The organism is Pseudomonas sp. QC2, from assembly GCF_002859085.1.
In the GTDB taxonomy this organism is placed as follows: Bacteria; Pseudomonadota; Gammaproteobacteria; order Pseudomonadales; family Pseudomonadaceae; genus Aquipseudomonas; species Aquipseudomonas petroselini.
On the sequence record NZ_PKKS01000017.1, the window covers coordinates 173015 to 286621 of the forward strand.

The following is a 113607-nucleotide window of genomic DNA, read 5'->3' on the forward strand; positions in this document are numbered from 1 at the left end:
GGCTTTTTCTCGCTGATTGCCACCGCCATCAAGGTGTTGATGCTGATCACAGCCAAGCTGATCGCCAAGAAAAGCAACGAGCGCTTCCAGTTCGGCTATTGGCACCTGGAGCCGATGGTGCTGCTGATCGAAGGCAGTTTCCTGCTACTGATCGCCATCTATGCATTTCTCAACGGTGTGTTCGGCATTATCAATGGCGGACGCGAAATCGAGTTGGGGCTGGTGATCATTTATGCGGCGGTGTTTACCGTCGTCGAGTTTGCCTACTTCTTTTATGTGCGCTACCGCAATCGCACGCTGAAATCATCGCTGATCCAGTTCGACAACATCAGTTGGCTGGTGGACGCGATGCTGTCGGTGGGTTTGCTGATCAGCTTCCTGGCGGCGCTGTTGCTCAAGTCCCAGGGCTATGGCGAGTGGGCGGTGTATGTCGACCCGTTGATCCTGATCCTGCTGGCCCTGAGCATGCTGGCGCCGGCGTTCAAGATCCTGCGCCCGGCATTGCGCGAGGTGCTGGGGATCGCCCCGGACCAGTTGGATGACAAGGTGCGTGAAGTGATGGAGGCGGCGCAGGCCAAGCATGGTTTCGACGACTACGTGTCCTATGTGCAAAAGCACGGGCGGGCGCGGTTTATCGAAATTCATGTGGTGTTGCCGGCGGATTACCCGGTGGATAACGTCGCGACCCTGGACGAGCTGCGCGAAGAAATATCCACAGGGCTTGGCACGCCGGATGCGGCGCGCTGGCTGACGATCAGCTTTACCGGGGATCGCAAATGGATTGCTTAAGGCCCTGGTAACAGGTTGCCAAGTGATACGGCGTGGTGGAAGGCATATCCCACCGGCTCACCGCTCCCTGGGCATCCAGGCATTCATGCCAGCCTTTGGCATGCAGGAAGCGTTGTTGCAGCGCCAGCAATTGGCGTTGCAGCACCGCTTCGCTGTTCGGCCGCAAGGTCAGTGCCCGCAGGTACTCGGCCTGGGCCCAGATGCGTTGGGTGCCGTCGCGCATCGTGCCGTCCAGCGCCAGCATGCCGCTGACCGCACCGCTGGTGTTATCCACACCCTTAAGCTCTGCGTAGGCGAAGGCCCGTGTCAGCGAAGCATGCAGCGGCGTACCGCGCAGTACCGCCGAAGACTCCAGCAAGAAGAACCACTCGAACTGGTGCCCCGGCTCGAACCAGTTATCCACCGCGCCCAGCGGTTTTTCCATCATCACGCCGTGCTGGCGGTCGATGAAGCGCTGTTGCATGGCCGTCGCCAACGCCAACAGGGCTGCCTGCACCTGGGGGGCTTCACGCACGGTGAGGGTGGCGAGGAAGCCTTCGGCCAAATGCATCAACGGATTCTGCAACGGGCCGGAATTGAGGGACGACCAATTGCGTTCCAGCACGGCTTCGTAAAGACCGTCGCCGGTAGAAAACCGCTCGGCGACGACTTCCAAGGCAGCATTGAGCACCGACTCCACCAGCGGTTCGCGCACCTTGGCCCAGTAGTGGGCACAGGCAAAGATGATGAACGCGTGGGTGTAGAGGTCTTTGCGCTTGTCCAGCGGCTGGCCGGCCGGGTCGATGCTGTAGAACCAGCCGCCGTGCTCGGCGTCGTGGAAGTGCCGTTGCAGAGAGCGGAACAACGCCGCGGCGCGTTCTTCGGCAAACGCCGCATCGGGCTCGCCGATCAGGCTGGCGAACAGGTACAACTGCCGGGCGCAGGCCATGGCGCGGTAGCGTTGTGGGGGCAGTGGCTGGTGATCGGCGTCCAGCGCCTCATAGGGCAATGCCAAGTCGGCATTCCAGCCGGGGCCTTGCCAGAGCGGCACGATCAGGCGGTGGAAGTGCGTTAGCAGGGTGTTCAAGGAGGGTTGGAAAGCGCTGGGCATTGGCTGGCGTCGTCACGGCAGGGGTGTAGGCGCGCATGGTAGCAGGCTTGGGTTCGGTGGTGTCTGGTCTACCGCTATCGGGGGCAAGCCCCCTCCCACATCTGGACCGTATTTCAAGGATGTACTCGGTCAACTGTGGGAGCGGGCTTGCTCGCGAAGGAGCCTTCAGCAGCGCTGCAAATCAGCCAGCGAGCAACCAAACCCCAGTCGCCGCCGAAGCCGCCCCGGCAATCCGCACCAACGGCGCCGCTGCCGCCGGCAGAAAGCGCACCACCGCATAACCGGCCGCGTGCAGCACCGCCGTTGCACCGACAAACCCGGCTGCATACGCCCAAGGGCTGGACATGTCCGGCAGCTCCAAACCATGCGCCACGCCGTGGAACAACGCGAACAAGGCCGTCGCACCCACCGCCATAAACAGCGGCGGACGCACCGCCAGCGCTACCGCCAGGCCCAAGGCCAGCACCGACGCCGCAATCCCGCTTTCCAGCGCCGGCAACGCCAAGCCTTCAAAACCCAGCACGCCGCCGATCAGCATGGTGCCGACAAAGGTGCACGGCAGTGCCCAGCGCGCCGCGCCTTTTTGTTGGGCGGCCCACAAGCCGACCGCCACCATGGCCAGCAAGTGGTCGATACCGCTCAGGGGATGGCTGATACCGGCCACCAGGCCGTTGTCGCCGTGGCCCGGGTGAGCAAAGGCCAGGGCGGGGGCCAGCAGCAGGGCGGCCGCTGCGAGGAGTTTTTTGAGGCTCATGGACAGGTTCCTTATGGGTTGATCAGGCGGCGGTCAGCAGGCCTTGGCGTTCGATGAAGGCGACGATCTCCTCCAGGCCGACACCGGTTTTCTGGTTGCTGAACACAAAGGGTTTACCGTTGCGCATGCGCTGGGTATCGCTGTTCATCAGCTCCAGCGACGCGCCGACCAGCGGTGCCAGGTCGATCTTATTGATCACCAACAGGTCGGATTTGCAGATGCCGGGCCCGCCCTTGCGTGGCAGCTTGTCGCCGGCAGACACATCGATCACGTAGATGGTCAGGTCGGACAGCTCCGGGCTGAAGGTGGCCGAGAGGTTGTCACCGCCGGACTCCACCAGGATCAGGTCCAGGCCGGGGAAGCGACGGTTGAGTTGGTCGACCGCCTCCAGGTTGATCGAGGCGTCTTCACGAATCGCGGTGTGCGGGCAGCCGCCGGTCTCCACGCCGATGATGCGCTCCGGTGCCAGGGCCTGGTTGCGTACCAGGAAGTCGGCGTCTTCGCGGGTATAGATGTCGTTGGTGACCACGGCCAGGTTGTAGCGATCGCGCAGTGCGAGGCACAGGGCCAGGGTCAGGGCGGTCTTGCCGGAGCCTACCGGGCCGCCGATGCCGACGCGCAAAGGTTGTGTGTTCATGAGTGTGTTCTCCTAGGAACGGAACAGGCGGCTGTACTGGCGCTCGTGGGCCATGCACGCCAGGGACAGGCCAAAGGCGGCGCTGCCGAGAGGGTTGGGGTCGATGCGGCTGGCGTCCTGCTGGGCTTGTTGCAACAGCGGCAGCAGTTCGCTGGTCAGGCGTTGGGCGGCTTGCTGGCCCAACGGCAGGGTTTTCATCAGCACGGCCAATTGGTTTTCCAGCCAGCTCCACAGCCAGGCGGCGAGTGCGTCGGCGGGGCTGATGCGCCAGGCACGGGCGGCGAGGGCCCAGCCCAAGGCCAGGTGCGGCTCGGTGTGTTGTTCGAGAAAACGTCGCGCGGCGTCGTCCAGTTCCGGCAGGCCATTGAGCAGTTGTTGCAGCGAGTAGCCCATCTGCCGGCTCTCCTGATACAGCTCGCGGGTCTCGCGGCTGGCGCGGTGTTCTTCACACAGCTGCGCCAGGCGTGGCCAATCCGCTTCCAGCGCGGCTTGGCAATGGGCGAGCAGCAGCGGGGCTTCGAAGCGCGCGAGGTTGAGCAGCAACTGGTCGCTGATCCAGCGTCGCGCACTGGCCGCGTCAGCGACACGGCCGTTCTCCACCGCCATTTCCAGGCCCTGGGAATAGCTGTAGCCGCCAATCGGCAATTGCGGACTGGCCAGACGCAGCAGCGCCCAGGCTGGGTTCATAGACGCACGCCGAACTGGTGCAGCTTGGGGGGGTAGTTGAAATCTTCGTCGCCATGGCGCGAATGATGATGGCCGCCGCCATAGGCGCCATGCTCCGGCTGGAACGGCGCCTCGATGGTTTCAGTCTGCGCACCCAACTGTTCGAGCATGGCCTTGAGCACATAGTCATCAAGCAGGCGCAACCAGCCGTCGCCCACTTGCAACGCCACGTGGCGATTGCCCAGGTGATACGCCGCACGGGTCAGTTCAAACGCATTGCTGCAGGTCACGTGCAGCAGTTGTTCAGGCCGAGCACACACACGTACGACGCGTCCGTCTTCAGCCTGTAGGAATTCGCCATCGTGCAGCGGTGGCTGGCCACGCTCCAGGAAAAGGCCTACGTCTTCACCGTCGGCACTGAAACAGCGCAGGCGGCTTTTGCTGCGTGCTTCGAAATTCAGCAGCAGCTCGGCGGCCCAGAGGGCTTGAGGGGCGATTCTGCGGTGGATCACCAGCATCGGGAAGCTTCCAGCTATGAGCGATGAAACAGCTAGAGCAAGGGGCTTGCCAATCTCAAGGGGAAGTAGGAATTGCCTGTAGGCAGTACGTTGACGCCACTAAATAGGGCGAGAGGAGATTCTTTGAGTGCGCCAAATTGGTGCGAATTATTGCTGGTTGCACGCGCGATGGGCATTTTCGGATTTTCCCTACAGGGTATGCGGAATCGGCGTCCATCAGCTTACCTGCGAGAACAGTAGGCTGTGCGCCGTGTTTAATTCACTGCGACGTCCATCATGTTCAAGTCATTTTGTTGCCTGGTTATCGTGGGTCTGTCTTTCACTCTTTCATCGGCTTCCGCCAATCTGACCTCCCATCCCTCGTTCACGGCTTCACTGAAGCAAGCGTCTATCGATGATGTGGTCGACCGCGCCCATGAACTGCTGGGTACGCCTTACAAGTGGGGCGGCACCTCGGCGGATCAGGGCTTCGATTGCAGCAGTTTCCTGGTCTATCTGTTCAAGACCCAAGCCAATATTCAACTACCGCGCACCACGACGGCCATGCAGCGGTCGACTGCCGCCACCATCAAACGCAACGCACTGGAGCCCGGCGATGCGGTGTTTTTCAAGGGGAATGGGCGCGGCCAGGTCGGCCACGTGGGCCTTTATGTAGGCGAGGGCAAATTTATCCATTCGCCACGCACAGGCAAGAACGTCCGTATCGATTCCTTGAGCAACACCTACTGGAACAAAAACTACACCACCGCCAAGCGTTTTCACTCGTCGGGGTGATTGCCTTATTCAGTGCTGCCCAGCCCTTGCCAGTGCTTCAAGCCAATAAAGATGAAGCGCAATTGCTGGGTGATTTTCGCCTGGGGCGTGAGGTGGTCCGGCAGCGCCTGGGCGGGTGGGTCGATGATGTCGGGGAGGGTGGCGAACACGCTCTTGACGATCAAGTCGGCCATCACGTGCAGGCCTTCTGGATCCAGATGCTGCAGTTTGGGCATCAGCGTCAGGTCGGCAGCCAAATCACGGGTGATGTCTTCGCGCAATGCACCAATCGCTTGGCGCACGGCCAGGCAGCCACCGTATTGCTCGCGGGCCAGGAACAGGAATTGCGAACGGTTGGCCGAGACCACATCGAGAAAGATCCGCACGGAGGCATCGATAATGCCGCCCATCACGAATTCGTTGTGGCGCACCAGGCGGATCGTGGCGCGGAAGGTCTGGCCCACTTCACTCACCAGCACGAGTCCAAGTTGGTCCATGTCGGCAAAATGACGATAAAAACCGGTGGGCACGATGCCGGCCGTCTTCGCCACTTCGCGCAGGCTCAGGCTGCCAAACCCACGGCCGCACTCCATCAGATGGCGGGCTGCGTCCATCAGGGCGAGGCGGGTCTGTTGCTTCTGTTCGGCGCGGGGCAGCATGGGCGGGCGGGCTTTGTCGGCAAGTACAGCGACGCACTCTAGCAAAACAGCTTCGCTGGCGTCGAACTTGGCGGGGAGGGCGGGCGTGTCAGGGTCTACAAGCAGGGCCTACAAAAAGTCAAAAGCCCGATCGACTGATCGGGCTTTTTTCTGGGCCACCACGGGGTTAGCTCTGTGCTTGATGCAGTTCTTGCAGACGGTCTGCACCGCCTTCGGCAACACCTTCGGTGTAGGCGCGTTCGTTGGCTTGTTCAGCGCCGCCTTCAACCAAACCTTTCTGTTCCAGGCGATCACGGCCGCCTTCGGCAACAGCGTTACGTTCCTGCAGGCGGTCAGCACCGCCTTCAACCAAGCCTTTTTGTTCGAGGCGGTTGCGGCCATTTTCGGTCAGGCCTTCGGTGTAAGCGCGTTTGTTGGCGTGTTCCGAACCGTTTTCAGCAACAGCGCCTTTGGCATAGTCACGGTTCTCGTCTTCTTGCGAACCGCTGCGGGCCAACGTCTGGTTGAAGTGAACGGCGTCGGCTTTGACTTGTGGAGTGACCTGTTCGGCAGCTGGCAGGGCAAAGGCGCTGGAAGCCAGGATGGATAACAGGACGGTAGCGAGTACTTGGCGTTTCATGATGGGTTGCTCCTTGGGAGGGCGATAAAGTGGGTACAGGGCTAATGCTACTCTCGATAAGTCGATATAAAAGTTCATAAACACAATGGTAATAATCAACGGAATTGATTGTTCTTGGCGGGGGCTCTAGAACGGGCCTCTCAAGCACGCGGTTTTGCACCGGTGTGGGTATTTTCGACACGCGCATGGGTAACAATGGTGCGCCTTCGTAGGGGAAATCTGTCGAGCTGGTCAGAAATTGAGGTTTTTCCCGGCAAATCCAGGATTGGGTTAAACCCCCGTAGGGTTTGCCAGTCGTAGTTCTATAAGCTGTCCTTAAAGGCTGTCACCCAGCCAGTCGTATTCAGGAGTTATGTGCAATGACGCGCACTCGTAAAATCGTCGCTTGGAGCTGCGCCAGCTTCGTACTGTTAATCGCCGTGGTGGTATTGGTCCTGGTGTTCTTTGACTGGAACCGCATCAAGCCGCCACTCAATGCCAAGGTTTCCGAGGAGCTGCATCGACCGTTTGCCATCAACGGCAACCTGGCGGTGGTATGGGCGCGTGAGCCCGATGAGGGCGGTTGGCGCGCCTGGGTACCGTGGCCTCACGTGATTGCCGAGGACCTGACCCTGGGCAACCCCGACTGGTCGAAAAAACCCCATATGGTCACCCTCAAAAAGGTTGAACTGCGTATCTCGCCCCTGGCGTTGCTGGTGCAGCGCGTGGTGATCCCGCGCATCGACCTCACTGAGCCGGACGCGCAGCTGCAGCGCCTGGCCGACGGGCGCGCCAACTGGACCTTCAAGTTCGACCCCAAGGACCCTGACGCCGAACCTTCCAACTGGGTGGTGGACATCGGTGCCATCGGCTTCGACAAGGGCCACGTGACCCTCGACGACCAAACCCTCAAGACCCAGCTGGATGTGATCATCGATCCTCTGGGCAAGCCCATTCCCTTCGGCGAAATCGTCGGCGATGCCGATGCCAAGAAGGCGTTGGAGAAAGGTTCCGCGCCCCAGGACTACGCATTCGCCCTCAAGGTCAAAGGCCAGTATCACGGCCAGAAACTCGACGGCAGCGGCAAAATCGGCGGCCTGCTGGCCCTGCAGGACGCGGCCAAGCCGTTCCCGTTGCAAGCCCAAGTCAAGATTGCCGACACCAGCATCGCCCTGGCCGGCACCCTCACTGACCCGCTCAACCTGGGTGCCCTCGACCTGCGCCTGAAGCTCGCCGGTTCCAGCCTGGGCAACCTCTACCCGCTGACCGGCGTGACCCTGCCGGACTCACCGGCCTATTCCACCGACGGTCACCTGATCGCCAAGCTGCACGAAGCCAACGGCGCCTCGTTCCGCTATGACAACTTCAACGGCAAGATCGGCAACAGCGATATCCATGGTGACCTTGCCTACGTCGCCAGCCAGCCGCGGCCTAAGCTCAGCGGTGCGCTGGTGTCCAACCAATTGCTGATGACCGACCTCGCCCCTCTGATCGGTGCCGACTCCAATGCCAAGCAAAAAGCCCGTGGCGCTGACAGCAAGCAACCCGCGAACAAAGTGCTGCCGGTGGAAGAGTTCCGCACCGAGCGCTGGCGTGTCATGGATGCCGATGTGGAATTTACCGGCAAGCGCATCGTGCACAGTGCCGATCTGCCCTTCACCGACCTCTACACCCACTTGGTGCTCAATGACGGCGAACTGAGCCTCGAACCCCTGCGTTTCGGCGTGGCCGGCGGCAAGTTGGACGCACAAATCCGTTTGAACGGTCGCACGACCCCGATGGAAGGCCGCGCCAAACTCACCGCGCGCAACTTCAAGCTCAAGCAGTTGTTCCCGACGTTCGAACCGATGAAAACCAGCTTTGGTGAACTGAACGGCGATGCCGATATTTCCGGTCGCGGTAATTCCGTGGCAGCGCTGCTGGGCACATCCAACGGTGACCTGAAGATGCTGATCAACGACGGCGCAATCAGCCGTGGCCTGATGGAAATCGCCGGGCTCAATGTGGGCAACTACGTGGTAGGTCGCTTGTTTGGCGACAAGGAAGTGAAGATCAACTGCGCGGCAGCGGACTTCGGGATCAAGACCGGCCTGGCGACGACGCGGTTGTTTGTGTTCGATACGGAGAACGCCATCATCTACATCGATGGCACGGCGAACATGGCCACGGAGCAGTTGGACTTGACCGTCACCCCGGAATCTAAAGGCTTCCGCCTGTTCTCCCTGCGTTCACCGTTGTACGTGAACGGACCGTTTATCAAGCCGAATGCTGGTGTGAAAGCCATCCCCCTGGCGCTGCGTGGCGCAGGCATGGTGGCGCTGGGTGTCATCGCTGGTCCGGCCGCCGGGCTGCTGGCACTGGTTGCCCCAAGCGGTGGTGAGCCCAATGAGTGCGCACCGTTGCTGCAACAGATGAAGGAAGGCAAGGCGCCCAAGACCGTGAAAGGCTAACGGGTCATACACAGTTAACAAATGTGGGAGGGGGCTTGCTCCCGATGGCGGTATATCAGTCGATATCTCAATTGACTGATCCACCGCTATCGGGAGCAAGCCCCCTCCCACATAGGTATTGCGTGTCGCTGGGTTACAGGCTTTCGAGAATATCCGCCATGTCATCGGCGTGCTCTTCTTCCTGAGCCAGAATCTCTTCAAACAGACGGCGCGTGGTTGGGTCTTTATCGCCGATGTACTGGATGATTTCGCGATAGCTGTCTACCGCGATACGCTCAGCGACCAGATCTTCGTAGACCATTTCCTTCAGGTCTTTGCCTGCGACGTACTGCGCGTGGGAGTTCTTCGACAACAGGTCCGGGTTGAACTCCGGTTCACCGCCCAGCTGCACGATGCGCTCGGCGAGTTTGTCGGCGTGTTCGGCTTCCTGAGTCGCGTGCTCGAGGAATTCCTGCGCGGCCACCGCGGCCTTGATGCCACTGGCCATGAAGTAATGACGCTTGTAGCGCAATACGCAGACCAGCTCAGTGGCCAGCGAGGCGTTCAGCAGGCGAATGATCTCTTCGCGGTCGGCGTCGTAACCCTCGGTCACGGCACCGTTTTCGACGTTCTGGCGGGCGCGGCTGCGCAGGGTCGCAACGTCAGTCAAGTTTGCTTCAGTCATCTCAATCTCCTGGGGCTAATCCGGGTTTACGCCACGCTCTGTCGGCGTGATCGCTTCCAGTTGTGAGTGGTGGGCTGCGCAAAAAGTTTTATCGGATTTATGTCACAACCTCGTCGCGGGACTCGGCTAGCCTATTGGCATCCCTTCCTGATCACGGACGTTCGGCCCATGCCGCAGTCATTAGCCACGCGTTACCCCCTGGTGTTGGTGCCCGGCATGCTCGGATTCGTGCGCCTGGGGTGGTTCCCCTACTGGTACGGCATCGTCCCGGCGCTGCGGGCGGGTGGGGCGCAGGTGTTTCCCGTACAAGTGGCGCCGCTGGATTCCAGCGAGGTGCGCGGCGAGCAATTGCTGGTGCAGATCGAGCGCCTTCGCCGTGAAACCGGGGCCGACAAGGTCAACCTGATCGGCCATAGCCAAGGCGCACTCACTGCCCGATACGCGGCGGCCAAGCGCCCGGAGTGGGTGGCGTCGGTGACCTCGGTGGCCGGGCCCAACCATGGGTCGGAACTGGCAGACCATATCCACACCCATTACCCGGTTGACGGCGCCAAAGGTCGGATCATGAGCGCGCTGTTTCACCTGGCCGCCTGGGTGATGGGCGTGTTGGAAACCGGGTCCCGCGGGCCACGCTTCAAGGCGGATTTGCAGGCGTCCCATCACTCCCTGACCAGCGCCGGCGTGGCGCTGTTCAATCAAAACTATCCACAGGGGTTGCCGCAGACATGGGGCGGGCAGGGCGCCGAGGAGGTCAACGGCGTGCGCTATTACTCGTGGTCCGGCACCTTGCAACCGGGCATCACCGACCGTGGCCGCAACCTCTTCGACGGCACGAATCGCAGCTGCCGCGTGTTCGCCCGCAGCTTCGTGCGCGAAAAGGGCCAGTGCGACGGCATGGTCGGGCGCTACAGCTCACACCTGGGCTTGGTGATCGGTGATGACTACCCCTTGGACCACTTTGATATCGTCAACCAGTCGCTGGGGCTGGTGGGCAAGGGCGCGGAGCCGATCCGTCTATTTGTCGAGCATGCGCAAAGGCTCAAGGCTGCTGGAGTCTAGTCGGGAGACCGCGTTTTCGTTCTTCGCGAGCAAGCCCGCCCCATATTCGACCGAGTTCCACCTTTGGAATGTGGCCGAATATGGCTTGCCTGCGATAGCGATGGTTCAGGCAGCACTGACCGGCGTGGTCCAGCGTTCCGACAAGATCACCCCGCCCAAGGTCAGCAGACCGCCCACCAAGTGATACAGCGCCAGTTCTTCCTTCAACACCACGGCGGCAATCAACGCGGTGATCAGCGGCAGCAGGTTGAAAAACAACGTCGTGCGGCTCGGGCCCAAGGTCTTCACCGAATGCATCCACGCCAGCGGTGCCAACATCGAAGCCAGCAGGCATGCATACAGCACCAGCGGAATGTTCGCCCAGCCAAGGCCGGCCTTGGCCGAGAACAGGAACAGCGGAAACAGCACCACCACCGCCACCAGTACCTGTAGATACAGCAACACCAGCGGTGGCAGGCGCAGTTGCCATTTCTTCAGCAGGGTGCTGTAGACCGCATACGCCAGGGTCGCGACCAGCATCATGCCGTCGCCCAGGTTGACCCCATGCTCCAGCAATGCGCCGAGGCTGCCGGCCGACACCACCACGACCACGCCGGCGAATGACAGCACCGCGCCGGTCAGCGCGCCGTAGGTCAGGCGCTGGCCGAGGCTGATGATGGCCGCCGTCAGCGCCATCAACGGCATCAGCGACAGGATGATGCCCATGTTGGTGGCACTGGTCAGCGACGCGGCGTAGTACGCCAGGCTTTGATACACCGCCATGCCGAGTACGCCGAGGATGAACACTTTGCCCAGGTTCGGGCGGATCAGCGCCCAATTGGCGATCACCGGCTTGACCATGAATGGCGTAAACAGCAGCGCCGCCAGCAGCCAGCGATAAAAGCCGATTTCCGCCGGGAAGATCGAGCCCACAGCCAGTTTGTTGACGACGGTGTTGCCGGCCCAGATAAAAATGGCCAGCAAGGGATAAGCGTATTGCATCGAAAGGAGCCCGGTGTGTAGATGAGGCAGGATTATCCATTGTCTGGATCGAAGCTTATACTGCGATCCAGACAAACGACCTTTGTATCCAGACAATATGGCCAAGCACAACGTACGCCTTGCGGATTTCCCTCGGTTGCCGAGCCCGGTGTACTTCCGCTACTCGGACTTCGCACCGGATACCGAATGCACCCCACACCAGCATTTCTGGGGCTCGCTGGATTACTCCGCGAGGGGGGTGATGCGCATGGAAGTGGCCGGCAGCCGCTTCATGTCACCGCCGCAGTACGCCGTGTGGGTGCCGCCGCATACCGAGCACAGCTCCTACAACGCCGAAGCGATCGTCTATCACTCGGTGGGGTTGGCGCCGGAACTCTGCGAGCAACTGCCGCAGCAGCCTTGCACCCTGGCCATCAGCGATATTCTCAAGGCCATCCTCAGCGACTTCGCCCTGCGTGACGTGAATATCCCGCACACTGACGCTGACATGCGCCTGGCCCAAGTGCTGGTGGACCAGCTCAAGCAAGCGCCAATCCATGAGTGCTTCCTGCCCTACGCCCGTCACCCCGGCCTGCTCGGTGTGTTAGAAGGCATGCAGGCCGACCCCGGCGACAACCGCCCGCTGGCGCACTGGGCCGAACAGGTGCACGTGAGCGAACGCACCCTGGCGCGCCAGTTTGTGCGGGAACTGGGCATGAGCTTTGGCGAGTGGCGCCAACGCCTGCGCTACCTGGCGGCCATCGAGGCCCTCGACAGCGACCGCAGCGTGCAACAGGTGGGGTTCGACTTGGGCTACAGCACCGCGTCGGCGTTTATTGCCATGTTCCAGCGCCAGGCCGGTTGCACCCCTGAGCAGTACCGTCGGACGCATATCCGCGGCCGATGAAGATGTAACAAGCTTTGGCTACACTGCTGGGTAGGCCGTGCCTTCCGGCACGGTAACAGGGAGAAAACTCCATGAAGATGCTGCGAATTCCGCTGTTGATGATGGGCCTGCTGCTGTGTTCCCAGGGTTTTGCCGCCACCGCCCAGCAAAACAAAATGACCACTTGCAACGCCGAAGCCACCACCAAGACGCTCAAGGGCGATGAGCGCAAGGCGTTCATGAAGACCTGCCTGTCGGCCCCGGCGGCCAATGACGCCAAGACCCTGACACCGCAGCAGCAGAAGATGAAGGATTGCAATGCGTCGGCGAAAACCAAAGCGCTGACCGGTGATGCGCGTAAAACCTTTATGAGCACCTGCCTGAAAGGTAGCTGATTACGCCCATCTACTGTGGGAGCGGTTTTTTTGTGGTGAGCGGGCTTGTCCCGCGCTGGGCTGCGGAGCAGCCCTATTTGAATGTGTGGTGATGCCGTCGAGGGGCAAGCCCCACTCACCACAGCAAGCCAGCTCCCACACTTGATCGCATTCACCACCTACCCACTCGCTTGATTCACTCAAGGCTGGCAGACTGCCCATCCTTTAACGCCGCTCGTTTTGAGGCTGTATGCCAACGTTTTCTCAGCGTCATGTGTTGTTGCTGGCCAGCTACATCATCATTTTCGGCGGGTTGCTGCTGGTGCTGCCGCTCAAATTGCTGCCCAGCCTGCTGGCCGGCTTGTTGGTCTATGAACTGGTCAACATGCTCACCCCCCAACTGCAACGGTTGATCGAAGGCCGGCGCGCGCGCTGGCTGGCGGTGGCTTTGCTTGGCACCTTGATTGTCAGCGTGCTGGCCCTGATCTTTGCCGGCGCCATCAGCTTCCTGCTCCACGAAGCGGAAAACCCTGGGGCGTCCCTCGACAAATTCATGGGCGTGGTCGACCGTGCGCGCGGCCAATTGCCGCCGTTCCTCGACGCCTACCTGCCCGCCAGTGCCGCCGAGTTCCGCGTGGCCATCGGCGATTGGCTGAGCAAGCACCTGAGTGAACTGCAACTGGTCGGCAAAGACGCCGCCCACATGTTCGTTACACTGCTGATCGGCATGGTGCTCGGCGCCATCATCGCCTTGCAACGCGTGCCCGACCTGACCAAACGCAAACCCCTGGCCGCCGCGCTGTTCGACCGCCTGCACCTGCTGGTCCAGGCGTTTCGCAACATTGTTTTCGCCCAGATCAAGATCGCCGCGCTCAACACTGCCTTCACCGCCATATTCCTGGCCGTGGTGCTGCCGTTGTGCGGGATCCACCTGCCGCTGACCAAGACCCTGATCGTACTGACCTTCCTGCTCGGCCTGCTGCCGGTCATCGGCAACCTGATGTCCAACACCCTGATCACCATCGTCGCGCTGTCGCTGTCGATCTGGGTGGCGGTGGCGGCGCTGGGGTATTTGATCGTGATCCACAAGGTCGAGTATTTCCTCAACGCGCGGATCGTGGGCGGGCAGATCAGTGCCAAATCGTGGGAGTTGCTGTTGGCGATGTTGGTGTTTGAAGCCGCATTCGGCCTGCCGGGCGTTGTGGCTGGGCCGATTTATTATGCGTATTTGAAGAGTGAGCTGAAGCTGGGCGGAATGGTTTAAGGCATGTTTGCCTGGGCGGGCCTCATCGGGGGCAACCCCCCTCTCACATTTTGATCTGTGAACACATTCAAAAGTGGGAGGGGGCTTGCCCCCGATGGGCACGACGCGGTCTTTCAGATAAAACTCAGCTGCCGTACCGCTTACTGGCCTCAATCGCCAACCCGCTACCGATACTGCCAAAGATATTCCCTTCCACATGCCGCGCATTCGGCAACATCGCCGAGATGCTGTGGCGCAGTGCCGGAATGCCGCTGGAACCCCCGGTAAAGAACACCGTGTCCACCTGCGCCACGCTCACCGAGGCGTCGGTCAGCAGTTGCGTAACGCTGTTGCGCACGCGCTCCAGCAAGCCATCAATGGCCGACTCAAACAGTGCCCGGCTCAGCTCCACGCTCAACCCCGGTTCAACCCGGTCCAGCAACACGTGGCGGCTGTCTTCGTGGGTCAGTTGGATCTTGGTTTCTTCCACTTCCATCGCCAGCCAGTGCCCGGCGCGCTGTTCAATCAACTTGAACAGGCGGTCGATGCCGCCGGTGTCTTCGATGTCGTAGCGCATGCTGCCCAGGGCCAGCTGGGATTTTTGCGAGTACACCGAGTTGATGGTGTGCCAGGTGGCCAGGTTCATGTGGTGGCTGGTGGGCATGTAGGCGCCGCTTTTCATGCGGCTGCCGTAGCCGAACAGCGGCATCATGCCTTGCAGGCTGAGCTGTTTGTCGAAGTCGGTACCGCCGATGTGCACACCGCCGGTGGCGAGGATGTCATCGTGGCGGTTGTCGTTGTGACGGCGGTCCGGGGACAGGCGCACCAGGGAGAAGTCGGAAGTACCCCCGCCGATGTCGACGATCAGCACCAGCTCTTCCTTCTCGATGGTGGACTCGTAGTCGAATGCAGCCGCAATCGGCTCGTACTGGAACGAGATGTCCTTGAAGCCGATCTTGCGCGCCACGTCGACCAGGGTGTTTTCGGCTTCCTGGTCGGCCATCGGGTCGTCATCGACGAAGAACACCGGGCGGCCCAGCACCACTTCTTCGAACTCGCGGCCGGCGTTCGCTTCGGCGCGGCTCTTGAGTTGGCCGATAAACAGCGCCAGCAGGTCGGTGAAGGGCATCGCGGTGCCGAGCACGCTGGTGTCGTGCTTGATCAGCTTGGAACCCAGCAGGCTCTTGAGCGAGCGCATCAGCCGGCCTTCATAGTTCTCCAGGTACTCGTGCAGCGCCAGGCGACCGTAGACCGGGCGGCGCTCCTCGAAGTTGAAGAACACCACCGACGGCAGGGTGATCTTGTCGTCCTCCAGCGCGATAAGCGTTTCCATGCCGGGACGGATCCAGCCGACGGTGGAGTTGGACGTGCCAAAGTCGATACCGCAGGCACGGGCTGGGGATGGGTTTTTCATGTCTATCGGGTTCCGGTTGAAAAACGGCCGCGCAGTGTATGCCAGTCGAGGGCGGATGCGTAGGCCGACCATCCGTTAAATCGTGCTTGAAACTGGGGGATTTGCCCCCACATCTGCTGCATACGGCAAGTGCCGATAACACTTTGACGCACCCCCAGGCCACAAGACTCAACAGGTGCAAAGCAGCGCACGTTGTGCCCCGGGCTGTGCGATCTCGATAAAGGATGGTGAACCGCCGATGGATTTCAAAGACTACTACAAGATTCTGGGTGTCGAGCCGACCGCCGATGACAAGGAAATCAAGGCGGCCTATCGCAAGCTCGCACGCAAGTATCATCCTGATGTCAGCAAGGAAAAAGACGCCGAAGCCAAGTTCAAGGACGCGTCCGAAGCCTATGAAGCGCTTAAAAGCGCCGACAAACGCGCCGAATACGACGAACTGCGCAAATACGGCCAACATGGCCAGCCGTTCCAGGGACCGCCGGGCTGGCAGAGCCGTGGCGGCTATGGCGGTGGCGGCGGTGGTGAGGATTTTTCGGACTTCTTCAGCTCGATCTTCGGCTCGCGCGGCGATGCCTTCGGGGGTGGCCAGCGCCGTCCTGCCGGGCGTAAAGGCCAGGACGTGGAGATGCAGCTGTCGGTATTCCTGGAGGAAACGCTGTCCACCGAGTCTAAGCAGATCAGCTTCCAGGTGCCGCAATACGACGCCTCGGGCCGCCATGTCAGCAACACCACCAAGAGCCTGAATGTGAAGATCCCGGCCGGTGTGGCCGATGGCGAGCGTATCCGCCTCAAGGGCCAGGGCGCGCCGGGGATTGGCGGTGGGGCCAATGGCGACCTGTACCTGATCATCAAGTTTGCCCCGCACCCCAAGTTCGAAGTGGACGGCGAAAACCTGATCATCAACCTGCCCCTGGCGCCATGGGAATTGGCGTTGGGCACGGAAGTGGCGGTGCCGACCCTCACCGGCAAGATCAACCTCAAGGTGCCGGCCGGCAGCCAGAACGGCCAGCGTATGCGCGCCAAGGGCCATGGCTTGCTGAACAAGGCCGGGCAGCGCGGCTACCTGTTTGTGCAACTCAAGGCCGTCATGCCGAAGAACACGGATGACGAGGTCAAGGCGCTGTGGCAGGAACTGGCGCAAAAGGCCGCGTTCGATCCGAGGGAAGCTTGGAGCAACTAAGGGGTATTTAGTTGACGTCCATCTGCAGGGGGCCGTGCGTAGATTAAGCGATCCGTCTTAATTTACGCGCAGGTCCCCGCAATGCCAGAACTGTCAGCCACAAACACGTCTGTGACGCCCCATCAAGGCGTCCACTTTGAACTGATCAAAAACGCCATCCCGCAGTGCCTGTTGCAATCGTCAACGGCTCGGCGCAAAGCCCTCAAAGCGATACAGCCCGACAGCCCCGACGGGTACGAGGCACTCACCGAACCCCAGCAGTCAGTCTTGAAAACACTGACCGAGGCCAGTTGCCACGCGCAAAACCAGTTCGATCTGTCGAACCGGGGCATTCAGGACATCACAGGCTTCGCCAAACCCTTGCTGGTGGCGGCCCTCAAAGCGGCCGGCCATGAGCTGGATGTCGATAACACCTGGCTGCGGCTTTATTACCCGGTGGAATACACGTTTTTCGGCATACCCGTGGGCGTTAATACGGCGGGTTATCGCACCCGCACGTTCTCTCTGTTACAGGCGGCCCTGAACAACTTCGAGGCGTTTGAAGCCCAGCCCGATTACTTCGACAGCGTGTCTTCATTTATCAGTGCGCCCGATGCCCAGGGACATTTCGATATCGTTCGGATCAAGCTCACACTGGCGCAGTTTGTAGCGATTTGCCGAACCCTGGATATCGGTGGGCTTTACGCCAAACACTTAAATGATTTTTTCCACGGCGGTACGCAGGCGGAGCAAGTCGCCATTTCCACCGCGTACACCTTGAACCAAAAGGCGGCGTTAAAAGCGGCGGCGTATCTGGCGCTATTGAAAGAAGACATCGAACTTCGGCACTACGAGCTGTTGGTTGACGTGATCCATGACAAAGACGATGTCCGGGACAACGGACGTCCGGTCACCTACAGCCCGCTGCGCATCCTGGGCTACAACCTGACGGAGTGTGCCGTGTTTTTTCGCACACACGCCAACCGCTACGACGGTGGTTACGTCATTGCCTACATCCCGGATGACCCCGATCACCCGGTGAAAACCTATCCGTCCTTCCGTGATTTCGAAGCAGAGTTGACCCACCAACTGATGTACCGGCCCGAGGGCAGCCGTATTGACAGCGGGCGCGACGTGCTCACCGACTACCAGCGTTTTTTCAGCCGTTTTCTCTCGGAGAAGGACCGGCCGCACTTTTTCCTGCGCCTGACTCAAAAGGTTCTGGATTCTCCAGCGGGGAGCAATTGGAAGGACGACCTGCGCGGTTACCTCAAATACCTCAGCCCTGTCTCGAACTTGAAAGGCCCCATCGAGGATCGTCACTGGCGACGTGACCCTCGGGAAAATGTTGAACTGCATATCAGCCTGTCGCTGAACTTCCAGTGGGTCGGTCTTTCAGGCATCTGGTACGAAATGTTCGGCCAGTGGCGTCAGCGCCGGCTGGACGATGGTCAGGTGCTGGCGGTCTCCACCGCCAAGGAAGACACCCTGACGCGCGAGCGCCGACTGTCCAACTTCCTGAATGTGGGCATGCTCGTCGTCGGCATTGCCGCCTTTGTGGCACCGCCCGTGGGCGCCGCGATGCTGCTGGTGACCGCCAACCAGTTGATCAGCAGTGTCTTCGAGGGCGTGCGTGATTGGCGCCAGGGCGATGTTGAGGCCGCGTGGGCGCACCTGACCGACGTTCTCGAAAGCCTGGCGACGCTGGCGGAAATGGCGGTGATCTTTCACTACGTGGCCTCGCCATTTGTCGAGGGCTTGAAGGCGGTCAAATTGCCCAACGGTCAAACGCGCTTATGGAAGCCTAACCTGTCGGCGTATGCGCGACGTGTGCCGCTGCCCACCGACTCACAGCCGGACCACCTGGGGCTGTATCGTTTACCGGGGCGTTCGGTACTGCTGCTGGACGAACAGCAGTACGAGGTCGTGCAAGACCCGCAAAGCGGTCATTACTCCGCGCGCCATCCCACGCGCGGCAACGCCTACCAACCGCGCTTGCGCCACAACGGCGAAGGGGTCTGGACCCATGAACTCGACCAGCCGCTGCAATGGCAAGGTGCGCAGCTGCGTGACCGTCTGGGCGTGGCGTTCGAGCGTTTCGATGATGTGCAGCGTAAGCAGATATTGGCCGTCAGCACGATGAGCGAGGACGTCTTACGCAAGCTGTACGTCGAGTCCGAGCCGTTTCCCGGCCTGCTCAAGGACACGCTGCGGCGCTTTGCCGCTGATGCCGATGCGCGTGAGGTCATTGAGCAGATACGTCGCGGCCGTTGCAGCAGCACGCTGTGCGACTACGCGGCGGCACTGATGGTCGACCTCCCTGGATGGCGCGCCAACACCGTCATCGAGGTGTTCAGCCCGTTCGGTGAGCAGGCGCGTTATGGCCTGCGCAGCGCAATGGCAGGTGACATCCTGAGGGTGTCCAAGGCCGACTTGATGGCCGGGAAACTGCCCGAACGTAGTGTGCAATTCCTTAACGACGAACAGATCAAACAGGTGCTGGGCCAGCATGCCCCTGCGGGCGCCACGGCGCGGGCCGCGCAGTTGCAGCAGCGGCTGGCCGCCTTCGCCGAGCGCAGTGGGCAGCGGCTGTTCAACAGTCTTTACAGCGACGAACCGCTGCTGAGTGGTGATTCACAACGGGCATTGATTCAGGTGATCCAACGCCGTTTCCCCGAGATGCCCACCAGCATCGCTCGGGAGGTACTTTACCGAGCGACACCCAAGGAGCTTGAGACCCTGAACACGCCCTTTGGTCCGAGCGCCGAGCAGCGCCGACTGATACCGCTGCGGATCAGCGAAGCACTGCGGTACCTGCAGCAGCGTGTACGAATAGCACGGGCGTATGAAGGCCTTTACCTGGAGAGTCCGGCCAATCCCGACACGCCAACGCTGGTGCTTAAAACCCTGGAAACCCTGCCGGGATGGAGCGGCGAGGTGCGTATTGAGCTTCGCGATGAGTCCCTGTCCGGCTCGCTGCGCACCAGCGTTGGTCCACCGTTTGCGCTTGAGACCAAAGTGCTGGTGAAAAACGGCACGCGGTATCAGGCATTCGACGGCCAAGGCCATGAGCTGCATGCACCGGACACCCTGTATGCCGCGTTGCAACACGCTCTGCCCGATAGCGAACGTACCGCCATGGGACGGCCGCATGTGAGTGAGGCGCCTGCGTTGAAACACGCGATTCAGGACAACGCACTGGCACCCAAGGCCCTGAGAAAGGCCTTGAACCTGCCGGTGGAAACACCTTGGTTTGAACGCGTGATGCGCGTGGCCGCCCGTCGTGACGGCTACCCCTTGAATGCCGTGTGTGAGGAGGTGGCCTTATGAACGGCGGTTGCGAAGTGACCAATCAGGACCGCGCAAGAGTGCGTCAGATCTACCCCTATTGGCGCACCAGCGAAGTCGATAGCTTTTTGCGCAGCCTGGCTGACCGGCGCGGGGCGCGCCTCACCGAGTTGGAGGCGCAGTTCGCCAGTTTGAAGCAGACCCTCGACGCCTGGCATGGGCTGGCCCTGGAGTGGCCCGCGCAAGAGGGTAAGGTGGTGCGGGCTACCGATTATGCGCGCAGCGTCATCCGCATGAAGCTGCTCAACAGTTGGCAGGAGGTCGCAGGGGAGCCTGTTTACAGTCGCAGTCACCGGTTTATGGGTTACAAACTCAGCTTCAACGGTTTCGAGGCGCCCACATTGCCGGTCTTGCCTGCCGGGTCCTTTCCGTTCATCAGCTTTATCGACCTGGGGCACATGAGCTTGCTTGAGGTCCCGGCCGAGTTTTTACGCGCGTTCCCTCATCTGAAAACGTTCGAGGCCCCCAACAACCGCCTGACGCAGGTGCCTGCGGCGTTGGGTGAGCAGACGCGTCTGGTAACCCTGGACGTAGCCAACAATGATCTGACCACCCTCGATACCCCGCTCTTGCAACGCTGCACGGCTTTGCGTCGGCTGACACTGCGAGGCAACCCACTGGAGGGCGCGCTGGATCTGAGCGCCCTGACGTGGCTGACCCACATTGATCTGGTCAGCATGGGCCTGACCCGCATGCCCTCGGGCCTGCGCGCGCTGGTGAACCTTGAGATCCTCGACCTGCGTGACAATCAGATCACCCAGGCGTCCAACGAGCTGCTGGACCCGGCTGACGAGGACCCTGTCGCCATGCGCAGAATTTTTATCGCCACCTACCTGGACGGTAACCCGTTTTCCGCCCAGGGGCTCGATGACTACGCAGAGGTGCACGTACGGGTCACCCAGCCGGGCAGGGTGCCCCAAGGGCCGCTGGCAGTGACGGCGCCAGAGCCGGTGATAGCCAGCGCCAGCGAGCGCTTGGCGCAATGGATGCGTGATGTGCCTGAGGGGGAGCGGGCCGCCAGGACCGAGCGTTGGACACTGCTCAACGAAGCGCTGATCGAGCGCGAGGCACCGGGTGTGGAACCCGACGGAACAATCCTGCCCAGCGAGAAGTTTTTCAGGCTGTTGAGTGAGTTGAGCAAAACCGATGATTACAAAAACGCCTATTCGAATTTGGCCACACGGGTATGGGCCCTGTTGGATGCGGCGGCCGAATCGGGTGAGCTGCGCGAAAGCCTGTTTGAGTTGGCGGGTGAAGTAGACACCTGCCAAGACGGTATTACGTTGGTGTTCAGCCGGCTGGAATTGCGCCGCCTGTCTGACGAGGAAGTGGGCGTGGTTGATGATGCACAGGCCTCAACCCGCTTGCTCAAATTGGCCCAGGGCCTGTTTCGTCTCGATGAAGTGGAGCGTATTGCACAGCGAGATGCCGACACGCGTCTTGAAGTCATTGCCCAGTCCCACGACACGCTCAAAAGCAAGGTGAAACGGGCCCTGGCGATCGACCGCGTGGAAATACGCCTGGCCTACCGTATCGGCTTGCGCGACCGCCTGGGCTTACCGGGGCAACCGCAAGAGGCGGTCTACCTGGCCACTGCGCAGGTTACCCCGCAGATGCTGGCCGCGGCCGAAGCTGAAGTGCTGGGGTTGGAGGGCTCGGCCAAGGCATTTATTGCCACCACTCAGCGCGAGTTCTGGCAGGTGTTTTTACAGCGCAAATACGCTGATCAGTTTGCGGCTAACCGCGACCCCATCCTGGCGCGGCTTGAAGCCTTGAGCACCGAAGATGATCTCACCAGCGAGCGCTACCGTAACGCCAGCAACGCCTTGATGAATGAGTGGTCGACCCTCAAGCAAGCCCTCATCAAAGGGCTGACCGCTGCTGAAATGGCCGAACAGGCATAACCGGACAACCCTGCATAGTTAAGGCCTGCGTCTTGTGGGTGATGAATACGATGACGGCTTCATCACCCAATAAGGTATCGGTCATGACCTTGTCTTCGGCTACATCCCCGGCGGGCTCATCAGCCACACGTTGTACCCGCGACTGACCGACGTCAGAACAGAAAATAACGTTGGGCCATGGGTAACACCTCCGCCGGCTCGCACCACAGCAACACGCCGTCGGCCTTGACCTGATAGGTCTGTGGGTCCACCTCGATATCCGGCAGGTAGTCATTGTGGATCAAGTCGGCTTTCTGCACGTTCCGGCAGCCCTTGACCACGGCAATCTGCTTCTTCAAGCCCAGGGCGTCGGGCAATCCGGCGTCCAAGGCCGCCTGGCTGATAAAAGTCAGGCTGGTCGCGTGCAGCGAGCTGCCGAAGCTGGCGAACATCGGGCGGTAGTGCACCGGTTGCGGGGTGGGGATCGAGGCGTTGGCGTCGCCCATCAGGCTGGAGGCAATCGCGCCGCCCTTGAGAATCAGGGTCGGCTTGATGCCGAAGAACGCCGGGCGCCACAGCACCAGATCGGCCCATTTGCCCACTTCGATCGAACCGACAATATGGCTGATGCCATGGGTGATCGCCGGGTTGATGGTGTACTTGGCGATGTAGCGTTTGGCGCGGAAGTTGTCGTTGCCGGGACCGTCGCCGGGCAAGGCTCCGCGTTGTTTTTTCATCTTGTCCGCGGTCTGCCAGGTGCGCGTGATCACCTCGCCGACGCGGCCCATGGCCTGGCTGTCGGAGCTGATCATCGAGAACGCACCGAGGTCATGCAGGATGTCTTCGGCGGCGATGGTTTCGCGGCGGATGCGGCTTTCGGCGAAGGCCACGTCTTCTGCAATGCTTGGGTCCAGGTGATGGCAGACCATCAGCATGTCGAGGTGTTCGTCGATGGTGTTGCGGGTGAACGGCCGGGTCGGGTTGGTCGAGCTGGGCAGCACGTTGGGGAAGCCACACGCCTTGATGATGTCCGGTGCGTGACCGCCACCGGCGCCTTCGGTGTGATAGGTGTGGATGGTGCGGCCCTTGAGCGCGGCCAGCGTGGTTTCGACGAAGCCGGATTCGTTCAGGGTGTCGCTGTGGATCGCCACCTGCACGTCGTAGTCATCGGCCACGCTCAGGCAGTTATCGATACTGGCCGGGGTGGTGCCCCAGTCCTCATGCAGCTTCAAGCCGATGGCACCGGCCTTGACCTGCTCGATCAATGGCTCGGGCAAACTGGCGTTGCCCTTGCCGGTGAAACCGATGTTCATCGGGAACGAATCGCTGGCCTGGAGCATGCGCGCCAGGTGCCACGGGCCCGAGGTGCAGGTGGTGGCGTTGGTACCGGTGGCAGGTCCCGTGCCCCCGCCGATCATGGTGGTGACGCCGCTGGTCAGCGCTTCTTCGATCTGCTGTGGGCAGATGAAGTGCACGTGGGAGTCGATGCCGCCTGCGGTGAGGATCATGCCTTCGCCGGCAATCACTTCGGTGCTGGCGCCGATGGCCATGGTCACGCCGGGCTGGATGTCCGGGTTGCCAGCTTTGCCGATCGCGTGGATGCGGCCGTTTTTCAGGCCGACGTCGGCCTTGACGATGCCCCAGTGGTCGATGATCAGCGCGTTGGTGATCAGCGTGTCCACCACTTCATGGGCGAGCAACTGGCTCTGGCCCTGGCCATCGCGGATCACTTTGCCGCCGCCGAATTTCACCTCCTCGCCATAGACGGTGAAGTCTTTTTCGACCTCGACGAACAACTCAGTGTCGGCCAGGCGGACCTTGTCACCGACGGTGGGGCCGTACATGTCGGCGTAGGCTTGGCGGCTGATTTTCATGTGATTGCCCTGAAGATATGTGTTGAATATGAAATCGCTATCGGGGGCATGCCCCCTCCCACCTTTGTTGGGTGAACGCGGTCAAAACGTGGGAGGGGGCTTGCCCCCGATGAGGCCCTAAAGGTCGCCCATGATCCGCCCGGCAAACCCGAATACCCGCCGCCCGCCGCTCAAATCCACCAACTCGATTTCACGGCTCTGCCCCGGTTCAAACCGCACCGCCGTGCCCGCTGGAATATTCAGGCGCATGCCACGGCTGGCGGCGCGGTCGAAGGTCAGCGCGTCATTGGTCTCGAAAAAATGGTAATGCGAGCCGACCTGGATCGGCCGGTCGCCGCTGTTGGCCACACTGAGGGTGACGGTGCGGCGGCCGACGTTGAGTTCGATATCGCCAGGCTGGATCTGATATTCACCAGGAATCATGCAGGTTGCCCCAGGGTCTTGAAGTAGATGGCGGTCGGGCTGTAGCGCCCGTCCGGGCTTTGGCAGTAGTCGGGCAGCTCACCGATCTTGGTGTAGCGCAGCGACTGGTAGAAGGCTTCGGCCGGCGAGCCGGCTTCGGTGTCCAGGTACAGCAAGCCGCGCTTGTGCTGGCGCGCGGCGAGTTCCAGGGTGTTCATCAACTGTTGGCCCAGGCCATGCCGGCGCGCGCTGCTGTGCACCAGCAGCTTTTGCACCTCGGCGCGGTTCAGGCCATTGGCCTTCTGGCACAGCGCCAACTGCACGCTGGCGATCACCTGCTCGTCGCGTACCACGACCCATAGCAGCAGGCTGGCGTCTTCGATGCTCGCTTGTACGCCGCTCAGATAAGCGCGCGCTTGAGCCTCATCAAAGTCAGCCATGAAGCCGACCGAAGCACCGTGCTTCACCGCGTCCAGCAACAGCTCGATCAAACCCAGGCGGTAGTGGGCAAAACTTTCTGCATTGACTCGACGCAGGTGCGCGGCATTCATCGATCTCACTCCTTGGGCGGTTCCGCGCCCGGATTCAAAGCCAGTTGCATAAAGGTCAGGTCCAGCCAGCGACCAAACTTGATACCCACTCGGGGCATCTGCCCGGTGGTGATGAAGCCTTGGCGCTCATGCAGGCGGATCGAGGCCTGGTTGCCGCTTTCGATGGCGGCGACCATCACGTGTTTACCGCAGGTGCGGGCGCGTTCGATCAGGGCTTGCATTAGCAGTGGGCCGAGGCCTTTGCCGCGTTGGTCGTTGCGCACGTACACCGAGTGTTCGACGCTGTAGCGGAAGCCCTCGAAGGGGCGCCAGTCGCCGAAGGAGGCGTAGCCGGTGACTTCCGCGTTTTCGACGCTGACCAGGATCGGATAACCCTGGGCATGCCGTGCGCTGAACCACGCCTGGCGGTTGCCCAGGTCCACCGGTTGTTCGTTCCAGATCGCTGTGGTGTTCAGCACCGCGTCGTTGTAGATATCGCGGATCGCCGGCAAATCGTTTTGGGTAGCGTCACGAATCATGGCCGTGCCTCAGGCGATGGGTTGGTGGACGGTGACCAGCTTGGTGCCGTCGGGGAAAGTGGCTTCCACCTGGATATCCGGGATCATCTCCGGGATGCCTTCCATCACCTGTTCGCGGCTGAGCAGGGTGGTGCCGAAATGCATCAGGTCGGCCACGGTGCGGCCGTCGCGCGCGCCTTCCATCAAGGCGGCGGAGATGTAGGCGATGGTTTCCGGGTAGTTGAGCTTCACGCCGCGTGCCAGGCGCCGTTCGGCCACTAGGCCGGCGGTGAAGATCAGCAGTTTGTCTTTTTCCCGTGGGGTCAGGTCCATGGTTCAGTCCGTCGTGAAATACATTCGTAAATACAATGGAGATCAAGTGTGGGAGGGCGCTTGCCCCCGATAGGGCAGTGTCAGGCAATACATCTGTCACGGACCCACCGCTATCGGGAGCAAGCCCCCTCCCACATATTGATCTTCATGTGCTCCAGATTCGTGGTGCGACCGCCTCTCGCCCAAACATGACGGGGCGTAACAATTTCCATAAATCAATCAACCATCCCCGCGCCAGCAACGCTTCGCTGGCCAGGCAGCGGGCGACCAGCAAGCCGGGCAGTTGGGTCAGGTCGCCGCGCACGGTGTGGGGCAGGGCGCGGCAGTGTTCGAGTAATTCGGGCTCTATATCGCCGGTCACCAGCAGCGTGGCGAACACTGGTTGGCCGTCCAGGCCGATGGGCGAGTCGAGCAAGCCGTCGGCGCCCACAATGCGCTGGCGCTCGTGCCAGAGCAACTGGCCGTCGCGGCGGATATCCAGGTGCGATTGGAAGTGGCCGAGGTCGAAACGCTCATTGCTGGCCGGGCGCCCCAGGGCGACCACATCCCAGTAGAACAGCCGCGCATCGCCGTGCAGTTCGATACGCGTGGTGAGTTCGGCCTGGGCGGCACTGAAGACGATGGTTTCCTGGGGCAGCCACTCCAGCGTGGCGCCGGCTTCCACACAGAGGTCCAGTTGCTGATACGCCGGGCCGCTGGCGCGGTACCACTTGGCCGCGCCAGGGCTGGTCAATTGCGCCCAGGCGCCGGCACCGACATGGGCGCTGATATCCAGGCGATCACCGCCGGCAATCCCGCCAGGCGGGTGCACGATAATGTGCTGGCACACCTCGGGGCCTTCGGCGTACAGGTGCTTCTGCACCCGCAGCGGGCCGAGGTGGCGGCGCATTACCGGGCGCGTGGTGTCGCCGAAACGCGCGTAGCCGAGTTCCAGCTCGGCGTGCCAGCTGGGGGTGAACAGGGCAGGGGAAACGGGCAGGTTCATGGCGTGTGCTTATCGTCAGGAGGCTACAGATTAGATGGTTACGAGACCACGTACACCCTCACGTTCCATATTTTCACCTCGGCCTTGCTGGACGATTTCACCCCGGGACATCACCAGGTACTGGTCGGCCAGTTCGGCGGCAAAGTCGTAGAACTGCTCGACCAGCAGGATCGCCATATCGCCGCGCTCGGCGAGTTTCTTGATCACTGCGCCGATCTCCTTGATCACCGACGGCTGGATGCCTTCGGTGGGCTCATCGAGGATCAACAGGCGCGGGCGGCTGGCCAGGGCGCGGCCAATCGCCAATTGCTGCTGCTGACCACCGGACAGATCGCCGCCACGGCGGTGCTTCATTTGCAGCAACACCGGGAACAATTCGTAGATGAAGGCGGGCACTTCCTTGGCTTCTGAGCCCGGAAAGCGCGAGAGCCCCATCAACAGGTTTTCTTCCACCGTCAGCCGCCCAAAAATCTCTCGGCCTTGAGGCACGTAGGCAATCCCCGCGTGCACACGCTGGTGCGGCTTGAACCCGGTAATGGCTTTGCCTTCCCAGTTCACCGCACCTTCTTTGGCCGGCAGCAAACCCATCAGGCATTTGAGCAAGGTGGTCTTGCCTACGCCGTTACGGCCGAGCAGGCAGGTGACTTCGCCGACTTTCACATCAAAGGACAGCCCGCGCAGGATGTGGCTACCGCCGTAGTACTGGTGCAGCGTGTCGACTTGCAACATGTTCAAAACCTCCACGATTCCCTTGTGGGCGCCAGCGCCCACATAAAGCCTCAGCGACCGAGGTAAACCTCGATCACCCGCTCATTTTCCTGCACCTGTTCCAGCGACCCTTCGGCCAGCACGCTGCCCTGGTGCAACACCGTGACGTGGTCGGCAATCGAACCGACAAAGCCCATGTCGTGTTCCACCACCATCAACGAATGCTTGCCCGCCAGGCGCTTGAACAGTTCGGCGGTGAACTCGGTTTCAGCGTCAGTCATGCCCGCCACCGGTTCGTCCAGCAGCAACAGTTGCGGGTCCTGCATCAGCAGCATGCCGATCTCCAGGAACTGCTTCTGGCCGTGAGACAGCAGGCCCGCCTGGCGATGCGCCGAGGCCGTCAGGCGGATGGTGTCGAGCACTTCCTCGATACGGTCTTTCTGCTCGCCGCTCAAGCGCGCGCGCAGGCTGGCCCACACCGATTTGTCGGTCTTCTGCGCCAGCTCCAGGTTTTCGAACACGCTCAACGCTTCGAATACCGTGGGTTTCTGGAACTTGCGGCCGATGCCGGCCTGGGCGATCTGCACTTCGCTCATGCCGGTCAGGTCGAGGTTTTCACCAAACCAGGCGGTACCGTGGCTGGGGCGGGTCTTGCCGGTGATCACGTCCATCAGCGTGGTCTTGCCCGCGCCGTTGGGGCCGATGATGCAGCGCAATTCCCCGACGCCAATGTAGAGGTTCAAGTCGTTGAGGGCCTTGAAACCGTCGAAGCTGACGCTGATGTCTTCCAGCGTCAGGATGGTGCCGTGGCGGGTGTTGAGGCCCTTGCCGGCGGCCTGGCCAAGGCCGATGGCATCGCGGCCGCTGCCCGCATCAAAAATAGGTTCGAGCATGACGTTCCTCATTTCTTCAGCAAGCCGATGACGCCCTTGGGCAGGTACAGGGTGACGATGATGAACAGCGCCCCAAGGAAGAACAGCCAGTATTCCGGGAAGGCCACGGTAAACCAGCTCTTCATGCCGTTCACCACACCGGCGCCGAGCAATGGGCCGATCAGCGTGCCGCGCCCGCCCAACGCCACCCAGACGGCGGCTTCGATGGAGTTGGTCGGCGACATTTCGCTGGGGTTGATAATGCCCACTTGCGGCACATACAACGCGCCCGCCAAACCGCACAGCACGGCGCTCAACACCCAGACGAACAGCTTGAAGCCACGGGGGTCGTAGCCGCAAAACATCAGACGGTTTTCGGCATCGCGCAACGCGGTCAGCACCCGGCCGAACTTGCTCTGTGCCAGCCGCCAGCCGAGGTACAAACTCGCCACCAGCAGCGCGACGGTGGCCACAAACAATACGGCCCGCGTGCCCGGCTCGGTAATGCCAAACCCCAGGATGCTGCGGAAATTGGTGAAGCCGTTGTTCCCGCCAAACCCGGTCTCGTTGCGGAAAAACAGCAGCATCCCGGCGAAGGTCAGGGCCTGGGTCATGATCGAGAAATACACGCCCTTGATCCGCGAGCGAAAGGCGAAGAAACCGAACACCAGCGCCAGCAAGCCCGGCGCCAGCACCACCAGGCACATCGCCCAGAGGAAGTGCTCGGTGCCGACCCAATACCAGGGCAACTCGGTCCACGACAGGAAGGTCATGAACGCCGGCAACTCATCGCCGGACGCCTGGCGCATCAAGTACATGCCCATCGCATAACCGCCCAGGGCAAAGAACAATCCGTGGCCGAGGGACAACATTCCGGCATAGCCCCACACCAGGTCCAGCGCCAGGGCGACGATGGCGTAGCAGAGGATCTTGCCCACCAGCGTGAGGGTGTAGGCCGAGACATGCAACGCGTTGTCCGCCGGCAGCAGTGACAGCAAAGGCAGCGCCAGCAGCACAACAAGCATCAGCACGCCGACGGCAATCGTCACCTTGGGACCGGCCTTTTGTGCGGCCGTAAGCATCAATGGCTGGTTCATCAGTCAATCACCCGTCCTTTCAGTGCGAAGAGTCCTTGCGGGCGTTTCTGGATAAACAGAATGATCAGCGCGAGGATCAGGATCTTGCCGAGCACGGCGCCGATCTGTGGCTCCAGAATCTTGTTGGCGATGCCCAGCCCGAAGGCGGCCATGACGCTACCGGCCAACTGGCCGACACCGCCGAGCACCACCACCAGGAACGAGTCGATGATGTAGCTCTGGCCCAGGTCCGGGCCGACGTTGCCGATCTGGCTCAGTGCTACGCCGCCTAACCCGGCGATACCGGAGCCGAGGCCGAAGGCGAGCATGTCCACGCGGCCGGTGGGCACGCCGCAGCAGGCGGCCATGTTGCGGTTCTGGGTAACCGCGCGCACGTTGAGGCCCAGGCGGGTCTTGTTCAGCAGCAACCAAGTCAGCACCACCACGCACAGCGCGAAGGCGATGATCACAATACGGTTGTAGGGCAGCACGAGGTTGGGCAGCACTTGAATGCCACCGGACAGCCAGGCGGGGTTGGACACTTCGACGTTCTGCGCACCGAACACCAGGCGCACCAGCTGGATCAGCATCAGGCTGATGCCCCAGGTGGCCAGCAGGGTTTCCAGCGGCCGGCCGTAGAGGTGGCGAATCACCGTGCGTTCCAGGGCCATGCCGATGGCGGCGGTGACAAAAAACGCCACGGGCAGTGCGATCAGCGGGTAGAACTCGATGGCGGCCGGCACATAACGCTGCATCAGCATCTGCACCACATAGGTGGAATACGCGCCGAGCATCAGCATCTCGCCGTGGGCCATGTTGATCACGCCGAGCAGGCCGAAGGTGATCGCCAGACCGAGGGCCGCCAGCAACAGGATCGACCCCAGGGACATGCCGCTGAAGGCCTGGCCGAGGATCTCGCCGAGCATCAATTTGCGTTTGACCTGGGCCAGGCTGGTCTCGGCGGCGGTGTGCACGGCGGTATCGGTTTCGACGCCGGGCGCGAGCAGCGCTTCAAGACGCGTGCGGGCCAGTGGGTCGCCGGTGCTGCCGAGCAAACGCACGGCGGCCAGGCGCACCACCGGGTCGCTGTCGACCAATTGCAGATTGGCCAGGGCCAGGCTGAGTGCGGTGTGCACGTCTTCATTCGTTTCAGCGGCGACGCGCTGGTCGAGGAATTTCAACTGCGCAGGTTGTGCGCTTTTTTGCAGGGTTTGCGCAGCGGCCAGGCGCACCTTCGGGTCGGCCGCGAGCAGTTGTTGGCTGGCCTGCACGTTGTCGATCAAGCCGCGCAGGCGGTTGTTCAGGCGCACGGTCTTGGTTTCGCCGTTGAGCGTGAGCTGGCCTTGTTGCAGGGCATCCACCAACTCGATGCGTGCCGGGTCGGGCTGGGCGGCCCAGTCCTGGAGGAGTTTGGCTTGTTGGCTGGGGTTGGCGGACAGGAAGTCTTCGGCGTCGCTGGCGTGTGCGGCCAGGGGCAGCAACAGCAGCAAGGCCAGGAAATAGCGGTAGAGGGCAGTGGGCATAAACAAATGTCCTGATCATGCGCGGACAAGCTTTATCTAGGAGGGGGCAAGCCCCCTCCCACACTTTTATCGGCGCTTGGGGCTTAGTTGCTCTTGACGGCGTAGTCCGGCTTCTTGTCATTGCCTGGGATGTACGGGCTCCACGGTTGCGCGCGGATCGGCTCCTGGGTCTGCCACACCACCGAGAACTGTCCATCCGCCTGGATCTCACCGATCATCACCGGCTTGTGCAGGTGATGGTTGGTCTTGTCCATGGTCAGGGTGAAGCCCGACGGCGCAGCGAAGGTTTGGCCGGCCAGCGCTTCACGCACTTTGTCGACATCGGTGGACTTGGCTTTCTCGGCGGCCTGGGCCCACATGTGGATACCGACGTAAGTGGCTTCCATCGGGTCGTTGGTCACGGCTTTATCCGCGCCCGGCAGGTTGTGTTTCTTGGCGTAGGCTTTCCAGTCGGCGACGAATTTGGTGTTCACCGGGTTCTCCACCGACTGGAAGTAGTTCCAGGCCGCGAGGTTGCCCACCAGTGGCTTGGTATCGATGCCACGCAGTTCCTCTTCACCCACCGAGAACGCCACTACCGGCACGTCGGTAGCCTTCAATCCCTGGTTGGCCAGTTCTTTATAGAACGGCACGTTGGAGTCGCCGTTCACGGTGGAAATCACCGCAGTCTTGCCGCCGGCAGAGAACTTCTTGATGTTGGCAACGATGGTCTGGTAATCGGCATGGCCGAATGGGGTGTAGACCTCTTCGATATCTTTGTCCGCCACGCCTTTGGAATGCAGGAACGCACGCAGGATCTTGTTGGTGGTGCGCGGGTACACATAGTCGGTGCCGAGCAGGAAGAAGCGTTTGGCGCTGCCGCCTTCTTCGCTCATCAGGTACTCCACTGCGGGAATCGCCTGCTGGTTCGGCGCCGCACCGGTATAGAACACGTTCGGCGACATCTCTTCGCCTTCGTACTGCACGGGGTAGAACAGCAGGCCGTTGAGCTCCTCGAACACCGGCAGCACCGATTTACGTGACACCGACGTCCAGCAGCCGAACACCACGGCGACTTTGTCCTGGGTCAGCAATTGCCGGCCTTTCTCGGCGAACAGGGGCCAGTTGGACGCGGGGTCCACCACCACCGGCTCAAGCATCTTGCCGTTCACCCCGCCCTTGGCATTGATCTCGTCGATGGTCATCAACGCCATGTCTTTAAGCGACGTTTCGGAGATTGCCATGGTCCCGGACAGCGAATGCAGGATGCCGACCTTGATGGTCTCGGCGGCTTGCACGGTCCAGGTCAGGCCCATGGCGACAATGGAGGCGGACAGGGTGAAAGCCTTGATCAGACTGCGACGCTTCATGGTGCGATCTCCAGAAACTCAATGTTTTTATGAGGGCAGAAACAGCTGCTGAGCAAGCGATTGCAAAGGCTGTGCCGAGAGGGCTGAGGGCGTGTCGCCACGAGGCGGGATGGCTCAGTCATGCGCAGGCGTGCACCAGGTTGGCGCCGGATTGATGCGTGAGTGCAGCCGCAGCCCCGAAACAGGGCGAGGTAGCTATGCAACGCAATGGGCGGGTGGGCATGGGCCAGGATGGCCCGTACTTTTATCCCTATTGCCAGTGAATGCCCATGGAAAATACTCCGGTAAATCCGCCCGCCTCCCGTGCGGAACTTCCCCCTCTGAGCCCGCCTTTTGTCACGCCTGATGATGCCGCCCGCTGGGCACATGAGCGCATTGCTCGCCACAGCCGTGACCGCGAGTACGGTGGGGCGATTTTCAAACGCGGTGGTCGGTTCTACGCCACCGAGCCGGTGCCGGACCAACACGTCATGTTCGATCACACCTTGATATTGCCCACCGATAAGAATGGCGATTTCGTGCTGCCCGAAGGCTATATGGGCGAGGCCTATTACCACTCCCATCCGCTGGCGCCCGACGAGGTAGCGCGGCAGAACCCCGGCATGACAGGCCCACAGGTAGTGATTTTCCAGAGCCTTTTTTCCATTCCCGACATGAGGTTTATCGTCGAACACCGAAAGACGGCACGCGCGCATTACCTGTCTGGGCCGAACGGCAGTTTGCTCAAGTATGTGAGCAGTGACTCGACCCAGGAACAGACCCTTTACCAGCAATGGACCGGCAAACTGCCGATTGAACAGTCCAGCGTTTTCGAACATCTGATCTGGCTGCTCGCCGAGGCGGGAGAGTTGCGCGTGATCGAGCCCATTGCCGAGTGGGGGGGGGGGCGTGGCAAGGTCACGCGGGCCTGGAAAGTCGGCAAGCCGGTCGCGCTGCCAGGCACCGTTCGGGAGCAACCCGCCTTCACTCAGGTGTTTGGCCGTGCTGAACTGGCTGTTCTGAGTGCCCTGGCGAATGCGCCGACAGCAGTGCCCGCTCGCACAATGGGGGTTGTGCTCAAGCACACCCAGAGTGAGGGTTATGTCGCCACCTATCCGCAGGCAACGGGTCAGCCGCTGTTCGCGATCGAAGGCCTGTTCCCCAAGCGCCCGGACGGCAAGCCGAGGTTGCCTTCGCAATTGCGGCTCGAGGCGATTTATTACACCTCCAGGCCGGATGAAACCGCGTTTCCCAAAAGAGAGCCTTGGTTATACGCGCACTTTTTCACGCCTGCGGAAATGGTCGCGGCCATCACCCAATCGCGCCTGACCGCGGGTATTCAAGACAAAGCCCGCGGCCTTGCGCTGTACATGAAGGCTGAGGACGGTGCTCTGTTGCGGTTCAAACTGCCGGGTCTCGCTGAACACACCCGCCTGGCGCTGGTGCAACGTGATGGTGTGCTCAACGACAACGGCGCTCAGGCAGCGCTCCTGGCGGGGACCCTTAGGCCGCGTGAGTACGTGCGTCGGGTGCTGGCCGCCGGTGACCTGTCGGTGGTGCAGCCCGGCGAACTGTGGCGCTATGAAGGTCTAGTGGATGACCGTTCGACGCTGTTGACCTCGTTTTATGAGGTGACGCTCAGTCGATCCTTTTTGTCGGCCGTCGACGCGGCGGTGCATGCCCACGAGCAGATCGGCCATCGACGCGATCGCTATTACGGCGGCTATGTGCTCAAGGGAGAGGACGGCCGATTTGTCATTACCGAACCGCTTGAAAGCGACGCAAACCCCTTCGACAAACCGTTGTTTTTCCCGGCAGGGGGCAAGGGCCCTTTGATCCCGCCGGAGCTCTATCAGTTACACGGTCGTTATGGTTCTCATCCGGCCTTGTCCATGGTTGACCCGGCCTGGGTCGAGCAGCGTGGTTGGACGCGGGATGATGCAATGATCAACATGCAGGCGTTTGCCGATGATGAAATCCGTGAGGTCATCCGGCAAAAGCGCGTGGCGTTCCTGTCGGGGGGGCGGGACTGTTTGCTGGCTTACACGCCGAGTCAGACGCTCGTCGAGCAATTACTTTTGCAAAACGTCGCACCGCGTGCGGGCGGCAGCCGTATTCGTGAGCAAATGGCCAATGGTCTGATTACGCCCGCACAGTGGGTCGTTCACCTCGCCGAGGCCGGCGAGATCAAGGTCATTGAAGGCAGTAGATTGTGGGGCCCACGCTCGGTGCTCCATAGCGATTGGTCGCCCAATTTGCCTGATGCCCCCCGCGTCGGCGCACCGGATTACGCCACTTTCGGCGCAGTCTTCGGCAGTGCCGATGAGGCTGCCCGCAACCTGCATGCCCGGGTTCATGGCCGTAGTCTTGCCCATCAATCCTGTTTTAGCTTCATTCTCAGGCACCCGAAAAGCGACGAGTTCGTCGCCTCGCAGGTGGTTGGCGTGAGTGCTCGCTACGCGCTTTTCAACCTCAACAGTGTCTTTGCCTCCTCCGAAAAGCCCGGCGACTTCCGCTTTCCCGAGGGGTTTGTGCTGCATGCACTCTTTCGTTCCCAACAATGGCAGCCCACAGGCCTGGGGGCCGCTGACTCATGGCTTGCCCGCTATTTTGTGCAGCCTGGCGAGCTGTACGCCGCACTCTATGACGCCAAGCGTCGGGGGGAGAAATACAACGACGGGCAGTACCTGCCGATTTATTTCTCGACCGACGAAGGCGCATTGCTGCGGTATGTGTCGTTGCCATTTCAGTTGGGCGGTGGGGGGCCGCTGGAGCGAAACCTCGAGGACACCATTGCGCAATTGAACTCCGGTGCAAAGACACCCGTGGAGTTCGTCAGGGAGACGGCCAAGCGGGGTCAGCTGACGGTCCTGCGGACCAGCCAGTATTGGGACAAGGAAGGCCTGGTTTCCCCGGATTGGAACGGTTACTCGGCCATGACACGTCGCCGCCTTGGCCCCACCTTTGCCAGTGCCGATGATGCCGCGCGCCATGTGCAGGCGTTGGTGGGCACGGTTCGGCAGCGGGCTTACGGTGGGGTGGTATTACGCCTCGCCAATGGCGCTTTTACCGCGACCGACCCGCTGGCAGTGCCTCCCCAAGGGTTTGCCCGGAACTGGATTTACCCGGACGAAGCCATTTCGCAGGGGTTGTATCCAGGCGGCGCTTCTATCGTCGCGCGCTATCGCTCGCGGTTGGACGTGGAGGTAGAGCTCTTGTTGGCCACAGCGCAAAAAGCCGTTTACAAAAGCATGCTGCCCAGCGCGGTGTTGGCGTATCTGTTGCTGCATGAAACGCAGGTCAAGCGCGAATACCTGTTCGGCCCGGATGGCTCGATTCTCAGCTATCAGCGCACGGACTCCGCCGAAGAGGCCGCTCTTAGAAGTCGCCTGGCTCCGCTGAATGCGGTCAGGGGCGATTACGCCGACAATCTTGTCGAACAGCAAATACGCCAGGGGACGCTGCTGCCTACGGAGTTTGTGACCGAGGTCGCCAAGGCCGGTGACCTGCGGGTGATCAGTGGCAGCGTGCTGTGGGGGCCGGCGAGGTTACTGGTAGACACGTTCGTCTGGAATGTTGAGCAACCGCCGGCGCGGGAGATCCGCCAGGCATTGGCCGACCCACCGTGCAGCCCGTTGTATACCCGGGCCATCGATGCGGTACGCGCCCTGCAGTTGGGGTCGACCACGCCAGCGCAACTGACCTTTGGCTACGTGCTCAAATCAGCCAAAAAGCAGCGCTATATGGCGACTGCGCCGTTGGCCCGTGAGAGCTTCGTAAAGCTTGAGCAAGTATGGGTTGCTGGCCAGTTACCTCAAGGCTACGTGTGGGATGGCCTGTATTTGCAGGCGCCGACCGTCCAGGCGTCCAGTCTTGAGGGTGAAATGGCCAAGCACTTTTTTTGGCCGCAGGAGGTGGTCAACGCACTCAGCGCTGCAAAACGCTTTGGCAATGGCCGGGTGCTGACGCTGTACTTGATGTGCGCCGACGGTGCGCTGCTGCAGTATGACTTTGAGCGCAGTGCGTTGTTGTTCGAGATGCTCAACCAGGCGCCGCGCCTTCTCGCGAGCCTGCTCGATGGTTCGCTGAAGATGCAGGATTATGTCCGCAGTCTTGCGGCACGGGGGGACATGCAGGTTTGGGTGCGCAGCCCGATATGGGCCAGTGTCGGGAAGGTGGGGCTGGACTGGTCACCTAAAGTCGTGACGGGCCACTCGGACAGCGGGCCGTACGCTCATCTGTTTTGCGATGCGTTGTATTTCTATGCCGATGACGCCGCCCGCTCCGCGCAAAAGCGTGTGGGGCGCTTCAATGGCATCGAGTACCTGGGGGCGGTACTGGTGCCGCCGGATGAGTCCGGCTTTGTGGCACTGGAGCCGGTGGAGGATCGGTCGCTGCCGTTTCCGGGGAGCCTGGCGCGTTTGTTTCGTCTCGCCGGCTTTGGACTCAACCTGACAAATGCCTACGCCCTGTACTTTTACAACATTGCCGCGATCCAGGCGTTTTATAAAGTCATCCCTTCAACCACCAGCCTGGAGGCGAAGGACCTGCGTTTGCTCAAGCGCTTCGCGTCGCTGGATGACTGGCGGCGTTATGTGTCGATTGTAAGAACCAACCTGCCGGTGGCCGAGAGCTGCTACCTGGTCTGTCGCGAGGGCGCATTACTCAAGTATGTCCCTGGCCATACGCAGGAGGAGAGTGCGCTGCTCGGCCCTGGCCTGGCCCCTGATCCCAGTGTGCTGGTGGAGCGAATGAGGCGTGTGGGTAACCTGTCGGTATTGGAAACTGATGACTTCTGGACCCGCCGTGGCGTGTTGGGGCCTGACTGGCCCCACAACGGTGTGCAATCGCTGCCGGATACCGATGACACGCTGTATGGCCGCGACAAGGATGAACTGTGACGCGTGACCGGTATGACTCAACGCTTGCGCATCAAGCCAATGAAGAACAGCCCGCCAATCGCTGCCGTGGCGACGCCGATCGGTAGATCCTCGGGGGCGATCAGGGTGCGTGCGGCCACATCCACCCACACCAGGAACAGGCTGCCCAGCAGTGCGCACACCGGCAATAAGCGCCGGTGTTCTGCGCCCACCAGGCGGCGGGCAATGTGCGGCACCATCAGCCCGACAAAACCGATGGAGCCGCTGATGGACACCAATACGCCGGTCATCAATGAGGCAATCAGGAAGACGTTCAGGCGGACGGTGCGTGCGTTCAGGCCAAGGGTCACGGCCGTCTGTTCACCGGCCATCAGCGCGTTCAGCGGGCGGGCCATGCCGAGCAGCAGCACCAGCCCAAGCAGCACACTCGCGGCGGGGATGGCCAACAACTCCCAACGCGCCAGGCCCAGCCCGCCGAGCATCCAGAACATCACCGCTGACGCGGCGCGATGATCGCCCATAAACAGCAAGAGATTGGCGGCGGCCATCATCACAAACGACACCGCCACGCCGCACAGCAGCAGGCGATCACTCTCCAGCCGACCGTTGCGACTGGCCACCGCCAGCACCACCAGCATGCTCGCGAGTGCACCGACAAACGCAGCGATGGGCAGGGTCAGCAGGCCGATGACTTCATCCACATGCAACACCACGATCACGGCGCCCAACGTGGCGCCGGAAGTGACACCGAGCAGGTGCGGGTCGGCCAGCGGGTTGCGCGTGACTGCCTGCAACACCGCGCCGATCAAGGCCAACCCCGCGCCGACCAAGACACCCAGCAACAGGCGCGGCACGCGGATCAGCCACACGATAGGTTCCTGCCCGGCCGACCAGGTTGCCTCGCCGATGCCAAAGGTCTTGTACAGCAGGATTCGCCCCACCACCTCCACCGGCACCCGCGCCGGGCCGAAGCCCAGCGAGACCACGCAAGAAACCAGCAACACCGTGCCAAGGGCGACGAGCAGCAGGGCGTAGCGACGCGTGATCATTCGCCGTGGAACCCCTTGGCCAGGGTTTCAACGGCCAGCACGTTGTCGATGCCCGGCGTGGCCTGCACGTAAGGGATGACGATAAAGCGCTGGTTCCTGATCGCGTCCACGGCTTGCAAGGCCGGGTTGTTCAGCAGGAATTGCTGTTTCTGTTCGGCGGTGATTTCGCTGTAGTCGACGATCACGATCACTTGCGGGTTGCGCTCCACCACGGTCTCCCAGTTGATGCGGGTCCAACTGGCGTCGACGTCATCGAGGATGTTGCGCCCGCCGGCTGCTTCGATCAGCGCCTGGGGCATGCCCAGACGGCCGGACGTCATGGCGCGGTCTTCACCGCTGTCGTAAAGGAACACCCGAGGCTTATCGGCCGGCAGGTCCTTTTGCACGTCGGCGACCTGTGCCTGCATCTGCGCGATCAAGGCAGTGGCGCGGTCCTGCACATCGAAGATTTTGCCCAGGTTGCGCAGGTCGTTATAGGTGTCGTCCAGAGTGGCGGCCGGGCGCTTCATCACAAAGGCGCACGACTCGGTCAACTCATACACGTTGATGCCCAGCGGTTGCAGGGTGTTCGGCGTCAGGTCGCCGCCCACTCGCATGCCGTAGTCCCAACCGGCGAAGAAAAAGTCCACGTTGGCATTGAGCAGGGTTTCCACCGACGGGTACTTGCTCGCCAGCTCTGGCAAACCATCGAGCAGGTGCGCCATTTCCGGCGTCACCGACTTCCAGCCGGAGACCCCGCTGTAACCGGCCATGTGCGACTTGAGGCCCAGGGCAAGCATCATCTGGGTCATGTTGATGTCGTGGCTGACCGCGTGTTTCGGGGCTTCCTGGAAGGTCACGTCACGGTTACAGCTCTTGATGGTGACGGGGTAGTGGGTCGCTTCGGCGAACGCCTCGGCGGCGCTGAACAGCAAGGTAACGGCAAGCAGAGCGCGCAGGATCATGGTGGGGTTATCCAGGTGATTCGGGGGTAGTCGGACAAGGGGTGGGTGTCGATCAGTGCTTCGACGCCAAACACGTCGCGCAACAAGACGGCGGTGAGCACCTGATGCGGGGTGCCGCTGGCGACGATGCGCCCGTGGTTGATCACGTACAGGCGATCACAGAATGCAGCCGCCAGGTTGAGGTCGTGGATGCTGGCCAGGGTGCCGATGTTCAGGCGTTTGACCAATCGCAGCAGCTCCAGTTGATAGCGCGGGTCGAGGTGGTTGGTGGGCTCGTCGAGGATCAGCAGTTGCGGTTGCTGGGCCAGGGCGCGAGCCAGAATGACGCGTTGTTTTTCACCGCCGGAGAGGGTGGCGAACGCGTGGTCCTCAAAGCCCTGCATGCCGACCGATTCCAGGGTCTGCTGAATCATCTTCTGGTCGTGCAGCGTGTCACCATCGAACAGGCCTTTGTGGGGCGTGCGGCCCATGGCGACCACCTCATCCACCCGCAGGCCGAAGGCGTCGGGGAATTCCTGCAAGACCACCGCGATGCGCTGCGCACACCATTTGGCGCTCTGCTTCCACACGTTCTGGTGCGCAAGCCATACGTCACCCTGCGCCGGCTTGCTGAACCGATAGGCGCAGCGCAACAGGCTGGTCTTGCCGCTGCCATTGGGCCCGATCAGCCCGACAAACTCCTCTGCGCCGACCTGCAGGCTGGCGTCACGCAGGTGGAACTGGTGATGGCAGTGGCCGGCAGGTGACCAGTTGAGGCCGGTGAGGGTGAGTGAAGTCATCAATGCTCTCAAGTCCACCACAGTGGAACGGTGTTTTGGTCATTTAGAAGGTGTAGTCCGCTGTGACGAAGAGGGCGCGCGGCTCACCGAGGATCCATTGTTGGCCGTCGTTGTACTGGCTGACGGCGTAGGTGCGGTCGAACAGGTTGTTCAGCTGCAGGCCCAGGGTGGTGTTGCGCATAGCGTTCCACGACACGCTGGCGTCGACCACGGTGTAGCTCGGCAGCTCGTTCTGGTTGGCCATGTCGGCGTAACGCGCGTCGACATAACGCACGCCGGCACCCGCGCGGATGTCCTCGGTCACGGCCTTGCTCAGCCACAGGTTGGCGGTGCGGCGCGGTACGTCCACCGGGCGGTTGCCGTCGCGGGACACTTGCACGCCGCCGACGTCCTGTTTGAAGTCGTCGTACTGCGCATGGACGATGGCCGCGTTGGCTTGCAGTTGCCAGGCGTGTGGCAGTTGCAGGTCGAGGCTGGCTTCCAGGCCACGTGATGATTGTTGGCCAACTTGCTGCTTGAGGTCCGGGTCGCCCGGCACGTCGGTGAGCAGTTTCTTCTTGACGATGTGATACGCCGCCAACGTCCATTCGCCGCGCTGGTCCCAGAAGGCCTGCTTGATGCCGACCTCGGTCTGCTTGGCGGTGGACAGGTCGAACTGCTGCTGGCCTGGGCTCAGGGAAATCAGGCCGCCAACACCGTCGGTGCTGGTGGCGTACTGGCCGTATACCGAGGTATCGGGCGTGATCGCGTAGACCAGGCCGGCCTTCCAGTTGTTGCCGGTGAGGGTTTTGTCGCTCTGGCTGCCGTCGCGCAGATCATCACGGTCCACATGGGCGTAGTCACGACGGATGCCGGTGATCAGCGACAGTGAGTCGGTGAGTTGCAAACGGTTTTCCGCGAAGCCGGCGACGGTTTTAGTGGTGGTGGCGAACAGTGGCTTGAACGCGTTCTGGCTGTCGAACGCGGCGGGTGCCGGGTGATTGATATCGATAGGCTGACCACTCGCCAGCACGTCGTTGAACGGCGAGTTACTGGCCAGGCGGAAGCGGATGCGGTTGTATTCCACACCGGTCACGGTCTGGCTGTCGAGGCCGAACAGCGTGTGTTTGAAGGTGAAGGTCTGACGGTCGCCCACCTGTTCCTGATTGTGCTTGATGCCGAAATTACCGCTGCGAGTGAGCTGGCCGTTGGTGAAGTTGTAGTTCTCGGCGTTCTGCCAGCGGCGCTGGTTTTTCAGGTAAAACAATTCGTTGGTGGCGCTGACGCTGTCGTTGATCTGCCACTCGCTGGTCAGGCGCGTCCACTGGTCGTTGTAGTGCTGGGTGTCGTTGCTGACGTTGTAGTTTTTGTCGCGCAGACCCTTGTGCAACTGGCCGTTGATCAGTGGCGTGCCGAAGTAGTTTTGCGGACGCTGGTCGCCGTAGTCGCTGGCCAGGGTGAAGCTCAAATTGTCCGCCGCCTGCCAGCGCAGGGCGCCACTGACGAAGTCGCTGCTGGCGTCGCCACGGTCGATGAAACCATTGCTGCGCAGGCGATTGAGGTTCAGGCGATAGCTCAGCGTGTCGGTCAGCGAACCGCCGCTGTCCAGGGCTTGTTGCTGGCGGTCGTAAGAGCCATAGCCCAGGCGGAGGTGGTTTTCGATCTCGCCTTCAAACGGCTTTTTCGGCACGGTATTGATCACCGCACCCGTAGCGCCTTCGCCGTACAGCACCGAGGCCGGGCCGCGCAGCACATCAACGCGTTCCACCGACCAGGTGTCTACCGGGAAGGTCGACGTGCCCATGCCCATGTACATGCGGTTGCCGTCGTACAACTGCATCACCGAGCCCTGGCCTGTGAAACCACGGGCTGACAACGACGTGCCGCCATCGCCCGGCGTGCCGGTACGGCTGATACCGGTGGCGCGGGAGATTGCGTCCTGCACACTGGCATCGCCGCGTGCGCGGATCTGCGCGCCGGTCTGGCTCTCGACACTGCCGGGGGTTTGCAAGGCCGTGAGATTCAAGCGCGAACCGGCGGTGGTCGGGGTGTTGAGGTCGACGTGTTCGTCGTCCACGGCGGTGGCGGTGACAGGGCTGGCGGGCAAGGTCAGGGCCTGGGCGCTGTTATGCAGGGCGAGCAGGCACAGGCTGGACGCGAGGTACTTGTTCATCGGTCGGTCAGTCTTCTTGGAGGGGTACTCGCCGCAGGGCGCGGCGAGCAACGATAACGCAGAAAGTGTTATAAGTTAACACTTATTCGCTGCGAGACAAAAGTCCGCGCAAGGCTACAGAAGGGCTCTGTACCGGGCATCTCGCCTGTTTCATGCCGAACCTGAGGCAGATTCACGTTGGCCAAAAAAGCGTGACAGCACCAGGCAATCCAGCGCCCACACGAGGATCAGAGAGGCCCCCACCAGCGGGAAAATGATCGCGAGGGCGAGCATGATCACCATCGCGGTTTTCCACTTCGGCAGGTCATGCCGCAACGGCGGAACGCCCAGGCCGCCCGTTGGCCGGCGCTTCCACCAGATCACCACGCCACTGACCGCACTGAGCAGAATCATCAGGCAGATCAGCAGCACGATCAGTTGATTGACCCAGCCGAACATCTTGCCTTCGTGCAGCATCACGCCTGTCTCGGTGGCGCGGGCGACGGTGTTGTAGTGCGCCCAGCGCACATCGGCCAGGACCTTGCCGGTGTACTGGTCCACATGCAGGGTGGCGTCGTTGCGTGGATCGTTGGCAAACACCGCAACGGTGAACACGCCCTCGGCCGTGGTCGGGAAGGTGATGCTGTAGCCGGGCTCGACCTTGCGCGCGGTCGCCAGGTCGACCACCTGTTGCAGGCGCAAGGTGGGCGCGGCCGGCGCTGAGTGCATCGCGCCGTGGTTCATGTGTTCGGCATGGTCGCCGGACATCGGCATCGGCGTGTTTTCCAGGGCCCAGGGCACGGTCTGTTGCGTTGCGGTATTGAGCACTCGCGCCTGCTGGTCGGACTGCGGCACGTTGTTCCACATGGCCGCCGGGAACCTGTTCCACAGGTCGGCGTATTGCTTACCCCAGAAGCCGGTCCAGGTCATGCCGCTGAGCAGCATCACCAGCAGCAGCGACGCGCCCCAGAAGCCCGTGACCGCGTGCAGGTCGCGCCAGAACACCCGGCCGCGACTGCTGAACCTTGGCCACAGCACACCCGCCGAGGACTTGCCGCGCGGCCACCACAGGTACAGGCCCGACACCACCAGCATCACGCCCCAACCGGCGGCGAGTTCCACCAGGCGATCGCCGACGGTGCCGATCATCAGCTCCCCATGCAGCGCGCGGGCGATGGCTTGCAGGTTGTATTTGGCGTCCTGCTCGCCGAGTACGGTGCCGCGATACGGGTCGATGAACACCGTCACTTCGCGGCCGCCGTTGTGCATCACGAATTGTGCGCTGCGGGTGGCGTCGGCCGGCGGCAGGTACTTGCTGATCACGCCGTTGGGGTAGGCGGCCTGGGCGCGTCGCAGTTGCTCGTCGGCGCTCAGGGCGTGTTCGGCGGTTTGGACCTTGAGCAGGTCGCCGTACATCAGCGGGTCGAGCTGAGGTTTGAACAGGTAGATGATGCCGGTCAGGGCCAGCAGCACCATGAAAGGGGCGACGAAGAGGCCGGCATAGAAATGCCAGCGCCAGGCCAGGTTGTAGAAGGATACTTTTTGAATGCTCATCGGGGGCTCCGCAAGGCTTTGAGTTTTTTGTGTCTGGTCGGCCGTCATCGGGGGCAAGCCCCCTCCCACACTTTTGATTTTGTGAACACCTTCAAATGTGGGAGGGGGCTTGCCCCCGATGCTCTTAGAAGCTCATGTCGACTTTGGTCCAGAGGGTTCGGCCTGGCTCCTTGATGGCCTGCGGGTCACTGGCCGGGTAGCCGAACCCGGCGTTGCCGGCCAGGTTCAGGTGCTCGGCGTAGGCCTTGCCGAACAGGTTGTCGACGCCAGTGCTGACCTTGAAATGTTTATTGAGGCGGTACGCCGCGTTCAGCGAGAACACGCCAAAGCCGCCGCTCTTGTCAAAGTCCTTGCCGACCACGTTGCCCTTGTTCTGATCGATGCGATTTTGCGCCGCGACCACGCGCCATAACGCGCCGGCACTCCAGTCGTCTTCGCTGTAGGTGAGGCCAAGGCGTGCGTCCAGCGGCGGCATTTGCGGCAGCGCCTTGCCGTCGCTGCTGTTCTTGCCCCAGGCGTAGGCGAGGGTGGCGTCGGCCTTCCAATTGCGCGTCAGTTTGTACGCTGTGCCCAGTTCGCCACCCATGATGCGTGCGTCGACGTTGCGCGCCTGGGAAGTGGTGCCCATCATCCCTGGCCTGTAGTCGAACAGGATGAAGTCCTGCACCCGGCCGATGTAGCCCGAGGCCCAGGCTTCAAGCGCCTCGGCTTTGTATTGCGCGCCGAAGTCGAATTGGGTGGTCTTCTCCGGCTTCACGCCGTCGAAGGCATTTACCGAACCGACCGCGCCGGTGTTGGGGGAAAACAGCTCCCAATAATCCGGGAAACGCTCCGAGTGGCCCAAGCCCGCGTAGAGGGTGGTGGGGCTGTCGGCCAGGTCGTGTTCATAGCGCGTAAAACCTGATGGCAAGGTGTCGGCGCGGGTGGCATCGGCGGTCGGGTTGGTGCGGGCGCTCATGCCGGAACCGGTGGTTTGCCGGAAGTCCTTGGCCGAGGCGCGATCCAGGCGTGCGCCGGTGATCAGGCGATCGCGGTCGGCGGCGTACCACGTGAGTTCGCCGAACACGCCGTAGTTGTGGAAGTTGGCGTCCTTGACCTTGGGCAAGTCCTTGTAGGTGTCGATGCCCATGCTGCTGCGCTGGCGGTGTTCATTGGTCTGCGCGTCCAGGCCGCTGATCAGTTGCACATCCGCCCAGCGCCAGGTGGCCTTGATCCGCGCGCCGAGGGTACGCCGGTCGACGTTGGAGGCCATCGGACCGGCCATCATGCCGGTGCCCGACGGTGTGCGCAGGCTGTAGTTGTCCATCACATGGTCGGCGTAGTTGTAGTAGACCTGGGCTTCGACCTTGTCCAGCACGTCGCCGATGTTGGATTTTTCGAAGCGCAGCCCCAGGCTTTCACGCAGGAACTGCGAGCCGTCCATGCCACGCCCGGCGTAGCGTGCTTCGCCATCGCCACGGCCAGCGGTGAGTTCCAGCAGGGTGTCGGCATCGGGCGTGAAGCCGACCGCCACATCACCGTTCCACTTGTCGTAGCGCGAGGCGACGGTGTCGTTGTTGCCGTCCTTGTAGTCATCGGCATGGGCCTGGTTGCCGATCACCCGCACGTAACCCAGCGGCCCGCCGGCAGCGGCATCGATGACTTTGTCGAAGCGCCCGTTGGAACCGGCCAGCACACTGGCATTAAGGCGCGTGCCCAACTCGCCGAATTGCTCCGGCTCGCGCTCGAACAACACGGTGCCGGCGGAGGCGCCGGGGCCCCAGAGCACGGTTTGCGGGCCTTTGATCACGGTGAGCTTGTCGTAGGTTTCCGGCGAGATGTACGAGGTGGGTGCGTCCATGCGGCCGGGACAGGCGCCGAGCATCATGCTGCCGTTGGTGAGGATATTCAGGCGTGAGCCAAACATACCGCGCAGTACCGGGTCGCCATTGGTGCCGCCATTACGCACCAGAGCGAAGCCGGGGATGGTCTTGAGGTAGTCGCCGCCATCGCTCGCGGGCACCGGCTGGCGTGGGTCCTTGGGGTTGGTGATCACGGTCAGTGGCGAGCTGGGGGCGATCGCGGTGATCACGGTGGGGCTCAGTTCATGCTCGTCAGCGTGAACCTGGGGAGCCAGTAATGCGCCGCATAAGGCAGCGAGCACGGGGGTACATCCCAAACGGGTGTCAGCAGAAAACCTGGACATGACAAATTCCATCAATCAATCGTAAACAACACGGCCAGCAGCCTGCGGCTGTCTGTCTAAAGTCGGCCGGGGTGAAGTAACGGTGTGAACTGCTTACGAGGCGATGGGCGGCGCGCGGCTACGGGCGCCGGGGAAGATGCTCTGCCGGGCATGACCCAGGCGCGTGGCGGGGGTGAGGGCATTGGCCGGTGGCGGGCTGCTCAGGGTAAAGGTTGAAATGCCACCGGGCAGGGCGGGGCAACTGTAAAGCAGGTCGCAATAGCCGCACTTGGACCAGAGGGCGTGGTGTTCGTCAGGGGCTTTCTTGTGATGGGCTTCGCCGTGCTCCATCGGCATGTCCATCGACATACCGGCGTGATGGTCCATCGGCATCGCTTGGGAAATCAGCGGACCGATAAAGATCATTAGCATGGCGAACAGGCTGATCCAACTGCCGCGTTTCAGGCGGGAGTGTGGGGATAACCTGGCGCGAGGGGCGCCCATCGAGTGTCAGTCTATTGAGGGTGTTTGTGCTCGTGGCCAGCCATGGGCGGCACTTTCTGCACCGACACTTCCACCTCGACCTTGCCGGCTTTTTCGAAGGTCAGGGTCAGTGGGAATTGCTTGCCGTCGGCCAACAGGCTGCGGTCTTTGAGACCGAGCAGCATCACGTGATACGCCATGGGCGCGAAGGTCAAATCACCCTTGGCCGGTACCGCCACGCTCGGCACTTGTTGCATCTTCATCAAGTCGCCCTGCATGACATGCTCATGCAACTCGGCCTTGTCCGCCACGGGCGTCTCGACGCTGAGCAGGCGGTCCGGGCTTTCACCGGTGTTATGGATGACAAAATAGGCCGCGACAGTCGGCGCATTGGGCGGCAACTCCTGGGACCAGGGTTCACGGATCTCCAGTTCGCCGGCCTTGTAGTCCTCGGCATTGGCAGCACTGAACACCGGCAGCAACAACGCAGCCAGAAGCAGGGAAGATTTGAGCATGGCAGTTCTCCAGAACGGTTCTAAACGCAGTTCACTTGCGAAGAAATCAGGCCGTTGGAGAGGCGCGGGGGTTAAGGCTTGGCCATTGCTGGCGCGGTGTGGGCGTTTGCAGTTGGGGCGGCGGCAAGCTCTGCACGGCGTCGAAGCGCGTGACATACAACTGCGGCACATACCCCGGTAACGCCACCAACGGCGCCGAGCCGGAGCAACACCAGCAATGCTGCATGGTGGAGTGATCGTCCTGCTGCGGCGCCGGGATTTCCAGCTTGCCCAGGGCAATCGTCTTAAGGCTCGCGCCGTTGGAGGAACAGAAACTGCCCCACAGCAATTGCTTGACCGGGTCATCCGCCTGCTGCATCGCACTGGCCATCGGCATGGCAAAGGCGTTGAACAGCACTGCGAGGCAGGCGATCCAGGCGATTGCAAAGCGTTGACGGGCCATGGCGGACAATCCGTAGGGTTAAACGATCAGGAGGGTATTTAGCCTGATCGGGGGGGATAAGTAAAAAGGGTGGGTGTGGTTTGGTGTCGCAGTGACTGGTTTGAGGATAGACGGGTAATCGAGTGGATGCCGATCTTCAACGCTGCACAGTTCAAATGTGGGAGGGGGCTTGCCCCCGATGGCGGTGGGTCAGCCACTGATTTGTTGACTGGGCTGACGCTATCGGGGGCAACCCCCTCCCACATTTGGCCGGTGTTCGGCAATGAATAGGGGCAAGCAGAAATATCCGACAGGCCTTTAAGGTTGTCCCTAGGACACTCAATCTCTAGTCTCCGTACACCGCAGCAAACTCAGCGGTCGGGCGTCGCGGCCCGAACGGATCAAGCATTGCCTCCTTTCAGTTGACGCTTTTTTATCGTCTACTGTGCGGCGCTATGGTGGCTGTGCGCGGGATACCTTCGGGTATGCCGGCTTCCTTGATCTCCGGTCCGCGAACCTGCGTACAGCTGCCACCCCTATCGCGTCGCGGCGATGAGTGGCAGCTCCACTTAGATTAAGGAGCTTCACAATGATCAAACCCACCCCAAATCCCCCCGTCCGGCTCTTCACCGTAGCCGACGGCTTCAGCACCGAAGACCTGCTGGTCAACCTCAGCGAAACCCTCGCCTCGGCCAATGCGCTGAGCTGTGATCTTGCGTTTGACCTGGAAGGCTTGAAACGAGAGGAATTGCTGGGCGTTGCGCAGTTGATTGAGCTGGCGCTGCTGCTGGCTGATCGTGTGCATGATGGTGTCGGGCAAACGAAAAACGCTGCGTGATGATGCAGTTCTAAAGGTGGGAGGGGGCTTGCCCCCGATTACGGTGTGTCAGTCTATACATCTGTGAGTGATCTACCGCTATCGGGGGCAAGCCCCCTCCCACATAGAATCGATGGTGTTTAGAGAGTGGTGATTGCCTGTAGAACCGCAGGCACAGTAGTGAATTCTCGATCCACTGCTGCCAACACCGGCCGCTTCAACACCAACACCGGCACTCCAAGCTCCCTTGCCACTTCCAGCTTCGGCTCCGTCGCGGTGCTACCACTGTTCTTGCTGATCAGCACATCAATCCCGCGCCGTTCGAACAACGCGCGCTCATCCTCGATCAAAAACGGCCCCCGCGCGCCAATCACTTCACACCGCGCATTCCCCGGATACACATCCAGCGCGCGCAGCGTCCAGAACTGCTCCGGCGGGATTTCATCCAGATGCTGCAACGGCTCGCGGCCCAAGGTGAATAGCGGGCGTTTGAACGGCTTCAACGCTTCAATCAACGACGCCCAATCACTGACCTCACGCCAGTCATCCCCCGCCTGCGGCTGCCACGCCGGTCGGCGCAATGCCCAGCAGGGCACGCCGCAAGCGCTTGCAGCCTCGGCGGCATTGCGGCTGATCTGCGCGGCATACGGATGGGTCGCGTCGAGAATCAGACTAATCCCCTCATTCCGTACAAACCGCGCCAACCCCTCAGCCCCACCATAACCGCCGACCCGCACCTGGCAGGTCAGGTCGGTGGGCACGCGCCCAACCCCGGCCAGGCTATAGATATGTTCCGGGCCCAATGTACGAGCGATGGCCAGCGCTTCAGTCACGCCGCCCAACAGCAGGATGCGTTTCATAGGGGCTTGACCACTTCCAGCAAGGTAATCGGCAACGCCTGGCGCCATGTATCAAACTCCCCCAACGGCTGCGCCTGAGCGACATGGACGCGGGTCAACTCGCCGCCATGCTGCGCGCGCCAGTTCATCAAGGTCATTTCGCTTTGCAGGGTCACGGCGTTGGCGACCAACCGCCCGCCAGGGCGCAGGTGTTGCCAGCAGGTGTCGAGCACGCCTTCGCGGGTCACGCCGCCGCCGATGAAGATGGCGTCCGGTGCTTCCAGGCCAAGCAATGCAGCGGGGGCCTTGCCGCGAATCAGTTGCAGGCCGGGCACGCCAAGGGCCTCGCGGTTGTGTTCGATCAGGCCTTGGCGGCCTTCATCGGCTTCAATCGCCAGCGCGCGACAACTGGGATGCGTGCGCATCCATTCAATCCCAATGGAGCCGCTGCCCGCACCCACATCCCACAGCAGTTCGCCGGGCATCGGGGCGAGGCGGGCAAGGGTCATGGCGCGCACATCGCGTTTGGTCAGTTGACCGTCGTGCTTAAAGGCTGAGTCCGGCAAACCTGCAAGACGCGACAGGCGCGCAGTATGGGCGTCGGCCAGGCAGTCGATGGCGACGAGGTTCAAATCGGCGACCGAGGTGTGTTCCCACGAGTGCGCCAACCCGTCGATGCGCTGCTCATCCGCGCCGCCCAAGTGTTCAAACACAGACAAACGGCTAGCACCGAACCCGGATTCGCTTAGCAGCGAAGCAATCAACGCCGGGCTGCGGCCATCATTGCTCAACACCAACAGCCGCACCCCACTGGCCAGGTGCGCATTCAGCGCCGCCAGCGGCCGGGCCACCACGGATAACGTCACCACCTCCTGCAACGGCCAACCCAACCGCGCCGCCGCCAACGATACCGACGAAGGCGCCGGCAAAATCAGCAGCTCATCCGCCGCCACCTGCCGCGCCAAACTCGCCCCCACGCCATAGAACATTGGATCGCCACTCGCCAGCACACACACCGGCTCCCCGCGTCGCGCCAGCACCGGCTTCAGCGAAAACGGGCTCGGCCACACCTGGCGCTCGCCACGAATACACACCGGCAACAGGTCCAACTGGCGCTGACCTCCTATAATCCGCGTGGCGCGCAACAGGGCATGCCGGGCATTCCTGCCCAGCCCCTTGAAGCCGTCTTCACCGATGCCTACAACCGTCAGCCAGGGCGACATATGGATTCCTTGAACGACATCCGACGGGCAGGCTTTTCATGCCGCCGGACAAAGCAGGCATAATACCGCGCCTTTACCTGCAAACCGGTAGCCCCGTGAACCCAACGCCCGCTGTGAATACCTTGCGCCCCTCGGCTTGTCCGGGGTTGCTGCGTATCGTCCAGGCGTTGGATGGCGGCATTTGCCGGATCAAACTGGCCGGTGGTTCGATCACCGCAGCGCAAGCCCGCGCGGTGGCGGGTGCGGCCCAGGCCTATGCCGGCGGGGTGATCGAGGCGACCAACCGCGCCAACCTGCAGATTCGCGGGATCGGCGCCGAAGAGGACGCCTTGATCGCCAGGCTGCTGGCCGCCGACCTCGGGCCCCGCAACGCCGCCGGTGACGACGTACGCAACCTGATGCTCAGCCCCAGCGCCGGTATCGACCCGCAGATGCTGTTCGACACCCGGCCGCTGGCCGATGAAATCCTCGCCACCCTGCAAACTCATCCGCGTTTTCATCAGCTGTCGGCCAAGTTCGCCGTGCAACTGGATGGCGGTGAAGCGCTGGCGATGCTCGAACATCATCATGATCTGTGGCTCTCGGCGTTCGTGCGCAATGGCGAGACGCTCCTCGCGTTCGGCCTGGCCGGTTGCCCTGGGCTGGATGCACCGTTGGCGGCCGTGCCCTTGGAGCAGGGCCATGCGCTGGTGGTGGCGGTGCTGGAGGCGTTTCTCGACCTCGCCACCCCGGAACAAACCCGCATGCGTCATCTGCCTGTGGATAACCTGCTGAGCCGTCTGCACCTGAAGCTACTGCCGGTCGACGGCTTCAATCGCCCGCCCAGTGGTGCTTTGCTGCACCTTGGGACTTATCCACAGGCGCAAAAAAATCAGTTCTATGTCGCTGCCATCGCACCCTTGGGTCGCCTGGATTCGGCGATGCTTGCGGGCGTCGCACAACTCGCCAGCGAGTACGGCGACGGCACCTTGCGTTTCACCCCTTGGCAGGGCGTGCTGCTGCCCAACGTTGAAAAGCCTCACGCCGTGACCGAGCGCCTGGCGCAACTGGGCTTCCTCTGCTCAGCTGACCAACCGCTGGCGCGCATGACCGCCTGCACGGGTTCCAGCGGCTGCGGCAAAGGCCTGGCCGACACCAAGGCGGACGCCCAGCAACTGGCCGCGCTCGACCCAGGCGTCGACGTGCACGTGTCCGGCTGCCCACGTTCCTGCGCCGCTGCGCACGTTGCGCCGGTGACCTTGCTGGCAGTGAGCCCCGGCCACTACGACCTCTATTTCCGCGATGCAGCCCACCCAGGGTTTGGCCGGCTGCACGCGCGCACCCTTTCTATTGAAGCGACGGGCGCCTTGCTGCGCGCTCGCCCACGGAGCAACACCGATGATTGATTACATCCGCGACGGTCAGGAGATCTACCGCAACTCCTTCGCCATCATTCGCGCGGAAGCCAAGTTGGACCGTATCCCGGCCGACCTGGAAAAACTCGCGGTGCGCGTGATTCACGCCTGCGGCATGGTCGAGGCCATCGACGGCCTGCAGTTCTCCGAAGGTGCGGGCAAGGCCGGGCGCGATGCGCTGGCTGCCGGCGCGCCGATTCTGTGTGATGCGCGGATGGTCTCCGAAGGCGTGACCCGCGCGCGCTTGCCGGCTAACAACCCCGTGATCTGCACCTTGCGTGACGACAGCGTCCCTGACTTGGCGCGCGAGTTGGGCAACACCCGTTCCGCTGCTGCGCTGGAACTGTGGCGCCCGCACCTGGAAGGCAGCGTGGTGGTGATCGGCAACGCCCCGACCGCCTTGTTCTACCTGCTGGAAATGCTCGATGCCGGCGCACCGAAACCGGCGTTGATCCTCGGCTTCCCGGTCGGCTTTGTGGGGGCCGCCGAATCCAAGGCGATGCTGGCCGCCGACAGCCGTGGCGTGCCGTTCGTGATCATGCAGGGCCGCCTGGGCGGCAGTGCCATGGCCGCCGCCGCCGTGAATGCCCTGGCCACGGAGGTCGAATAATGCAGGCACGCGGACGTTTGATCGGCCTGGGCGTAGGCCCCGGTGACCCGGAACTGATCACCCTCAAGGCCCTGCGCCTGCTGCGCGAATCGCCGGTGGTGGCGTACTTCGTGGCCAAGGGCAAAAAGGGTAATGCCTTCGGCATCATCGAAGACCACCTGGTGCCGCAACAGACGCTGATGCCGCTGGTGTACCCGGTGACCACCGAGGTATTGCCGGCGCCGATGTCCTACGAGCAAGTGATCAGCGACTTCTACGACGCCGCCAGCGTCGACGTTGCCGCGCATCTGGACGCCGGCCGCGATGTGGCGGTGATCTGCGAAGGCGACCCGTTCTTCTACGGCTCCTACATGTACCTGCATGACCGACTCGCCGAACGCTACGACGCCCAGGTCATCCCTGGCGTGTGCTCCATGCTCGGCGGCGCCTCGGTACTGGGCGCGCCGTTGGTGTATCGCAACCAGAGCCTGTCGGTGCTCTCGGGCGTGCTGCCCCATGAGGACCTGAAGCGCCGCCTGGCGGACGCCGATGCGGCGGTGATCATGAAGCTGGGGCGCAACTTCCCGAAGGTGCGCCAGGTGCTGGAAGAACTTGGCCTGGCCGAGCGCGCGTTGTATGTGGAACGCGCCACCATGGCCAACCAGAAGATCGTGCCGCTCGATCAGGTGGAGCCGATGTCTTCACCGTACTTCTCGCTGATCATCGTGCCCGGTGAACGGTGGCAAGGTTGATGAGCCCGGCGATTGTTATCCTCGGCCAGGGCAGCCTGGCTACCGCGCGCAAGATCCAGCAGGTGTACCCCGGCGCCCTGATCCACGGCCTGGCCGGGCGCGTTGAAGGTGCGGACCAGACTTACAGCGAGTTCGGTGCCACCCTGCGCCAGCTCTATCAACACGGCACGCCGCTGATTGCGCTGTGCGCTGCAGGTATCGTGATTCGCACCCTCGCGCCGCTGCTGCTGGAAAAGGGCGAAGAGCCTGCCGTGCTGGCCGTGGCCGAAGACGGCAGCGCCGTGGTGCCGCTGCTCGGTGGCCTCGGTGGTGTGAACGTCATGGCGCGGGACATTGCCGCTGCGCTGGACGTGGCCGCTGCGATTACCACCAGTGGCGAGCTGCGGTTTGGCACCTGCCTGCTCAACCCGCCCAAGGGGTATGAGCTGGCCGATCTGGAGCTGGGCAAGCGCTTCGTCTCGGACCTGCTGGCCGGCGAAAGCGTGCGCATCGAAGGCGCGGCGCCCTGGCTGGACCAGGCCAACCTGCCCCAGGATCAGCAGGCACGCCTGGCGATTCACGTGGGCAGTGCCGAGCGTGTACCCGCCGCCAATGAATTACTGATCTATCCGAAGAACGTCAGCGTGACCTGCCAGCCCGGCGCGCAACTGGCACAGCGTGTGCGCACGGCATTGCATGAGGCCGGCATCGCTGTGCAATCCCTGGCGTGCCTGCTGGCCAGCGATACGCAGATGGCCGAAGCGTCGTTGCATGAGGCAGCGTTGGAACTGGGTGTGCCGTTGCGGTTTGTCAGCGCCAGCCAAGAGGCCGATATCGTTATTGATGTCGCTGAGCAGCCGTTGGACCTGTCGCGCGTCGGACGTCTGCGTGGTCGCCTCGCCGTGATCGGCCTGGGCCCTGGTGCCGCCGAGTTGATGGTGCCCGCCGTGAAGGCTGAACTGGCACGCTGCACCGACGTGCTTGGCTACGAAACCTACGTGCGCATGGCCGGTCCGTTCCGCGATGATCAGGTGCAGCACTGCACCGACAACCGCGAAGAAATGCAGCGCGCGCGTCACGCCTTCGAGTTGGCGGCCCAAGGTCGCTCGGTGGTGGTGGTGTCGTCCGGCGACCCTGGCGTGTTCGCCATGGCCGCTGCGGTGATCGAGGCCTTGCACGCGTCCAGCGACCCGGCGTGGCATCAGGTCGACCTGCAAATCCTGCCCGGTGTCTCGGCCTCCCTGGCCACCGCCGCCCAGGCGGGCGCGCCGTTGGGCCATGACTTCTGCGTGATGTCGCTGTCGGACAACCTCAAGCCTTGGTCAATCATCGAAAAGCGCCTGGACCTGGCGTCCCAGGCTGACCTGGCCTTGGCGTTCTACAACCCGATCTCGCGTTCGCGGCCATGGCAACTGGGGCGCGCGCTGGAAATCGTCGCCCTGCATCGCACGCCGCAAACGCCGGTGGTGCTGGGCCGCGATATCGGTCGCCCGGGGCAGACCCTGCGAGTGACCACGCTTGGGCAGCTGACGCCGGAACAGGTGGACATGCGCACCATGGTGCTGATCGGCTCGTCCACCACCTGCACTTTCCCCCGTGCCGGTGGCGGTGAGTGGGTGTACACCCCGCGGTGGTACGGCGAGAAACCCGCGTCCTGAAAACCGCCGCTGGGCTGCCTGAAAGCGCCGAATGACGCAGGGATTTTCCTGATGTTGTTCGGCGCTTTTTCTTTTTATGGCGACGAAATCCGGAAGCTCGCCAGGCACCCTGCGTGATTGCTGGGTGCCAGGGTTTGACGGGCCACACCAAGGGGGTTTTATCGCCTGGGAAACCCGTCGAGCAGTGGACTAGGGTGGACATAAGCCTCGAGTTGGGGTGCTTGTGGAGAATCAAAATGGAGCGACATCACAGAAGGATCAACAGTACAAAAAGGCGCAAGTTGATTGCCGCCTACAAGTTGCCGGGAGCGTCAGGCACGCAGGCGGACCTAGCGCTGGACACCGAGGACAACTTCAACGCGGCGGTGGTCAACAACAGCGTCATTTCATTTGCCGAAGGGCTGTCCGGCCTGAATCGGGAATACATCCGTAAAAGCTACCTGCTGGCCAGCAGCTACGTAAGCGATGTGTTGAAAGTCCAACGCGGTACCGAGGTCTGGTACGAAGAATTTATTAAGGTGATGATCAGCCTGGGCTGGCTGCCGGTACGCAGCCGCTTCGAGCGGATCTCCCGTTCGGGAAAGGGCCTGACGGTGCAATTGGCGGCGCTGAATATCATGGCCGCGCTGTGGGCGGCTACGTCATTGTCCGGAACGCTGCTCACCGTGCTGCCGAAACTGGCGGCCGATGCGTTGGAGGCGTTGAAGCAGACGCCTGCGACTTTCGAGTTGTTCAAACGCAACAGTTCGGTACACCAAGGCGGTGATTTCGGCCTGGCGTCTTGTGCTGAAACCGATGGTGAACTGATGATGGTGCTGGTGACCTACAGCACCCACGGTGTGAGCAAACAGGTGGGGTTGCCGTTCCTGGAGTGGGACAGCTCTTCGTTCGAAGCCTTCAGCGGGCAGACCTGTCTGGTGCTGAACACCTCGGTGGTCAACGAAAAAACCATCCAACTGATGCGCGAGAGCGCGGGAGACAAGGTGCAACTGGCGATCGCCAAGTACCGGATCTAGGGCACCAGGTAGCCGCGTACCCCGGTGAAAATGATTTGCGCGGCGAGGGCGCACACGAACAAGCCCATCAACCGGCTGACGATCTGCAAGCCCTGGTCACCGAGGATACGTTCGATGCGGTTGGACAGGTACAGCACCACGCCCACCGTGAGGCTGGCCAGGGCGATGCTGAGGATGGCGGTGAGTTTGTCATCCCAGTGCGGTTGACTCACGCCCATCACCAGCAGTGCACCGATGGTGCCGGGGCCGACGGTGAGGGGGATGGTCAGCGGCACGATGGTCACGTCCTGCTGCACGTTGTCGGTCTGCACCGCCGACTTGCCTTGGGCCATGCCCAGGGCGGAGATGAACAGCACACTGCCGGCGCCGATGCGGAAGGCGTCGACGGTGATGCCGAACACACTGAAAATTACCCGGCCGAACAGGTAGAGCAACACGCTCGATACCAGGGTGGCCAGCGCCACTTTCCAGGCCAGGCGCCGCCGCTCTTTGCTGGAGTAGCCACGGGTAAGGCTGATAAAGCAGGACAGCACGAAGAACGGGCTGTAGAGCACCAGCATTTTCAGGTAGACGCTGAATAACACGTGGAGCATGAAGGGCGGCTCGCGGGCGGAAAAAGTGTGGGCAGTCTATCAGGCGAAACAAATCAAATGTGGGAGCTGGCTTTTGTGGTGAGCGGGCTTGCCCCGCGCTGGGCTGCGAAGCGGCCCCAATAAAAACGCCGCGTTGTGTCAGGCACTCCGCGGCGTTGGGTTTTAGGGCTGCTTCGCAGCCCAGCGCGGGGCAAGCCCGCTCACCACAACAAGCCCGCTCACCACAATATAGGTGGGGTGTTGTCACGAACGTCAGGTCAGGAGGGCGCGTGTTCTGGCCTTTGTTGGCGCTGTGCCACCCAGAACTCCACCAGTTCCCGCAACTGCGACAGCTCCACCGGCTTGGCCATGTGCCCATCCATCCCGGCCTGGCGGGCGCGCTCTTTATGTTCCGTCAGAATGTGCGCCGTCAACGCCACCACCGGCGTACGAATGCGTTGGTGGCTCACCTCCCACGCACGCAGTTGCTGGGTCGCCGAGAAACCGTCGAGGATCGGCATTTCACAATCCATCAATACCAGGTCATAACGCTGGGCTTTCATCGCCTCCAACGCTTCCTCGCCATTGCTGGCGGTGTCCGGGTTGAGGTTGAGCTTGCCGAGCATGCCGCGGATCACTTTGGTGGAGATGCTGTTGTCTTCGGCCACCAGGATGCGGAAGTCGGCGGGCACCGTGACGGCTGCCGGTACGGCGAGGGGCGGGCGTGATTGCAGCGTGCCTTTGCTGCGCTGGGTCAGTTCGTCGGCCAGGGTGGTCTTGAGCGTGTAGCCGGCCACCGGCTTGGCGAGGATGCGCTTGATCCCGCAATTGCGCGCGATGATCTTACTCGGCGCGTTGCTGATGCCAGTGAGCATGATCAGCAGGATGTCGTGGTTCAGGCTCGGGTCTTCCTTGATCTTCGCCGCCAGTTGCATGCCGGTCATGCCGGGCATGTTCTGGTCCAGCAGCACCACGTCGAAGTAGTCACGCAGGTGCGCCTTGGTGCGCAGCAACGCCAGGGCTTCCTTGCCCGAGGGCACGGCGCTGACGTTCAGGCCCCAGGCCGAGCATTGCTGCACCAGCACTTTGCGGCAGGTGTCGTTGTCGTCCACCACCAGCACCCGTGCGCCTTTGAGTGGGCCGTCGAGGTCGGAGGTCGGGTGCTCCAGGCGTTCCGGGTCCAGCGGCAGGGTCAGCCACAGGGTGCTGCCCTGATGGCTGCCGCTCTTGATACCGAATTCGCCGTTCATCAACAGGATCAATTGGCGGGCGATGACCAGGCCCAGGTGACCGTTCAGGCGGGTGGCCGAGAAGAAATTCTTGCTGTGCAGTTCGCTGTGCAGCAAGGCGTCGCGCTCGGCCGCTTCCATCGGCAGGCCGCTGTCCTGCACGGCAATGCGCAGGCGTGGCTTGGTGCTGCGGTCATCCAGCGCGACGACGATCAGCACTTCGCCTTCGTCGGTCTTCTGCAGGGCGTTTTCCAGCAGGCTCAACATGGCCTGGCGCAAGCGGGTCGGGTCGCCGCTGATCACACGGGGCACCTGAGGCTGGATAAAGCTGATCAGCTCGACGTTCTGCTGCTCGGCCTTGGCGCGGAAGATGCTCAGGCAGTCTTCGATCAGCGCATTGAGGTCGAACTGCACGTCATCCAGTTCGATCTGGCCGGACTCCAGCTTGGAGATGTCGAGGATTTCGTTGATCAGCGTGAGCAGTTCGTTACCGGCGCTATGGATGGTCTGCACATAGTCGCGTTGTTTCACCGACAGCGGCGTGCCCAGAAGCAGTTCGGTCATGCCGAGCACACCGTTCATGGGGGTGCGTATCTCGTGGCTGATCTTGGCCAGGAACTCGGCCTTGGCGGCGATCTCGGCGTTGCTCGCCGCCAGGTCGCGGCTGAGGCTGAAGCGCGCCTCGACAATCGCACGCTGGCGTTCGCCCAAAGCCAGGCTCATCAACAGGCCGCTGAGGCAGATAAAGGCCAGCAACGTGACGATCAGACCCTGTGGCGAGACCATCGTCAGGCCCAGCAGCGCCGGCAGGATGATCAGCGTACCGATGTTGAACACCACCATCGCGGCCACGAACAGGCGTGCCGGGCGGTAGCCTTTCTGCCAGTGATAGGCCGAGACAAACAGCATGCTCAAGCCGGCCAGGGCCACCAGGGCGTAGGTGATGATGTTCAGCGGCAGGGTGTTGACGAACAACAGCAGCAGGCCGCACAGCACAATGAACAGGATGTCGCCCATCAACAGTTTGTTCAGCGGGTGCGGGCCCAGGGGCATGAAGAAGCGGTAGGCGAACATCAGCCCGCACGGCGCGGTCAGCAGCAGCGCCAGGTAAGCGCCGGGTGTCTGGACCGCATGCCAGTTCGGCAGCCATGGACCTATCAGATTGAGCAGCAGTGCCAGGCTGAGCATCAACAGCACTTCGCAAGCCGCCAGCCACAGGCTGCTGCGCGAGCGGTGGTAGGCGAAGCGCGTGAGGTTGTGCAGGATCAGCATCAGCAAGCAGCCGAACAGCAGGCCGTAGATCAGCGTCTGGGTCTGGTCGGCGGCGGCGAGCACGGCCGGTTCCAGGGTGATGTAAGGGCGCAGCTCGTGTTCGGAGACCAGGCGCAGGTAGACCTCAAGGGGCCTCTGGCTCTGGGGCATCGGCAGCATGAAGTCGCTGCTGGGCAGCGGCCGTTCTGCCTGGGGCTGGCGCGTGCCGGTGCTCTGTTGTTCCACCAGGGTGTCGCCGTCCAGCACATACAGGCTCAGGTGCGACAGGTCCGGGGCGAATACCCGCAGCACTTGCTCGTGCTTGCCGGGTTGCAGCTTGAAACGTACCCACAACGCACCGTCCGGTTCCGCAGCGGTGATGCGGTCCAGTTCGATGGGGCTGAATTGATTGGTGTAGCGCGAGGACCGGATGTCGCTCAGTTGCAGGTCGGCCTGTTCATCAAGCAATACTGCCCAGCCACTGCCTTGCGCGGCGGCCTGGGCCGGGAACAAGCAGAGCAGTGTCAGCAGGCTGACAGTAAAACCTATGGCGATCCTGAGCCAGCGCACGGCGAAATCCCTTCGTAGGTTGATGCACGGGTTAACTATGCGCGGGTAGGCCTGCATACGGCAAGGGCCAGAGGCCCTTGCCTAGCCGAACGGATAGCTACTGACGGCGGCTGCTTAGCTGTTCTCGCCCCGTTCACGGGCGATGGCGCGGTAGCCGATGTCCTTGCGGTAGAAGCAGCCGTTCCAATCGATCTTCGCGGCCAACGTGTACGCCTGTTGCTGCGCGGCGTCGACACTGGCGCCCATGGCGGTGGCGCACAACACGCGGCCACCGGCGGTCACGACCTTACCGTCCTTGAGCGCGGTGCCCGCGTGGAACACTTTGCCTTCCAGGGTCGCCGCCGCATCGAGGCCTTCAATCACATCGCCCTTGGCGTAGTCGGCAGGGTAACCACCGGCCGCCAGCACAATGCCAACGCTCGGACGCGGGTCCCACTGCGCTTCAACCTTGTCCAAGGCCTGGGCCAGGGCGGCTTCCACCAGCAGTACCAGGCTCGATTGCAGACGCAGCATCACCGGTTGGGTTTCCGGATCGCCGAAGCGGCAGTTGAACTCGATGACTTTCGGGTTACCGGCTTTGTCGATCATCAGGCCGGCATACAGGAAGCCGGTGTAGACATTGCCTTCATCGGCCATGCCACGCACGGTCGGCCAGATCACCAGGTCCATGACGCGCTGGTGCACGTCGGCGGTGACCACCGGGGCCGGGGAGTAGGCACCCATGCCGCCGGTGTTCGGGCCGGTGTCGCCGTCGCCGACGCGTTTGTGGTCCTGGCTGGTGGCCATCGGCAAGACGTTCTTGCCGTCGACCATCACGATGAAGCTGGCTTCTTCGCCGTCGAGGAATTCTTCGATCACGACGCGCGAACCGGCGTCACCAAAAGCGTTGCCGGCGAGCATGTCGCGCACGGCGTCTTCGGCTTCCTGCAGGGTCATGGCGACGATCACGCCTTTACCGGCGGCCAGGCCGTCGGCCTTGATCACGATCGGCGCACCTTTTTCACGCAGGTAAGCCAGGGCCGGCTCGATCTCGGTGAAGTTCTGGTAATCGGCCGTCGGGATCTTGTGGCGGGCCAGGAAATCCTTGGTGAACGCCTTGGAGCCTTCCAGCTGGGCCGCGCCGGCGGTTGGGCCGAAGCAGTCCAGGTTGCGGCTGCGGAACAGGTCCACGACGCCAGCCACCAGCGGCACTTCCGGACCGACGATGGTCAGGGACACGTTCTTTTCAGCAAAATCTGCCAGTTGCTCAAGGGCCAGCACGTCGATAGCGACGTTCTCGCACTTGGCTTCAATGGCGGTACCGGCGTTGCCGGGGGCGACGAAAACCTTCTGGACGCGCGGGTCCTGGGCAACTTTCCAGGCTAGGGCGTGTTCACGGCCACCGCTGCCAATGATCAAAACATTCATTTCAAAAACCTCAAATTCTGTAGGCGCTGCAGGAGCGCTTTATGTGGGAGGGTTGTTGTGGTGAGGGGGGGCGTCCCCCGCCGGTTTCACTGGAAATCCAGTGGGGCTGCTGTGCAGCCCAGCGCGGGACAAGCCCGCTCACTACAAAAAGCGCCTTCCACATTTGGATCAGTGACGGAAGTGACGCATGCCGGTGAAGACCATGGCGATGCCGGCTTCATCAGCGGCGGCAATCACTTCAGCATCACGCATCGAGCCGCCCGGTTGGATCACGGCGGTCACGCCAGCTTTCGCGGCATTGTCCAAGCCATCACGGAACGGGAAGAATGCGTCGGAAGCCATCACCGAACCCACCACCTGCAAACCGGCGTGTTCGGCCTTGATCGCAGCGATACGCGCCGAGTTCACGCGGCTCATCTGGCCAGCGCCGACACCGATGGTCTGGCGGTTCTTGGCGTAGACGATGGCATTGGACTTCACGTACTTGGCCACTTTCCAGGCGAAGATCAGGTCGTTGATCTCTTGCTCGGTCGGGGCGCGCTTTGTGACCACTTTCAGGTCTTCGCTGCCGATCATGCCGATGTCACGGCTTTGTACCAGCAAGCCGCCGTTGACGCGCTTGTAGTCCCAGGCAGCGGCGCGGTCAGCCGACCACTCGCCGCAGGCCAGCAGGCGCACGTTGGCTTTGGCCGCCACGATGGCGCGGGCTTCTTCGCTGACGCTTGGGGCAATGATCACTTCAACGAACTGACGCTCGACGATCGCCTTGGCGGTCTCGGCGTCCAGTTCACGGTTGAAGGCGATGATGCCGCCGAAAGCCGATTCGGTATCGGTGGCGTAGGCCAGTTCGTACGCTTGGCGAATGCCGCCTTCCGCGTCCGGGCTCACGGCCACGCCGCACGGGTTGGCGTGCTTGACGATCACGCAGGCCGGCTTGACGAAGCTCTTCACACATTCCAGCGCGGCGTCGGTGTCGGCCACGTTGTTGTAGGACAGCTCCTTGCCTTGCAGTTGGGTCGCGGTGGCGATGCCGACTTCAGCAGGCTTGGCTTCCACATAGAACGCCGCGCTCTGATGCGGGTTCTCGCCGTAGCGCATTTCCTGGGCCTTGATGAACTGGCTGTTGAAGGTGCGCGGGAACTGGCTGCGGCCTTCGGTGCTGAGGGTTTCAGCGGCTTGGTTCACGGTGCCCATGTAGTTGGCGATCATGCCGTCGTAGGCGGCGGTGTGTTCGAACGCCTTGAGCATCAGGTCAAAACGCTGGGCGTAGGTCAGGCCACCGGCCTTCAGGCTTTCGAGCACCTGGGCGTAGTCGCTGGCGTTGACCACGATGGCCACGTCTTTATGGTTCTTGGCGGCCGAGCGAACCATGGTCGGGCCGCCGATATCGATGTTTTCGATGGCAGTCGGCAGGTCGCAGCCTGGCTTGTTGATGGTGGCTTCGAACGGGTAGAGGTTGACGGCCACCAGGTCGATCGGCTTGATGCCGTGTTCGGTCATGATGGCATCGTCGATCCCGCGACGGCCGAGGATGCCGCCGTGGATTTTCGGGTGCAGGGTCTTGACCCGACCGTCCATCATTTCTGCGAAACCGGTGTAGTCCGCCACTTCCACTGCGGCCACGCCGTTGTCCTGCAGCAGCTTGAAGGTCCCGCCCGTGGAGAGGATTTCCACACCCAGAGCTTCCAGCTCGCGGGCAAATTCGAGGATCCCGGTCTTGTCGGAAACACTGATCAAGGCGCGGCGGATCGGCAGGCGGGTAGTCTGGTCGGTCATTTCAATTTCCATCAAAAGCAAAGGAGTCAGCAAAAAAGGCGACCGGTTTTACGCGGGCGCCTTTCTGGTTTGATTGAATGCTTACAGCAAATCGTATTGTTTGAGCTTTTTGCGCAAGGTGCCACGGTTGAGGCCCAGCAGCTCACTGGCTTTGGTCTGGTTGCCCTTGACGTAGTTCATCACGCTTTCGAGCAAGGGCGCCTCGACTTCGGAGAGCACCAGGTTGTACACGTCCGTGACGGAAGCGCCCTCAAGGTGGGCGAAATAATTGTGCAGCGCCTTCTCGACACTCCCGCGAAGGGTCTGACCTTCTTCGCTCGGCGTGTTGAGGTGCTGTTTCAAATTGACGTTGTCGCTCACGGGTGTTGTTCCACTCACTAAAGTCTCGGTCATCATCGTCATGCGGCCACCCCCTCTCCGTCCCCTGTCCCCAGGCTCTTGTAACGCTCGCTGAAGAACTCACGAACGTTGGCGCACTGTGCTTCCGTATCATCCAAACGATTGAAGTGGGCGCGAAACTCCCTGGCGCCCGGCAAGGTTGCGAGATACCAGCCGACATGCTTGCGGGCAATGCGTACTCCCATCACGTCTCCATAGAAAGCGTGCAGGGCGGCCAAATGCTCTAGCAGAATACGTTCCACCTCGATCAGCTCCGGTGCCGGCAATACGTCGCCAGTACGCAGAAAATGCTCGATCTCACGAAAAATCCACGGTCGCCCCTGGGCGGCCCGGCCAATCAACAAACCATCGGCACCGGTGGCGTGCAGCACGCGCCGGGCTTTCTCGGCGGAGTCGATGTCGCCATTGGCAAACACCGGTATCGACACCGCCTGCTTGATCGCAGCGATGGTGTCGTACTCGGCTTCACCGGTGTAAAGGTCGGCGCGGGTGCGGCCATGCACCGCCAGCGCTGTAATGCCTGCCTGTTCGGCGATCTTCGCCACCGTCAGGCCGTTCTTGTTGTCCCGGTCCCAGCCGGTGCGAATCTTCAGGGTGACCGGCACATCGACTGCGGCGACAACGGCCTGCAGGATCTCGGCAACCAATTGCTCATCTTTCAACAGCGCGGAACCGGCGGCCTTGTTGCAGACCTTCTTGGCCGGGCAGCCCATGTTGATGTCGATGATCTGCGCCCCCAACTCCACGTTGGCCCGGGCCGCATCCGCCAGCATCTGTGCATCTCCACCGGCGATCTGGACCGAGCGGGGCTCGGGATCGCCTTCGTGGATCATGCGCATCCGCGATTTGCGGGTGTTCCACAAGCTCATGTCGCTGGTGACCATTTCCGAGACTACTAGACCCGCGCCCAACCGCTTGCACAGCTGACGAAAGGGCTGGTCAGTGACGCCCGCCATCGGGGCGAGAATCAAGCCGTTCTGCAATGTGTATGGGCCGATGCGTACCGCCGACATAGGACTTCCCTGTTGTGGGGCCGGATCATTAGAGTTCGAAAAAGGGTTGGCATGATACCCGCTCTCGATGACTGGATAAAGGCTGAATTGGATAAAATCTGAACAGTTATTTCTTTATCGCTACCGGTTTGGTCGCGCGGGGCTTAGTCAATAACTCGCCGTCAAACCTCGGTGCGTGAACCGATTCACTCGGGCGAGTGAAAGCTCAGGCTGTAATTCACGGCTTTATTGCCCGGATCGAGGATATCCAGGGAGATATGGATCGGCGTTTGCGATGGCATTTCGCTCACACCGGCCAACTCGCCGCTGAGGTATTCGGCGGGTTTGAAGCGACGACTGGCAATCAGGCTGCCATTCAGGTCGGCAAAGCGCAGCTCCAGCAGCGGGAAGGGCTGGGAGAATGTCGCACGGTTATAGATGATGGCGTCCACCACCAGCGCCCCGGCGAAGTCCGGATGGCTGCGTACCACCAGGTTACTGCTCTTGATATGGGCGATATCGACCCGCGACGGCACCGTACAGCCCAGTGTGGGGCACAGTTGCTGAAACCACGGACGGTAGGCGTCCTGGCGGGCCAGGTCGTCGAATTGGTAGGCGATGTACTGGGCTGCGAGGCCGCCGGCGGCGATCAGCACCAGCAACAGCCAGATCAGGCGACGGCCCAGGCTGGCCGGACGCTTTTGCGCGTAGAGGTGCAGCGGATCGTCTTCGAGATCCAACAGTTGGTCGTCGTGCACACTCGTTTCGGCGCGCGGGCGCTTGCGAGAGGGTTTGGGGCGTTCTTCGGGTTCAACGTCATCGGCCGATTGGGTCAATGGCGTGAACGGTGGATCGACGTCGTCATCGTCTGGCGTGGAGCGTAGGGGTGGCTCATCGTCGAGGTCGTCGGTGTGAAACGACATGGACGGCTCGGTGCGCTGCTTGGTCGCAGGTGCGTTCGTCGGTTCGGGTTCGATGTGCGTGGCTTGCACGCGCTCTTCAGGCGGTTCGCTGAACAGGCTGGCAGCCCATTTTTCTTCTTCGGCCTTGACGGTGTTGCGGCTGGCGCTGAGAGGCTCATCTTTTTGCCGACGATCAGTACCCGCTTGGCGACGTTCTGCGCCGGCAGGCTGGGTGTGCTGAATCTCGCGACGTTCCAGCTTGGCCAGTTCTTCGTCCAGGTCCAGGTTGTCCAGGTCCAGCTCTTCGGCGGTCCACTGCTTTTGGCTGATAGCCCGTGGCAGCTCTGGCTCAGCCGCGGCCGGCAGCTCAGGCGCCGGTGTCCCGGCAGCACGCTGCTCCAGCAACTGGCGAGCCGCATTGAACACTTGCAGGCACGAGCCGCAGCGAACCACGCCACGGGCCACGCTCAATTGAGCGTGGTTGACGCGAAAGCGCGATTGGCAATGCGGGCACTGGGTGACGAAACTGTCGGTCATGCGGCCATCCGATTCAGGCAAGCGCTCATTCTAGCGCCGACGACCGCTGATGCGTACCCAGCCATCGCGGTTGGCGATCGGATCCAGCTCGAAATCCTTCGCGTAGGCGGCAGCGACGTCTTCGCCTTGCTCGGCAAGGATGCCCGACAGCGCCAGGCGGCCGCCCGGCTTGACCAGGCTCGACAACTGCGGCGCCAAGGACACCAGCGGTCCTGCGAGGATGTTGGCGACCAGTACGTCGGCCTGCACCTGGGGCAATTGCTCCGGCAGGTAGAGTGGGAATTTGCCTTCAGGGATGTTGTTGCGACCGGCGTTATCGCGCGAGGCTTCCAGCGCCTGCACGTCGATATCGGTGCCCACGGCTTCCTTGGCGCCCAGCAACAAGGCGGCAATCGCCAGGATCCCCGAGCCGCAACCGAAGTCGAGCACGTGGCTGTCGGTCAGGTCCTGGCCGTCCAGCCATTCCAGGCACAGCGCGGTGGTTGGGTGGGTGCCGGTGCCGAACGCCAGGCCCGGGTCCAGCAGCAGGTTGACCGCGTCCGGCTCAGGCGCGGCATGCCAGCTCGGCACGATCCACAGGCGCTGGCCGAAACGCATCGGCTGGAAGTTGTCCATCCAGCTGCGTTCCCAGTCCTGGTCTTCGATGACTTCGCTGTGATGCTCCGGCAGCGGGCCGCCGGTGAGCAATTCCATATGGGCCAGTACGGCGGCGGCATCGGTGCCGTCTTCGAACAGGGCCAGCAAATGGGTGTGCGACCAGAGCGGGGTGGTGTTGAGTTCGGGTTCGAAGATCGGTTGGTCTTCGGCGTCCATGAACGTGACCGAGACAGCGCCGACTTCAAGGAAAGCGTCTTCGTAGGTTTCGGCTTGTTCTGGGCTGATGGCGAGACGGACTTGCAGCCAAGGCATGGCGGGCACCTTTGAAAAAATGAGTGTGCGACTGCTGGGTCGCGAAAGCGCGCAAGTTTACGCGAGAGCATGATGCTGTGGCGAGCGAGGCTTTTTGTAGTGAGCGGGCTTGCCCCGCGTTGGGTGGCGAAGCCTCCCTGATCCAGGCACCGCATTTATCCAATTAAAACGGGTTGGCAGGTTTTGGGGCGGCTTCGCCACCCAGCGCGGGGCAAGCCCGCTCACCACAGAGGTAATTGCCGGTGCCGCAGAAACAACAAAGCCGCCCGAAGGCGGCTTTGTTGAGTGGAGCACTTACTGGTTAGCCAGCTTATGTTCCAGGTAGTGAATGTTCACTCCCCCTTCGCAGAAGCCTTCATCACGAACCAAGTCCCGGTGCAGCGGGATGTTGGTCTTGATGCCGTCTACCACGATTTCGTCCAGGGCGTTACGCATACGGGCCATGGCCTCGTCGCGAGTGGCGCCCCAGGTGATCAGCTTGCCGATCAGCGAGTCGTAGTTGGACGGAACCTTGTAGCCGCTGTACAGGTGCGAATCGACGCGAACGCCGTTGCCGCCCGGTGCATGGAAATGCTTGACCAGGCCTGGACTCGGGATAAAGGTTTTCGGGTCTTCGGCGTTGATGCGGCACTCCAGGGAGTGGCCGTGCATCTTCACGTCGTCCTGGGTGAAGGACAGTACGTTGCCGGCGGCGATGCTCAGCATCTCCTTGACGATGTCGATACCGGTGACCATCTCCGATACCGGGTGCTCTACCTGCACACGAGTGTTCATCTCGATGAAGTAGAAACGACCGTTCTCGTAGAGGAACTCGAAAGTACCGGCGCCACGGTAGTTGATGTCGATGCACGCCTTGACGCAGCGTGCCAGCACTTCCTGGCGAGCCTTTTCATCCAGGCCCGGTGCCGGTGCTTCTTCCAGTACCTTCTGGTGACGACGTTGCAGCGAGCAATCGCGGTCGCCCAGGTGGATGGCGTGGCCCTGGCCGTCGGACAGTACCTGGACTTCCACGTGACGTGGGTTGGTCAGGTATTTTTCCAGGTAGACCATCGGGTTGCCGAACCAGGCGCCCGCTTCGGAGCGGGTCTGCTTGGCGGCTTCGATCAGGTCTTCTTCCTTGTGCACCACGCGCATGCCGCGACCACCACCGCCACCGGCGGCCTTGATGATCACGGGGTAGCCGACTTCACGACCAATGCGCAGAGCGGTTTCTTCGTCTTCCGGCAGTGGGCCGTCGGAGCCAGGAACGGTGGGTACACCGGCGGCGATCATGGCGTCCTTGGCCGAGACCTTGTCGCCCATCAGGCGAATGGTGTCGGCTTTCGGGCCGATGAAGGCAAACCCGGATTTTTCCACCTGTTCGGCGAAATCGGCGTTTTCCGCGAGGAAGCCGTAGCCTGGGTGGATACCATCAGCGCCGGTCACTTCCGCGGCCGCGATGATGTTCGAGACTTTCAGGTACGAGTTCGTGGCCAGGGGCGGGCCGATGCAGATGCTTTCGTCCGCCAGTTTCACGTGCATCAATTCGGTATCGGCCGTCGAGTAAACAGCGACGGTCTTGATGCCCTCTTCCTTACAGGCGCGCAGGATACGCAGCGCGATCTCGCCGCGGTTGGCGATCAGGACTTTTTGCAGTTTCTTCGCAGGTTTCAACATCGAAGGCGCTCCGCGGTTCAAACGATGGTGAACAGCGGCTGGTCGTACTCAACCGGCTGACCGTTTTCTACCAGGATGGATTCGATGACGCCGGCTTTTTCAGCCGTGATGTGGTTCATCATTTTCATCGCTTCTACGATGCAGATGGTGTCGCCCACTTTCACGGTCTTGCCGACTTCAACGAAGGCTGGCGAGGTCGGTGCCGGGGTGCGGTAGAACGTACCGACCATTGGCGACTTGACCACGAAGCCGTTCAGCGCAGGGGCGGCAGGTGCGGCGGCAGCAGGTGCGGCGGCCGGTGCAGCAGCGGCTGGCGCCGGTGCTTGCATCTGTGGCGCGTAGAACTGCTGGGCCGGGGTCTTGCTGTGACGGCTGATCCGTACGGACTCTTCGCCTTCCTTGATTTCCAGCTCGTCGATACCGGATTCTTCCAGCAGTTCGATCAGTTTCTTAACTTTACGGATATCCATGAATCATCAACTCCCAAGGGTCGGTCAGGGGCGCTTGGCCGGTTGTTCAAGCTGTTCCAGGGCGGCCTCCAGGGCCAGTCGGTAACCGCTGGCGCCAAGGCCGCAGATCACTCCTACCGCTACGTCGGAGAAGTAAGAGTGATGGCGGAAAGGTTCGCGTTTGTGCACGTTCGACAAATGCACTTCGATGAATGGGATGCTCACCGCCAGCAACGCGTCACGTAATGCAACGCTTGTGTGTGTAAAAGCGGCGGGATTGATCAGGATAAAGTCCACGCCTTCGCCGCGTGCGGCATGGATGCGATCAATCAATTCGTACTCGGCATTGCTTTGCAGGTAGAGCAGATGGTGGCCGGCTTCACGCGCCCTGCGTTCAAGATCGAGGTTGATCTGATCGAGGGTCACTGCCCCGTAGACGCCCGGTTCACGGGTGCCGAGCAGGTTCAGGTTGGGTCCGTGAAGAACCAGTAAGGTCGCCATCGGCTGTTCCTTGTTATTGATGTGGGTACGGCAGAACTCGGCGACTATGCCGCAAAGCCTTTGTGACTGTCCAGTTCTATGCAGTAGGCGGCACGATTAGCGAGGATTGCGCAAAATTTGTGACTACGGGCCGGGATCCGGTCATTGGCGAGACAGCGTTGAATCCGGTGGAGATCAATGTGGGAGGGTGCTTGCTCTCGATGGCGGTGCATCAGTCAACACATACAGTGGCTGACACCCCGCAATCGGGAGCAAGCCCCCTCCCACCTTTTGATCTCCACGGGGCAATAGATCAGGTCAGACGCGGAAGGCCTGCACCGCCGTATTGAGCTGCCCACCCAGCACCAGCAAATGCTCGCCCTGGCTGCGGCCCTGGCCAATGCGCAGCAGATTATCCTCGCCCAACTGGTGAATCCGCTCGCTGTTGTCGCGAATCTCACTGACGGCACCACTTTGCTGTGCCGTCACATCCGCGATGCGCACGGCTGTTTCGGAAATGGTCTGGATGGCGCCGACGATTTCATCCAGCGCGCCATCCGCGGCCTGGGCCTGCTGGGCGGTAGCTTCGGCGTGTTCGACCTGCGCGCGCATGCCTTGTACCGATTGGTGGGCGGCGCTTTGCAGACCGGCGATCAGGGTCTGGATTTCTGCGGTGGCGCCGGCAGTGCGCTGGGCCAGGGAACGGACTTCGTCGGCGACCACGGCAAACCCACGGCCGGCTTCACCGGCGCGGGCGGCCTCGATAGCCGCGTTGAGGGCCAGCAGGTTGGTCTGGTCGGCAATCGAGCGGATCACCGTCAGCACGCCGCCGATGGTGGCCGATTCTTCGGCGAGTTTTTCGATCATCTGCGCGTTTTGTTGCACTTCGCCCACCAGGGCATGCAGCCCGGTCAGGCTCAGGCCGATCACACGCTGGCCTTGCTCCACCGCCTGGCCCGCGCTGCGGCTGGCGCCGGCGGCCTGGCTGGCATCGCCGGCGACTTGCTGGATGGTCGCTTCCAGTTCACCCAGCGAATCGCGGATCTGCGCCGTGTCCCCAGCCTGGCGTTCGGCGCCGTCGTGCAGGCCGCTGCTCAGTTCGGCGAGGGCGCGGCTGCTGCCCGCGACCTCCTCGGCATTGCCGCGAATCGTGCCGACCAGGTCCACCAGGTAGGCGCGCAGGCGGTTCAGCGAGGCTTCGATATCGTGGAGTTCGCGGTTGGTCTTGCCCAAGGCAATCGGCCGGCTGAAGTCACCTTCGGCCCAGGTCGACAGGGCGGGTGCCAGGTTGGTCAGCACCCGTGCCAAGCGTCGTTGCAGGGTGTCGATCAGCAGCGCGATCAGCAGGATCAGGCCGATCATCACCCCTTGCATCACACGCACTTCGCCCTGGATCGCACCGTGCTGTGCGCGCACAACCGGTTCCAGGCCCGCAATGGCCTCCTGCACGGCGTTGATTTTCAGGCGGGTGCGGGCGGCCAGGTCAGCGCGTTGCTGGATTTGTTCGCGGGTGCGCTTGAGTTCAGCGGGATAGCGGGTCAGCAGGCTGTTGAGTTCGCGTTTGAGGTCGACACCGGTGTCCTGGGCTTCGGCTTTTTCACTGTTTTCCAAGCCCATCATGGCGGAGAAATCATCGGCGCCGGATTCGGCACTGGCCTTCACCCCCAGCAAGGGCAGTTGCTCCAACAGGTCGGCCTGGGTGCGGATATTGGCGACTTCGCGCTCCACATCCGTGGCCAATTCCGCGCGCCCGCTGCTCACCAGTTTGTCGCGGGCCAGGGACAGCTTGGCCAGGTGCTGGGATGCCGCCAGCAGTGGGGGCAAGTAACGCGCAGCTTCGGCAGAATTCACGCCGCTGGCGTATTGGCTCAGTTGCTCCAGGTTCGCGCCCAATTCGCGCTCGGCCTGCAGCAGCAAGGCTTGTGGGTCGCCAGCCAGCTTGCCGGCAGCCAGCAAGTCGGTCTTGCTGAACGCATCCAAGTCGACCAGGCTGGGCCGCAGGTTTTGTGCGAGGTCCGCAGGCAGTTCATCCAGATGCTGCAACAGGCTTTCCAGGCTCTGGCCGGCGCTGCTCAGGCGCAAGGCATCGCCACTGGCCAGGTAGTCGTCGATGTTGCGTGCAGCCTGGTTCTGGAAGGTCTGCGACAGGCCCAGGTAACGTTCCATCAGCAGATAAGGCCGCTCCAGCGCCCGTTGCGACCACCACAGCGTCGCCCCCAGCGCCAGGCACACGGCCACCAGAAGAAGGGTATTGAGATTGGTCAGCAGCTTCAGGCGCATGCGTGGTATCAACCGACAGCAAAAGATAAGTGCCTGAAGTTATTGCGTTTGCGTTACAGCGTTATGACCGAATCAGTGGATTCCGGTGAAAAGATGGCACTTTGCTTTGATGCGCGCGCAGCCTGCACGCGGTTGCGCCCGGCGTGCTTGGCGCGGTACAGCGCCTCGTCGGCCTGGGCGGCCATCATCAGGCTGTCGGAGTCGTCGCACAGCTCCACCAGCCCGGCGCTGAACGTGCACCATAAATCCTGCGGTTGGGCCGGGTAGTGGATTTCGGCAAAGCGGCCACGGATTTCATCCAGCACCTTGCAGGCCGATTCCAGGTCGGTGTCCGGCATCACAATGGCGAACTCTTCGCCGCCGTAGCGCCCGATGTAGTCGGTCTTGCGCAGGCGCTGCTTGAGAAACAGCGCCAGGCTTTTGATCACGCGGTCACCCATGGGGTGGCCGTGGCTGTCATTGACCCGCTTGAAGTGGTCGATATCCAGCATGGCAAAGCTCAGCGGCTTGTTCTCGCGGCGTGCGCGGAAGCTGCAGTCTTCAAGCAGTTGCAGGATGTGGGTGTGGTTGTACAGGCCGGTCAGGCTGTCGCGCACCATCCGTGCCTTGAGGTTGCGTGCGCGAGCGGCGCGGTTGCGCACGGTGGTGATCAGGTGGCGCGGCTTGATCGGCTTGGTGAGGAAGTCATCGCCGCCTTCGCTCATGGCGTCCAGTTGTTTATCCAGGTCGTCCTCGGCCGACAGGTAGATGATCGGTACGCTGACATAACGGTCGTTATGGCGGATCACCTTGGCCAGTTCGGTACCGGTACAGGCGGGCATATACATGTCGAGGATGATCAGGTCGGGCTGGAAGTCCGCCAGCTCAGCCATGGCCTGGATCGGTTCGATCAGCGTGCGGGTGACGATACCGGCGCTGTTGAGCAGCCGCTCGGTGTGCAGCGCCTGGGCCCGCGAATCGTCGATGATCAGCACCTTATACGGCTCGTACTGGGCGACGCAGGTCAGCACTTCGATTTTTTCCAACAGGCTAGAGGCTTCCAGCGTCCCGGTCAGGAATTCCTGGCCCCCGGCGCGCACGGCGGCCAGCCGGGTAGGGGTGTCGGTCTCGTGCAGGCTGAAGAACAGCAGCGGCAGTTTGTGCTCCAGGCCTTCCTGGGCTTCGGCGGCGAGCTTGAGGCCCAGGCCGGTGCCGCAGAAATCCACGTCCATCACAATCGCCGAAGGCAGGCGCTCGGCCATCGCCGCGCGAAACGCGGCCACGCTGTCGAGGGATTGGGCGCTCAAACCGAAGAATTCCAGCTGCTTGGCCAGCCGCTCGGCGCGGTCGTGATCGGCCAGCATGACGTAGATCGGCTTGCGCATCGGCGGCAGGAAGGTTTGTTCCAGCTGGTCACCCTGGCGCAGGCCGGTGCGAGACAGACGCTGCATCAAGCGATTGAGTTCGGTGATCAGGTGGCTGCTGAGGCGCCCACGGTTGTCGTCGACTGCCTTGAGGGAGTCGCCGATGTGTTGCGCCAGCTGGCGGTGTTCCGGTTGTTCGAAGCGCTCGGCAAACCGCAGCAGGCGCAAATTGGCCTCGCTGAGTTCGGAAAGGTCGGTGCCGGACCACTCGCTGCGTTGCAGGCGCTGCCAGATCTCAAGAATTTGACGTGCTTGATGAATTACCCGCTGGGCAAAATGCTGCTTGAGACGCTCACGGCTGGGGTCTTCTGGCTCGGTCATATCCTGACTACTAGTTAGGGTGCATGCTGAGGTCGACTGATGGCTCTATGCTAGCACCTCTTTTCCTTGGGATGAGTGTCATGCATCAATAAACTGTGTGTTCCGGGTATTCAGTTGCTGACCCGGTGGTCGCGCAGCGTAAAAAGCGTGCATCCTTTATAGTCGAATACCCTCTGTGCGCCAGTTTGGTGAAAAGCCCCGCACGGGCGGGCACGATGGGGTAGGGTTGTGGTCGGAGTGTTTGAACGCACGCCATCAATTCAAGTGCATGAACTCAAGTGATTGAAAGGATATCGCCATGCTGGACTGGAAAAACCGTGCAGGCAGTGCCAAAGGCCCCGCCCCTGAGCCCAAGTCGGCCAACCGCAGTTATCTTCGTACCGTGCTGATGAGCCGTGCCGTGCTCAGCGTGCTCGGCCTGTACCTGCTGGTCACCGGCGCCCTGGGCTGGTACTGGAGCGAAGAGCCGGCACTGTTTCCGGTCCAGCAGAACGCACAGATTGCCGCCGAAAAAGAAGGCAAGCAGATGGTGGTGGGCTTTACCACCGTCGAAACCCTCAAGACCGTGGTCGGCACCTTGCTGAACAAGCCCGGCGGCTACATTTCCAACGACCGTTTCCCGCCAGGCCTGTGGATGGACAACATGCCGAGCTGGGAATATGGCGTGCTGGTGCAGGTGCGCGACCTGACCCGCGCCCTGCGTAAAGACTTCGCCCGCTCGCAGTCGCAGTCGGCCGAAGACGCCGATCTGGCCAAGGCCGAGCCGCGCTTCAACTTCGACAACAAGAGCTGGGTGCTGCCATCCAGTGAGTCGGAATACCAGGAAGGCATCAATTCCCTGAGCCGCTATGAAGCGCGCTTGTCCGACCCGAACCAACGCGGCGCACTGTTCTACGCGCGTGCCGATAACCTGAACAACTGGCTGGGCGATGTCGCCACCCGCCTGGGCTCGCTGTCGCAACGCCTGTCGGCCAGTGTCGGCCGGGTAAAACTCAACACCGCACTGAAAACCGAAGCCCTGGCTCCGGGTGAAGTGCCGCAGGTCGATGAAGAAGTGGTGGAAACCCCATGGATGCAGATCGACAACGTGTTCTACGAAGCACGCGGCCAGGCCTGGGCCCTGTCGCACCTGCTGCGCGCCATCGAAGTCGACTTTGCCGACGTGCTGGCCAAGAAGAACGCCACCGTTAGCGTGCGCCAGATCATTCGTGAGCTGGAGGCCTCGCAAGAGCCGGTGTGGAGCCCGATGATCCTTAACGGCAGCGGCTTTGGCGTATTGGCCAACCACTCGCTGGTGATGGCCAACTACATTTCCCGGGCTAACGCTGCGGTGATCGATTTGCGTCAGCTGCTCAACCAAGGTTGATGATGGACGCTACTCAAAAGGAGGCCGCCCACCGCGCGGCTTCCGATGCCGAACTGATCTGCTGGGTCGATGAGCAGGACACTCTGCTCGGCAGTCTTGTCAGGGCCGATCTGCGCCAGCGCGGGTTGATCGGCCGTTGCACCTTTATCTTCCTGTTCAATTCGGCCGGTGAGCTGTGTGTGCACCGGCGCACCCTGAGCAAAGCCATGTACCCCGGTTTCTGGGACACAGCGGCGGGTGGGATGGTCGCGGCGGGTGAATCCTATGCCGTGTCTGCTGCCCGAGAGCTGGAAGAAGAGTTGGGTGTCGGCGGGGTGGAATTGGTCGAACATGACCATTTCTACTTCGAAGATGGCGACAGCCGGCTCTGGTGCAAATCCTACTCGGCAGTCTGGGATGGGCCGCTGCGCCTGCAGCCGGAAGAGGTCATGGAAGCGCGCTTTTTGCCTATAGGTACTGTCCTGCAGGAGGCCGAACAAAAGCCTTACTGCCCGGACGCCCAAGAGGGGCTGCGACGTTATCTGGCCTCACGTCGCTAAAGTTGCATAAATTGGCGCCATTTGGCTCTTAGCAAGTCGGCTTTTTGTGGTTACACTGCGCGACTTTTCACCCGAACCACCCTGGTGGTTCGGTAGCGCTGCCCCTGCCTGAGTGGGGCTTCGCGGTTGGTGACTCGCCTCCTTTAACCAGAGCCGAGCGCTGGCCAGTCTTTGTCCTCCCAAGAGGATTGCCGGTGGCCAAAAAAGCCGCATCCTTCGCCGCCCTTGGTGGCCTGGTATTTTCCACCGATGCAGGTCGACACTGCCCGGACTGTCGTCAGCCCGTGGATTCGTGTACCTGCAAACAGACCCTGATCCCTGAAGGCGACGGTATTGCCCGCGTGCGCCGCGAAAGCAAAGGCCGTGGCGGCAAGACGGTGACCACCATCACTGGCGTGCCGTTGGCCGAAGAGGCGCTGAAGGAACTGGCCACCACGCTGAAAAAGCGCTGTGGCACCGGTGGCGCGTTGAAAGACGGGGTCATCGAGATCCAGGGCGATCACGTCGAGTTGCTGTTGGCCGAGCTGATCAAGCTCGGGTACAAGGCCAAGAAGTCCGGCGGCTGAAAGCCTCTTCCCAACCTGTGTCTAAACTCTGTCCTGCGCGTGGGGTCTACCTTGCTTGCAGGCAAATCGTCATTTTCATTCTTTAGACTGCGCCAGCCTCGAACCAGGGGCGGTGCCTTCGACTTCATATATAGGGGACTTCGATGTCCGTACGACGCACACGCAAAGACGATGGCAGCCAATGGACAGTTGCGGACAGCCGCAGTGTTTACGGGATTCGCCATTGGGGGGCCGGTTATTTCGCGATCAATGAAGCCGGTCGCGTAGAAGTTCGTCCGAACGGTCCGAACAGTACGCCCGTCGACTTGTACGAGCAGGTCGATGAACTGCGTAAAAGCGGCCTGTCCCTGCCGTTGCTGGTGCGCTTTCCTGACATCCTGCAAGATCGCGTACGCCAATTGACCGGTGCCTTCGATTCGAATATCGAGCGCCTCGAGTACCAGAGCAAGTACACCGCGCTGTACCCGATCAAAGTGAACCAGCAGGAAGCGGTGATCGAGAACATCATCGCCACCCAGAACGTGTCCATCGGCCTGGAAGCCGGCTCCAAGCCTGAGCTGCTGGCGGTATTGGCCCTGGCGCCGAAGGGCGGCACTATCGTCTGCAACGGTTACAAGGACCGTGAGTTCATCCGCCTCGCGCTGATGGGCCAGAAGCTCGGCCACAATGTGTTCATCGTGATCGAGAAAGAATCTGAAGTTGAGCTGGTGATCGAAGAGGCTGCCAGCCTTAAGGTCAAGCCCCAGGTCGGCCTGCGCGTGCGCTTGTCGTCGCTGGCGTCGAGCAAGTGGGCGGACACCGGTGGCGAGAAGTCCAAGTTCGGTCTGTCGGCGGCGCAGTTGCTGTCCGTGGTCGAGCGCTTCCGCGCGGCGGGCCTGGACCAGGGCATCCGCCTGCTGCACTTCCACATGGGTTCGCAGATCGCCAACCTGGCCGACTACCAGCACGGCTTCAAGGAAGCCATCCGTTACTACGGCGAGTTGCGCAACCTCGGCCTGCCAGTGGACCACATCGACGTGGGCGGTGGCCTGGGCGTGGACTACGACGGTACTCACTCGCGTAACGCCAGCTCGATCAACTACGACATGGACGACTACGCCGGGGTGGTCGTGGGCATGCTCAAGGAGTTCTGCGACGCGCAGAGCCTGCCGCACCCGAACATCTTCTCCGAAAGCGGGCGTTCCCTGACCGCGCACCACGCCATGTTGGTGGTGCAGGTGACCGACGTCGAGAAACACAACGACGAAATCCCGGTCATCGAAAACAAGGAAAACCTGCCGGAAACCGTGCAATGGCTGGTAGACCTGCTGGGCCCGACCGACATCGAGATGGTCACCGAAACCTACTGGCGCGCCACCCACTACATGAGCGATGTGGCCACCCAGTACGCCGACGGCAAACTGACCCTGGCCGAAAAAGCCCTGGCCGAACAGTGCTACTTCGCCGTGTGCCGCCGCCTGCACAACTCGTTGAAAGCCCGCCAGCGCTCGCACCGCCAGGTGCTGGATGAACTCAACGACAAGCTGGCCGACAAGTACATCTGCAACTTCTCGGTGTTCCAGAGCCTGCCGGACACCTGGGCCATCGGCCAGGTACTGCCGATCCTGCCGCTGCACCGCCTCGACGAAGAGCCGCTGCGCCGTGCCGTGCTGCAAGACCTGACCTGCGACTCGGACGGCAAGATCAAGCAGTACGTCGACGAGCAAAGCATCGAAACCAGCTTGCCGGTACATGGCTTGAACGAAGGTGAAGACTACTTGCTGGGTATCTTCCTGGTGGGGGCTTACCAGGAAATCCTGGGGGACATGCACAACCTGTTCGGCGACACCGACTCGGTGAATATCTACCAGCGTGAAGATGGTTCGGTGTACAGCGCCGGGATCGAGACGCACGACACCATCGAAGACATGCTGCGCTATGTGCATTTGTCGCCGGAAGAGCTGATGACGCATTACCGTGACAAGTGTGCGAGCGCGAAGATCAGTGCGGCGGAGCGTACGCAGTTCCTGGATGCCTTGCGTCTGGGGCTGACGCGTTCGTCCTACCTGTCCTCGTAAAAAATGTGGGAGGGGGCTTGCCCCCTCCTACTTTTGACGCAGTGCTAATCCTGAAATTGTCTGAGGGCTGAGCAATGTTGAGTCAATGGCTGCAGGTGCTCACCCTGGCAATGGCAGCATTCTTGGCCGCCTGCTCCCCGATCAAAGTCCTCAACGCCCTCACCCCTTCCGATACCTTCACCAAAACCGCTGCCATCGCCTACGGCGATGATTCCCGCCAGAAACTCGATGTCTACCGGCCTGCGCCTGCTATCTCCAGCGCGCCGGTGGTGGTTTTCTTCTACGGCGGCAGCTGGAACAGCGGCTCCAGGGATGACTACGGTTTCGTCGGCGAAGCCCTGGCTTCACGTGGCATTGTCGTAGTGATTGCCGATTACCGGCTCTACCCTCAAGTGCGCTACCCCGCGTTTCTCCAGGACGGCGCCCGAGCGGTGGCCTGGACCCATCAGCACATCGCCGACTACGGCGGTGACCCGCAGCAGCTCTACCTGATGGGCCACAGCTCCGGTGCGTACAATGCTGCCATGCTCGCGCTGGACGCGCGATGGCTTGAGCACGTGAACCTGTCACCGTCGATGCTCAAGGGCTGGATCGGCCTGGCTGGGCCTTATGACTTCCTGCCGATTGAAAACCCGGAGGTAAAACCGGTGTTTTTCTTCCCCGATTCACCGCAGGATTCCCAGCCGATCAACCACGTCAGCGCCGGCGCACCGCCGAGCCTGTTGATGGCCTCGACCGACGACAAGCTGGTCAACCCCTCGCGTAATACCGGCGGCCTGGCCAACACGTTGCGGGCGGCGGGCGTGCCGGTTGAAACCTTCTACTTCGGCAAGACCAATCACCAGACGCTGGTGGCCGCGCTCTCCAAGCCGCTGCGCTGGCTGGCACCGGTACTGGATCGGGTCACGGCGTTTATCCAAGCCACTGATCCTGCCGGTTCAATCGCCAGGCAATCGCCCACAAAGTGAGGCTGCGCAGGGCCATGAACAGCAGGAAGGTTATCCACAGGCCGTGATTCCCCAAACCCTGCAACGCCCACGCGATTGGCAACGTCAGCAACAGGGTCAGCAGCATGCCGTTGCGCATTTCCCGTGCGCGGGTCGCACCGATGAACAAGCCGTCCAGCAAGTAACTCCACACTGCAATCAACGGCAGTAGCGCCAGATAGGGCAAGTAGATGTCGGCGGTTTCGCGCACGCTGGGGATATCGGTCTGCATGGCGATAAACAGGTGGCCGGCGAAGGTGAACAGCAGGGCAAAACCAACGCTGGCGATCAGTGACCAACCGCCGGCCACCACCAGTGAGCGGCGCAGGGATGGGCGGTCGTGGGCGCCGATCGCGTGACCGCACAGGGCTTCGACCGCGTGGGCCAATCCATCCAGGGCGTGGGCCGTCAGTAACAGGCCGTTGAGCAATAGCGCGTTGGCCGCCACGGTAGCGTCGCCAAGGCGGGCGCCTTGCACCGTGATCATGAAAAACACCGATTGCAGCGCGAGGCTGCGGATGAAAATGTCGCGGTTGACCGCCAGCAGCGGGCGCCAGCTCTCCCAGCGTTTCAACGCCGCCCAGGCGAGATGGCCGGGGTAGGCGCGCAGGGCTTTTTGCGTGAGCGCCAGGCCGAGCAGGGCGCCGGTCCATTCGGCGACAACGGACGCGCGCGCCGAACCGACCACACCCCAATCCAGGCCAAGGACGAACCACAGGTTGAGGGCGATGTTGACCAGGTTGGTGGTCAGCAGGATCGCCAAGGGCGCGCGGGCGTTCTGAGTGCCGAGGAACCAGCCGACCAGTGCGTAGCTGGCCAGCGCGGCGGGCAGGCCGAACAGGCGGGTGTGGAAGAAGTCCTGGGTCAGTTGATTCAGTTCGGGAGAGGGTTGCATCCATTCCAGGGCCAGATGGCTCAGGGGGATGCCCACTGTGCCTAATAGCATCGCCAGGCCCAGCGCCAGCAGCAGGCCTTGCAGCAGGATTTGCCGCAGTGCGGCGCCATCGTTGCGCCCGGCGGCTTGCGCGGCAAAGCCGGTGGAACCCATGCGCAGGAAGCCCATGGCCCAGGCAAGAAAGGTATACAGGCTGGCTCCGACCGCCACGGCGCCCAGTTGATGGGCATGGGGCAGGTGGCCGATGACCATGCTGTCGACCAGGGCCACCAGGGGCACCGAGATATTCGACAGGATCATCGGCGCAGCCAGGGCCCAGACGCGGCGGTGGGTGGGGCGGTGGCGCCAGTCGGTGAGTAGGGTGTGCATGCGGGCTCCTTCAGAGGAGCGGCATTGTAACGGGCCCTTAATGTCACTGCAGAACCAATGTGGGAGGGGGCTCGCCCCCGATGGCAGTCTGTCAGTGGGTGAATCTGGAGCTGACCCACCGCCATCGGGGGCAAGCCCCCTCCCACATTTGGATCGTCAGCGTTTGTGGGATTTGGCTCCGCTCGCGTTCCCTCAAGAACCAAACCACCCTCCGTCGGTCAATGTGACCGGCACCTCATCGGCCCCACTCGGGCTGATATATAGTTCACCCCTCGGATCCCTCTCACGACGAGTTCCCCATGCTTAACAAAGGACTGTTCCTTGCCTGCGCGCTGGCCCTGCTGAGCGCCTGTGATTCCTCCGATAAACCGGCTGCTCCGACCGCGCCTGCGGCAGCGACGGTTGCCCCCAAGCCGGCCAAGGCCGCCGTGGATGTGGCGGCGCTGAAGCAGCGCTACGCCGGGCGTGAATTGAGCGTGGTGGATGTGTCCGAGGTGCAGCTCGACGGGGCCAGTACCTTGTCGGTGAGCTTTTCCATTCCGTTGGATCCCGATCAGAAATTCGCTGACAAACTTCACTTGGTCGACAGCAAGTCGGGCAAGGTCGATGGTGCCTGGGAAATCTCCGACAACCTGATGGAGCTGCGCCTGCGTCACTTGGAGCCGCAGCGCAAGTTGGTGCTGACGGTTGACCCCGGTGTGAAGGCCGTGAATAACAACCTGCTGCCCGCCGAGTACATCGCCCGCCTGGAAACCCGCGACCTGCAAGCCACCGTCGGTTTCGCCAGCCGTGGCACGCTGCTGCCGACGCGCCTGGCCGAAGGCCTGCCGGTGATCGCGCTGAACGTCGACAAGATCGACGTCGAGTTCTTCCGCATCAAGCCCGAGTCCTTGCCGTCGTTCCTGGCGCAGTGGGGGCGCAACACCAGCCTGCAAAGCTATGAGTCCCGCGAACTGCTGCCGCTGGCCGATTTGGTCTACGGCGGTCGTTTCGACCTGAACCCGGCACGCAACACCCGCGAAACCCTGTTGCTGCCGATCGCCGGCCTCAAGCAATTGCAGCAGCCGGGCGTGTACCTGGCGGTGATGCGTGCCTCGGGCACCTACAACTATTCCCAACCGGCGACGCTGTTCACCTTGAGTGATATCGGCCTGTCGGTGCACCGCTACGCCAATCGCCTGGACGTGTTTACCCAGGCGCTGGAAGGCGGCAAGGCGCTGGATGGCGTCGACCTAGAGGTGCTCGACGCCGAGGGCCGCGTGCTGGCCCAGGGCAAGACCGAGAAGGGGGGCCACGCTGAGTTGCCTTTGCCGAAAAAAGCCCAGGTGCTGCTCGCCAAGCAGGGCGAACAGACCAGTATGCTGCGCCTCGACAGCGCCGCGCTGGACCTGGCCGAGTTCGACATTGGCGGCCAACCGTCCCACCCATTGCAGTTCTTTGTCTTTGGTCCGCGCGACCTGTATCGCCCCGGCGAAACCGTGCTGCTCAACGCCTTGCTGCGGGACAAGGATGGCAATGCCGTCAAACCGCAGCCGGTGAGCGTCGAAGTGCGTCGCCCGGATGAACAGGTGAGCCGCAAATTCGTGTGGGATGCCGATGCCTCCGGCCTCTATCAATATCAACTGCAACTGGCCGGCGAAGCGCCGACCGGGCGCTGGCAGTTGGTGTTCGACCTGGGTGATGGCAAGCCGCAGTTGTATGAATTCCTTGTCGAAGACTTCTTGCCCGAGCGCCTGGCGCTGGAACTCAAGGGCAGTGACACGCCGTTGAGCCCGGCAGACGACGCGGTGATCCAGGTCAACGGTCGTTACCTGTACGGCGCGCCTGCGTCGGGCAACCGGGTCAGTGGGCAAGTCTATGTGCGGCCGCTGCGCGAAGCGGTCAAGTCGCTGCCCGGTTACCAGTTCGGTTCCGTCACCGAAGAAGAGCTGAGCCAGGATTTCGAGCTGGACGAGAGCGTGCTCGACGCCAAGGGCCAGGAAGCACTGACCCTGGAAAGCAAATGGGCCGAGGCCAAGTCACCGCTGCAACTGATCGTACAGGCCAGCCTGCAAGAGTCGGGCGGGCGGCCGATCACGCGGCGCCTGGTGCAGCCGATCTGGCCGGCCGAGCAACTGCCGGGCCTGCGCGGGTTGTTTGACGGCACGGAAACCAACGGCGATGGCCCGGCGGAATTCGAAGTGCTGCTGGCCAACCAGGACGGGCAGAAACTCGCCGCGCCAAACCTCAAGGTGCGCCTGGTGCGCGAGCGTCGCGATTACTACTGGAACTACTCCGAGAACGATGGCTGGAGCTATCACTTCAACGAGAAATTCCTCAACCTCGACGAACAGACCCTGAACATCAAGGCCGGCGACACCGCCAAGGTCAGCTTCCAGGTGGAGTGGGGCCCTTACCGCGTTGAAGTGGAAGACCCGCAGACCGGCTTGGTCAGCAGCTTGCGTTTCTGGGCCGGCTACCAGGCTCAGGACAACACCGAAGGCGGTGCCGTGCGGCCGGACCAGGTCAAGCTGGCGCTGGATAAACCGGCGTATGGCGATGGCGACACAGCCAACGTCACCGTCACGCCGCCGGCGGCCGGTAAAGGCTACCTGCTGGTGGAGTCTGCCGAAGGGCCGCTGTGGTGGCAGGAAATCGATGTGCCGGCCGAAGGCAAAAGCTTCGCTGTGAAGCTCGACCCGACATGGTCGCGCCATGACCTGTACGTGAGCGCCTTGGTGATTCGCCCGGGCGAGCGCAAAGCCAATATCACCCCCAAACGTGCAGTAGGCCTGCTGCACCTGCCGCTGGATCGCACCCAACGCAAACTGGGCGTGACCCTCACCGCGCCGGAAAAAATGCGCCCCAAACAACCGCTGACGGTGAAGATCGCTGCTAAAAATGCCGATGGCAGCGTGCCCAAGCAGGTGCATGTGTTGGTGGCGGCGGTGGACGTGGGCATCCTCAATATCACTGAATACCCGACGCCGGACCCGTACTCCAGCCTGTTCGGCCGCAAGGCCTACGGCGTGGACCAATTCGATATTTATGGCCAGTTGATCGAAGCCGGGCAGGGCCGCCTGGCCAGCCTGGCGTTTGGTGGCGACGCGGCGTTGGCCAAGGGCGGCAAGCGCCCTGACACCAGTGTGACCATCGTCGCCCTGCAAAGCGCGCCGGTGACCTTGAATGAGCAAGGCGAGGGCGAAGTCAGCGTCAACATTCCCGACTTCAACGGCGAACTGCGCCTGATGGCCCAGGCCTGGACCGATGATCGCTATGGCATGGCCGAAGCCAAAACGGTGATCGCCGCGCCGCTGATCGCCGAGCTGTCGGCACCGCGCTTCCTCGCCGGGGGGGACCAGACGACATTGGCGCTGGACCTGTCCAACCTGTCGGGCAAGGCGCAGAAGCTGGAGGTGCAACTGAGCGCCGACGGGCAGTTGGAGTTGGTCAACAGTGGCGCGCAAACCGTTGAGCTGAAACCAGGCCAGCGCACCACCCTGCGCATCCCAGTGAAAGCGTGGGGCGGGTTGGGCCAGGGCAAGGTCAAGGTGACAGTGAACGGCCTGGACCTGCCGGGCGAGACCCTGCCGCCGTTCACCCGTGAATGGACCCTGGGCGTGCGGCCTGCGTACCCGGCGCTGCTCAAGCATTACCGTGCAGTGCTCAAGGATCAGCCATGGACTCTGCCGGTGGGCACCCTGGATCAATTCGATGCCTCGGGGCGCCAGGCACTGCTGAGCCTGTCGAGCCGGCCACCGCTGAACCTCGGTGCGCAGATCAGTGCACTCAAGGCTTACCCCTACGGTTGCCTGGAGCAGACCGCGAGCGGCCTGTACCCGTCGCTGTATGCCGACGATGCATTGCTCAAGCGCCTGTCGATCAAAGGCGAGTCGGACAGCGAGCGTAAACGCAAGATCGAGCTGGGCATCGAACGCCTGCTGGGCATGCAGCGCTACAACGGCAGCTTCGGTTTGTGGGGCGCTGATGGCGAAGAAGAATACTGGCTGACGGCTTACGTCACCGACTTCCTGCTGCGTGCTCGTGACCAGGGTTTTGCGGTGCCGCCTGAAGCGTTGAAAAAGGCCAGCGAGCGCCTGCTGCGGTATGTGCAGGAGCGTAACCTGATCGACGTCGACTACAGCGATAACGCCGACCACACCCGCTTTGCCGTGCAGGCCTACGCCGGCATGGTGCTGGCGCGCAGTCAGCAGGCGCCGCTGGGGGCGCTGCGCAGCATCTTCGAACGACGCAGCGATGCGCGCTCCGGTTTGCCGCTCGTGCAGTTGGCCATCGCATTGCAGAAGATGGGCGACCAACCCCGGGCGGACCAAGCCTTGCTCGCCGGGCTGGCGGCACAGCGCAATGCCAATGAATGGCTGGCCGACTACGGCAGCCCGCTGCGGGACCAGGCGATGATCCTGGCGCTGCTGGAAGAGAACGACCTGGCCAAAGGTAAGCGTGAGGAGCGCTTGTTCACCCTGTCGGACCAGTTGGCCGCCAGCCCGTATCTGTCGACCCAGGAGCGTAACGCGCTGTTCCTGGCCGGGCGCCTCGGGTTCGCCAAGCCGGATGCGAACTGGCAGGTGTCGCTCACCGGCAGTGGCGGTGTGCAGGAATTGAATAATCAGCAACCGACGCTGGCGTTGGAGGGCAAGTGGCTGTCCAGCGACTTGAGCCTGAGTAATCAGGGTGAGACACCGGTGTACCAGCAACTGACGATCTCGGGTTATCCACAGGTGCCACCCGCGCCTGGCGGTGACAACCTGAGCATCCGTCGCGAATACCTGGGCATGAACGGCCAGCCGCTGAACCTGCGCAGCCTCAACAGCGGTGATCTGGTGCTGGTGCATCTGGCGGTCAGTGCCAAGCAGCGTGTGCCGGATGCCCTTGTGGTGGATTTGCTCCCGGCCGGTTTGGAACTGGAAAACCAGAACCTGGCGCAAAGTGCCGCCAGCCTGGAAAACGCCAGCAGCCAGGTGAAGGAGTGGCGTGAGTCGATGCAGAACGCGTCGCTCAAGCATCAGGAGTTCAGGGACGACCGCTACGTGGCGGCGATCAATCTGGAAGGCTCTGGCACGACGCACCTGCTGTACCTGGCGCGTGCCGTGACACCGGGCACTTACCGCGTACCGCCGCCGCAGGTGGAGTCGATGTACCGGCCGAACTGGCAGGCGGTGGGAGAGACGCCGGCGGATCTGGTGATCAAAGGGCGCTGATATTTAAATGACGGAACTGGGTGCAAATGTGGGAGGGAGCAAGCCCCCTCCCACAGGTGATGTGTGGTGCTTTTGGGTCAGTGGACGACCCAGCTCAGGAGCCACAGGCCCAGCAGCAGCCAGATGATGCCCATGATGATCGAGGCGCGCATGAAGGCACGCACGGCCGAGTACAGCAGCATCAGGCCGATGATCAGGGTAATGATGCTGATGATCGAGGTGTCCATGCCCAACGTGCGGGACAGGCCGTCGATGAAGTTGCCACCGGCGTTGGTCAGGGCACCGAACAGGCCGCTGAGTCCGTCGACGATAAAGCGGATGACGGAACCGAGCGCTTGGCCCAACCATCCGAAAAAGCTTTCTACCTGCATGTGTGTGTCCTGATGAGAGGGTGGGCGTGTCTGTGCCTTTGGTTGTTATTGCAACAGGCTAGTTCCCTATAAGCATAGAGGTTTGCCAGTTTGAGTTTGCGTTTAGTTGCCCGCTGGACCCTGGCCAGCCTTTTGTTGGTGATCGCCTTGCTATGGCTGGCCGACCGCATCTGGCCGTTGCCCCTGCCCCAGGACGATCTGGCGCGGGTGGTGCTGGCTGAGGATGGCACGCCGTTGTGGCGGTTTGCCGATGCCAATGGGGTGTGGCGTTATCCGGTGCAGACCCGCGAGGTGTCGCCGTATTACCTGGAGGCGTTGCTGACCTATGAAGACCGTTGGTTTTACCAGCACCCCGGCGTAAACCCACTGGCGCTGGTACGGGCGACGTGGCAGAACCTCACCGGCACGCGGGTGGTGTCGGGCGGCAGCACCTTGTCGATGCAGGTGGCGCGGTTGTTGGATCCGCATTCGCGCACGTTCCATGGCAAGTTGCGCCAGTTGTGGCGCACGGCGCAGTTGGAATGGCACCTCTCCAAGGCAGAAATCCTTAACCTCTACCTGAACCGCGCACCGTTTGGCGGTACGTTGCAAGGCGTGGCGGCTGCCAGTTGGGCGTATCTGGGTAAATCGCCTTCACAGCTGACCCATGCCGAAGCCGCCTTGCTCGCCGTGCTGCCCCAGGCGCCCAGCCGTTTGCGTCCGGACCGTCACCCGCAACGCGCCCAGGAGGCCCGTGACAAAGTGTTGCGTCGACTCGCCGAGTTCCAGGTGTGGCCGCAAGCTGCCGTCGACGAAGCCCTGGAAGAACCGCTGCTGCTTGCCCCGCGCCTGGAACCGAGCTTGGCGCCGTTGCTCGCGCGCCGCCTGAACCGTCCCGACAGCCCGCCGCTGATCCGCACCACCCTGGACGCCACCCTGCAACGCCGCCTTGAAGACCTGCTGCTGGGCTGGCGCGCGCGTTTGCCGGAGCACACCTCCGCCGCCATTCTGGTGGTGGAGGAAGAAACCATGGCCGTGCGTGCCTACCTCGGCTCGGTGGACATCAATGATGCCAAGCGCTTTGGCCATGTGGACATGATCAGCGCCCTGCGTTCGCCGGGCTCCACCTTGAAACCTTTCCTCTATGGCATGGCCCTGGACGATGGGCTGATTCACTCCGAATCCCTGTTGCAGGACGTACCCAGGCGTTATGGCGATTACCGTCCGGGCAACTTCTCGATGGGTTTTACCGGTGCGGTGCCGGCGAGCACGGCGCTGTCCAGTTCGCTCAACCTGCCGGCGGTGCAGTTGTTGGAAGCCTATGGGCCGAAGCGGTTTGCCGCCGAGATGCGCATCGGCGGCGTGCCTCTGGCATTGCCCGCATTGGCCGAGCCGAACCTGGCGCTGATCCTGGGCGGCGCAGGCAGTCGCCTCGAAGATCTGGTGAGCGGCTACAGCGCCTTCGCCCGGGACGGCAGGAGCGCCAATATTCGATTACAGCCGGACGATACGCTTAGGGAGCGGCCGTTACTGTCGCCAGGGGCCGCCTGGATTGTGCGGCGCATCCTCAGTGGCCAGGCGCGGCCGGACCGCGACCCACGTGCCGAGTTGGTGCAGCGTCCCGTGCTGGCCTGGAAAACCGGCACCAGCTATGGCTTTCGCGATGCCTGGGCGATTGGCGTCGGCCCGCGTTATTTGATCGGTGTGTGGATCGGCCGACCGGACGGCACACCGGTGCCCGGCCAGTTCGGCCTGGCCTCCGCAGCGCCGTTGATGTTGCAGGTGCACGATGTGCTGACCAACCGCGACAGCCAGCGGGGCATTAGCGCGCCCGTCAAGCCGGTGCCGGCGAATGTCGGCGTGGCGGCGATCTGTTGGCCGTTGGGCCAGCCCATGAGCCGCAGCGACCCCAATTGCCGGCGCCAGCGCTTCGCCTGGACGCTGGACCACACCACGCCGCCGACGTTGCAGGCGCTGGACCAACCGTTGAGCGTGGGCTTGATGGAAAGTGTGTGGGTGAATGCCAAGGGCTTGCGGGTCGACGCCCATTGCCCTGGCGCCGAGCCCAAGACCATCGCCCTGTGGCCCGCGCCTCTGGAGCCCTGGCTGCCCAGGGCCGAGCGCCGCGAAGCGCGCATCCCCGCGGCGGACCCCGATTGCCCGCCACCGGCGCTGGCCGCGTCGTCACCGCTGTCGATTGTCGGTATCCGCGAAGGTGACCAACTGCGCCTGCCTGCCGCCAGTCAACAAGCCCTGCGCCTGAAAATCTCCGCCCTGGGCGGCAGCGGGCGGCGCTGGTGGTTCCTCAACGGCGTGCCCCTGGGCGACAGCGCTAACCAGGACTTCATCAACGCCAGTTTCGAGCGCTTGGGCCGCTATCAACTCAGCGTCCTCGACGAAGCCGGGCAAACTGCCAGGCTTGAGTTCAGCGTCGTTGATTAGATCGCCATCGGGGGCTTGCCCCCGATAGCGATCTGAAGGTTCACTTGCCTTCAAGGCCATTCCCCCCGAAGCTATCCACCTTCAGGAGCCCCCGCATGAACCTCGAACACCTCACCGAACGCCTGCACCGCATCCGCGATAACAACGACTGGAAGCCATTCCACAGCCCGAAAAACCTGGTCATGGCCGCCAGCGTCGAAATGGCCGAGTTGGTGGAAATCTTCCAATGGCTGACCGAAGACCAATCGCGCCAGCTCTCTGCCGATAAGCTCGCCCATGCCGGGCAGGAAGTCGGCGATGTCGTGCTGTACCTGCTGTTGCTGTGCAGCGAGTTGGGCCTGGACATGAACGAGGTGGTGCGCGCCAAACTGGCCGACAGCGAACGGCGGTTTGCCCAATGAGTGACCGCCATTTCGACCAGTTGGCCACGCGTTTCGCCGAGAAAATCTACGGCGGTGCCAAAGGGGCGATTCGCCTGGCTGTGCTCCAGGCCGACTTGACCGAAGCCCTGCCCAAGCGCCCCTTGCGTGTACTGGATATCGGCGCGGGGCTGGGCCATATGTCGCTGTGGCTGGCCGAGCAAGGCCACGCGGTCACCCTGGCCGAACCTGCCGAGCCGATGCTCGAAGGCGCCCGCCAACGTTTCGCCGAGGCCGGGCAGACCGCAACTTTTATCCATGCGCCATGGCAAGCGCTGCTGGGCCAGCTCACCGAACCCTACGACGTGGTGCTGTGCCACGCCGTGCTGGAATGGTTGGCCGAACCCCATGCGATCCTGCCGGTGCTGCACCAACTCACGGTCCCCGGCGGCTGGCTGTCGTTGGCGTTCTACAACCGCGATGCGCTGATTTATCGCAACCTGCTCAAAGGCCACTTCCGCAAAATGCGCAAGAACGACATGGCCGGCGAAAAGCAGAGCCTCACGCCGCAACAACCGCTCGATCCGCGTGAGTTGGCGGCGCAACTCGTAGACCTTTGGCAGGTCGAAAGCCAAAGTGGTGTGCGGGTATTTCATGACTATATGCCGGTGGAATTCCAGGCCCGCGCGGATTTGCAGGACCTTCTGGAGATGGAACTCGCTCACCGTCGTCACCCAAGCTTTGCCGGACTTGGGCGTTATTTGCACTGGATCTGCCGTCCGGTTTAAGCGGCCCAGTCTGCGGAGGTCGAAATGCGTCGTCTCTGTTTGATCCTGTTGTCCCTGGGGTTGGGCGCCTGTTCAAGTCCCAACCCTTATGTCGCCACCTCGGCGCCGATCCCGCTGGCGCCGCCCCAGGCGGCCAACACCTTTGATGCCAGCGCCTACCCAGCGCCGGTGCGCGACTACGGCGCTTACCGCAATTGGGCCTGGCGCAACGGCCAACTGCCGGCAGGAACGGCCTGGGCTGATTCGGCGCAGATTGCCGAGGCGGTCAGCGGTGCCCTCGACCAACGCGGCCTGCGCCCCTTGCACGACAACCGCCCTGCGGACCTGCTGGTGAGCGCCGACGTGCGCCTGGAGAAGCGCCTCAAGCAGGTCCAGGACGACTACGGCTACGGTTACGGCGGCTATAACCGCTATGGCAATGGCTACGGCATGTACAACTCGGTGCCGATCGTGCGCACCTATGAGGTCCAGGTCGTGGTGGTTCGCGTCAACCTGTTCGATGCCCGCTCCGGTCAGCCGGTGTGGAGTGCCAGCGCCGAAACCGGCAGCCAGGGCAGCCTCAGCGAGCGGGGCGATGCCTTGCGCCAGGCGGTGCAAAAGGCGATGACGGCGTACCCTCCCAGTTAACCGCTATTCTCATCTCAAGCGCGGGTCGCTCTTTGGAGAACAACCATGTTTCGTCGTATCGCTACGCTAGCTGTCGTCCTGTTGCTGGGCGGTTGCCAGACCAGCCAGGTCAACCACGACTTTGATGCCAGTCGAGACTTCGGCGCCTACCGCAGTTGGGCCTGGAAAGACCCGGCCCTGCAATACCGCCCCGATGATCCGCGCATCAAGAGTGACCTCACCGAACAACGCATCCGCCAAGCCGTGGGTGAACAGCTTGATCAGCGCGGCCTGCGCCCAGCCGCGCCGGGCAGCAAGGCTGACCTCAATGTGCAGGCCTACCTGATCGTCGAAGATCGCCAGCAACAAGTCACCACCAACTACGGCGGCGCCTGGGGCGGCCCATGGAATGGCTACTGGGGCGCGCCGATGTACAACGAAACGCGCAACATCACCTACAAAGTGGCGACCGTCCAGATCGACCTGCTCGACGGCAAGGACGGCAAACTGGTCTGGCGCGGCAGCGACGAACAAATGATGGCCAGCTCGCCCAACCCCCAGGATCGCGACAAAGCCATCCGCACCACCGTCACCCGCATCCTCTCCAGCTACCCACCCCACTAAACCCCTCCGACGGTTTTGTGTGGGACCTGGTTTTATTGTGGTGAGCGGGCTTGCCCCGCGCTGGGCTGCGAAGCAGCCCCATCACCCCACCAAACCTCATCAATCTGTGGCGACTGGCCAGCCTTTGTCTACACTCCAAGCAACTACGGAGAGTAAGCGCTAAGGAGTGCCTGATGTCTCCCCGACTTCGTTCCAGGCAGCGCGGTGCGATTGGCTTGATGGCAGCGGGCACCCTGGCGGTGGCGCTGGTCTTCATGCTACTGGTGGTGGACAGCGGCCGCCTGTACATGGAAAAGCGCAAGTTGCAGTCCATCGCCGACACTTCGGCCCTGGAAGCCGCCGGTCGTGGCGGCCTGTGCAGCCCCACCACCACCGCGAACGACTACGCCAAGGAAAACGCCACGCGCAATGGCTTCACCGTGGTCGCCGGCGACAACAGTCGTGGCCTGGTCGTGACCTGCGGCCTATTAACGACCAATGCCAACAGCGTGCGTGTGTTTACCCCTGACGCGACCAAAAACGATGCCGTACGCGTGGTTGCCACGCGCAGCGTGATGACCAGCATTGCCACGGGTATCTGGAGCATGTTCAGCGGCGCCCCGGTTTCCAGCCAGATGATGCTGAGTGCGACCGCCGTGGCCGCGTATGCGCCGCCAGTGGCGCAACTGACGATTCGCAGCACATTGGGCACGATTGACTCCAGCAAGTCAGCCATTTTGAACGTGGTGATCGGTCGCTTGCTAGGGGGCACGCTTACGCTCGATGCGACCAGTTGGAAGGGGTTGGCGGATACCAGCGTAAACCTGCTCGGCTATCTGGACCAGTTGGCGCTCAAATTGAACGTAAAGGCGGGTGACTACGAAGCTTTACTGGCGACCGCTGTTTCAGCTAACGACTTGATCGATGCCGTGGTGAAGGTGATGCAAAAAAACGGTTCTGCGGTAGCGGCCGTGATCAACGATACGATCAAGATCCAGGCGATTGCGCCCAATACCAAGTTGCTGACCGTCGGCGATTTGTTGAAGATGACGACAGGCACGCCGGCGGCTGCCTTGAATACCAATATCCAGTTGTTCCAGTTGCTACAGACGGCGGCGCAGCTTTCCAGCAGCAAGAATGCGGTGAACGCGGCGGCCCAGTTGAATATCCCTTTGGTGGGCAGTGTTTCCATCCAGACCAAAGTCATCGAACCACCCCAGATGTCGGCGGTTGGTAATCCCGCGAAGGCCAAGGCGGGGTTGTCGAAGAACCCGCCGACGGATCAAATTTATGTACGGACCGCGCAGGTCAGGACCTTAATTTCCATCGAATTGCCCGTATTGAAGACGGTTTCTGCACTGGCTTCGGCAGTCACAAGCCTGGCAACGCCCATTGCCGGTGTGGTCAACAACCTGCTGCATTTGAATCTTGCCGGCGTGGTGAGCTCGGTACTGTGTGCGGTCGCATGTGACTCCACCGATGTCGAGATCGCCAGCAAGCTCGATATTCTGATTGAAGCGGGTGGCGCGGAAAGCCACGTCACTGATTTCAGTTGTGTCAGTAGCGCAACGAAATCATTGACCGTACAAGCCAGCACCACGCTTGCCACGCTGACGGTCGGCAGTATTGATGCGGCGGCTGCCTTTGCTTCGGCGGCACCCGTTGCCGTCCAGCCCATACGCCTGATCGATATCGGTTCCAGGCATTGCCTGCTGGTGGTTCTTTGTGGCGCACGAACTGCCAACGTAGGGGGCGGGCTTATGTTGAAAGCCCAATCCACTATCGGTTCTCAAACGGGCAACCTGTTCTATTTACCGGTCGCAGAGATGAATCTCGCACCGACCTATCAGACGCTGCTGCCGACGGGCGATATCGTTGCGAGCCTCAGCGGGACCTTGGCCGGTCTCCAAGTGACCTATGCACCGCCCAGCGGGTCTGTTTCAAGCGGCGCGCTTGCCGGGGTCGCAGGCCTTTTGACGACGATCACGACGACATTGGTCGGGGCAATCCAGAACCTGCTCGCGCCGATCCTGGACCCCATCGTCAACACCTTGCTCAAAGCCCTGGGCATCAGCCTCGGCAACGCCGAAGTCGGCGCCAACCTCAGCTGCCATATGGGCCGCGCCTACCTGGTGATCTGATCCACCGGCAGCTCCACACAAAACCGTGCCCCTGCCGGCCCATTGACGACGCTCAAGCGTCCGCCCATGTTCTCCACAATCCCGTAACTCACCGACAACCCCAACCCCGTGCCCACGCCGATCGGTTTGGTGGTGAAGAACGGCTCGAAAATCCGCTCGATCAACCGGGGGTCGATCCCGCCGCCGTTGTCTTCCACCCAGAGCCGCACATGGCGGCTGTCATGTTCGCAATGCAGTGCGATCCACGGGCGGAACGCCGGGTCCTGTTCGTGTTTGCTCAACAACGCGTCACGGGCATTGACCATCAGGTTGATCAGCACCTGCTCAAGCTGGTCGACATGACCTTTGACCTGCACCGTAAAGTCCGCCGGGGTGACGCGCACGTCCACACCTTTACCGCGCAGCCCTTCGCCCAGCAGCGACAGCGTGCCTTCCACCGCCTGTGACGGGTCGAAGGGCTGTTGTTCGATTTCCGAGCGGCGGCCAAACACGCGCATATGGTCCACCACCCGCGCCGCCCGCTGAACCTGGGCGTCGATGCGCTGCAGTTTTTCGGTGAGGTAGTCGACCTGCGCATCACCGCTGGCCAGGCGCTTGAGCACATTGACGATGGCCATGCGCATCACGTTGAGCGGCTGGTTGATTTCATGGGCCAGGCCCGTGGCCATTTCGCCCAAGGTGGCCATCTTGGCGCTCTGGGTCAGTTGCTGCTGGGAGCGGCGCACTTCGGTGTTGTCGCGGCCCACCGCTTGCACTTCCACCAGCACGCCTTGTTCGTCAAATACGCCACGGTCCGACCACACCCACCAGGCATGTTCGCGGCCGGGCAATTCCAGGCTGATCTCGGCGGTGCTGACCGGGAATTCCGGGGTCAGCTGGCTGATGCGCTGCACAAAGGCCTGGCGCTGTTCATCCGACAGCCAATGGCCCAGGTTCAACCCCGGCAGTTGTGCAGGCAGGCACTCCAGGTAGTTGGCCAGCGGCGTGTTGCCGAAGGTCAGGGTCAGGTCCGGGCGATAGCGGCAGATCATCGCCGGCGAGTCTTCAACCAAGATGCGGTAGCGCTCTTCGCTCTGCTTGATCTGCTCGGCGGCCAGGGTCGCCTCGGTGACATCCAGCCACAGGCCGACGGCTTCCAGCGGCAACCCGAGGTCGTCACGCAGTAATTTGGCTTCGTCCAGCAGCCAGTGGTAGTGGCCCTGTTTGTCGCGCAGTCGGTAGCGGCTGCGCACGGCGCCTTCGCGCAGGAGTCGGCGGGTACGTTCAAAGTAAAGGTCGCGGTCTTCGGGGTGGATCAATGACGCCAGGCTGTCGTGGTTGCAGTCGTCCAGCGTCCAGCCCAACAGCGGCAGCAGGCTGTCACTGAAAAACGCCGGGTGCAGGGCGCCGCTGACATAGCGCTGCACATAGATCACCGCCGGTGAACTGGCGATGAGGTTATCCAGGCGCGCATGGGCGGCAGCGGCTTGCAGTTGCTGGTTTTTGATGTCGCTGATGTCGAGCATGAAACCGACCCAGCGTCGCTGATCGCCCATCCCCAGCACGTGGCCCTGCAGGCGGTACCAGAGGGGGTTGTGCTCGGTGTCGGTGCGTTGCAGGCGCACGCTGGTCAGCAGTGGTTTGTCGAGGGTTTGCAGGTCGTGCAGGCGGCTGGTGAGTGCCTGGCGATCGGCGGGGTGAATCTGTTCCAGCCATACACCCAGCGCCTGGCGAGTCGGGCCGTCCTCCAGGCTGAGGCTGTGCTGTAGCTGCGGGGCCAGCTGGATTTCCTGGGTGGCGGGCAGCAGTTCCCACCAGCCGGTGCCGAGCAGGCCTTGCAGGGCGTCCATGCGGTCGAGCTGTTGGTGATCGCGTTGCTCGCGCAAGCGGCTCAGCAGCGGGGCGGCGAGGGCGGCAGTCAGGTTCAGCCATTCCCGGTCGCGGGTGTGTTGCTGGCCATTGTAGAGGCCGCAGAGCAACCAGGCGGCGACGCCCTGACTATCGCGATAGGGCACCAGGAACCCGTCGGCGTTGCCGAAAATACCGTTCAGGCTTGGGTGTTCGCGGCGCGCCTGGGCCAGGCTCAATGGCGCGCTGCCATTGGCGCTGTCCAGCAGGGTGCCCAGGTGCTGGCCGGTCTGCCACAAGGCGGGCGCGTCGTGGGCGGTGTAGTGGCTGTAGATCCGCCAGCCTTGGTCTTCTGCATCGAACAACGCCAGGGCCACACAGGGGATCTGCCAGTGCTGGGCCAGGTTGCGCAGGTGCTCGTTGAACACCTCGGGCAAGCGACTCAGGCTGCACAGCTGCAGTTGCTCGCTCATCCGGCTGATGAGTTGATGGTTCTGCTCGCGGTGCTGGGCCAATTGCCGGTCGGCGAGCAAGTCCCCCACGTCGAGCAGGCGCAGGCTCCAGACATCACCTTCGGGTTCGACCCAGCCACGGGTGTGCAGCACCTGGCCGGTCGTGCTCTGGAAGTCCAGGTCCAGGCTCTGGTGTTGCCAGTCTGCGGGGCGGCCTTCGACACTCAAGGCGCTGCCGGCACACAGCAGTTCACGCAGCAGCGGCGGGGTCTCACCCATCCCGTGCGTCGCGAGCTGTGGGCGCAGGGTACCGCTGATACTCAGCACGTGGCCTTGAGGGTCCAGTTGCAGGTGCAGCCCTGGCACGGACACGCCGGGTGTGTCGAGGGGCGGGGCGCCGGTGCGGCCGAGCAGGCGCCCGAACAGGTTATCCCCCGAGGTCAAAACTGAAGACTCGAACGCGCGGACAGGTTGGCCGGCAGATTCGGCACCGTGCCGATGCCCGGCACCACCAGTACCGGGAACACGGAATAGAGCAGGTTGGTGGGGTAGCTGATCGTGACGTTCAGTGTAGTGCCGGTGTAAGTCGCGCTGACGAAATCACGTGAAAATTGAAAACTGGTGGGGATCCAGTCCAACTGGGTCATGACCGTGTCTTTGGCGCGCTCGGTGACTTTCGTAGGATAGGTGTCTGCGGCGGCCACCGGGTCCACCGCCATGGCCTGACGCACGGCCTCCAATGCCGCTTGGTTGAAGGACTGCATCAGCAGCAACGGCAGGGTATAGCTGATCAACCCATAGAACACTGCAAAAAAGATCCCGAAGACCAGGGCGAACTCTATCGCCGCAGCACCTTTTTGTTTTCTGGGGAGGCTTGTTTTCATGACTGCGTCTACCCTGACGGCTACTACTTGATATCAGCATAGAATCATTCAGCGGAAAGGGATGTTTTTTACGTGATCCATGGCGTGGTGATAGTGCTCTGGCTGGGGCTCTGTGCGTTGCAGGATGGGCGTCAACGGCAAATCTCCAACGGCTTGACGCTGGGTGTGGCGCTGCTGGCGTTGCTCTACTTGGCGTGGATGGGCACTACCTGGTTGGGTGCGCCCGCCAGCGAAGGGGGCTGGGCCTTTGCCGTGGCGCTGCTGCTGACGTTGCCCGGTTATGCGCTGGGCCGTTTTGGCGCGGGGGACGTGAAGCTGTTGGCCGCCTTGGCCCTGGCCAGCACGCTGGATGCGGTGTTGTGGTCGCTGATCGGTGCCGCGCTGTTCCTGGGCGGCTGGGGGCTTATCAGTCAAAGGCTTAGCGCGCGTCGGCTAACCCCGGTTACTGAAGCGTCAAAAAAACAGCCGTTTGCTCCGTTTGTACTGACAGGGTTTGCGCTGTACTGGTTTTGGATCCACTAATCGCACAAGGCCTCTATCGATGTGTACAGAGTCGAAAAGTAGGTCTACGTTTATTGAATGAGAGTCTAGGATTCTTCGTCAAAAGGGATCGGTCAATCTTTTGGCTTGCCAGGCATGGAGTAGCGCGTGAACAAGCTAACCTCAGCGGTAAAGGTGCTCGTGGTCGACGATCAGCCGTTGATCGTGGAAGAGCTCTGCGAATTTCTCGAAAGCAGTGGTTACCGTTGCGTGCCGTGTGAGTCCAGCCGACATGCGTTGCAGCGCTTCAGCGAAGAGGCCGAGATCGGCCTGGTGCTGTGCGACCTGCACATGCCGGACATGGATGGCATCGAGTTGGTGCAGGCCATGCAAAAAATCGCCGGCAAGCAGCGGGCGTTCGAGGCGATCATGCTCACTGGGCGTTCCGACAAACAGGACGTGATCAAGGCCCTGCGCGCGGGGATCTCGGATTACTACCAGAAACCGATCAACCTCGATGAATTGCTCGAAGGCGTGCAGCGCCAGGAAGCGGCGTTGGAAGAGCGGCAAAAAGAGCTGCAACTGGGGCACCTGAACCTGAAGCTGCAATACCTCTCAGAATCCATCAATGACCTGTACCAGGACCTCGACAAAGTGCGCCGTAGCCCCGGCGCCGGCGGGGCGGATGAGGGCGAGCCGGTTGCCGAAGACGCCGGGCCGATCGAGATCCCGACCATTTTCAACCAGCTGTCGCCGCGCCAGCTGGACGTTGCGCGCCTGGTGGGCAAGGGCCAGACCAATTACCAGATCGCCTGTGAACTGGGGATCACCGAAAACACGGTCAAGCTCTACGTGTCCCAGGTGTTGCGCCTGACCCATATGCATAACCGCACGCAGTTGGCACTGGCGCTGTCGCCGAATACCTCGGCGATGCGCCAACGGGTGACGGCGCACTGACGCGCCAGGGTGTTACTGACTGTTCCCACCTTTAGACGACCCACCGGACGGCGATTCAAAAAACTCCGGGATCGGATGTTTGTGACTGTCGAGCCAGCGCTGCAAGGCCTGCTCGCGTTCTGCGGGCGTGGTCCTTTGCGGCGTGGGTGAAGCGGCACGGCCATTGATCTGCAAGGCCATCCAGTTTTCGGTTTCCGCTTGCTGCGGTGACGACGGGCCCGGTTCGATGGCCAGTGCGCTCAGCGGGAGCAGCGCCAGGCCGACAAGGTAATGTGCTTTCATCGATCACTCCTCACTTGATAGCCACCGTATGGCATCGCTGACCGCGGCGATTTTGCGCGCCGGCGCACTGGGGCTTGGGCTTGGGCTGGGGCTTGGACCCTTGAGTTTTTCCGCGCGGGCCTGGGCATCGGTGACCTGCTCGGGGCTCAGGCCCAATTGGCTGGCCACCTTTGCCGCTTGCCCCCAGTTGTCCTGATAGATCAGCAAGGTCACCAGGTTGACGGCCGCCAGCGGGTCGCTTTGCTTGAGCTCGATGGCGGTCATGAATTCAAAGCGCGCGTCTTCCATGCGCAACTGGTTGAGGTACACCACGCCCAGGTCATTGCGGATTTTTTCGTCGGTGGGCGCCAACTGCGCCGCCAGTTGCATATGCGCCATGGCCTGGCCGTTGTCGCCCCTGGCTGCCGCCAATTGCCCCAGGCCGTGCTCGCCTTCGGCGTTCATGCAGGTACCGAGCAGGCTGCGGTACAACGGCTCGGCCTCGCTGCGCCCGAGCAGGCGGTAGTTGCGGGCCTTGCGCTGGCGCACCTGGGGCAAGGCCTCGGGCAGGCTTTGCAGGTTGGCCAGGCTGGCGTGCAGCTTGCCTTCGTTGGCCAGGTCATCGGACAGGTTGAGTGCCAGTTCCTGGTCCGAACTCGGCTTGGTGCAACTGTTGGATGAGGTCAACGCCGCCCAGGGTGATTGGCCATTGGTGGCGCAGCCGCCGAGCATCAGTAGGGCCAGGCCGGCAATCAGTGCTTTCATCAACGACTCCTTAAAAGTGACTCAACGCGCGGGCGATGCCGATAAAGGCCGGGCCGCCGAGCACGATCAGCAAAGCAGGGAACAGGAACACCATCATCACCACCGACATTTTTGCCGACATCTTCGAAATGTATTCCTGCAGGCGGGTCAGGCGTCGGTCGTCGAGCAGTTGCTTGAGGGCCAGCAGGGACTTCATCGCGCCGCCGCCCTGCTGGATCAATTGCTGGAGGATGATGCAGGTGTCGGTGAACTCATCCACCTCCAGCACGTGGACGGTCTTGCCCAGTTCCTCGCCCAGCTCCAGGCCGGAATCGACCCGCGCCAGGATCAGGCGCAGTTCGTGCGTGAGGTGGGGGAGTAAACGCTGGGCCTCGTTGCCCAATACACGCAGCGATTGCTCAACCGCCATGCCTGACTCGAACAGAATGCGCAGCAGCGGAATGAAGGTGGAAATTTCTTTGGCGATGGCTTGCTGGCGATGTTTGGCGGCCGCCGCAAGCACGCGTTTTGGCAGCAGGTAGCCGATGCCCAGGGCAAACATCGGGGCAATCCAGGCGGGGTCCGCATGCGGGAACAACAGTTGCTGGCCGAGGAGGGTCAAGCCCAATAACACGATGGGCGTACCGATCTGGAAGGCTGCAAACAGCGAGCGTTGGCTGGACTTGCGCCAGCCAACCCGATTGAGCAGGGCCTGGGTCTCGTTGTCCAGGCTGACCGAGCGCTGGGCCAGCGAGCTTGCGCCCAGTTGGCGGATGAGCGTGCCGAGTCTGTTATCGCTGACCATCTTGCCTTGCAAGCGCTCAGCGACCCGCCGTTCGCGGCGGCGATGCTCGAGCAATTGCCCGCCCACCAATACCGCTGCGGCGAGCAACAACAAAGCGCAGGCCAGAAGCGCCATCTCAGACACTCCTCAGCATGCGCCACATGATAAAGGTGCCGCCAAGGTCCATTGCCAGCGCGCCGAAGAGCATGATGCGCCCCGTGCCGTCGTGCCACATGTTCATCAAGTAGCCGGGGTTGACCACCAGGAAGTAGCCCACGATCAGCACCGGCAGACCGCCCAGCACATAGGCGGTCATGCGTGTTTCGCCGGTCATGGCCTTGAGTTGACGGGCACCCTGTTCCCGCTCGCGAATCATTTTGATCAGGTTTTCCAGCAGCTCGCTGGCGTTGCCGCCGTAGCGGTGGTTGACCTTCAGGCCAAGGGCGAACAGGCGGAACTCGTCCTGTTCGTAGAACTCGGCGAAGTCGCTGACCGAATCCGGCAGGCTGACGCCCATGCGCACATTGCGTTGCACGCGGCCCATGGCGTCCCTGAGTGGGTTTTCAATGCTCTCGACCCCGCCCAGTACGGCGTCTGCCAGGGTTCTGCCGGACTTGAGGCTGCGCACGCTATGGTCCAACAACTGCGGCAGTTGCTCGACCATGCGCTGCACGCGTTGTTGATAACGCCAGGCGATAAACACGCGCAATGCCAGGGGCGGCCCCACGATCATGGCGATCAGGCCCAGCCCGTCGGCGAGCAGCCAACCCAGCAGCGCGCCGATCACCCAGGCGCTCGCCCACAGGCCCAGGCGGTCTGTGGGTTTGCCCAGCCCGGCACGCTGGAACATGCGCTCGAGGCCCGTCCATGTGGTCGTGGTTTCCTGTGCCTCGGGCTGGCCGTTGCCGAGGCGCTCCAGCACACGGGCCGTCTGGGCCTTGCGCAGGCCATGGTGAAACTGCCAGAACGACAGACCAATCAGCAGCAGGCAGATAAGCAACAACACCGGTCCTGTCATCAAGTGCTCCCTATGACTGCAACGCCGATTCGCGACGCAGCTTGTCGCCGGCCGGGTTGAGCGCTTCGCGCAGGAAACCGAAGCCGGTGCGCCGATCCAGGCGGAACAGCGTATTGGTGACATACACGTCATCGCGCACGCCGACCACTTCCACCACCTCGCTTACGCAGCGGCGGCCATCGGGCATACGCGTCAGTTGAATAATCACGTCCAGCGCGGCGCAAATCATCTGGCGCAAGGTTTTTTCCGCGATCACACGGCCGGTCAGGCCGACCAGGGTTTCCAGGCGCAGCAACGCATCCTGGGCATTGTTGGCGTGCACGGTGCTCATGGAACCGTCGTGGCCGGTGTTCATCGCCGTCATCACATCGAGCACTTCCACGCCACGGATTTCGCCGAGGATGATGCGGTCCGGGCGCATCCGCAGGGCGTTGCGGATCAGGTCGCTGGACCTGACCTCGCCGTGACCTTCGGCATTCGGCGGGCGGGTTTCCAGGCGGACCACGTGGGGGTGGCCCAATTGCAACTCGGCGACGTCTTCGATGGTCACCAAGCGCTCGTGGGGGTTGATCAGTTGGCTGAGGATATTCAGCAACGTGGTCTTGCCGGTACCCGTGCCGCCGCTGATCAGGATATTGCAGCGCTTGCCCACGGCCTCCTGGAAGAACTCGAAAATGCTCTGGTCGATGGTCTGCATGGCGACCAGGTCGCTGCTCTTGAACATGTCCTTGCGGAATTTTCGAATCGACAGGCATGGCCCGTCGAGGGCAATCGGCGGGATGATCGCGTTGACCCGGCTGCCGTCGGGCAGCCGTGCATCCACCATCGGCGACGACTCATCCAGGCGGCGGCCCAGCGGCGCGAGGATGCGCTGCATCACGCGTTCCACGTGATGGTCGTCGATGAAGCGCAGGTCACTTTGGTGCAGCAGGCCGTCGCGCTCGATAAACACCCGGTGCGGCCCGTTGACCAGGATCTCAGTCACCGAAGGGTCACGCAGCAGCACTTCCAGCGGGCCGAACCCGGTGAGTTCGTCGACGATCTCTTCGGCCAGGCGCTCCATTTCATAGCGCGAGATCGCCAGGCGCATGCGCGTGATGTACTCGGAGACCTTGTCGATGACAAATTGCGCCAGAGACTGGCGTGTGCCTTCGAGCAGGTTCTTACCCGACTCCTCGATGGCGTCGATGATGTAGCGATGCAGCACCAGTTTCAGGCCATCGTGATCGCTGTTGCCTCCGGCGCTGCGGGCCGGGCCGCCAAACAGTTTTTCCCCGTTCATCGTCCCGACCCCAGGATGCGTTCAAACCAGCGCATGGAAGGTTTTGCCAGGCCCTCGGAGCGTTTGGCCAGGCGCTCGCCCAAGGCGCGCACGGCTTGGGTCAAGGGCTCACGGGGGGCCAGGACGAACAAGGTCTGGCCCTGATTCTTTACGTTCAGGCGCAGTTCGGCACTCAGGGGCAGCACGGCGACGCATTCGAGGCCGAAGCTTTTTTCCAGGGCCTCGGTGTCCGGGGCACAGGCTTTGATGTAGCGGTCCACCACCAGTTTGGCGTGGTCGAGTTTCATGCCTTTATCGCGCCAGCGACTGAGCACGGCAAGGTTGCGGCGACAGTCCAGCACGTTCTGGTCGGTGCACCACAGCAGTTTGTCGCAGTGGCTGACAAAGGTGCGCAGCGCTTCGCTGTCCGGCTGCCCGGTGATGTTCACGACGATGTGTTGGAAGTGTTGGCGCAGTGCGCTGAGCAACATGAACAACTCGGCGGCGCTGGTCAGTTTGAGCGGCTCGTCACCGGTGGCGTACGCCAGGATGCGCAGGCCATCCAGCGCCGTGGTGAAGGCGCTGTTGATCAACGTGGTATCGAGGCGACGCAGATGCCGCAACGCATCGCCGAAATTGAACGTGCTCTCCAGGCCCAGCAAGGCCAGGCTGTCACTGCGCGGCAGGCCCAGGTCGAGCAGCAGGGTTTGCTGCCCGCTCTTCTGCACCACCAGTGCCAAGTGCGTCGCCAGCATGGCGCCATCGGCGTTGCTCTGGGTGCCAAACAGCACGGTCAGACCGCCCAGCTGCGCATTGTGGGCGACGGTTGGCAGGCGCTTGCTCAGGCGGCGCACCAGGCCCGCCACTTCGCTGGAGCGTGAGCCGTAGGCCACGAAGTCGCGGGCGCCGGCCCGCATGGCGTTCAGGACAAGCTGGTTGTCCATGCCATCGCCGAGGGCGACCACCGCGAGCATCGGCTTGGCCTCCAAGGCACCTTCGATCAGCGCGCTCTGGGTGACCACGTTTTCCCGGTCGAGGCCGACAAACACCAGGCTGGCGAACGTCACGTCCACCAGCGCCAGCAACTCGTCCAGGCTGCCGGTGCCGGCGCTGACGACCTGGCCAAGGGGCGCCAGGGCGCCCTGCAGCCACTCCAGGTCGGTGGCGTTGCGGGTGATGGCGAGGAAGGTCTGGCTCAGGCTATCGCTCATTGGGAAAGTCCACTGCGACGGTCGAAATTACCGTTTTCCAAGAAGAACAGCCGGAACCAGTTCGGGTCGTAACTGCGCAGTTTCTCGCCGGGCAACGAGGGCAGTTGGGCGTTGGCGGCCAACGGCTGCACCAGGTGCGGCGTGACGATCATCAGCAGTTCTTTCTCTTCGCGGCTGATATTAGAGTCGCGGAAAAACGCCCCCAGGATCGGGATATCGCCCAGCCCTGGAAACTTGCTGATCGTGGAGCGGTTGTTGGTGCTGATCAGGCCGCTGATCACAAAACTTTCGCCATCGGCTAGGGACACGCTAGTGTCGGTGCGGCGCACGGTGAGTGCCGGCACCTGGATGCCCTGGATGATGACGGCGTTGCTGTAGTCCAGCTCGCTGACTTCCGGCGCCACCTTGAGGGTGATGCGGTTGCGGTCAATCACCGTGGGGGTCAGGGTCAGGCGAATGCCGAACTCCTTGTACTCAATGGAGATGGTGTCGCTGCCGGCGCTGGGCACCGGGACGGGCACCTCGCCGCCGGCCAGGAAGGAAGCACTCTGGCCGCTCATGGCCACCAGGCTGGGGCGCGCCAGGGTGTAGGCAAAGCCGCTGCGTTCCAATGCGTTGATCATGGCCGAGACCCGGCCGCCGCCAAAACCGACGTTGAAGCTGTCAGTGCTCACCGGCAATTTGAAGACCCCCTCCGAGGGTGACAGCAGGTTGGGGCTGCCGAGGAAAAAGTTTTTGCCGGTGCCTAACAGTCGGGTGCTGGCCTCCTTGAGCTTGGTGCGACTGACTTCCACAAAGCGGATGTCGGTCTGCACCTGGCTGGGCAGCAGGGGATCTTCCGACGGCGACAGCGACAGGCTGGTCAGCGCCGAAGTGGCCCTGCCCTTGACGAACACCATGCTTTGACGCGGCGTGCTCGCGCAGGCGGTCCATACCATCAGGCTGGTGGCGCCGGACGCGACCCCGGTGAGCAGGAAATGACGGTCGCCGTTGACCCGCACGTCGGCGATTTTAGGGTCACCGATGGCCAGGCGCGTGATTGCCACCGGCGATTGCAGCTCCTGTTGCAAGCCTTCTCCCACCTCGACCACGGCCGGCAACTGGCCCAGGGCGCTGCAGTTGCCCGGTGCAGCCAGGGCCATGCCGACGGGCAGGCTCGAGAGCATCAGGGCCCAAGCCATCTGCATGAACAGGGGTGCGTAGCGCTGGCTCATTCAAGGCATCCTTGCTCGATCACGGAGTTTGTGGCGCCCCTTGGGCACCGCGAATCACTTCAATGCCTCGGCGCACGCTCGGTTCGCCACCGGCTGGCGCGATGCGTTTGGGTGGGCCGGTCAGGGCCAGTTGGGTGAATTGGTAAAGATCGCGGTTGGCACTTTCCATCTTCTGCGGTGCTTCGCTCTCGCCGGCCCAGTAGCGGCTGAGCAGGTGTTCCTCGGCGCTGCGTACGGCCAGGCGCAGGATCCCGGCTTGAGCCGCGAGCATCAGGCGGCTTAACAGTGGCTCCGGTACGGCGAGCACCACGGTACGTGCGGCGGCTCGACGTTGGGCGGCCTGGGCGCGTTCTTCAACCGTGACCGGTGGTGGCACCGCGGGCAGGCCATCGTTGGCCAAGCCCATCTGGTCGCCGACGCTGAGCAGGCGCATGGCCGGAAGCACGATCTGGGCCGACTGTTCGGCATTACTGGCATCCTGGCGCAGGAACAACAGCACATCCACGTAATCGCCGGGGGTCAATTGGCCGGCGGCGCCGATCACTTCATCCACGGCCACCGCCAGTGCACGCTCGTCGGGGCGAATCATGCGAGCGAGCGGGCCGCCGCCGGTAAAGCTGTCTTCGGTGAGCCAGGTGCCTGCGCCAAGCGCGCGCAGCGGCATGCGGCCGATGGCCTGGTCGAGCTGAGTGAGGCTGCCGACGGGCACGGTGCGCAGTCTTTCCACGACCAGGTCGGCAGCGGTCAGCGCACGGTAGGCAGGCACGTCATGCACCAGGACCACCACCGGTTGGCGGGTCTGGTCTTCGGCGGCAGCGATGGTTTTTTCAACGGAAACGACAGGTGCAGCAGGGACTGCGACAGGCTCCGGTGCGCGGCTCAACACTAACCCCCAGTACCCGGCGATCAATGCCCCGATCAGCAACAAGCCGGCCAGGACCATGCTGATGCGACTGTTCATGACGGCTCTCCCTTTCCCGTTGCACTGCACGCCCGTGTAATCCCAACGGGTTAATCCGCAACCTGGCTGTGATGAACATCTAACGATTTGGCTATTTGAAGGTAGCTCAGCTAGGACGAAATGCCATTACCCCGGGAAAAATTTATCGAAACTATAATCAGGACTCTAAAAGTGCCCCTTTAAATGGCGGGATGCCTGGCGTCGACTTTTCGACTAATACTTTGTGATTAATCCGTTCTTACAGTTGTGAGGCTGAGGTTTGTTGACAATGCTCTAGTGGCACGCCGCGGACATCGTGCTAGAGCCGTACCGGCTCTTAGTGGCGTTTTAGGGAGAAGTCTTATGTTCCTTGACCTGATGTTGAAGCTTTATGTTCAGACACAACTATTCTTTCAGCGCAAAGAGGGGGCGTCTGGGATCGAGTACGCGATTATCGTAGCGATGGTTGCACTGGTGATCGTCGGTGCCGGCTCAGGGCTTGGAACTAAGATCAAATCCATTTTCGATAGCGTTGCGACCAAAATGACAACTTGATAGTCCGCTGAGAAATGTGGAAACCCCTAATCAAAGTTTCTCCAGTTCAGGTACTGCCATGAGCGTTTATCCGCCTTCCCGCCAACAAATTCTTTTGGTGGACGACGAAGAGGACGCGCTGATCGAACTCGCCGAATCCCTCGAACACGAGGGATTTGTCTGTTTTACCGCCACCTCCGTCACCTTCGCGCTGCAAGAATTGACACTCCATCCTGATATTGCCCTGGTCATCACCGACCTGCGCATGCCCGAGGAAAGCGGCATCTCCTTGATCAAGCGCTTGCGCGAACACACCTCACGTTCTCACCTGCCGGTGATTGTGATGTCCGGCCATGCCGAAATGGATGATGTAAGCGACATGCTGCGCCTGCAGGTGCTGGACCTGTTTCGCAAGCCGATCTACCTGGTACGGCTCATCGACACCTTGAACAGCCTGTTTCCCCTCTCCAAACTCCACCCTTAAGCGAACTCTGTAGTGAGCGGGCTTGCCCCGCGCTGGGCGGCGAAGCCGCCCCAAACCCAGACGACTCAGTACTAACCAGGGAGACCCAATGCTCCAGGAGATGGGGCGGCTTCGCCGCCCAGCGCGGGCGGTGCGACGATTCGACAAGCCCGCTCACTACAGGTCAGAGTTGGTAGCTGAAACTCAATGAGTACCGTGGCCGCCGATCGATACCTTGAACAGCCTGTCTCCCCTCTCAAAACCCCACCCTTAAGCGAACATTGTAGTGAGCGGGCTTGCCCCGCGCAGGGTGGCGAAGCCGCCCCAAACCCAGGCGACTCAGCTCTAACCAAGGAGACTGAATGCTCCAGGAGATGGGGCGGCTTCGCCGCCCAGCGCGGGACAAGCCCGCTCACTACAGGTCAGAGTTGGTAGCTGAAACTCAATGAATACCGTGGCCGCCGATCGATACCTTGAACAGCCTGTGTCCCCTCTCAAAACTCCACCTTTAAGCGAGCTCTGTAGTGAGCGGGCTTGCCCCGCGCTGGGCGGCGAAGCCGCCCCAAACCCAGGCGACTCAATTCTAACCAAGGAGACCCAGTGCTCCAGGAGATGGGGTGGCTTCGCCGCCCAGCGCGGGCGGTGCGACGATTCGACAAGCCCGCTCACTACAAATCAGAGTTGGTAGCTGAAACTCAATGAGTACCGTGGCCGTCGATCGAAGCTGTCCAGTGCCACGTCCGACATCGGCTTGGCGACTTCCAGCGCGACGTTGTAGTACTTGGCATCGCCAAAGCGCAGCCCCACCGCCGCCGATGACATGTCGTTGCCCTTGACCGGCAGGTCGTTGAACCAGGTCTTGGCGCGGTCGAGCACCACGTAGGGTTGCAGGATCCTCACCCAATCGCCCGCGCGGTTGTAGCTGTAGTTGACCTCGTAGGCCGCGCCCCAGCCTTTGTCGCCCGTGCCCTGGTCATCGGGGTAGCCGCGCCCGAAGCTTTGCCCGCCGAAGGTCGCGCGCTCGCTGTCAGGCAGGTTGTCGTTGCTCCAGTAGAGCGCGCCGGACAGCACGCCTTGCCAGTTATCGAAGAGTTTGTTGCTCTGCACGCCGGACAGGCGCAGGCGGAAAAAGTCGAGGTCGGGCTTTAGGCCACCGAAGTCCGTATGGGTCTTGGCGCCCATGCCATTGATGCCTTGGTACACGCCGCCGCTGATGATGCGCAGTTGGGTGGTGTCAGCTTTACGCCAGTCCCCTTCGAAGGCCAGGGCGCGCAGGTTGGTTTGCAGCTCAAAACGCTGGGGGAAACCTTCCAGTGTGTAACGGTTGGTCTGGTCGACGGCGTAGAGGCGCGTACCGAGGCTCAGCGACTCGCTGGGCGAGGCGATAAAGGGGTGGCTGACGCCTATGGAGTAACGGTCGATCTGCTGGTGCGGCTTGAGTTCAAGGCCGTCGCCCAACTGCAGGCGGGTGCTTGGGTCCGCGCGGTAGCGTTCCCCCGAGAGTGCAAGCTGGGTGCCTTCAGCGTTGATGAACTGGCTGTAGGACGCGCGGTAGTAATGTTCTTTGTCCTCACCCGGCGGGAACAGGCCGCTGACGCTCAGTTGTTCGCCCATCGACGTCCACGAGTTGCTGGTGCCGGTCAGCAAGGCCTGGGTACCGCCACGGCTCGCCTCGTTGAGGCTCATGCTGGTGGTAAAGGGCTTGCGGCTGGCACTGATCTGCATGTGGGTGCCGCCATCGGTGGTGCTCGGAGGCGGCACCTGGGCTTGCACGGTCACGCCTGGGATGGCGCTCATCAGCGTGGTGTAGCGCTCGAACGTCTTGCGCGTGAGCGGGCGTTCGGCCTTGAGTTTTTCCGCCAGTTTGTCGACGTAGGACGAGACCGAACCGATGTCGCCTTGCAGTTGGTAATCACGGATGTAACCCTCCACCAGCACCACATGCACCAGGCCGCCTTCGAACCGTTGTTCCGGCAGGAAGGCGTAGGACAGCAGGTAGCCGTCTTCCTGATAGCGCCGGGTGATGCTGCGGGTGGCTTCGATCAATTGCGCCAGGTTGGTTTCATGACCAATCAAGGGTTCGAATACCTGGGCGACTTCTTTGAGCGGGTACACCGTGCCGCCATCGATCTGCAGTTTACGGATGGTCACTTTGGTGTCCATCAGCAAGGGCTGCTCGGCCGTCGCCGCAGGCACCGGCACCTGGGTGGGCGTGGCGGCCGGTCGGTAGGCGTCGGCGGGCAGGTTGGGCACCGGCAGGTTGCGGATGGTGTCGTTGCTATTGAGGAAGCTGGGCAGGGTATCGGCGTGGGCGTAAGCACTGAGGGTGAGCAATAACAACGGCGTCAAAGCGCGCATAGGACACTCCATGGTCAATACTGCAGCGGCGTTTCGCAGATGCCCGCCGGGCTCTGGGGGCGCGGTTCGGAGGCTTTTACGGATCGATCATTGATCCATAAAAAAAGACGAGAGACTTAGTGGGTCTCTCGTCTCAACCAAGCGTAGGCGCTGTAGGTGAGGCCGTCTAATCGGCCAGGTGCAATTCTATTTTTTGCCGCCCAGGCCACCCAACAGCCCGCCCAGAAGACCACCGTTTGCGCTTGCGCCAGCACCGGCAGAGGCGCCAGCGCCTACATTCAGGCCACCCGCGAGCAAACCGCCGCCGGTATTGGTGCCGCCAGTGACCAGGCCGCCGATCGACGCCACGGTGCCACCCACGGCGGTCACGGTACCGCCCAGGGCGTTGGTGACCGGGTTGGCGTTGGTGCCGCTGATGTTGCCGCCCAGGTTGCTGACCGCACCGCCGACACGGGTGACCAGGCCGTTGACCGGAGCACCGAGGCCAGTGGCACCGCCGATGTTTTGAGTCAGGCTCTGTACGCCGCTGGTGACAGGGTTGAGTGCATTGCCGATCGGGCCGGTCAGCCCGGCGACCGGAATGCTGGTTTTAGTGCTGGGTGTGCCGCCACCGAGGGCCGCCACGGTGGTGCCCGCCTTGACGCCGGTAACGCCCGCCGCGCTGATCACGCCATTGGTGCTGCCCGCATCCAGGCCGCTGCCGGCTCCGGCGATCACGCCACCGATGAGTTCGGCCAGGCCGAGTTTGCCGATGCCGCCGCCGGCACCACCGCCATTGCCGCCGCCACTGCTATCCGCATCCGGGTCGACATAACCGCTGGCCTTGCCGACCGCGGTGCCGACACCATTGAGCACATTGCCTACCGCGTCGGTCACCGGGTTGCCGGTGCCGCCCGTGTCGGCGACTTTATCGCCCAGGCCGTCGACGGTATCGCCGACTTTTTTCAGCAAGCCGCCCACCGGCGAGTCAAGACCAGTCGCGGTGCCGACTTTGCCGGTGGTGTTTTCCACCAGGGACACCACAGGCACCAAGACTTTTGCGCCGACGGTGTGGGTGACCGACCCCAGCGGGCCGGTGGTGCTGGCGGTGCTTAAGGTGTCGCCGAGCATAGTCACGGCATTGCCAACCTTGCCCACCACGTTGCCGACCACGGGGGCGGCGCCGCTGACCACCGGCACATTCCCCAGCAACGTGGCGACGTTGGCACCGGTAACGGTCACGCCATCACCCAGGTCGGAAACACCGTTGGCCACGCCGGCAACGGTTTTGCCCAGGGCGTTGCTGTCAGTGCCCAGTGAACCCAGGCCATCCGAAAGGCCGTTGCCGATGCTGCCGACGGCGTTGCCGGCCGCAGTCACCAAGTCGCCAGCCGTTTCGCCCACGATCGGCAGGCTGCCGAGGGTGGTGCCCAGACTGCGGACGGTGCGGCTGAGGCGGGTCACGGTATTGCCGGCGGTGTCGACCACGGTGGCGGTGACCAGCGGCGAGGCGGTGCCGCCTGGGTTGGTGCCAGGGTCAGTGCCGCCACCCCCCGTGCCACCGCCAGCGCCAGCATCCGAGGAGCCACCACTGTGATGCCCGCCACCCCCGCTGCTGCAGCCGCCGAGTGCCAGTGTGACTGCCAGGGCCAGCGCGGTACTTGTTTTCCAAAACACGACGTGAGTATTCATGATTGAGTTCCTCGCACCTGTACAACCTTGGTTGTCTTCAAACGCTCACTATTTCTTGGGCTAGCGATGCGTTTGTCCGTGTGGCTATAACAGTCCCGGAGGTGCGTTCTCTCAATGCTCTACTTGGTATTAACGATTTATATAGAGCAGGGATGTACCGTTTAAGTGACTAATGCCAACGGTATAAGGTGAGGATGTATCAAGATGTATATCTGTTTTTTAACAATGACTTAGAAGAAAAAAGCGGACTTCAAAAAGTCCGCTATTACCTAGGGTGTATATATACAATTCATCAGTCTTATTTCAGGCAATCGGCTGCCACTTGCCTACCATATGTTCAATATCGCCCGCGCCTTTGAGCCACAACGCTCCGCTGGAACCGGCGGCACTCGTTAATAACGTCACTTCACTGGGCAGGCGCACGGGTTTCCTGAACTCGACGTGTATCTCCATATTGGCGGCGGGCAGGTGTTCGCCGAGGGCGGCGAGGGTGTGCGCCTTGTTCCACAGCCCGTGGGCGATGGCCTGGGGGAAGCCGAACAGCTTGGCGGTCAGGGCGCTGAGGTGGATCGGGTTGTAGTCGCCGGAGACCCGCGCATAACGGCGGCCGATATCGGCGGGCGCCTTCCAGCGGGACAGTTCGCTGACCTGGGTGGGGGAGGGTTGGGCGATATCCTCTGCTTCGCCTTCCAATTTCACCCCACGGCAGAGCATGCGGCTCTCGGCTTCCCACAGCAGGCCCAGGGAATCTTCGACCGTGGTCACCAGGTCAAAGGTCGCACCCTTGGGATGAGGCTTGAGGTTCTGCGTGTGTACGCCGACAGACAAGTCGCTGACACCACCGAGCGGGCGATGGACGCGGATGCGGTTACTCAGGTGAATCAGCCCCAGCAGCGGGAAGGGAAAGCTTTTATCGGTGAGTAACTGCATCTGCAGGCCGAACGCCAGGACGTGCGGATAAGTCGCCGGCAAGAGAGGGCTGTCGGCAAAACCGCAGACCTTGCGATAGGCCGCCACCTGCTTGGGGTTGATGCTCACCCGGCAGCGCAATCCGTGTTCAGGCAAGGTGCTGCCGGTGATCTTGCGTTTGAGCGCCGCGCGCCAATACAGCGGCGGCAGAAATGGCGTAGTGCCCAGCGTCTTCCATTGCATGCTTACGCTCCCAAGAGACTTTGCCCACATACCCGCAGCGCTTGCCCGCTGACCGCACCGGAACCCGGTTGGCCCAGCCACGCCACCGCTTCGGCGACGTCCTGCGGCAGGCCGCCCTGGCCCAGCGAACTCATGCGTCGCCCGGCTTCACGCAAGGCGAACGGAATATGTGCGGTCATCTGGGTTTCGATAAAACCCGGTGCCACGGCGTTGATGGTGATGCCACGCTCTTTAAGCAGGGGCGCCCAAGCCTGTGCGAGGCCGATCAACCCCGCCTTGCTCGCCGCATAGTTGGTCTGCCCACGGTTACCGGCGATGCCGCTGATCGACGCCAGCAATACCACGCGGGCGTTGTCGTGCAGGGTGCCGCTGTCGAGCAGCGCCTGGGTCAGTACCTGTGGCGCATTGAGGTTGACCGCGAGCACCGCGTCCCAGTACTCCGGGGTCATGTTCGCCAGGGTTTTGTCACGGGTGATACCGGCGTTGTGCACCAGGATGTCCAGCCCATCGGGGAGGTGCTCGATCAATTGACGGGCGGCGTCTTCAGCACAGATATCCAGCGTGACGGTGCGTGCACCCAGGCGCGCGGCCAGGGCTTCGAGGTCGGCCTTGGCCTGAGGCACGTCGAGCAGGATCACGTCGGCGCCGTCGCGGGCCAGGGTTTCAGCGATGGATGCACCAATGCCTCGTGCGGCACCGGTGACCAGCGCCTTGCGCCCGGCCAGGGGGCGCGTCCAGTCTTCGACCGGCGTGGTGCAGGCCTCCAGGCGAATCACCTGGCCAGAGATGTAGGCGCTTTTCGGTGAGAGGAAAAAGCGCAGTGCGCCTTCCAATTGGTCCTCGGCACCGTCGCCGACGTAGAGCAATTGCAACACGCCGCCATTGCGCAGCTCTTTGGCCAGGGAGCGGCTGAAACCCTCCAGGGCGCGCTGGGCGCTGGCGGCGAAGGGGTCGCTGAGGCTTTCCGGCGCACGGCCGAGGATCACCAGGTGCGCGCTGTTATCCAGGTTTTTCAGCAGCGGTTGGAAGAATTCGCGCAGCTGTTTGAGTTGATCAGTGTGTTGCAACTCGCTGGCGTCGAACACGACCGCCTTGAGTGTGGGGCCATGGCCGGGAATCCACGTCGACGTCTCGGCGCCGTAGGTGTAAATGGCGTCGGTGAGCCGGTTGGCAAATGCCTGTACCTGAGTGGCCAGCGCACCGCCGCCCAGCAGCAATGCGCCCTCCACCGGACGCAGGCGCCCGGCCTGCCAGCGTTCCAGGCGTACCGGTGACGGCAGGCCAATGGCGGCGACCAGGCGATGGCCGAGGCTTGAGTTGGCGAAGTCGATATAACGGTCAGACATGGAACGCTCTCCGAAGGCTGGGGTTCAAAGGGTGGACCACCCCGGGGTGGCAGTCGTTCGATTGAGCCTAGGCTAGGCTTGGTGATTCCACCTACAACCATCAGGGAGCTTTTCATGACTCAATTGCGCCGTGTAGCGATCATTGGCGGTAACCGCATTCCTTTCGCCCGCTCCAATGGCCCTTATGCCACGGCGAGCAACCAGGCGATGCTGACCGCCGCCCTGGAAGGCCTGATCGAGCGCTACAACCTGCACGGCCTGCGCATGGGCGAAGTGGCTGCCGGTGCGGTGCTCAAGCATTCGCGGGACTTCAACCTCACCCGTGAATGTGTGCTGGGCTCGCGTCTGTCGCCGCAAACCCCGGCCTATGATATTCAGCAGGCATGCGGCACCGGCCTGGAAGCCGCGTTGCTGGTGGCCAACAAGATCGCCCTGGGGCAGATTGAGTGCGGGATTGCCGGTGGGGTGGACACCACCTCCGACGCGCCGATCGGTGTAAATGAAGGCCTGCGCAAGCTTCTGCTGCACGCCAACCGCAGCAAGTCCATGGCGGATAAATTAAAACTGCTGTTACAACTTCGTCCCCATCACCTCAAGCCGGAACTGCCGCGTAACGGCGAACCCCGTACCGGTTTGTCCATGGGCCAGCACTGCGAGTTGATGGCGCAGACCTGGCAGATCCCCCGCGCCGAGCAGGACCAGTTGGCCCTCGAAAGCCATCAGAAAATGGCCGCGGCCTACGCCGAAGGTTGGCACAACGATTTGCTCACACCGTTTCTGGGCCTGACCCGCGACAACAACTTGCGGCCCGACCTGACCCTGGAAAAACTCGCCGCGCTCAAGCCCGCCTTCGAGCGCAGCGAAAAGGGCACGCTCACCGCCGGCAATTCCACGCCGCTCACCGATGGCGCGTCGTTGGTGCTGCTGGGCAGTGAGGCCTGGGCCCAGGCGCGTGGTTTACCGATCCTCGCGTATTTGCGTGACGGCGAAGCGGCGGCGGTGGACTTCGTCAACGGTGCCGAAGGCCTGCTGATGGCGCCGGTGTACGCGGTGCCGCGACTGCTGGCGAGAAATGGCCTGACGCTGCAGGACTTCGATTACTACGAGATCCACGAAGCGTTCGCTGCCCAAGTTTTGTGCACGCTCAAGGCCTGGGAAGACGCGGACTACTGCAAGACGCGCCTCGGGCTGGACGCACCCTTGGGGTCCATCGACCGCAGCCGGCTGAATGTGAAGGGCAGCTCCCTGGCCGCCGGGCACCCGTTTGCCGCCACGGGTGGGCGTATCGTCGCCAACCTGGCCAAGTTGCTGGATGCGGCGGGCAAGGGCCGTGGCCTGATTTCGATCTGCGCGGCGGGTGGCCAGGGTGTTACGGCGATCATTGAGCGTTGATTGCGGCGAAAATTGGCATATTGGATGCATTCTTGAGCGGTCAGAGGTCGGTAGCCTCTCCCACCGGCGAGCCGATTGCCGTATAACGAGTGCCATACGCGTATTTGGTAATAAAGGACCCACAATAAAAGCTGATGAAGACTCCTAAACGCATTGAACCCCTGATCGAAGACGGTCTGGTCGACGAAGTGCTGCGCCCACTCATGAGTGGTAAAGAAGCAGCTGTTTATGTGGTGCGCTGCGGCAACGAATTGCGTTGCGCCAAGGTTTACAAGGAGGCGAACAAACGAAGTTTTCGTCAAGCGTCCGAATACCAGGAAGGCCGTAAGGTCCGTAACAGCCGGCAGGCCCGGGCCATGGCCAAGGGCTCCAAATTCGGTAAGAAAGAAACCGAAGATGCCTGGCAGAACGCTGAGGTGGCGGCGTTGTTCCGCCTGGCCGGTGCGGGCGTTCGCGTGCCCAAGCCGTACGACTTCCTTGAAGGCGTGCTGCTGATGGAACTGGTGGCCGACGAGTACGGTGACGCGGCACCGCGTCTGAATGACGTGACACTGGAGCCGGACCAGGCGCGTGAATACCACGCCTTCCTGATTTCCCAGATCGTGCTGATGCTGTGTACCGGCCTGGTGCACGGTGACTTGTCCGAGTTCAACGTGCTGCTTACGCCAACGGGCCCGGTGATCATCGACCTGCCCCAGGCGGTGGATGCGGCGGGCAATAACCACGCGTTCAACATGCTGGAGCGGGACGTGGGCAACATGGCTTCCTACTTCGGGCGTTTTGCCCCAGAGTTGAAGGCGACCAAGTACGCCAAGGAAATGTGGGCCCTGTACGAAGCCGGCACCCTGCACCCAGCCAGCGTCTTGACCGGCGAGTTCGACGAGCCGGAAGAGTTGGCGGACGTCGGCGGTGTGATCCGCGAGATCGAAGCGGCGCGGCTGGATGAAGAGCGCCGCCAGGCGATTCGGGCTGCCGATGATGCGCCTCCGAGCAAGGTGCCGGACGAGCCCCCGCCGC

At 62.2% G+C, this 113607-nt stretch carries 96 protein-coding genes (2 of these 96 only partly in view); 35 read left to right on the plus strand and 61 right to left on the minus strand.

What is annotated here, in order from left to right; translation table 11 throughout:
* A protein-coding gene (locus QCBJ_RS15340) for a cation diffusion facilitator family transporter (protein ID WP_046033933.1) crosses the window boundary here: on the plus strand, positions 1-789 show its 3' portion. The gene continues 117 nt to the left of window position 1, outside the view; 789 of the gene's 906 nt are visible here — the last part of the coding sequence; its start codon lies beyond the left edge, outside the window; its stop codon occupies positions 787-789.
* Here the strand turns inward: QCBJ_RS15340 and QCBJ_RS15345 are convergent.
* From QCBJ_RS15345 to ureE, 5 genes are all read right to left on the minus strand, one after another.
* On the minus strand, positions 761-1879 hold the full coding sequence (locus tag QCBJ_RS15345; RefSeq protein WP_102061137.1) for an AGE family epimerase/isomerase: 1119 nt from the start codon (positions 1877-1879) through the stop codon (positions 761-763). The genes QCBJ_RS15340 and QCBJ_RS15345 overlap by 29 nt on opposite strands.
* Before the next feature lie 181 nt (positions 1880-2060).
* Positions 2061-2633, minus strand: coding sequence for a HupE/UreJ family protein (locus tag QCBJ_RS15350; RefSeq protein ID WP_012721946.1), 573 nt, complete (start codon positions 2631-2633; stop codon positions 2061-2063).
* Between the two features lie 22 nt (positions 2634-2655).
* Positions 2656-3270, minus strand: coding sequence for an urease accessory protein UreG (gene ureG / locus QCBJ_RS15355; RefSeq protein ID WP_012721947.1), 615 nt, complete (start codon positions 3268-3270; stop codon positions 2656-2658).
* A 12-nt stretch (positions 3271-3282) separates the two neighbouring features.
* A complete protein-coding gene (locus QCBJ_RS15360; protein ID WP_012721948.1) occupies positions 3283-3957 on the minus strand; it encodes an urease accessory protein UreF in 675 nt (224 codons plus the stop codon).
* The gene (gene ureE / locus QCBJ_RS15365; protein WP_012721949.1) at positions 3954-4454 is read right to left on the minus strand and encodes an urease accessory protein UreE; all 501 of its coding nucleotides are present in this window, start codon (positions 4452-4454) and stop codon (positions 3954-3956) included. The genes QCBJ_RS15360 and ureE overlap by 4 nt, the downstream gene beginning before the upstream one ends.
* Positions 4455-4730: 276 nt before the next feature.
* Here ureE and QCBJ_RS15370 point away from each other — a divergent pair, with 276 nt between their 5' ends.
* Positions 4731-5228 (plus strand): C40 family peptidase, encoded by a 498-nt coding sequence (locus QCBJ_RS15370; RefSeq protein WP_046033935.1) that lies wholly within the window; start codon positions 4731-4733, stop codon positions 5226-5228.
* Positions 5229-5233: 5 nt separating this feature from the next.
* On the opposite strand, the gene QCBJ_RS15375 is transcribed toward QCBJ_RS15370, so the two are convergent.
* Both QCBJ_RS15375 and QCBJ_RS15380 read right to left on the minus strand, forming a co-directional pair.
* Entirely contained in the window at positions 5234-5866 is a 633-nt protein-coding gene (locus QCBJ_RS15375) for a TetR family transcriptional regulator (protein WP_012721951.1), read from the minus strand.
* A 166-nt stretch (positions 5867-6032) separates the two neighbouring features.
* Positions 6033-6485 (minus strand): hypothetical protein, encoded by a 453-nt coding sequence (locus QCBJ_RS15380; protein ID WP_043204703.1) that lies wholly within the window; start codon positions 6483-6485, stop codon positions 6033-6035.
* 359 nt (positions 6486-6844) lie between these two features.
* Here QCBJ_RS15380 and QCBJ_RS15385 point away from each other — a divergent pair, with 359 nt between their 5' ends.
* The gene (locus tag QCBJ_RS15385; RefSeq protein WP_012721953.1) at positions 6845-8914 is read left to right on the plus strand and encodes an AsmA family protein; all 2070 of its coding nucleotides are present in this window, start codon (positions 6845-6847) and stop codon (positions 8912-8914) included.
* A gap of 133 nt (positions 8915-9047) precedes the next feature.
* Here QCBJ_RS15385 and QCBJ_RS15390 read toward each other — a convergent pair whose 3' ends face one another.
* The gene (locus QCBJ_RS15390) at positions 9048-9578 is read right to left on the minus strand and encodes a bacterioferritin (protein ID WP_010213553.1); all 531 of its coding nucleotides are present in this window, start codon (positions 9576-9578) and stop codon (positions 9048-9050) included.
* Positions 9579-9746: 168 nt separating this feature from the next.
* On the opposite strand from QCBJ_RS15390, the gene QCBJ_RS15395 reads away from it, so the two are divergent.
* Complete coding sequence (locus tag QCBJ_RS15395) at positions 9747-10637, plus strand: triacylglycerol lipase (protein ID WP_012721954.1); 891 nt, start codon at positions 9747-9749, stop codon at positions 10635-10637.
* A gap of 105 nt (positions 10638-10742) precedes the next feature.
* On the opposite strand, the gene QCBJ_RS15400 is transcribed toward QCBJ_RS15395, so the two are convergent.
* Positions 10743-11618, minus strand: coding sequence for a DMT family transporter (locus tag QCBJ_RS15400; RefSeq protein WP_012721955.1), 876 nt, complete (start codon positions 11616-11618; stop codon positions 10743-10745).
* Between the two features lie 97 nt (positions 11619-11715).
* On the opposite strand from QCBJ_RS15400, the gene QCBJ_RS15405 reads away from it, so the two are divergent.
* The 3 genes from QCBJ_RS15405 to QCBJ_RS15415 all read left to right on the plus strand — a co-directional run bounded on the left by QCBJ_RS15405 (position 11716) and on the right by QCBJ_RS15415 (position 14121).
* Complete coding sequence (locus QCBJ_RS15405; RefSeq protein ID WP_102061138.1) at positions 11716-12504, plus strand: helix-turn-helix transcriptional regulator; 789 nt, start codon at positions 11716-11718, stop codon at positions 12502-12504.
* 71 nt (positions 12505-12575) lie between these two features.
* Positions 12576-12878: a PsiF family protein gene (locus tag QCBJ_RS15410; protein WP_010213547.1), complete on the plus strand. Its 303-nt coding sequence runs from the start codon at positions 12576-12578 to the stop codon at positions 12876-12878.
* A gap of 229 nt (positions 12879-13107) precedes the next feature.
* Complete coding sequence (locus tag QCBJ_RS15415; RefSeq protein WP_012721958.1) at positions 13108-14121, plus strand: AI-2E family transporter; 1014 nt, start codon at positions 13108-13110, stop codon at positions 14119-14121.
* Positions 14122-14245: 124 nt separating this feature from the next.
* Here QCBJ_RS15415 and QCBJ_RS15420 read toward each other — a convergent pair whose 3' ends face one another.
* A complete protein-coding gene (locus QCBJ_RS15420) occupies positions 14246-15514 on the minus strand; it encodes an Hsp70 family protein (RefSeq protein WP_012721959.1) in 1269 nt (422 codons plus the stop codon).
* 238 nt (positions 15515-15752) lie between these two features.
* Here QCBJ_RS15420 and QCBJ_RS15425 point away from each other — a divergent pair, with 238 nt between their 5' ends.
* The 3 genes from QCBJ_RS15425 to QCBJ_RS15435 all read left to right on the plus strand — a co-directional run bounded on the left by QCBJ_RS15425 (position 15753) and on the right by QCBJ_RS15435 (position 21928).
* Complete coding sequence (locus QCBJ_RS15425) at positions 15753-16697, plus strand: DnaJ C-terminal domain-containing protein (protein WP_012721960.1); 945 nt, start codon at positions 15753-15755, stop codon at positions 16695-16697.
* Positions 16698-16964: 267 nt separating this feature from the next.
* Entirely contained in the window at positions 16965-20006 is a 3042-nt protein-coding gene (locus QCBJ_RS15430; RefSeq protein WP_145994231.1) for a dermonecrotic toxin domain-containing protein, read from the plus strand.
* A complete protein-coding gene (locus tag QCBJ_RS15435) occupies positions 20003-21928 on the plus strand; it encodes an NEL-type E3 ubiquitin ligase domain-containing protein (protein WP_102061140.1) in 1926 nt (641 codons plus the stop codon). The genes QCBJ_RS15430 and QCBJ_RS15435 overlap by 4 nt, the downstream gene beginning before the upstream one ends.
* A 152-nt stretch (positions 21929-22080) precedes the next feature.
* Here QCBJ_RS15435 and ureC read toward each other — a convergent pair whose 3' ends face one another.
* From ureC to urtA, 11 genes are all read right to left on the minus strand, one after another.
* The gene (gene ureC / locus QCBJ_RS15440) at positions 22081-23781 is read right to left on the minus strand and encodes an urease subunit alpha (protein WP_046033944.1); all 1701 of its coding nucleotides are present in this window, start codon (positions 23779-23781) and stop codon (positions 22081-22083) included.
* A 117-nt stretch (positions 23782-23898) separates the two neighbouring features.
* Positions 23899-24204: an urease subunit beta gene (locus QCBJ_RS15445; protein WP_012721964.1), complete on the minus strand. Its 306-nt coding sequence runs from the start codon at positions 24202-24204 to the stop codon at positions 23899-23901.
* Positions 24201-24734, minus strand: a complete 534-nt coding sequence (locus QCBJ_RS15450) for a GNAT family N-acetyltransferase (RefSeq protein ID WP_012721965.1) — start codon at positions 24732-24734, stop codon at positions 24201-24203. Before QCBJ_RS15450 ends, QCBJ_RS15445 begins: the two co-directional genes overlap by 4 nt.
* A gap of 5 nt (positions 24735-24739) precedes the next feature.
* Complete coding sequence (locus QCBJ_RS15455) at positions 24740-25252, minus strand: GNAT family N-acetyltransferase (RefSeq protein WP_012721966.1); 513 nt, start codon at positions 25250-25252, stop codon at positions 24740-24742.
* Positions 25253-25261: 9 nt separating this feature from the next.
* Complete coding sequence (locus tag QCBJ_RS15460) at positions 25262-25564, minus strand: urease subunit gamma (protein ID WP_010213535.1); 303 nt, start codon at positions 25562-25564, stop codon at positions 25262-25264.
* 145 nt (positions 25565-25709) lie between these two features.
* Positions 25710-26549, minus strand: coding sequence for an urease accessory protein UreD (locus QCBJ_RS15465; protein ID WP_102061141.1), 840 nt, complete (start codon positions 26547-26549; stop codon positions 25710-25712).
* 30 nt (positions 26550-26579) lie between these two features.
* Entirely contained in the window at positions 26580-27278 is a 699-nt protein-coding gene (gene urtE, locus QCBJ_RS15470; protein WP_012721968.1) for an urea ABC transporter ATP-binding subunit UrtE, read from the minus strand.
* 50 nt (positions 27279-27328) lie between these two features.
* The gene (gene urtD, locus QCBJ_RS15475) at positions 27329-28162 is read right to left on the minus strand and encodes an urea ABC transporter ATP-binding protein UrtD (protein WP_163825838.1); all 834 of its coding nucleotides are present in this window, start codon (positions 28160-28162) and stop codon (positions 27329-27331) included.
* Positions 28159-29226: an urea ABC transporter permease subunit UrtC gene (gene urtC / locus QCBJ_RS15480; RefSeq protein WP_102061142.1), complete on the minus strand. Its 1068-nt coding sequence runs from the start codon at positions 29224-29226 to the stop codon at positions 28159-28161. The genes urtD and urtC overlap by 4 nt, the downstream gene beginning before the upstream one ends.
* The gene (gene urtB, locus QCBJ_RS15485) at positions 29226-30728 is read right to left on the minus strand and encodes an urea ABC transporter permease subunit UrtB (protein WP_064053954.1); all 1503 of its coding nucleotides are present in this window, start codon (positions 30726-30728) and stop codon (positions 29226-29228) included. Before urtB ends, urtC begins: the two co-directional genes overlap by 1 nt.
* A gap of 83 nt (positions 30729-30811) precedes the next feature.
* Positions 30812-32077 (minus strand): urea ABC transporter substrate-binding protein, encoded by a 1266-nt coding sequence (gene urtA / locus QCBJ_RS15490; RefSeq protein WP_012721972.1) that lies wholly within the window; start codon positions 32075-32077, stop codon positions 30812-30814.
* A gap of 269 nt (positions 32078-32346) precedes the next feature.
* Between urtA and QCBJ_RS15495 the strand changes: the two genes are divergently transcribed.
* Positions 32347-36957, plus strand: a complete 4611-nt coding sequence (locus QCBJ_RS15495) for a DUF4329 domain-containing protein (RefSeq protein WP_256581514.1) — start codon at positions 32347-32349, stop codon at positions 36955-36957.
* 17 nt (positions 36958-36974) lie between these two features.
* On the opposite strand, the gene QCBJ_RS15500 is transcribed toward QCBJ_RS15495, so the two are convergent.
* The 9 genes from QCBJ_RS15500 to QCBJ_RS15540 all read right to left on the minus strand — a co-directional run bounded on the left by QCBJ_RS15500 (position 36975) and on the right by QCBJ_RS15540 (position 46997).
* A complete protein-coding gene (locus QCBJ_RS15500; protein ID WP_102061144.1) occupies positions 36975-37985 on the minus strand; it encodes an iron ABC transporter permease in 1011 nt (336 codons plus the stop codon).
* On the minus strand, positions 37982-38929 hold the full coding sequence (locus QCBJ_RS15505) for an ABC transporter substrate-binding protein (protein WP_012721975.1): 948 nt from the start codon (positions 38927-38929) through the stop codon (positions 37982-37984). The genes QCBJ_RS15500 and QCBJ_RS15505 overlap by 4 nt, the downstream gene beginning before the upstream one ends.
* Positions 38926-39708, minus strand: a complete 783-nt coding sequence (locus tag QCBJ_RS15510) for an ABC transporter ATP-binding protein (RefSeq protein ID WP_102061145.1) — start codon at positions 39706-39708, stop codon at positions 38926-38928. The genes QCBJ_RS15505 and QCBJ_RS15510 overlap by 4 nt, the downstream gene beginning before the upstream one ends.
* A gap of 43 nt (positions 39709-39751) precedes the next feature.
* Entirely contained in the window at positions 39752-41860 is a 2109-nt protein-coding gene (locus QCBJ_RS15515) for a TonB-dependent siderophore receptor (protein ID WP_102061146.1), read from the minus strand.
* Positions 41861-42010: 150 nt separating this feature from the next.
* Positions 42011-43393 carry a PepSY domain-containing protein gene (locus QCBJ_RS15520; protein ID WP_102061147.1) on the minus strand — a complete coding sequence of 461 codons (1383 nt, stop codon included), beginning with the start codon at positions 43391-43393 and terminating at the stop codon, positions 42011-42013.
* Positions 43394-43517: 124 nt separating this feature from the next.
* On the minus strand, positions 43518-45578 hold the full coding sequence (locus QCBJ_RS15525; protein ID WP_102061148.1) for a TonB-dependent copper receptor: 2061 nt from the start codon (positions 45576-45578) through the stop codon (positions 43518-43520).
* Between the two features lie 93 nt (positions 45579-45671).
* A complete protein-coding gene (locus QCBJ_RS15530) occupies positions 45672-46061 on the minus strand; it encodes a DUF2946 domain-containing protein (protein WP_012721980.1) in 390 nt (129 codons plus the stop codon).
* An 11-nt stretch (positions 46062-46072) separates the two neighbouring features.
* A complete protein-coding gene (locus QCBJ_RS15535; RefSeq protein WP_012721981.1) occupies positions 46073-46555 on the minus strand; it encodes a copper chaperone PCu(A)C in 483 nt (160 codons plus the stop codon).
* Positions 46556-46601: 46 nt separating this feature from the next.
* Positions 46602-46997, minus strand: coding sequence for a DUF2946 domain-containing protein (locus QCBJ_RS15540; protein WP_046033956.1), 396 nt, complete (start codon positions 46995-46997; stop codon positions 46602-46604).
* A 568-nt stretch (positions 46998-47565) separates the two neighbouring features.
* Between QCBJ_RS15540 and QCBJ_RS15545 the strand changes: the two genes are divergently transcribed.
* A complete protein-coding gene (locus QCBJ_RS15545; protein WP_093542775.1) occupies positions 47566-47814 on the plus strand; it encodes a DUF6124 family protein in 249 nt (82 codons plus the stop codon).
* Positions 47815-47933: 119 nt separating this feature from the next.
* Here QCBJ_RS15545 and QCBJ_RS15550 read toward each other — a convergent pair whose 3' ends face one another.
* Positions 47934-48653, minus strand: coding sequence for a cobalt-precorrin-6A reductase (locus tag QCBJ_RS15550; RefSeq protein ID WP_046033957.1), 720 nt, complete (start codon positions 48651-48653; stop codon positions 47934-47936).
* Entirely contained in the window at positions 48650-49855 is a 1206-nt protein-coding gene (cbiE, locus tag QCBJ_RS15555) for a precorrin-6y C5,15-methyltransferase (decarboxylating) subunit CbiE (protein WP_102061149.1), read from the minus strand. Before cbiE ends, QCBJ_RS15550 begins: the two co-directional genes overlap by 4 nt.
* Positions 49856-49893: 38 nt before the next feature.
* Here cbiE and cobG point away from each other — a divergent pair, with 38 nt between their 5' ends.
* The 5 genes from cobG (at position 49894) to QCBJ_RS15580 (ending at position 55243) form a co-directional block, all read left to right on the plus strand.
* On the plus strand, positions 49894-51240 hold the full coding sequence (cobG, locus tag QCBJ_RS15560) for a precorrin-3B synthase (protein WP_102061150.1): 1347 nt from the start codon (positions 49894-49896) through the stop codon (positions 51238-51240).
* Positions 51233-51859 (plus strand): precorrin-8X methylmutase, encoded by a 627-nt coding sequence (locus tag QCBJ_RS15565; protein ID WP_012721987.1) that lies wholly within the window; start codon positions 51233-51235, stop codon positions 51857-51859. Before cobG ends, QCBJ_RS15565 begins: the two co-directional genes overlap by 8 nt.
* Entirely contained in the window at positions 51859-52590 is a 732-nt protein-coding gene (locus QCBJ_RS15570) for a precorrin-2 C(20)-methyltransferase (RefSeq protein ID WP_046033963.1), read from the plus strand. Before QCBJ_RS15565 ends, QCBJ_RS15570 begins: the two co-directional genes overlap by 1 nt.
* Positions 52590-54227, plus strand: coding sequence for a precorrin-3B C(17)-methyltransferase (gene cobJ / locus QCBJ_RS15575; RefSeq protein ID WP_102061151.1), 1638 nt, complete (start codon positions 52590-52592; stop codon positions 54225-54227). Before QCBJ_RS15570 ends, cobJ begins: the two co-directional genes overlap by 1 nt.
* 236 nt (positions 54228-54463) lie before the next feature.
* On the plus strand, positions 54464-55243 hold the full coding sequence (locus tag QCBJ_RS15580) for a hypothetical protein (protein ID WP_093542765.1): 780 nt from the start codon (positions 54464-54466) through the stop codon (positions 55241-55243).
* Here the strand turns inward: QCBJ_RS15580 and QCBJ_RS15585 are convergent.
* The 13 genes from QCBJ_RS15585 to QCBJ_RS15650 form a co-directional block, all read right to left on the minus strand.
* Positions 55240-55836, minus strand: a complete 597-nt coding sequence (locus QCBJ_RS15585; RefSeq protein WP_003171467.1) for a MarC family protein — start codon at positions 55834-55836, stop codon at positions 55240-55242. The two genes, QCBJ_RS15580 and QCBJ_RS15585, sit on opposite strands and share 4 nt — an antisense overlap.
* 257 nt (positions 55837-56093) lie before the next feature.
* The gene (locus tag QCBJ_RS15595) at positions 56094-58865 is read right to left on the minus strand and encodes a hybrid sensor histidine kinase/response regulator (protein ID WP_102061152.1); all 2772 of its coding nucleotides are present in this window, start codon (positions 58863-58865) and stop codon (positions 56094-56096) included.
* 114 nt (positions 58866-58979) lie between these two features.
* A complete protein-coding gene (purD, locus tag QCBJ_RS15600) occupies positions 58980-60272 on the minus strand; it encodes a phosphoribosylamine--glycine ligase (protein ID WP_012721992.1) in 1293 nt (430 codons plus the stop codon).
* 168 nt (positions 60273-60440) lie between these two features.
* Positions 60441-62048, minus strand: a complete 1608-nt coding sequence (gene purH / locus QCBJ_RS15605; RefSeq protein ID WP_012721993.1) for a bifunctional phosphoribosylaminoimidazolecarboxamide formyltransferase/IMP cyclohydrolase — start codon at positions 62046-62048, stop codon at positions 60441-60443.
* An 81-nt stretch (positions 62049-62129) separates the two neighbouring features.
* Complete coding sequence (gene fis, locus QCBJ_RS15610; protein ID WP_002555375.1) at positions 62130-62450, minus strand: DNA-binding transcriptional regulator Fis; 321 nt, start codon at positions 62448-62450, stop codon at positions 62130-62132.
* The gene (dusB, locus tag QCBJ_RS15615; RefSeq protein WP_012721995.1) at positions 62447-63460 is read right to left on the minus strand and encodes a tRNA dihydrouridine synthase DusB; all 1014 of its coding nucleotides are present in this window, start codon (positions 63458-63460) and stop codon (positions 62447-62449) included. The genes fis and dusB overlap by 4 nt, the downstream gene beginning before the upstream one ends.
* A 185-nt stretch (positions 63461-63645) precedes the next feature.
* Entirely contained in the window at positions 63646-64878 is a 1233-nt protein-coding gene (locus tag QCBJ_RS15620; protein ID WP_093542763.1) for a DUF3426 domain-containing protein, read from the minus strand.
* Between the two features lie 30 nt (positions 64879-64908).
* A complete protein-coding gene (prmA, locus tag QCBJ_RS15625) occupies positions 64909-65787 on the minus strand; it encodes a 50S ribosomal protein L11 methyltransferase (RefSeq protein WP_010213491.1) in 879 nt (292 codons plus the stop codon).
* A gap of 294 nt (positions 65788-66081) precedes the next feature.
* Positions 66082-67443, minus strand: coding sequence for an acetyl-CoA carboxylase biotin carboxylase subunit (gene accC, locus QCBJ_RS15630; protein WP_046033970.1), 1362 nt, complete (start codon positions 67441-67443; stop codon positions 66082-66084).
* Between the two features lie 17 nt (positions 67444-67460).
* The gene (accB, locus tag QCBJ_RS15635; protein ID WP_102061153.1) at positions 67461-67913 is read right to left on the minus strand and encodes an acetyl-CoA carboxylase biotin carboxyl carrier protein; all 453 of its coding nucleotides are present in this window, start codon (positions 67911-67913) and stop codon (positions 67461-67463) included.
* A 24-nt stretch (positions 67914-67937) separates the two neighbouring features.
* The gene (gene aroQ / locus QCBJ_RS15640; protein ID WP_012721999.1) at positions 67938-68393 is read right to left on the minus strand and encodes a type II 3-dehydroquinate dehydratase; all 456 of its coding nucleotides are present in this window, start codon (positions 68391-68393) and stop codon (positions 67938-67940) included.
* Between the two features lie 297 nt (positions 68394-68690).
* The gene (locus QCBJ_RS15645) at positions 68691-70652 is read right to left on the minus strand and encodes a methyl-accepting chemotaxis protein (protein WP_012722000.1); all 1962 of its coding nucleotides are present in this window, start codon (positions 70650-70652) and stop codon (positions 68691-68693) included.
* Positions 70653-70705: 53 nt separating this feature from the next.
* A complete protein-coding gene (locus tag QCBJ_RS15650) occupies positions 70706-72376 on the minus strand; it encodes a PleD family two-component system response regulator (protein WP_102061154.1) in 1671 nt (556 codons plus the stop codon).
* Between the two features lie 388 nt (positions 72377-72764).
* Here QCBJ_RS15650 and QCBJ_RS15655 point away from each other — a divergent pair, with 388 nt between their 5' ends.
* From QCBJ_RS15655 to QCBJ_RS15675, 5 genes are all read left to right on the plus strand, one after another.
* The gene (locus QCBJ_RS15655) at positions 72765-73742 is read left to right on the plus strand and encodes a DUF2333 family protein (RefSeq protein WP_371916678.1); all 978 of its coding nucleotides are present in this window, start codon (positions 72765-72767) and stop codon (positions 73740-73742) included.
* A 2-nt stretch (positions 73743-73744) separates the two neighbouring features.
* Entirely contained in the window at positions 73745-74281 is a 537-nt protein-coding gene (locus tag QCBJ_RS15660) for an NUDIX hydrolase (RefSeq protein WP_012722003.1), read from the plus strand.
* A 194-nt stretch (positions 74282-74475) separates the two neighbouring features.
* Complete coding sequence (locus QCBJ_RS15665) at positions 74476-74847, plus strand: translation initiation factor Sui1 (RefSeq protein ID WP_012722004.1); 372 nt, start codon at positions 74476-74478, stop codon at positions 74845-74847.
* A gap of 143 nt (positions 74848-74990) precedes the next feature.
* Positions 74991-76904, plus strand: a complete 1914-nt coding sequence (gene speA / locus QCBJ_RS15670; RefSeq protein ID WP_102061155.1) for an arginine decarboxylase — start codon at positions 74991-74993, stop codon at positions 76902-76904.
* Positions 76905-76978: 74 nt separating this feature from the next.
* Positions 76979-77872, plus strand: a complete 894-nt coding sequence (locus QCBJ_RS15675) for an alpha/beta hydrolase (RefSeq protein ID WP_102061156.1) — start codon at positions 76979-76981, stop codon at positions 77870-77872.
* Here the strand turns inward: QCBJ_RS15675 and QCBJ_RS15680 are convergent.
* A complete protein-coding gene (locus QCBJ_RS15680) occupies positions 77817-79154 on the minus strand; it encodes an MATE family efflux transporter (protein ID WP_102061157.1) in 1338 nt (445 codons plus the stop codon). The genes QCBJ_RS15675 and QCBJ_RS15680 overlap by 56 nt on opposite strands.
* Before the next feature lie 299 nt (positions 79155-79453).
* Here QCBJ_RS15680 and QCBJ_RS15685 point away from each other — a divergent pair, with 299 nt between their 5' ends.
* Positions 79454-84352 (plus strand): alpha-2-macroglobulin, encoded by a 4899-nt coding sequence (locus QCBJ_RS15685; RefSeq protein WP_102061158.1) that lies wholly within the window; start codon positions 79454-79456, stop codon positions 84350-84352.
* Positions 84353-84429: 77 nt separating this feature from the next.
* Here QCBJ_RS15685 and QCBJ_RS15690 read toward each other — a convergent pair whose 3' ends face one another.
* Positions 84430-84723, minus strand: coding sequence for a hypothetical protein (locus QCBJ_RS15690; RefSeq protein ID WP_012722009.1), 294 nt, complete (start codon positions 84721-84723; stop codon positions 84430-84432).
* Between the two features lie 90 nt (positions 84724-84813).
* Between QCBJ_RS15690 and pbpC the strand changes: the two genes are divergently transcribed.
* From pbpC to QCBJ_RS15720, 6 genes are all read left to right on the plus strand, one after another.
* On the plus strand, positions 84814-87144 hold the full coding sequence (gene pbpC, locus QCBJ_RS15695) for a peptidoglycan glycosyltransferase PbpC (RefSeq protein WP_102061159.1): 2331 nt from the start codon (positions 84814-84816) through the stop codon (positions 87142-87144).
* 95 nt (positions 87145-87239) lie between these two features.
* Complete coding sequence (locus tag QCBJ_RS15700; RefSeq protein WP_102061160.1) at positions 87240-87545, plus strand: MazG-like family protein; 306 nt, start codon at positions 87240-87242, stop codon at positions 87543-87545.
* The gene (locus QCBJ_RS15705; RefSeq protein ID WP_012722012.1) at positions 87542-88291 is read left to right on the plus strand and encodes a methyltransferase domain-containing protein; all 750 of its coding nucleotides are present in this window, start codon (positions 87542-87544) and stop codon (positions 88289-88291) included. Before QCBJ_RS15700 ends, QCBJ_RS15705 begins: the two co-directional genes overlap by 4 nt.
* Positions 88292-88315: 24 nt before the next feature.
* Positions 88316-88918 (plus strand): DUF4136 domain-containing protein, encoded by a 603-nt coding sequence (locus tag QCBJ_RS15710; RefSeq protein WP_102061161.1) that lies wholly within the window; start codon positions 88316-88318, stop codon positions 88916-88918.
* A 45-nt stretch (positions 88919-88963) separates the two neighbouring features.
* Entirely contained in the window at positions 88964-89521 is a 558-nt protein-coding gene (locus tag QCBJ_RS15715; RefSeq protein ID WP_064052160.1) for a DUF4136 domain-containing protein, read from the plus strand.
* A gap of 173 nt (positions 89522-89694) precedes the next feature.
* Positions 89695-91641: a pilus assembly protein TadG-related protein gene (locus QCBJ_RS15720; RefSeq protein ID WP_102061162.1), complete on the plus strand. Its 1947-nt coding sequence runs from the start codon at positions 89695-89697 to the stop codon at positions 91639-91641.
* Here QCBJ_RS15720 and QCBJ_RS15725 read toward each other — a convergent pair.
* A complete protein-coding gene (locus QCBJ_RS15725; protein WP_102061163.1) occupies positions 91626-94364 on the minus strand; it encodes a PAS domain-containing sensor histidine kinase in 2739 nt (912 codons plus the stop codon). The genes QCBJ_RS15720 and QCBJ_RS15725 overlap by 16 nt on opposite strands.
* The gene (locus QCBJ_RS15730) at positions 94361-94804 is read right to left on the minus strand and encodes a TadE/TadG family type IV pilus assembly protein (RefSeq protein WP_012722017.1); all 444 of its coding nucleotides are present in this window, start codon (positions 94802-94804) and stop codon (positions 94361-94363) included. Before QCBJ_RS15730 ends, QCBJ_RS15725 begins: the two co-directional genes overlap by 4 nt.
* 72 nt (positions 94805-94876) lie before the next feature.
* On the opposite strand from QCBJ_RS15730, the gene QCBJ_RS15735 reads away from it, so the two are divergent.
* Both QCBJ_RS15735 and QCBJ_RS15740 read left to right on the plus strand, forming a co-directional pair.
* Positions 94877-95326, plus strand: a complete 450-nt coding sequence (locus QCBJ_RS15735; protein WP_012722018.1) for a prepilin peptidase — start codon at positions 94877-94879, stop codon at positions 95324-95326.
* Between the two features lie 126 nt (positions 95327-95452).
* Complete coding sequence (locus QCBJ_RS15740) at positions 95453-96241, plus strand: response regulator transcription factor (RefSeq protein WP_102061164.1); 789 nt, start codon at positions 95453-95455, stop codon at positions 96239-96241.
* 12 nt (positions 96242-96253) lie between these two features.
* Here QCBJ_RS15740 and QCBJ_RS15745 read toward each other — a convergent pair whose 3' ends face one another.
* Genes QCBJ_RS15745 through cpaB form a run of 8 tightly spaced genes read right to left on the minus strand, consistent with a single transcriptional unit; the run spans position 96254 to position 103695 of the window.
* Positions 96254-96523 carry a DUF3613 domain-containing protein gene (locus QCBJ_RS15745; protein ID WP_046033982.1) on the minus strand — a complete coding sequence of 90 codons (270 nt, stop codon included), beginning with the start codon at positions 96521-96523 and terminating at the stop codon, positions 96254-96256.
* A 3-nt stretch (positions 96524-96526) separates the two neighbouring features.
* The gene (locus tag QCBJ_RS15750) at positions 96527-97267 is read right to left on the minus strand and encodes a tetratricopeptide repeat protein (protein WP_102061165.1); all 741 of its coding nucleotides are present in this window, start codon (positions 97265-97267) and stop codon (positions 96527-96529) included.
* A gap of 10 nt (positions 97268-97277) precedes the next feature.
* Positions 97278-98165 carry a type II secretion system F family protein gene (locus QCBJ_RS15755; protein WP_043204728.1) on the minus strand — a complete coding sequence of 296 codons (888 nt, stop codon included), beginning with the start codon at positions 98163-98165 and terminating at the stop codon, positions 97278-97280.
* Position 98166: 1 nt separating this feature from the next.
* A complete protein-coding gene (locus tag QCBJ_RS15760; protein WP_043204730.1) occupies positions 98167-99048 on the minus strand; it encodes a type II secretion system F family protein in 882 nt (293 codons plus the stop codon).
* A 10-nt stretch (positions 99049-99058) separates the two neighbouring features.
* Positions 99059-100330, minus strand: coding sequence for a CpaF family protein (locus QCBJ_RS15765; protein ID WP_102061166.1), 1272 nt, complete (start codon positions 100328-100330; stop codon positions 99059-99061).
* Positions 100327-101520 carry a pilus assembly protein gene (locus QCBJ_RS15770; RefSeq protein WP_046033984.1) on the minus strand — a complete coding sequence of 398 codons (1194 nt, stop codon included), beginning with the start codon at positions 101518-101520 and terminating at the stop codon, positions 100327-100329. The genes QCBJ_RS15765 and QCBJ_RS15770 overlap by 4 nt, the downstream gene beginning before the upstream one ends.
* Entirely contained in the window at positions 101517-102734 is a 1218-nt protein-coding gene (locus QCBJ_RS15775) for a type II and III secretion system protein family protein (RefSeq protein ID WP_102061167.1), read from the minus strand. Before QCBJ_RS15775 ends, QCBJ_RS15770 begins: the two co-directional genes overlap by 4 nt.
* Positions 102735-102753: 19 nt before the next feature.
* Positions 102754-103695 carry a Flp pilus assembly protein CpaB gene (gene cpaB, locus QCBJ_RS15780; RefSeq protein ID WP_093542734.1) on the minus strand — a complete coding sequence of 314 codons (942 nt, stop codon included), beginning with the start codon at positions 103693-103695 and terminating at the stop codon, positions 102754-102756.
* 342 nt (positions 103696-104037) lie between these two features.
* Here cpaB and QCBJ_RS15785 point away from each other — a divergent pair, with 342 nt between their 5' ends.
* Both QCBJ_RS15785 and QCBJ_RS15790 read left to right on the plus strand, forming a co-directional pair.
* Positions 104038-104229: a Flp family type IVb pilin gene (locus QCBJ_RS15785; RefSeq protein ID WP_012722028.1), complete on the plus strand. Its 192-nt coding sequence runs from the start codon at positions 104038-104040 to the stop codon at positions 104227-104229.
* A 58-nt stretch (positions 104230-104287) separates the two neighbouring features.
* Positions 104288-104692: a response regulator gene (locus QCBJ_RS15790; RefSeq protein ID WP_102061168.1), complete on the plus strand. Its 405-nt coding sequence runs from the start codon at positions 104288-104290 to the stop codon at positions 104690-104692.
* A 654-nt stretch (positions 104693-105346) separates the two neighbouring features.
* Here the strand turns inward: QCBJ_RS15790 and QCBJ_RS15795 are convergent.
* The 4 genes from QCBJ_RS15795 to QCBJ_RS15810 form a co-directional block, all read right to left on the minus strand.
* The gene (locus tag QCBJ_RS15795) at positions 105347-107029 is read right to left on the minus strand and encodes a ShlB/FhaC/HecB family hemolysin secretion/activation protein (RefSeq protein WP_043204732.1); all 1683 of its coding nucleotides are present in this window, start codon (positions 107027-107029) and stop codon (positions 105347-105349) included.
* A 186-nt stretch (positions 107030-107215) separates the two neighbouring features.
* Positions 107216-108700, minus strand: coding sequence for a collagen-like triple helix repeat-containing protein (locus QCBJ_RS15800; RefSeq protein ID WP_102061169.1), 1485 nt, complete (start codon positions 108698-108700; stop codon positions 107216-107218).
* 303 nt (positions 108701-109003) lie between these two features.
* Positions 109004-109852: a MaoC family dehydratase gene (locus QCBJ_RS15805; RefSeq protein ID WP_102061170.1), complete on the minus strand. Its 849-nt coding sequence runs from the start codon at positions 109850-109852 to the stop codon at positions 109004-109006.
* Between the two features lie 2 nt (positions 109853-109854).
* A complete protein-coding gene (locus QCBJ_RS15810) occupies positions 109855-111198 on the minus strand; it encodes a 3-oxoacyl-ACP reductase (protein ID WP_093542726.1) in 1344 nt (447 codons plus the stop codon).
* A 114-nt stretch (positions 111199-111312) separates the two neighbouring features.
* On the opposite strand from QCBJ_RS15810, the gene QCBJ_RS15815 reads away from it, so the two are divergent.
* Together QCBJ_RS15815 and QCBJ_RS15820 are read left to right on the plus strand one after the other, a co-directional pair.
* A complete protein-coding gene (locus tag QCBJ_RS15815; RefSeq protein ID WP_012722034.1) occupies positions 111313-112590 on the plus strand; it encodes an acetyl-CoA C-acetyltransferase in 1278 nt (425 codons plus the stop codon).
* Between the two features lie 134 nt (positions 112591-112724).
* Positions 112725-113607 carry the 5' portion of a PA4780 family RIO1-like protein kinase gene (locus QCBJ_RS15820; RefSeq protein WP_012722035.1) on the plus strand. 17 nt of this gene lie beyond the right edge of the window, so the window shows 883 of its 900 coding nt (coding positions 1-883); it begins with the start codon at positions 112725-112727; its stop codon lies beyond the right edge, outside the window.

What these genes read in the sequence shown, in the direction of transcription:
- QCBJ_RS15535 (WP_012721981.1), bottom strand. Translation starts at nt 46,555, where the DNA reads ATGCTCAAATCTTCCCTGCTTCTGGCTGCGTTGTTGCTGCCGGTGTTC.
- QCBJ_RS15425 (WP_012721960.1), top strand. Translation starts at nt 15,753, where the DNA reads ATGGATTTCAAAGACTACTACAAGATTCTGGGTGTCGAGCCGACCGCC.
- QCBJ_RS15580 (WP_093542765.1), top strand. Translation starts at nt 54,464, where the DNA reads ATGGAGCGACATCACAGAAGGATCAACAGTACAAAAAGGCGCAAGTTG.
- QCBJ_RS15650 (WP_102061154.1), bottom strand. Translation starts at nt 72,376, where the DNA reads ATGACCGAGCCAGAAGACCCCAGCCGTGAGCGTCTCAAGCAGCATTTT.
- QCBJ_RS15530 (WP_012721980.1), bottom strand. Translation starts at nt 46,061, where the DNA reads ATGGGCGCCCCTCGCGCCAGGTTATCCCCACACTCCCGCCTGAAACGC.
- QCBJ_RS15795 (WP_043204732.1), bottom strand. Translation starts at nt 107,029, where the DNA reads ATGCGCGCTTTGACGCCGTTGTTATTGCTCACCCTCAGTGCTTACGCC.
- QCBJ_RS15515 (WP_102061146.1), bottom strand. Translation starts at nt 41,860, where the DNA reads ATGAACAAGTACCTCGCGTCCAGCCTGTGCCTGCTCGCCCTGCATAAC.
- QCBJ_RS15540 (WP_046033956.1), bottom strand. Translation starts at nt 46,997, where the DNA reads ATGGCCCGTCAACGCTTTGCAATCGCCTGGATCGCCTGCCTCGCAGTG.
- QCBJ_RS15585 (WP_003171467.1), bottom strand. Translation starts at nt 55,836, where the DNA reads ATGCTCCACGTGTTATTCAGCGTCTACCTGAAAATGCTGGTGCTCTAC.
- QCBJ_RS15765 (WP_102061166.1), bottom strand. Translation starts at nt 100,330, where the DNA reads ATGAACGGGGAAAAACTGTTTGGCGGCCCGGCCCGCAGCGCCGGAGGC.
- accC (WP_046033970.1), bottom strand. Translation starts at nt 67,443, where the DNA reads ATGTTGAAACCTGCGAAGAAACTGCAAAAAGTCCTGATCGCCAACCGC.
- QCBJ_RS15770 (WP_046033984.1), bottom strand. Translation starts at nt 101,520, where the DNA reads ATGAGCGATAGCCTGAGCCAGACCTTCCTCGCCATCACCCGCAACGCC.
- fis (WP_002555375.1), bottom strand. Translation starts at nt 62,450, where the DNA reads ATGACGATGATGACCGAGACTTTAGTGAGTGGAACAACACCCGTGAGC.
- accB (WP_102061153.1), bottom strand. Translation starts at nt 67,913, where the DNA reads ATGGATATCCGTAAAGTTAAGAAACTGATCGAACTGCTGGAAGAATCC.
- purH (WP_012721993.1), bottom strand. Translation starts at nt 62,048, where the DNA reads ATGACCGACCAGACTACCCGCCTGCCGATCCGCCGCGCCTTGATCAGT.
- QCBJ_RS15380 (WP_043204703.1), bottom strand. Translation starts at nt 6,485, where the DNA reads ATGAAACGCCAAGTACTCGCTACCGTCCTGTTATCCATCCTGGCTTCC.
- QCBJ_RS15465 (WP_102061141.1), bottom strand. Translation starts at nt 26,549, where the DNA reads ATGAACCTGCCCGTTTCCCCTGCCCTGTTCACCCCCAGCTGGCACGCC.
- QCBJ_RS15785 (WP_012722028.1), top strand. Translation starts at nt 104,038, where the DNA reads ATGTTCCTTGACCTGATGTTGAAGCTTTATGTTCAGACACAACTATTC.
- QCBJ_RS15715 (WP_064052160.1), top strand. Translation starts at nt 88,964, where the DNA reads ATGTTTCGTCGTATCGCTACGCTAGCTGTCGTCCTGTTGCTGGGCGGT.
- QCBJ_RS15445 (WP_012721964.1), bottom strand. Translation starts at nt 24,204, where the DNA reads ATGATTCCTGGTGAATATCAGATCCAGCCTGGCGATATCGAACTCAAC.
- prmA (WP_010213491.1), bottom strand. Translation starts at nt 65,787, where the DNA reads ATGCCTTGGCTGCAAGTCCGTCTCGCCATCAGCCCAGAACAAGCCGAA.
- urtC (WP_102061142.1), bottom strand. Translation starts at nt 29,226, where the DNA reads ATGAACCAGCCATTGATGCTTACGGCCGCACAAAAGGCCGGTCCCAAG.
- QCBJ_RS15360 (WP_012721948.1), bottom strand. Translation starts at nt 3,957, where the DNA reads ATGAACCCAGCCTGGGCGCTGCTGCGTCTGGCCAGTCCGCAATTGCCG.
- QCBJ_RS15525 (WP_102061148.1), bottom strand. Translation starts at nt 45,578, where the DNA reads ATGTCCAGGTTTTCTGCTGACACCCGTTTGGGATGTACCCCCGTGCTC.
- QCBJ_RS15415 (WP_012721958.1), top strand. Translation starts at nt 13,108, where the DNA reads ATGCCAACGTTTTCTCAGCGTCATGTGTTGTTGCTGGCCAGCTACATC.
- QCBJ_RS15760 (WP_043204730.1), bottom strand. Translation starts at nt 99,048, where the DNA reads ATGACAGGACCGGTGTTGTTGCTTATCTGCCTGCTGCTGATTGGTCTG.
- cbiE (WP_102061149.1), bottom strand. Translation starts at nt 49,855, where the DNA reads ATGTCGCCCTGGCTGACGGTTGTAGGCATCGGTGAAGACGGCTTCAAG.
- QCBJ_RS15435 (WP_102061140.1), top strand. Translation starts at nt 20,003, where the DNA reads ATGAACGGCGGTTGCGAAGTGACCAATCAGGACCGCGCAAGAGTGCGT.
- QCBJ_RS15550 (WP_046033957.1), bottom strand. Translation starts at nt 48,653, where the DNA reads ATGAAACGCATCCTGCTGTTGGGCGGCGTGACTGAAGCGCTGGCCATC.
- urtB (WP_064053954.1), bottom strand. Translation starts at nt 30,728, where the DNA reads ATGCCCACTGCCCTCTACCGCTATTTCCTGGCCTTGCTGCTGTTGCTG.
- QCBJ_RS15680 (WP_102061157.1), bottom strand. Translation starts at nt 79,154, where the DNA reads ATGCACACCCTACTCACCGACTGGCGCCACCGCCCCACCCACCGCCGC.
- QCBJ_RS15730 (WP_012722017.1), bottom strand. Translation starts at nt 94,804, where the DNA reads ATGAAAACAAGCCTCCCCAGAAAACAAAAAGGTGCTGCGGCGATAGAG.
- QCBJ_RS15545 (WP_093542775.1), top strand. Translation starts at nt 47,566, where the DNA reads ATGATCAAACCCACCCCAAATCCCCCCGTCCGGCTCTTCACCGTAGCC.
- QCBJ_RS15520 (WP_102061147.1), bottom strand. Translation starts at nt 43,393, where the DNA reads ATGAGCATTCAAAAAGTATCCTTCTACAACCTGGCCTGGCGCTGGCAT.
- cobG (WP_102061150.1), top strand. Translation starts at nt 49,894, where the DNA reads ATGCCGCCGGACAAAGCAGGCATAATACCGCGCCTTTACCTGCAAACC.
- QCBJ_RS15690 (WP_012722009.1), bottom strand. Translation starts at nt 84,723, where the DNA reads ATGCAGGTAGAAAGCTTTTTCGGATGGTTGGGCCAAGCGCTCGGTTCC.
- QCBJ_RS15450 (WP_012721965.1), bottom strand. Translation starts at nt 24,734, where the DNA reads ATGAATGCCGCGCACCTGCGTCGAGTCAATGCAGAAAGTTTTGCCCAC.
- QCBJ_RS15655 (WP_371916678.1), top strand. Translation starts at nt 72,765, where the DNA reads ATGAGCCGTGCCGTGCTCAGCGTGCTCGGCCTGTACCTGCTGGTCACC.
- QCBJ_RS15570 (WP_046033963.1), top strand. Translation starts at nt 51,859, where the DNA reads ATGCAGGCACGCGGACGTTTGATCGGCCTGGGCGTAGGCCCCGGTGAC.
- QCBJ_RS15370 (WP_046033935.1), top strand. Translation starts at nt 4,731, where the DNA reads ATGTTCAAGTCATTTTGTTGCCTGGTTATCGTGGGTCTGTCTTTCACT.
- QCBJ_RS15810 (WP_093542726.1), bottom strand. Translation starts at nt 111,198, where the DNA reads ATGTCTGACCGTTATATCGACTTCGCCAACTCAAGCCTCGGCCATCGC.
- dusB (WP_012721995.1), bottom strand. Translation starts at nt 63,460, where the DNA reads ATGTCGGCGGTACGCATCGGCCCATACACATTGCAGAACGGCTTGATT.
- QCBJ_RS15510 (WP_102061145.1), bottom strand. Translation starts at nt 39,708, where the DNA reads ATGACTTCACTCACCCTCACCGGCCTCAACTGGTCACCTGCCGGCCAC.
- ureC (WP_046033944.1), bottom strand. Translation starts at nt 23,781, where the DNA reads ATGAAAATCAGCCGCCAAGCCTACGCCGACATGTACGGCCCCACCGTC.
- urtD (WP_163825838.1), bottom strand. Translation starts at nt 28,162, where the DNA reads ATGAGGAACGTCATGCTCGAACCTATTTTTGATGCGGGCAGCGGCCGC.
- urtE (WP_012721968.1), bottom strand. Translation starts at nt 27,278, where the DNA reads ATGTTGCAAGTCGACACGCTGCACCAGTACTACGGCGGTAGCCACATC.
- purD (WP_012721992.1), bottom strand. Translation starts at nt 60,272, where the DNA reads ATGAATGTTTTGATCATTGGCAGCGGTGGCCGTGAACACGCCCTAGCC.
- QCBJ_RS15620 (WP_093542763.1), bottom strand. Translation starts at nt 64,878, where the DNA reads ATGACCGACAGTTTCGTCACCCAGTGCCCGCATTGCCAATCGCGCTTT.
- QCBJ_RS15720 (WP_102061162.1), top strand. Translation starts at nt 89,695, where the DNA reads ATGTCTCCCCGACTTCGTTCCAGGCAGCGCGGTGCGATTGGCTTGATG.
- QCBJ_RS15775 (WP_102061167.1), bottom strand. Translation starts at nt 102,734, where the DNA reads ATGAGCCAGCGCTACGCACCCCTGTTCATGCAGATGGCTTGGGCCCTG.
- QCBJ_RS15710 (WP_102061161.1), top strand. Translation starts at nt 88,316, where the DNA reads ATGCGTCGTCTCTGTTTGATCCTGTTGTCCCTGGGGTTGGGCGCCTGT.
- QCBJ_RS15350 (WP_012721946.1), bottom strand. Translation starts at nt 2,633, where the DNA reads ATGAGCCTCAAAAAACTCCTCGCAGCGGCCGCCCTGCTGCTGGCCCCC.
- QCBJ_RS15745 (WP_046033982.1), bottom strand. Translation starts at nt 96,523, where the DNA reads ATGAAAGCACATTACCTTGTCGGCCTGGCGCTGCTCCCGCTGAGCGCA.
- QCBJ_RS15345 (WP_102061137.1), bottom strand. Translation starts at nt 1,879, where the DNA reads ATGCCCAGCGCTTTCCAACCCTCCTTGAACACCCTGCTAACGCACTTC.
- QCBJ_RS15815 (WP_012722034.1), top strand. Translation starts at nt 111,313, where the DNA reads ATGACTCAATTGCGCCGTGTAGCGATCATTGGCGGTAACCGCATTCCT.
- QCBJ_RS15455 (WP_012721966.1), bottom strand. Translation starts at nt 25,252, where the DNA reads ATGATTCGTGACGCTACCCAAAACGATTTGCCGGCGATCCGCGATATC.
- QCBJ_RS15375 (WP_012721951.1), bottom strand. Translation starts at nt 5,866, where the DNA reads ATGCTGCCCCGCGCCGAACAGAAGCAACAGACCCGCCTCGCCCTGATG.
- QCBJ_RS15565 (WP_012721987.1), top strand. Translation starts at nt 51,233, where the DNA reads ATGATTGATTACATCCGCGACGGTCAGGAGATCTACCGCAACTCCTTC.
- QCBJ_RS15800 (WP_102061169.1), bottom strand. Translation starts at nt 108,700, where the DNA reads ATGAATACTCACGTCGTGTTTTGGAAAACAAGTACCGCGCTGGCCCTG.
- QCBJ_RS15420 (WP_012721959.1), bottom strand. Translation starts at nt 15,514, where the DNA reads ATGAAAAACCCATCCCCAGCCCGTGCCTGCGGTATCGACTTTGGCACG.
- QCBJ_RS15645 (WP_012722000.1), bottom strand. Translation starts at nt 70,652, where the DNA reads ATGCGCCTGAAGCTGCTGACCAATCTCAATACCCTTCTTCTGGTGGCC.
- cobJ (WP_102061151.1), top strand. Translation starts at nt 52,590, where the DNA reads ATGAGCCCGGCGATTGTTATCCTCGGCCAGGGCAGCCTGGCTACCGCG.
- QCBJ_RS15700 (WP_102061160.1), top strand. Translation starts at nt 87,240, where the DNA reads ATGAACCTCGAACACCTCACCGAACGCCTGCACCGCATCCGCGATAAC.
- QCBJ_RS15385 (WP_012721953.1), top strand. Translation starts at nt 6,845, where the DNA reads ATGACGCGCACTCGTAAAATCGTCGCTTGGAGCTGCGCCAGCTTCGTA.
- cpaB (WP_093542734.1), bottom strand. Translation starts at nt 103,695, where the DNA reads ATGAACAGTCGCATCAGCATGGTCCTGGCCGGCTTGTTGCTGATCGGG.
- ureE (WP_012721949.1), bottom strand. Translation starts at nt 4,454, where the DNA reads ATGCTGGTGATCCACCGCAGAATCGCCCCTCAAGCCCTCTGGGCCGCC.
- aroQ (WP_012721999.1), bottom strand. Translation starts at nt 68,393, where the DNA reads ATGGCGACCTTACTGGTTCTTCACGGACCCAACCTGAACCTGCTCGGC.
- QCBJ_RS15405 (WP_102061138.1), top strand. Translation starts at nt 11,716, where the DNA reads ATGGCCAAGCACAACGTACGCCTTGCGGATTTCCCTCGGTTGCCGAGC.
- QCBJ_RS15400 (WP_012721955.1), bottom strand. Translation starts at nt 11,618, where the DNA reads ATGCAATACGCTTATCCCTTGCTGGCCATTTTTATCTGGGCCGGCAAC.
- QCBJ_RS15790 (WP_102061168.1), top strand. Translation starts at nt 104,288, where the DNA reads ATGAGCGTTTATCCGCCTTCCCGCCAACAAATTCTTTTGGTGGACGAC.
- QCBJ_RS15460 (WP_010213535.1), bottom strand. Translation starts at nt 25,564, where the DNA reads ATGGACCTGACCCCACGGGAAAAAGACAAACTGCTGATCTTCACCGCC.
- QCBJ_RS15685 (WP_102061158.1), top strand. Translation starts at nt 79,454, where the DNA reads ATGCTTAACAAAGGACTGTTCCTTGCCTGCGCGCTGGCCCTGCTGAGC.
- QCBJ_RS15410 (WP_010213547.1), top strand. Translation starts at nt 12,576, where the DNA reads ATGAAGATGCTGCGAATTCCGCTGTTGATGATGGGCCTGCTGCTGTGT.
- QCBJ_RS15805 (WP_102061170.1), bottom strand. Translation starts at nt 109,852, where the DNA reads ATGCAATGGAAGACGCTGGGCACTACGCCATTTCTGCCGCCGCTGTAT.
- QCBJ_RS15395 (WP_012721954.1), top strand. Translation starts at nt 9,747, where the DNA reads ATGCCGCAGTCATTAGCCACGCGTTACCCCCTGGTGTTGGTGCCCGGC.
- urtA (WP_012721972.1), bottom strand. Translation starts at nt 32,077, where the DNA reads ATGAAGCGTCGCAGTCTGATCAAGGCTTTCACCCTGTCCGCCTCCATT.
- QCBJ_RS15390 (WP_010213553.1), bottom strand. Translation starts at nt 9,578, where the DNA reads ATGACTGAAGCAAACTTGACTGACGTTGCGACCCTGCGCAGCCGCGCC.
- ureG (WP_012721947.1), bottom strand. Translation starts at nt 3,270, where the DNA reads ATGAACACACAACCTTTGCGCGTCGGCATCGGCGGCCCGGTAGGCTCC.
- QCBJ_RS15660 (WP_012722003.1), top strand. Translation starts at nt 73,745, where the DNA reads ATGGACGCTACTCAAAAGGAGGCCGCCCACCGCGCGGCTTCCGATGCC.
- QCBJ_RS15705 (WP_012722012.1), top strand. Translation starts at nt 87,542, where the DNA reads ATGAGTGACCGCCATTTCGACCAGTTGGCCACGCGTTTCGCCGAGAAA.
- QCBJ_RS15505 (WP_012721975.1), bottom strand. Translation starts at nt 38,929, where the DNA reads ATGATCCTGCGCGCTCTGCTTGCCGTTACCTTGCTGTTCAGCGCCGCC.
- QCBJ_RS15750 (WP_102061165.1), bottom strand. Translation starts at nt 97,267, where the DNA reads ATGAAAGCACTGATTGCCGGCCTGGCCCTACTGATGCTCGGCGGCTGC.
- QCBJ_RS15500 (WP_102061144.1), bottom strand. Translation starts at nt 37,985, where the DNA reads ATGATCACGCGTCGCTACGCCCTGCTGCTCGTCGCCCTTGGCACGGTG.
- speA (WP_102061155.1), top strand. Translation starts at nt 74,991, where the DNA reads ATGTCCGTACGACGCACACGCAAAGACGATGGCAGCCAATGGACAGTT.
- QCBJ_RS15675 (WP_102061156.1), top strand. Translation starts at nt 76,979, where the DNA reads ATGTTGAGTCAATGGCTGCAGGTGCTCACCCTGGCAATGGCAGCATTC.
- QCBJ_RS15755 (WP_043204728.1), bottom strand. Translation starts at nt 98,165, where the DNA reads ATGGCGCTTCTGGCCTGCGCTTTGTTGTTGCTCGCCGCAGCGGTATTG.
- QCBJ_RS15495 (WP_256581514.1), top strand. Translation starts at nt 32,347, where the DNA reads ATGGAAAATACTCCGGTAAATCCGCCCGCCTCCCGTGCGGAACTTCCC.